The organism is Allocoprobacillus halotolerans (assembly GCF_024399475.1).
Classification (GTDB): Bacteria; Bacillota_I; Bacilli_A; order Erysipelotrichales; family Coprobacillaceae; genus Allocoprobacillus; species Allocoprobacillus halotolerans.
Genome location: NZ_CP101620.1, coordinates 57,672 through 171,675 on the forward strand (window position 1 = coordinate 57,672; position 114,004 = coordinate 171,675).

A 114,004-nucleotide genomic window follows, 5' to 3' on the forward strand; every position below is an offset into this window, starting at 1 on the left:
AGTTCATCGAGATTTTTAATGAGCAGATGAAGAAAGTCTATAATATCAATACTTCAAGGACTTATTTTGATTGTACCAATTTCTATTTTGAAATCGATAAAGAAGATAATTTTAGACGAAAGGGTCCATCAAAAGAAAATAGAAAAGACCCTATTGTGAGTTTAGGGCTATTGCTTGATGCCAATCAAATCCCTATTGGCATGAAGCTGTTTCCTGGTAATGAAAGTGAAAAGCCAGTCTTAAGAGATGTGATTCAGGCTCTTAAAAAGAAAAACCAAATTTCAGGAAAAACTATACATGTAGCTGACAAGGGATTGAACTGCACTCAAAACATTGCTTTTTCTAAAGAAAATGGAGATGGCTATTTATTCTCCAAATCTGTCAAGACTCTCCCTGAAAAAGAAAAGATATGGGTATTGTTGAATAATGAAGACTGGAAAGAAATAAAAAATGATAATGGTACATTATTATACAGATATAAGTCATGCATTGACAAATTTCCTTATCATATAGAAATTGATGGGAAAAAGAAGACTATATATTTTACTGAGAAACGAGTAGTGACTTATAATCCAAAGCTTGCATCTAAAAAAAGATATGAAATCAGCAAACAGGTTGAAAAGGCAAGAAGCCTATGTTACAGTCAGGCAAAAAGAGCCGAATATGGAGATCTAGGAAAATACGTTAATTTCACTAATGAAAATGGAGAAAAAGCAAAGGCAACAATCAATGAAGACATCATAGAAAAAGAACTTGAACTGGCAGGTTATAATTTATTGATCACATCAGAAACAAATATGAAGTCAACAGACATCTACAATACCTATCACAATTTATGGAGGATAGAAGAATCATTTAGAATAATGAAATCCGATTTGGATGCCAGACCAGTATTCCTTCAAAAAGAAAACAGTATAAAGGGACATTTTTTGATATGTTACCTGGCAGTATTATTGGAAAGAATATTCCAATTCAAAATCTTGAACAATAAATATAGTACACAGGAAATTATGAAATTTGTAAAAAGTTTTAAGATAGTCAAGGGAGAAAGTAAATATATCAACGTAACAACATCAAGCAAGTTCATAAAAGACTTTGAACAAATGACAAAATTACCGTTAACAAATTATTACTTGACAGAAAGGCAAGTAAAACAAATATTCAGGTACAAAATATAAAAAAGCAGTAGCAATCACTTAAAAGATTACTACTGTTTTTCAATGAAAGTCTCACTATATTTTAATGTTGGATACCAAAGTCAGGTTATACAAGAATTTCATTAAAAAGCAATTAAGACTTTTCTTTTTCAAAAATCAAATCAATTTCTTCCATATAACCATTCCCTCTTTGTAAAATAGGTACATATCCAACATATCGCTATCCTTCACAGGCATAACGGTCAATAACCTCTCTTAAACCTTTAAAATGATATTCAGTGATACCAATCCCAGAGACTTTTGTTGTCATACGATGATATTTGTAAACATACATTGATAATTACCCTCTTTCAATATGTAATCGACTACCTTGATTTCCTTTTTCCACAATAATCTGAGTATCAATTCTTTCTTTTAACTCATCCACATGAGAAATAATCCCAATTGTCTTATGATCATTTTTTAAATCTATTAAAACTGATAAAGCCTGATCAATGGACTCATGATCCAAAGAACCAAAACCTTCATCTATAAATAAAGTATTTAATTCAATACCACCAGCATAGTTTTGAATCATTGAAGATAATCCTAAAGCAAGTGAAAGTGCTGCCTTAAACGATTCTCCACCTGATAATGATTGAATATCACGCATCATGCCTGTTTCATAATCAAGCACACTTAAATCCAAACCTTGTTGTTTGACACCTTTGACATCTTTTTTACGATATAAAGCAAAGCGTCCCTGTGTCATTTTCATCAATTCAATATTCGCATACTCTAAAATCTGTTCAAAATAAGCTGATAGAACATATCTTTCAAATGACATACGCAATGGATTCTTTCCTGATGTTTGATCATATAAATCCTGATAAAGCGTATATTTTTCAAAAATATCTTGATTCTTGGCATAATCTTTTTCTAAGTTTTTTAAAATCTTTTCATTTTGTTGATAGGTTTGTAAAATTTCATGATACTTGGTATAAGTTTGATCTCGTTTATAAGCCAATTCATCTAATTGTTGTTTTTCTTTTGATAAATCACAAAGTTCAAAATCTTTTGTTTTTTCTTCTAATAATTTCTTTTGTTTCGATAAAGCTTCAGTTTGAATCAAATAATTTTGATAGCTATGTTCCTGTTTTTCAATATCATTCATACGTTTTTGATAATCTAGAAATATTGTTTCATCTTGAAAATAATCTTGAATAAACTGCTGATATGACAATTTAGCTTCTTGTTTTTCTTGTTGTAAAGAAAGAATTTGTTGATGAAGTTGATTGAGTTGATGTGTATAAACAGAGATGTTTTCTTGACATTGACGATATTGTTTTTCAATCATTTCAATACGCTGTTGCCATTGTTTCCATTCATCTTGTTGTTTTGTAAGTGTTAAGGCAATATCAGGTTGTTGATGAAAATGATAGTCTTTTTCAAGTTGTGTATATTGTTGGAAAATCAAAGTCATTTGTTTTTCTTTTTCAATCAATTGTTTTTGAACTTCTTGTAAATATTGACTTTGTTGATGTAATAAAATAGCATCTTGTTCTAGGCTACGTTTGACTTTTTTAAATAAATCACATCATTATATTTTTTCTGATATGTTTTTTCCTGCTCATCAATTACTTGCACAATATCCGACAACAAACGAATAAATACTTCTTTCGATAATTCATCTTCAATATCCAACTGTTTTTTCAACATTTCAATACGTGTTTTCATTTGTTGAACCAATTCATTTTGTTGATAAACTTCTTGATAAGCTTCTTGTTGTTGGGTTTTGGCAGCTTCCACTTGATTAGATAACTGTTCTAACTCTCGAGAAGATAAAACCGATGATTCCAATGTAGCTAAATGTGGATGATGCGTAGAACCACAAACTGGGCAAGGTTCATTGTCTTTTAATTCCAAGGCTAAAATACCAGCTTGTTGACGGCGAAAAAGTTCATCTTCATGACGATATTGTTGTAAAAGCTTTTCATAAACTTCCTGTTTATCTTGATAAGCCACGGATAAGTCATAGTGATGATCTTGTAAAGATTTCCATTCATCATAAAATTGACTTAATTCATGAATCATCACTCTTTTCTTGTTGATTTCTTTCACATTTTTTTCATTCTGTTCCAATTCTAGCTCTAGACGTGGTAAACGATTGACATTTTCCTGATCACGTTGAATTCGATTTTCTAATTTTTCATAGCGTATTTCTAGATCTTGATAATCTTCTTGTAATCTTTGATATTGTTTTTGAACATCTTGATATTGTTGAACCTGTTTTTGATAAAGCTGATATTTTTCTAAAGCTTGTTTGGTTTTTTCAATATCTAAAAATAATTGATCTTTTTTTGTTTATACTGATCTAATTTTTGATATTCTTTTTCTCGCTGGGTTAATTCTTCTTGTAAAGAAGAAAGTTTTTGTTGGACTTCTTGTTTTTGATTGAATGTTTGTTGATAATTAGACTCACTTTGTTTGTAATATTCAATTATGGTTTGATGATTCTTGATTTGAGCAATCTGTTCTAAATCATGTTTTAATAATGTCATCTTATCTTTTTGTGATTGTAATTGATGATATTGTTGACTTACTTCTTGTAATTCTAATAATTGTTGATTGCGTTGTTCTTTTTGATAATATTGTGATGAGAATTGTTCATATTCTTTTTGAGCTTGTTTGTAATACTTGGTTTCAAGTTTTAATTGCTCATTAATTTTTTGATTTTCATTTTGAGCCTCCTCAATATAAGAAGGATGAAATTCAAGATGACTATGCATAAAGTTTTCATCCATTTGTAATAAGGCAAAACGTGAGGCTAAATTTTGTGAAGAAAGTAAGAAAGCATCTTTATGTGATTTCACTTTTTCTTTGAGTAAATTTTCAAAAGTTACCAATGATTCACTATGGAAAACATGACGTAAGACACGTTCTCTTTCTTCACTGCTGGCATAAATCAATTTTGTAAACTCTCCTTGTGCAATCATCACAATTTGTTTAAACTGACGCACATCAACACCTAATAGCTCTTTGATTTTCACATTCACTTCTTTGACACCTTCAATGACTTGATTGCCATCATCAAAATAAGCTTGTGCATTCTTAGGCGTTTTATAGCCTTCTCGATAATAAGTCGGTGAACGTTTCACAGTATATAAATGTTGGTGTAATTCAAATGCTAGTTCAACATATGTTTCATCCTTAGCACTGGCAAAATCACTACGAAAATAAGAAGCCTGTCGATGTGAACCACTCGCTTCACCATATAAAGCAAAAGTTATCGCATCAAAAAGTGTTGTTTTCCCTGAACCCGTTGGACCACTAATCAAATACAAACCATGATCATGCATATTTTCAAAATCAATCACGGTTAAATCTTTATAAGCCATAAAAGCACTCATCGTTAATTTAATAATTTTCACTTGTTTCACCTGCCTTTTCTAATAATCCTTTGACTATTGTCATAGACTCCTCTTGTAAATCTTGATTTTTGACATCGTGATAAAACTGTTGAAACAAAGTGAAAGTATCCATTTGTTCAATGGATTGCATCGGTTGAAATGATGTTTGTTGTCTTTCTTTCATTAAATAGTGATAAGTGATTTGTAAAAGATGAGGATATAAAGTACGCAATTGTTCAATCGCATGAGGTACAATCTTTTGATCCAATAACTCAAATGCCATATAATCATCTTTTTTGTTAATGTATTTTGAATCCATCAATTGGGCAAATGTCCCTTGATATTTTTTGAGTGTCTTTGAAGGATGAAGTTGATAAGTTGTGATGTCCATTGTATCCGTATCAACAATAACAATTGATTTTTTCTGATTCACTTCATCAAAAGAATAACACATTAAAGAACCACTATAACGCATCGTATCACGTTTAACCTTTTGTGGTGCATGAAGATGCCCTAAGGCCACATAATCAAAATCATCAAATAAAGAAGCATCTATTATTTCACTTCCACCAACACTTAATGGTATTTCTGACTTACTTGTAATACTAGAATGACCGACAAATTGATGCGTCACAAGAATATTTTGATAATGGTTGTCAAGACTTTGCTTAGAAAGATAATAGGAAAGAGCATCCTGATAAGTGTGAATATCTTGATGAGGATAAAGCATCTTGACTTGACTAGGTTTTACAAATGGTAATAAATAAAATCTGACTTTATCATATTCTACAAATGCCATATCTTCTTTTAAATACGTTTCAATATGTAAACCATTTTTTACCAAGAGAGAACTGGCAAAATGTAAACGATCAGAACTATCATGATTACCACTAATCATTAAAACTTGAATATGATAAGTTAATAAGGCTGCAGTTAAGAATTCATCTAATAGATTGACTGCTTCTTGACTAGGTATTAAACGATCATAAACGTCACCCGCAATAATCAAACAACGAATATTCTGTTGATCCATCATCTCTAACAGTTCAAATAAGAGTTCACGTTGAATCTCTAACAATGAACATTGATGAATCACCTTTCCTAAATGTAAATCTCCAATATGTACAAACTTCACATCAAACCCTCCTTTTTTCTATTATATCTCAATCCTATTCATGACACAATGAACTTAAATTTCCCAAATGAAAATCATCTTTTCCTTTTCATCACGATTAAAAAAACGTCGTTGATTAGCTGGAATCGTTTTGGTTTCTAAATATTTTGCACCCAGTTTTTCAATTGTATGTAACGATGCCTGATTGTTTGGATCACAAGTTAAAATCACTTGATGAAAGCCTAATTCTTTTTGTAAAAGTAAACACGCCTGATAGGCATAATGGTGCCCACGAAATTCTGGTTCAATATGATAACCAATATGGCCATCAAAATAATGTTGTTGGAAGGTGCCTTCTCTAAAAGTTACTCTTCCTACTTCCTTATCATCAACTCTAATTTCATAAATATAATAAGGTGTAAAACCTTTTGGTAAATTATGACTCACATATTCTAATAATTCTAAATGCATATCTGTTTTCTCCCTTTTTGCATACTCTTATCATAACAATATTGACAGTTACGTGCAATATGATAAAATAGTACACATAAAAGGGAGTAGTTAGCATCTTAAAGATGTTATATAATCGTCATCACGCTATATTTATTAGCCGGTTTTATATATGAAATAACGAGACTTTTATTGCAGTGTTGTGGTAGTTGTCTTTTTTTGTATCACAAACATATAGAGCCAAAAAATAAAGGAGAGTGAAGTTATGGACTCTATACCCTCGCAATTGTTCTTGCAAGCAATTTTAATTTTATTGAATGCCTTTTTTGCGGCAACTGAGATTGCTGTCTTATCATTAAATAAGACACAATTAGAAAAGAAAGCTGAAAATGGTGAAAAAACAGCGAAACGCTTGTTACTTTTATTACAAGAACCATCAGGTTTTCTATCAACTATTCAAATTGGAATTACATTGGCAGGATTTTTAGGAAGTGCCTTCGCAGCTGATAATTTTTCAGAATATCTTGTACAATGGATATCACAAGATTTAGGAGTCACAAGTATTCCACTTAATGTCTTAGATACTTTTGCAGTTATTATTATTACGATTATTTTATCTTATTTCACTTTGATTTTTGGAGAACTTGTTCCCAAAAGAATTGCTATGCAAAAACCATATGAAGTATCTAAAATCTCATGTGGTACAGTTTTAGCCATCTCTAAAATTATGAATCCCGTTGTCAAATTCTTATCTCTTTCAACAAATGCTATTTTAAAATTATTACATTTAAAAACAGAGGCTGAAGAAGATAGTGTGACTGAAGAAGAAATTTTAACAATGATTGAACTTGGTGAAAAACGTGGTGTTCTTAATGAAGATGAAAGTGAATGGCTACAAAATATCTTTGATTTCAATGATACTGATATTTCAGAAATCATGACACCATCTGTTGATATTATGATGATTTCAGTTGATGCCTCACAAGAGGAAATTCTTAAAACGATTCAAGACTCTGGATTATCACGTTATCCTGTTTATCAAAATGATGAAGACAATATTATTGGTGTCCTTCATGTAAGAGATTATTTATTAAATCTTCAAACCAAGAAAAAACCAATTGAAAAAATTCTTTCTAAACCTTATTTTATTCCTGATTCTATGCGTGCAGATGTTTTATTTGCAGATATGCAAAATAAAAACATTCATTTTGCGATTGCGATTGATGAATTTGGTGGAGTGAGTGGAATTATTACATTAGAAGATTTAGTTGAAGAAATCTTTGGAAATATCTATGATGAACATGATTCTCGTGAAAGACCTGATATTCAAAAAATCAATGAAACACAATGGAGAGTCAACGGCAATACTGATATTGAAGAATTATCTGAAGCTATCGGTATCCAATTCCCACAAGATGAAGATTATAACACGATTGGTGGTTATATATATAGCCATCTCCGTTCCATTCCAAAAGATGGTACAACCAAAACAATTCATATTAACAATCTTACCTTCCAAATCACTAAGATCCAAGATCGACGTATCAAGGAAGTTATTATAACAAAGAAAGCCTAGTTGAGTAAAATCAACTAGGTCTTTTTGTTTACAATAAATCATCTGCACTAAACTTTAAAGTAACATCACAAGTGTTGCTTGGTTCAAAATTATGTGAAGTCACACAAGTAAAATATATACTTCCTTTTGAACATCCATGTTCACTCACAAGCACAGCATAATTTAAAGGTATTCCAACTAAATTTGATTTATATGATTTGGAACTGTTAACTAATTCAGCATAATTACCTAACGCCGCATCTCCTTTTGTCTTTTTAAAAGTACCAATCTGACTTGTCTTTGTTTTTTTACTACCATAGTTCAAATCATAATGTTCTCCACCCCATGATGGTATATCTTTATGAGTAACCGTTTGATAAGAAGTTCCTGATACATAAGTATAAGCAAAAGTGGAAACCATTGTACCTCCTAAAACTAATAAACTCAATCCTAATGCAGTGATCTTTTTTTGTATTGACATAACTTTTACCTCCTTTCGACAAAAGTCTATCATAACCATCAAAAAAGTTATCCTATATGACGAATTTGTACATATTTTCGCTTTAAAAATGCACAAAGCAATAACTTTTTTGATATAAAATCCTTTGTCATATAATGTAGATAGTTGTCAGACAAAGGAGGTAGAAATTATGCGAATTGCAATTTGCGACAACGAATTATTTTATGTCAAAGATATTGTAGAAAGGATTAAGAAATATGAATTTCATGACACGAAGCCCACCATTATTGATGGTTACGTTCAAGGCACCCAACTATTAGATGCATTTAGAGTTGAACCTTATGATATTGTGTTTCTTGATATTGAACTTGGTGAAGATATGAATGGAATAGAGATAGCTAAGGTAATGAAAGATATTAAACCCAATTGTATCTTTATATTCATTACTGCTTATCACTGTTATTTAACTGAATCAATGTGGTTAGGTGCAGATTTATTTATTGATAAACCTGTTAATTCTGAATTGTTCGATATGGAACTTCAACATGCCTACCATGTTTATAAACGTTTGAATCGTACAGTTAAGTTTGCCACAACTGATGGAAAAGTCTATGTAAAAACTGACGATATCATTTATCTAGAAACAAGCTATGGAAAATATAAGTTAAAAACAACAAAACGTCATTACTATGGTAATCTCAAAAGAATTATAAAATCAAGACAACAATTACTAGATTATCATTTCTTTCCATTAAATAGGAGTATCATCATCAATTTTAAACACGTTAAATCATTTTGTTTTGACTATGTCACAATGTCTAATGATGATATTCTTCCATTAACGAAACGTATTCGTAAAGAATTCAAAGAAAAATATTTCGATTTTGTAGACAAGGAGATGTAATTATGATTATAAACTTATTATGTAAAGCATTTATAGCGATTTTAAATATTTTATTACTTGATTTTTATTTAAAGAATATATATCCAGATATTTATAGAGAAAAAACAAAGAAAATGAATTGTATAGTATATTTCTTTCTGTTAGTCGCATTAATTATTTCATCAAATATAAAAACCAATATAATTATTTACTTATTAACATTAATAATTATAGTCTTTATATTTTGCCAGTGGAAAATTCCAGTAATAGAAGCATCGATAAAATTGATTTTATTTTTTATCACTAAACTAATTATATACTTTTTAACAATAATAATTTTATGCTGGATTTTTGACACAAGAATGTCTTTATATCATTTTGATTTTTCTTCATCTTATTTTATTTTGTCATATTGCATTATAAACTTTATATTATACATAGTACTGTCTTTTATCTTTAAAAAAGTAAAAACATTTATAATATAAGATTTAAAATTTTATGTATTTTTATGATTACTTACTTTTCAATAAATGTTTTTTTAAACAACCCTATTTTATTTCGAACAGCTAGTATTGCCCGTACTTATATCTTTACAGTTATCATTAGTATCGTTGCATTAATATATTTTGATAGAATGCAAACCAAATATGAAACTGATAAACATGCTAAAGAGGCAATGATACAAAATATGACAAAAGAAGAAGAATTTATAAAACAATTACAGAATCAACAGTTAGAGATTAGAAAGATTAATCATAATTTGAATAACATATTAATTATATTACAAGCACATTTGAAAAATGGTGAATATGATGAAGCAATAGAATATATTGAACAGAATTTAAAAATACATGTTAAAGCTTATCAGGATTTAACGCATACTGGTATTCCAACTCTTGATAGTATCTTAAATAATCAGATGTATCTTATGAAAGAAAAGAATATTGAATACCATGAGGATATTACAAAAATATTGCATTTAGGTAATGTTAAAACTGATGATTTGTCTCTAGCAATAAGTTTAGCATTAGATAATGCTAGAGAAGCATGTGAAAAAGTTGATGCTCAAAGACAGATTTCTTTAAGTTTACAAAGCAAGCAAACACATGTTGTTCTTTATATTACTAACTCTATTCCTCAAGGAAGTCATCCACATTTCCATAAAACAACTAAAGCAGATAAAATTGCTCATGGACATGGAGTGAAAAGTATTAAAGAGATTGCCAGAAAATATCATGGAGATGTAAAATATGATATAAAAGATAATCAGGTTATTTTAAGAATTATGTTACAAAAATAAATAAAAAGAACAGTTTGGAGTCATAATAGACCTCGACTGTTCTTTTTTGAATACAAATAATAATCGACCTTTTTTTAATACGAAATAATGGTTGACTATTCAAGTATCTTATAGACATCTGTTTCACTATGTATATCTGTTATATGTAATGCAAGATTGTTTAACTCTTCTTCATTACTTAATTCAATTCTCAATGTCAATTCAGGTGTGAGTTTTCCTAATACTTTTTTAAGTTGAGCCATTAGCATTTCCATTTTACCTTCCTGTTTACCTTCTATTCTTCCTTTTTGTATCCCTGAATCTTCAATGTCTTTCCAAAATGACCACATTGCCACGGTTCCTTCTTCTCCTTTCACTTGTTCTAAAATATCAAATCTTTCCGTAAGTATCGCTATCACCCTTGCGGCTGTCTTTGAGACTTCCATCCCTTTGAAATCTTCTTTCTCTTTTCTCCATATCTGATTAACTGTTTTGACGATATTGCGATTATCCTCATTTTTGAGTAGGTGATAGTCCAAATCCTTGATATCTACAATCTTCATCTTCCAGTCATTTGGCATCCCCTTCAAGCTTTCAGGAATATCCATTCTTTCTACCAGTGACGTGACTGCTGTCCATCTTCCTTCGCCATGAAACAATACGAGGCTGACAACTGGCATGATCTTGTAGCTCTTGTACTCCTTATCCTGCATGTTGTAGGTCAATGCATCATAGAGAAGTGTTCTTGACACCATTGTAAAATCAACCTGATCCTGTGCTTCCAATGCCAAGATAGCCTGTGAATCCTTTCCTTTCCACAACATGATGGCATCACGTCTTCTTTCCCTGGAAATATAATTGCCTACAAAGATTTCACTTGTATCCATTCTTTGAAGTTCATCAGGCTTAATGACATCTTGACCGCCATAGAGAATAGCGTTCATCATATCAGCAAAATGATCAGGATTTCTGAAGAAATCTCTGATGACATCATCAACTTTCAAATCTTTCATAATGACCTCCTTTCAATATATTCCAGGAGAGTTCATAGACATTATACAACAATATTTGCTTATTGTAAATATTCATCATTTTAATAAGAACCCTCCTATTATTTATATACGCAATTTTTTTCTATTTTTCTTTTTTTATTTCAAACTTTTTACAAAAATCACCATTTTTCAACTTCTTATGAAATAAAAAAGGATGTATGATAAAGTAGGTTTAATCCACTTTATCTACAACCTTAAATAAAATAACCGATTTTACTTTTTCTCCTCTAAGAACTTATAAAAAATCCTTTTAAATTCTCTATAACGTTTCTTGGATATAAGCAACATACTCCCATCTGACATATAAAGCAATACATTATCAATTTTCACAATATGTTCCATATTCACTAGAAAACTTCTTTGTATTCTTACAAATGAATAATCTAATAATGCTTTTCTAATAGCATTGGCAGGTTTTAATGAACCATAATAAACACCTCTAGTGGTATGTATTTTATAGCTCTTATAAGCTGTTTCTAAATAAACAACTTCTGATAAACGAAAAATAATACGTCCTTGTGATGTTGGAAAAGCAAATGATTTATTCCTATATTGATAATGCTTTAAAGCTCTTTTTAATTCATATATAAAGAGTTGCTCTTTTAATGGCTTTGTTAAGTATTGAAATGCATTCACGACATAAGATTGATGAATATAACTCATATGACTTGTCATAAAAATAATCATCGTAGACATATTCTTTTCATGTATCATATGTGCTAAGTGAACGCCATTTATATCTGATAGTTCTATGTCTAAATATACCAGATCATAAGGCTGATAGGTAAATACAGAAAGAAATTCTTTCCCTTCATGAAATGTATCCACTTCTATATTTACATTGCCATCATATGATTGTCTAAATCTCTCTATTTTATCACACACATCTTGAAGATATAATTCTTCATCATCTACAATTGCAATTTTCAATTTTCTTCCTCCCCATTCTTTCTTTTTTCTTTTTCTTCTTGTTCCTTTAAAAACTTTTCAAACAATAAATGATTTTGAAATAAAGTTTTACGACTTGTTGGAAAAACTTCCCTTGATTTTAAGATAACATTACGATCAGTTAAAAAGTCAATACATTTCATATTTACCAAAACACTTTGATTCACTTGCATAAACCACCTTGATTTTAATACTGGTCTTAACTTATAACGATTTTTCACATGTGCCATAAAATGCTGATCATCAACTGTCACAATTTCCAAATCATTATAATATGTTTCAAAATATTTGATTTCATCAACATTAAAAATACGTTTACGTTTTAATTCTCTAACCGGTATAACAAATTTCACATTCTGATGTAAATACCAATCCATTAAATAATCAAAAATACTTTGAAATTGATTCGTATTAATAGGTTTTAACAAATATTCTCTTGCATTCACTGCAAAGGCTTCTTGAATATGATAATATTTGTCGCTAATGAAAACAATTTGACAAGCACGATTGGCTTTTCTTAATTGCATCGCTGCCTCTATTCCTCGATCATTTTCAATTCTCATTTCAATAAACGCAAATTCATAACAACGAAACCTTGTACTATCCAGCATTTCTTGAATTGATGAAAAAGTATAAACATTCAATTTCATCTCTGGTTCATGAAAACATTCATAAATTTTCTTTGAAATTAAGTTTAAATAATCTAACTGATCATCACATACAGCAATATTCATAATCCTCTCTCCCCTACCTTATTATGGATATATTTTCATTGTAGTCAATTTTTTAACATTTATCAGTCCACTTTTTACCCGTTTTTGGCATTTTTTATTCCATTTTTTGGAAATATGTCGAACTATGGTAACCATTGAACAATTGAAATTAGCCATAATTTCCCTAAAGCAAATCAACATAGTGTATAATAGCGATAAGGTGGTGAAATCATGAGTATTGGTCAAAGATTAAAAACATTAAGAAAAGAAGCTGGATTATCACAAAAACAAGTCGCTGAAGCATTAAAAATGTCTAAACCTATTGTCTCTCAATATGAATCTGATCAAAGAACACCTTCTGTTCCTAAACTTATTCGTTTTTCACGTTTTTATAAAGCTTCTTTAGATTATATTTGTGAAAATGTTGAAAAGAAAGACGATTTTTATGGCATCAAGGATTTAGATCAATAATAACAATAAATATTACAGTTTGACAAAGCTGTAATTTTTTTTACATTCTTTTTTTGACGAATCAGTAAAAATATTACTCATTGAAAAGCTTTTTATGTTTTTCCATCGTTTTTTCTTTTGTTATTGGTTATAATAAGCTTGTCTTTAAAGAACACCTATTTATTGATGTATGAAAATGAACTCAAAATATAAAAGAAAGGGATTTTTCTCATCAGCAACTCACATCTATAAATAGAAGATATAAATAAGGTTGTGACTTAGCCTAAATGAACCTGGCTTCTTACATAATTATTTATATATGATGCATCATAAAAGGCGAAAGATTTTTATCTTTCGTTCTTTTTTATATTTTAATCTCTTCCATTTTTAAATGGTTAACCAAAAGATCAAATTCTGGCTTATAGTGACGACTAGAAATTAAAATATCATCATTATCTAAAGTGATTCTACGACGGCTGCCACGTTGAATCTTATATGTTTTGACATGCTTAATATTAACGAGTGTCCGCACATTAATTTGATAAAAGCCATAACTTTGTACACGCTGTTTAAGATGTTCCATTTTCATACAAGAAATACGATAAACATCTTTTTCCGTATAAGCATAAATTTTATGATCAACCATTTCAAAATAGTAGATTGCTAAAATAGGAATATAATATTTATTATGATATTCATCAAACAATTCTACTTCACCTAAATTTTCAGTAAATTGTTTTAAAAGTAATTGTGCTAATTTTTTATTTTTGGGATGATAAACAAGTTTTAATTCATGATGATTCATATGCTCATTTTCATCATAGACAACCTTCATGTTTTCATCCCTCCCCATATAGAATATAAAATGCATTTTATAGTTAAAATACAACAACAAATCCACGAATCATCACTTGTATACAAAATCAAATGCTCATTCGCCTAAATATTGTATATTTTTCTACAAAATTCGACATATTTCTACACGTTTTTTGCCCAAAAGTGGGCATTTTTTGCACAAAAAAAGATCTCACAAGGAGATCTCAAATAATGATTTCATATCATCTAAACTCATGGTTGTAATACTTCCTTCATTGCCTTCGACAAAAGTATCAGCCAGATTTTTCTTTTGCATCTGCAATTCCATAATCTTTTCTTCAATTGTATTTTTCATAATGAGTGAAAAGACTTGCACGGATTCTTGCTGTCCAATACGATGGGCACGATCAGTAGCCTGGTTTTTGGCTGACATATTCCACCATGGATCATAATGAATGACAGCTTGTGCACTTGTTAAGTTCAAGCCAGATCCACCAGCTTTTAAAGAAATCAAAAATAATGTTGTTTCATCCTTTTGAAATTGATCAACCATCTGTTTACGTTTTTCTTTAGGTGTTGAACCATCTAAAAGATAATAACTGACATGTTCTTTTTGGCATTGTTCACCAATTAAATGTAATAAAGATGTAAATGATGAGAACAGTAAAATCTTTTTGTGATTACCTTGTAAAGAATGAATCAATTCCATACAACCTTTTAGCTTAGAAGATGGTTCTGTTAAATCTTGATACAATAAACGAGGATCTTGACAAAGTTGTCTTAAACGCGTCAACATCGCTAAAATATCAATACGTCCTAACTGTTGCACTTCTAATTTTTGTTGAAGTGATTTATTCACTTGAACAAGATTAGCTAAATAAAGTTTTTCTTCTTCCTCATTAAAACGCATATACATTGTCTGTTCAATCTTTTCTGGAAGTTCTGTTAAAACATCTCTTTTGTTTCGTCTTAATACAAATGGTGTAATCATTTGTTTTAAACGTTCTTGTTTTTGTTCATCATGTTCTCTAACAATTGGACGTTCAAAATGTTCCAAGAAATAACTATAATGATAAAGATAATAAGGCATCAAGAAATCAAAAATAGACCATAATTCCGCTAAAGAATTTTCTATAGGTGTTCCTGTTAAAGCAAAACGTTGTTTCGCCTTTAAGCGTTTAACACAAATCGCATTACGAGTTTTAGGATTCTTAATATTTTGTGCCTCATCAATAACGATTGTGTGAAAAGTCTCTTGTTCATACAATTCAACATCTCGTCTTAGATAATCATAAGATGTAATCAAGACATCATAGTCATTCTTGTTTTCTAATAATTTTTCTCTTTCTTCTTTATTGCCATAAACACATAAAACTTTTAAATCTTTAGAAAACTTTTGAAATTCATCCTGCCAATTTAAAATTAAACTTGCTGGCGCAATCACCATATGTGTCCCCTGACCTTTTAAACTATCAAAATAAGTTATCATCTGTAAGGTTTTACCTAATCCCATATCATCAGCCAATATACCACCAAAACGATAATGTTCCATCAATCTTAACCATTGATATCCCTTCTTTTGATAATCTCTTAAAATATCTTGATAATGTAAAGGCACATCAAATTCATGTTCTTTTGTTTGAAAGTCTTCTATCCATTTCTTTAATTCTTCACTTCTTTGATAATGTAAACAAGAATCATCATGCATCATCTGATCAATTTCAAATAAACGATAAGTTGGAATTTGTACATGACCTTGGACAATCTCTTGCATAGGTAGTGATAATGATGTTGTTAAGTGATCTAAATCTTGTAATTCTTGATTATCCAATGATAAAATTTGTCCATTTTTTAATTTATAAAACTTTCTTTTTTCTTATAGGCTTTTAATAAATCTATTAATTCTTCTTTTTGGACATGGACACTATGAATATCTATCGAAAGCAAACCATGTTGAAGATGTACACCGACTTGTATATCTACTGGTGATGAGGTAGAAAAACTATTTAAAGTATCACTGACAAAGATTTGACAATAATGGGAAAGATAAGGTAAGCTTTCTTTTAAAAACTGATAGGAAAATTCATGGTCGTATTTTAAATACAACATATTTTCATCAATATCTTCAATATAAGGACGTAAATAATCTTCGATTAAATCAGCTTTTTTAGACTTATGTGTATTCTTTTCATCAAAGCCATAACAAATATGATCATCATAAATATATTCAAGTTGCACACAGATCTGATCATCTTTTGTCATATCAGCATAAAGATTAATCATATCTTCTTGATGATAACTATCAAAAAGATGTGTATTTAAAACAATATCATCATTCATATCATAGAGAACATATTTATAAAAATCCATTAAAGATTCTTGAGGAATATAGAAACCTCCTTTGGTTTGCATCCATTTTTGAATAAAGGTTAATACTTGCATAGGTGCATGAAAATCATAACGATATAAAATATCGTTATTGAAACTATAAATATATTGTGGACTCATGAAAACATGTTCAAATTCACGATAATCAGCTAAATCTAAGATATAGTTTTCTTCTTTTAAAGAGATTTCTAAAGGAATCTGATATTTTTTTATCAAAGGCAATATCACAATAAGAAGAAGGTAGGACATTCATCATATTATAAAATTCATCTAATTCATCACTTAACATTAGTGTTTTAATAATACCTTGTTGGAGATATTGATTTTTTAAATAACATTTGTTCATAAAAGCGATGATTTCTCTTGAATCTTCATCAAAAGCTTCTAAACTATGAATAAAACCAAAATTCTTACTATATTGAATATGAATATGTTGATCAATGGCTTTCAAAAAAGACTCTATATTTTTAATGATATAACTTTGATGTGGTGTTAAAATTTTAAATGCTACCCACAAATGATCTTTTTTGGATTGAACAAAGACTTTCAGTTGATATTGTTGTGATAGAAAAGGAGCAGATGACTCTCTTAACAATTGATCTTTATAGAGATGAATAAGTTCTAAAGATTCCTGTTGTTTTTTATGCAAGATTCTTTCCTGTCTTTGACGTTCTATTTTGGCTAATTGTTGTTGTTTATTCCATTGATCATCTTTTTCATAGAAATACGGATAAGAAGTAATGGTTAATTTTTTTAAGAAAAAGAGAATACTGGCAATATGGCGACATTGTCCTTTTAATGAACAATTACAATGTGATTGAATAATTTGTCCATCCTGAGATATCTTCATTGAAATAATATATTTTTCATCTTGGATAGACATTCTAGCATTCATACGATAACAGCCATTACTTTCATCATAAGAAATTGTCATTCTTTCTAAGACTTCTCTCACATCCATAAATCGTCCATAACGATATTCTTTTTCATCCTTCACAACACGTCTGATTTCTTTTTCTTGTATATGCATCTTGATTCCTCCAATCAATTCTTTATTATATCATAATCTTTGGTATCTTGCTATTATCAGACGTGTTTTCCTGTTTTATCGTATATCTTGTTTGTTTCCTAACATGATTTTCACTTTCTGTCCTGCTTCAATTTGTTCACCTACACGAGGCAATTGATCAATCACATAATCTCCTTCACCTAAAAATTCAAAACCATAATTTTCATTTTTGACTTCTGATTTTTGTTTTCCAATATAATTTTCTACATCATAAGTTTTAACATCCGTCCAGACATAAGCTTTCTCTCTTTGTTGTGTAACTTTTTTAATTCCTAATGCTGGCAAAACATCCATAAAAATCTTTCTAGCAATAGGTGCCGCTGTTGTACCACCATATTGTACGCATTTTTTAGGATTATCCATCGCCAGATATAAGACAATTTGAGGATCATCAATGGGTGCGACACCTAAAAATGATAGAATATAACCATTTCCAGCATAGGTTCCATTGATTGCACGTTGCGCTGTCCCTGTTTTTCCACCAATTCGATAACCATCAATATAAGCATTTTTTCCTCCACCATCCGTCACAACACCTTCTAAAGCATCTCTCACTTGAGCAGATGTATTTTCAGTAATCACTTGTTTCAACATTTGCGGTTGTATTTCACTGATAACTTCATGTGTTTTGGAATTATATATTTTATTGACAATATAAGGCTGATAAAGTTTTCCACCATTGATACAGGCACAGACTGCTCTTACAAGTTGAATAGGTGTCACCGATATACCTTGTCCAAAAGCCACTGTGGCTTGTTCAACTTCATTAAACTTATCATAATCAAACATAATTCCACTGGATTCACCCATCATATCCACACCTGTCTTTTGCGTTAATCCAAACTCTTGGACATATTGATATAAACGCTCTTTCCCCAGTCTACGTCCAATTTCCACAAAACCTGGATTGGAAGAATTTTGTAAGACTTCACGAAAAGTCTGTAAACCATGTCCTCCTTTTTTCCATGATTTAATTCTTGCACCTCCCACAATTTCATAACCTTTATCATAATAAGTATCTTGATCCATATCAAAAAGATTTTCATTTAATGCACTGGAAAAAGTAATGATTTTAAAAGTAGAACCCGGTTCATAGGATTTCCATATTGGCAGATTGCGATTATATATCTCACTATCAGCATTTTGATAATCATTGGGATCAAAATCCGGTTTACTGCATATCGCAAGAATTTTCCCATTACGTGGATCCATTGCTAAACATAAAATAGAATCGGGATCATAAGTGGCATAAGCATTGTTTAATTCCCTCTCTACAACATCTTGTACACGGGTATCAATTGTCAATTCAATATCCATGCCTGAGGTTGGATAAACATATTGGGCTGGATATATATTTAAATTCTGTCCCTTAGCATTCATATAGTAATAAATGCTGCCATTAACACCAGAAAGATATTCATCATATTGTAACTCCAAACCAACCAGCCCTTGATTATCAATACCGACAAAACCTAGTGTCTGAGCTAAATAATTTTGAAAAGGATAATAACGTAAAGTATCTTGTACAAGATAGACACCAGGCAATTTTAAACGATCAATACTATAAGCCTTATTTTCATCCAATTGTCGCCCTTCAGGTTGAACTCTTTCTACTGAAACTTTTTTTGAAGTTTTGTTAATAATGTCTTTTCATCACATTCTAAAATACGTGATAATTCATAAGCTGTATGAATTGGATCATGAATTTGACTCGGTACAACAATCAAAGATGATGTTGTTAAATTATCAACCAGTGTAACATGTTGTGAATCATAGATTTTTCCACGTGAGGCTTCTAATGGAAAACTACGTTGCCATGACTCTGTAGCTTTCAAAGTTAATTCTTGATAAGCATAAAATTGACTATATCCCAAACGTAAAACAATACATAAAATAATGATTGTCATAACGATATTAACCCATTTGATTTTTTTATCATTTGTGAAAAGATCATTTTTATCACCATTCTATTGTATGTTTTGATTCTTAAAATATGAAAATAGGAACTTTTCACAAGTTCCTATTTTGCTTCTACTGTAATTTTTTGATTAGCTTTTAATTTTGTACCTTTTGTCACACTTTGTTTATAAATCGTACCGACACCTTTAAATTCAATATCTACATTTGCCATAGTTCCAAAAGCCTCCACTTCCTTACGAGACCATCCAGTCATTGAAGGCATTGTGACATTAGTTCCATTAGTTTGTAAGAAAACACGTGATTTAGAAGAAACTTCTGTTTGAGCCTTAGGATATTGACTGATGACAACATCACCATCACCAACAACAAGCGAAGATAACTGATGATTAGAAAGTACTTCTTTCGCGTAGTCCACACTTTGATTCATATAGTTGTCCAAAACAAATGTTGATGTTTCAACAACTTGTGATGGTTGTGTATTTAATTTATTTAAGGCTGCACGAATACCACCTTGAACCACTTTAGCCGCAGATGTCGTACTTGATGAAGTTCCTTGATACCACATCACTAAAATCACTTGAGGATCGTCATAAGGAGCCATACCAACAAAACTATGCGTATAGTAACCACTACGATATCCACCAGTTTCAGATGCCACCTGTCCAGTTCCAGTTTTCCCAATTAAATTTACATCATCCATACGGTAATTATATCCCGTACTTCCTTTTTCATTAATAACACCTTTTAATAAATCTCTTATTTTTTTCACTGTATCTGTAGTATAAATTTGTTTAGAATATTGTGTTTTGGCTTGATAAAGAGTTTCTTGACTATCACTATTCACAATTTTTTCAACAAGATAAGGTTCCACCATTTTACCATCATTTGCAAAAGCACTATAAGCACGAATCAACTGTAAAGCTGTAAATGTAGAACCTTGACCAAAACCAGTTGTCAAATATTCCAAAGTTCTCTCTCCTTCACGCTTATATCCAGCAAATCCAGCACCCGATGTTAAACCATCAATACTACTTTCTTTAAAGAAACCTAAATCTTCATAATCCTGAAGTAAAGATTGTTTATCTGTTTTTTCACTTAAAATATGACAAATTGCTGTATTACTTGAATAATGAAAACCTTTTTCATAACTAATTGTACCCCAACCACGACCATTATTATGGTCTTTAATTGTCGCTACAGTTTTTCCATTGACTTTATATTGAAATTTGCCTGATTGATATGTATCTTTGACATTTAACTTCTGATCATTAAGTGCATTTCCATAGACAAATGATTTAAAAACTGATCCTGGTTCAATCGGTTCATTTAAAAATAAATCAACGTAATTCTCTATATCACGATTATTAGGATCAAACGATGGATAATTAGAGATAGCTAATAATTTGCCTGTTTTTGCATCCATAATACCACATGTAGCCTTTTCTGGTTTTAAGTCTTCAACCATCTTTTGCATTTGCATATCCAATTCTGTTTGAACATCTGTATCAATTGTCAAATAAACATCATTTCCAGCCACTGGTGCTGTTTCACTTAAAATTCCATTTGGTAAAACATTATTATTATTATCAGCTAAATAAATTCTTTCTCCATCTGTTCCAGATAACTCATCATCAAAAGCTTGTTCAATTCCCATTTTTCCTATCAATGTTTGAACATTTTTGCCTTTCACTTCATTTGTAACAGCTTGAGCATAACCCACTTCATAAGAAGCAAAATCACCATAACGATAATTTCTTGTTGTAATTTCATCAAATTCTAAACCAGGTAATTTTAAAGCATCTATTTGATCTTTAACCAAAGAAGATAAATTATTTCCATAACTTCCAAATTCAACCTGATAAGTATCTTTATTGAGCTGTTTTAAAATATCTTCCTCTTTCATTCCAATAATAGGCGATAAAGCCTTAGCTGTTGCTTCTTTATCAACAACATAATCTGCTTTTTTATCTAATGTTAAATGAGTTTTTGATAAAATCGCATAAAGCTTATATGTTTTCATATCACCAGCAATAACTTCATTATCACTTGAATAAATTGTTCCACGCTTTGCTGATAAAATCTGCGTTTTACTTTCGCCACGACTTTCAGCATAATTTTCAATGTCATTTCCACTGATAAAATGTTTACCAGTTGCTCCCAAATAAATGACATTTAGTACCATACAAACAATAACTGCAATAATAATACAATAAATAATTCTTGCACTTTGATTATTATTTTTTTCACTGCCATTATTCTTCAGGGACTCCTACTACAGCAGCAGTGGCTGTATTTTGTTTATATGTATATCCCTTCGCTTGTGCAACTGATTCAAGACGAGAAAAAGAAGCTAATTCTAATTTTTTCATATCTAACCCGTCAATATCAGATTCAATTGTTTTGATTTCTTTTTCTAACTGATTACACGCAACATTGATTGTTGATTCATATGAATTCAATGCGACAATACCAACAACAAAAACAATAAAACTCATCACTAATAAACGTCTTGAAAATCTTATAAATCCTGTTTCTCTTCTTTTATTTCTCATCTTCATATATCCTTTCTATAATTCTTAATTTTGCTGAATGTGAGCGATGATTTTCTAATAACTCAGCCTCACTTGCAACAATTGGTTTTTTTGTTATTTTTTGAAACTTTGGTTTCAAATACTCCGGAACAATAGGCATTCCCCTTGGTAAATCCGGTTGTTTTGTCACTTCTTGAAATGTATATTTACAAATCTTATCTTCTAATGAATGAAATGTAATGACTGCAATACGTCCTTTGACATTCAATAAAGTCAAAGCATCATTTAATGCAATATCAAAAACATTTAATTCATCATTCACAGCAATTCTTAAAGCTTGAAATGTACGTTTAGCGGGATGTCCACCTTTTCTTCTAGCTGGTGCTGGAATGGCTTCTTTAATAATTTCAACAAGTTCAAAAGTTGTTTCAATAGGTTTTTGTTCACGATGACGAGCAATCGCTCTAGCAATTTGTTTAGCAAATTTTTCATCAGAATATTTATAAAGCCATGTGATTAAATCAGATATCGGTGCATGATTAATCAAATCATAAGCACTCACTTTTTGATTTTGATCCATTCGCATATCTAATTTCGCATCATAGTTATAACTAAAACCACGCTCACCATCATCAAATTGTGGTGAAGACACACCTAAGTCAAAAACAAAACCATCTACACGTGTCACACCCAATTTGGCAAGTTCTGTCTTTAAATTTTTAAAATTGGCATAAATAATTGTAAAATGGTCAGATATCTTTTCTAAACGTTCTCTAGCAGCAGCAATAGCTTTTTGATCTTGATCAAAGCAATAAAGATGCCCAGTTGTCAAACGTTTTAAAATCTCTTGACTATGTCCACCACCACCCAGTGTACAGTCTACATAGATTCCATCTTCTTTAATATTTAAACCATCTATCGTTTCGTTAAGTAATACACTGACGTGATGAAACATAATGTCCTCCTACTCCTCATCATCGATATCTTCTGAAATGTCATCAAACTTATCCACATTATCATCATAGAAACTATCCCAAGTTGTCCCATCCCATATTTCAATATGATCACCAGCCCCCACAATCACACATTCTTTTTGAAGGTTGGCTTCATTTCTTAGAACTTGAGGGATATTAATACGTCCTAATTTATCAAATTCACAATCAGTCGTTCTTGAAGTCGCCAAGCGGATAAGTGTTCTGTTTTTTTCTTTGTTTTCGGTAATTGCATAAGTGTTTCATAATAAGCCTCCCAGCCCTCTTCAGTATACACTGCCAGGCAGCCTTCATTACCACGCGTTACATAGACTTTTTCACCACATTCAAGACGCATTTTAGCTGGAATACTCAATCGTCCTTTTGCATCTATATTATGCCTATATTCACTAATGAACACTTCACAATCACCCACTTTTTTACATTTCTATACATTTTTTAACACTTCATACCACTATTATATACTATTTAAACACCTATGTATAGAAAAACTGTGCTTTATTTTTTGATTTTTTACATGAAAAAAGTGGCTTATTTTCGCCACTTATCAGTAATTTTCCATATTTTAACAAATTATCAAAAGTTTTCTAACCACCAATACACCCTTTTCCACTGAAATTATGATTCATTGAAAAATTATGGTATAATAAATACCATCTTATAATATTTGGAGGATACCATATGCAATGAGAAACAACTTATATTTGTGTAGAAAATATTGAAAAATCTTTACATTTCTATCGTCAATTTTTAAATCAGGAACCTTTATATCATAATGAAAATCGCTGGTTTCATTTTGCCTGTGGTTTATCTCTATACAATAAAAAATATGATGAAGACTTAATCAATCAAGGCAAATTATCACATTTTAATCAAGCTTACTTAGATGATTTTTACAAAACAGATTTTCCTAAGAAAAACAATCTTGTTATTTTTATTTTTGAAGTAGATAACCTTTGCCAAGAATACCTACGCATCAAAAATCTAAACATTGGCGAAGTTTCCCCGATAATGTTTGTTGATATTCATATGCCTTATTATTTTAATGTGATTGACCCTGATGGTAATACTTTGGAAGTGACAGACCAATTCAATCCAAATGATAATGTCTAAAATAATGATAAATCACATAAAAAATGGTATAATAAGCCAAAGGAGGATGATCTTATGGGAATTTATCTTAATCCTGATAATATTCAATTTTTAGAAGCATTTAATAAAGAAATCTATGTAGATAAATCATTACTGATTCAACAGGTTGAATATTTAAAGAAAAATGTGAATAAATATATCTGTGTATCTAGACCTAGACGTTTTGGTAAGTCTACTGATGCTAATATGCTTGTGGCTTATTATTCTAAGGGCTGTGATTCATCAGATTTATTTAATCATTTAAAAATAAGTCATACTAAACAATATGAAACTCATCTCAATAATCATAATGTCTTTCATTTGAATATGCAGGATTTTCTAAGTCAGACTCATGACATAAAACAAATGATTCAGCTTATTAATGATTCTCTTGTTTGGGATTTGCTTTTACAATACAAAGATTTAATGTATTTTGATCAAACCAAATTGATAAGAGATTTAAATGATATATATTGTCAAACACACGAACAATTCATTTTCATTATTGATGAATGGGATTGCATCTTTAGAGAATATAAAAACGATAAAGATGCACAAAAAACTTATCTTGATTTTTTAAGAAATCTATTAAAAGATAAGCCATATGTTGAACTTGCCTATATGACAGGTATTCTTCCCATCAAAAAATATGGAACGCATAGTGCCTTAAATATGTTTGAAGAAATTTCCATGATTGATGCAGAACCACTTCCTGAGTTTATGGGATTTACCGAAACGGAAGTTGAAAATCTCTGTTTACAACATCATGTCAGCTATGATGAAATGAAAGAATGGTATGATGGCTATCAGGTCAGAGATGACTTGTCTACATTTTCTCCACGTTCTGTCGTTTCAGCGATTGTTCGCAAGAAATTTGGCAACTATTGGACATCTACCGAAACTTATGAAGCCTTGCAAGTCTATATTGATATGAACTTTGATGGCTTGAAAGATGACGTTATTAAACTTCTAGCAGGAGAAAATGTTCCTGTGCAGACTTCATCGTTTCAAAATGATATGACGACTTTAAAATCAAAGGACGATGTCTTGACATTATTAATCCATCTAGGCTATTTGGGATATAACGACTCTCATCAGACATGTTATATACCTAATAAAGAAGTGGTTGATTCCTTCGTCAATTCAATTAGAAATTCTGACTGGAAAGAAACAACCAAGGCATTACTGAACAGTCAAAAACTATTGGAAGCTACGTGGAATCAAGACGAAGAAATGGTTGCTAAGTATATAGAAGAAGCCCATTTGGATACATCCATTTTAATCTACAACAATGAAAATGCATTGGCATATACATTGTCTATTGCTTATATATATGCCAGAAATCATTATACAATCATTAGGGAAATGCCAACAGGCAAAGGCTTTGCAGATATGGTTTTTATACCTTATCATGATAAACCAGCCATGATTGTCGAACTCAAATGGAAACAAGATGTCCAAACAGCTATCACGCAAATCAAAGAAAAGAAATATCCAAAAGAATTAGAAAAATATAAAGATAACTTGTTGATTATAGGGATTACCTATGATCAACAAACAAAGAAACATACATGTTGTATCGAAAAAATGCATGATAAAAATTGTATTTAAAAGGCTAAAAATCAATAATTTTTAGCCTTTTTTCAATGAAATTTTTAAAGGTAAAAGTTCCTGTTTGATATCAAATTCTTCTATACAATGACAACATTATTTTCAAACTTCTTCATAAATAACCAAATAATCATTCATTATCGTTTTACCTACATGTCCTTTTGTATTTATGTAAAGATGAATATTTACAAAGAAATATGTATTTATATCTTGATAAAATGTAAAGAAATCATTACAATTATAAATGTAATCAAAACATTACATTTTGAAAAGGAGTGATGACATTGATTGAAAATAAAATTAAAGTTTTACGTGCCCAAAATGATTGGACACAAGCTGATTTAGCAGACCAAGTCGGTATTTCTAGGCAAGCTGTGATTTCAATAGAAAAATATAAATACACCCCTTCATTAGAACTAGCTTTTAAAATTGCAAAAGCATTTGGTGTATCCATTGATCAGGTTTTTCATTATAAGGAGGAAGAATAATATGTATGAACAGATCTTTATTTTAATATGTCTTGTTGTTGCTTTGGTGGCAACATTATGGTTGTATACTTTAAAAGCTAAGAAAAAAATGAAATATAAAGATGATGAACGTTGGAATATGGTGTTATTAAAAGCCTATGAAAATTTACAAATAACACTTTGGCTCTTAATTGGTGTGATTATTATCGCTCAATCCATGTTAGATTCTCAAACTGTTTTTACCCTTGATCGTGTCATTTGTTTTGGACTTATTTATATAGGCATTCATAATCTCATTGAACTTATCTCTATTTATTATTTTGATAAACAACTTTAGGAGAAAAGATGATGAAATCAACATTAATTATCGGTTCAAGTGTTTGCGATGTTTATATTTATGTGAGTCAAATGCCACAAGTTGCAGGAGATGAAAATATTATCAGACAAGAAATGTCAATGGGTGGTTGTGCCTGGAATGTAGCATCTGTTTTTAGACAGTTACAATTACCCTATACCCTCTTTTCACCGATTGGTCAAGGCATTTATGGCGATTTTGTAAAAAGACATTTTCAAAAATACCACATCCCACAATTAATCGAAACTACTCAAAAGAATGGGTGTTGTTATTGTGTGATTGACAACAAAGGTGAACGTACTTTTCTTTGTGAACATGGTGCAGAGTATTTCTTTCAAAAAGAATGGTTTTCTTTACTAGATATGTCACAATATGATTCTATTTATATTTGTGGTTTAGAAATTGAAGAAGATCAACAACAGCTGATTTATCAATTTTTAAAACAATATCCACATCACACAATATATTTTGCACCTGGTCCACGTCTTTTAGAAATCCCTGAACAATCTATGCAAAATATCCTCTCACTCCGCCCTGTTTTACATCTCAATCAACAAGAAATATTAACTTATACCAAACAAAATGATTTAGAAAAAGCTTGTGTCTTGCTTTATCAACAAACAAAGCAACCAATTATTGTCACTTTGGGAAAGGATGGTTGTTATTTCTATGATGAATCACCGGCTTATTTTGTCCCAACACCAAAAGTATCAGTATATAATACTAATGGTGCTGGTGATACGCATTTAGGTGCTATCATGGCTTATCGTCAAAAAGGATATGCATGGCTTGAAACATTACAAAAAGCCAATATCATGGCTGGTCTCAAAATATCAAAAAAGCACTTATAGTTTTTGCTATAAATGCTTTTTTCATTATAAATCTAAATCATCTAAAACAGCTTTTAAGGCTTTAGCACTTGATTGTAATTTTTCATTTTCATCATTATTTAAATAAATATCAACAACTTTTTCAACACCTTTTTGTCCAATAACTGTTGGAATGCTCAAGCATAAGTCATTCAAACCAAATTCACCTTGCATTAAACTTGATACTGGTAAAACAGCATGTTCATCTTTGACAATGGCTGTCGCAATACGTTTAACTGCCACCGCTACACCATAATAAGTTGCTCCTTTACGTTCAATAATTTCATAAGCACTATCTCGTACTTCTTGAGCCAATCTTTCCATTGCTTCTTCATGATTGAAATGTCCACGCAATTCACAGAAATGATTGATATGAATACCTGCAACCTGTGCGCCAGACCAAACAGCCAATTCACTATCACCATGTTCTCCAATAATATAGGCATGTACATCACGAGGATCAACTTGTAAATGTTTTCCCAAAACATATTTCAATCTTGCTGTATCAAGAACTGTTCCCGAACCAATAACACGATGAGCTGGGAATCCTGATAATTTCAATGCCACTTCTGTTAAAATATCAACCGGATTCGAAACAATTAATAAAATCCCTTCACATTGTCTTTCTTTAATTTCTGGAATAATGCTTTTAAATATTTGCACATTCTTTTTCACTAAATCCAATCTTGTTTCATTTGGTTTTTGATTTGCTCCTGCCGTAATCACAATTAAACCAGCATCCACAATATCATCATAACTTCCTGCATAAATATTCATTGGTGTTAAATAAGCACTTCCATGACTTAAATCCATCGCTTCTCCTTCAGCTTTTTGATGATTAGCATCAATTAACACCATTTCTGAAAACAATCCTGTTTGAATCAAACTGAACGCAGATGTTGCACCAACAAATCCACATCCAATCACTGCAACCTTTTGCATATTTACCATTTTTATCACCTTCCACCCTTAGTATACCCAAAAATATTAAGAATTCAAATCATATGCTCCAACTATTTCTTTTGTGGTGTATTGTATCCATAATATTCCTCAAAATATTCAAAACCACTTTTTACATTTTGTTCATAAAAACCAATTACAAACTCTTGTCCAAGAATGGGAATATGTTTTACTTTTATAATTTCATAGGCTATTTTACTATTTTCATCAAAAGACAAACCAGATGGAATATGATAAACTTGTCCATCACTGAATTGAAATGTGAAACATGGTAAATAAATCTTAGAAAGACCATATCTTTGTGTCATTGTAGAAATCATTATATCGATATGAACATTTTCTAACTGATTCCATTGATAATGACGGTTTCTTTGATGACTTTGTTTTAATAGAAGTCCTAGCAAAATAGAGAAACGACCTTGAAATTGTTGAGAACATATTTGTATTCCTTCATCCGTTAATTCAATATAATTTTGTTTTGTAATTGCTAAATGATAAAGCGTCAATATAATGATAAGACTAATCACTGTCCATATTATCACTGTCAAAGTATTTGCTTGATACCATTCCATCATTGATAAACCATATCTATAATTAATATGACTAATGAGTTGTGGTAAAGCATTTCCAAAAACAAAACCTAAAATAACAGAAAATATTATCATAATAAAGATGCCTACATAGTAATCCATCAGCTGTATTCTTTTTCCAATTACAATAGTATGTTGAGTGCGTAAGTAATCAGATAACTTTTGTAATCCTTTTTTCATTAATTTTTTATCAATATGTTCTTGTTCCAATAATTGTTCTTGACACAAAACATCCAAAATGGGATATCTTTTTTTGAAATTCATGACATATCTGTTGAATATATTGTAATGATGCAATTTGAGTATCAATCTTTTGAATATGATGTTCTAATACAGTTTGGAAATTTGTAGATTGTTCAAAAATGGCAATAATGTCTTCAATAGGAATTTCTAACTCTCTTAAAAAATGTATTTTTTTCAGTTTTTCAATATCTTCAAAAGTATAATCTCGATAACCATTTTCATCTCTTTGAGGATTTATCAAACCCATTTTTTCATAATAACGTAAAGTATGTGAACTCATAGATAATTGTTTTTCTACTTCTTTAATTTTCATCACTTCCACCTTCCTTGAGGATATTATAAACCTTAGATGAACTCTAAGGTCAATACATTTTTGGAAAAAGTCATGTTTCTTGCATATAAAATGTTGGATAACTTGACTTTTATTCTAAAAATACCTATACTTCTAAATGTAACTTTAATATGAGGGGTATATATATGGAGGAAACAAAAATACAGGAAAAAAGTCAAGAAAAAAGATTCGTATAAAAAAAGATCATGTTTTTAAAGCGAGTCTTATTTTATGTGCATTGATAATTGTTGTTTATCTTTTTGGATGTTTCTATTATCACAATCGTTTTATGAGTCATACAACAATTAATGATATTGATGTTTCAGGAATGACTTATCAAGATGCCAGTACAACTCTTGAAAAAGCTCTTACAAAGCAAACATTGACGTTAACGTTTGTTGATGATACAACTGAAACTTTACAACAAGATGAAAGTGGTATTACATTTAATCAAAATAACAGTATTCAAAAGACATTAGATCAACAAAATTATTTTCTTTGGTTTACACATTTCTTTCAATCTACAAAAATAAATTTAAATGATTTATTGGTTATTGATGAAGACAAATTAAAAAAACTGTAACATCTTTACAACATGTTCAAGATGAACAGATTGCTCCAGTAGATGCAAAGGTTGAATATAAAGATGATAATTTTGTAATTACACCTGAAGTCTTTGGGTCAACGATTCAAAATGATCCTTTGATTGCAGCAGTGGAAAAAGCCTTTCAGACGCGTCAAGATGCAATCAATTTAAAAGAACAGCATATTTACAAAGAACCACAATTAACATCAAAAGATGAAAGAATAACAAATTTACAAAATCTAGCCAAAGAATATTGTAATGCGAAAATCACTTATAAAACAATTTCTGGAAATATTGTTTTAGATGGTAATGATTTGATTCAATGGTTATCTATTGATGAAAAAGGAAATTACTATTATGATGAAGAAGAATTTAAAAATCAGGCAAAAAAATTCGTTAAAGAAACTTTAGCTCCAAAAATTAATATTGCTGGAAAAGCGAAAACATTTAAAGGCGCTAATGGAACAAGAACTGTTTCTGGTGGAAATTATGGTTATAAGCTGAAACAAAGTGAAGAAGTTGAAGGTTTATTAGCTGATATTAAGGCTCATAAAAAAGAGACAAGGAGTCCTTCTGTATCTGGTGTTCAAGCATCTTATAGTAATGGTGGATTAGGAAATACATTTGTTGAAATTGATATGACAAAACAACATATGTGGTTTATCAAAAATGGAAAAGTTGTTTTAGAGTCTGACTGTGTGACTGGATTAGCGAGTGACCCTGATCGCAAAACACCTGGTGGAACATATTATGTTTATTTTATGCAACGTAATCGTGTGTTAAGAGGACGTATTCAAGCAGATGGTAAGCCTGAATATGAAACACCAGTTGCTTATTGGATGGCTTTTAATGGTGGTATTGGTTTACATGATGCAACATGGCAATCTTCATTTGGTGGTGATCGTTATAAAACACATGGTTCACATGGTTGTATCAATTTACCTTATAATGTTGCTGCATCATTATATAGTTATTTAAAAGTGAATATGCCTGTTGTTTGTTATTATTAAACAATAGCTAAAAAAGGAAAAACAAATTTTAAAGTTTTTCCTTTTTGTCTTCTCTTATTTTTTGTAAAAGAAAATCAATAAATCGAGATATTGTATAACTTAACGATTGATATTTTTTCCATATAATAAAAGATGATGTCATTAATGTGGGTGTTAGTGGTCTAAAGCATAAATGATCACTATCACCTGCAACAGATCTCTCAATCACAATTGCATAACCTATACCTTGTTCAACCAATATGGATGCAATGGTCGTTAATTCACAAACAGCGACGAATTTTAATTGATGATATAATTGTGAAGCTACCCAATTTTTTAAAATAGCTTGTGTTTCTTTTCTAGCAGTATTAATCAATGGTTTATCCATCAAATTAGTAACTTCAATATATTGTTTTTGGGATAAGACATCATCTTTTGTCATAAGAATCCCCATCTTTCATTATTCGGTAATTGCAAAGAATCAAATTTATCCAATATCACTGGCGCTAAAATCACGCCTATATCCACAATTCCTCGATCAACTGATTCCACAATCAAATCACTATTTCCACTGCGAACACGAAAAGTTACATGAGGATATATCTTTTGAAATTCTTTCATATATTTTCCCATTGTTTTGGTTGCCTCTGTCACCCCACAGGCAAGCACAATTTCTCCATAAACTTCATCAATCTGATGTTGAATTTCTAGCTGAGCTTTTTGGCTAAGCTCTAAAATTTCCTCAGCACGTCTTTTTAAAATCATTCCAGCTTCAGTTAATAAAACTTTTCTTTTCCCTCTGATAAAGAGTGCTGTTCCTAGTTCGTCTTCTAATTGCATTAATTGACGACTTAAAGTAGGTTGAATAATGTGTAGAATCTGTAATGCATGTGTAAAATTTTCTTCTCTAGCAACAGTTAAAAAATAATTTAAAACTCTTAATTCTATATCCAGACCTCCCTATTCCCATTATATTATCTTTAAAGATTCATGCCTTGTTTTTACGAAACAATTTTATCGAAACATTCTCTTTCATTCATAAGTTTTCCATTTTTCCATGTTATAATATGGATAGAAGGTTGGGAATATGAATGCTTTTTTAAGAAGATTTTTTCAAATCATTATTTTTGTTGCCTTATCTTTTCTTTATTTTTCAATTATTTCTTTTATGATTCCATTCCTATTTCCTCATACCACCATATCTTTTGATAATATCCTAGGTTTAATATCTGTTATTATTTATATCACTATCATCATTTCTTTAATATTAGTCGCAATTCATAAAATTGAAGTTCAATAAAAAATTCTTACCCATAAAGCAAGAATTTTTTACTATCTTATCACTATTTCTCTTTCATTTGAATGACGCCATCATGCATCACTTCAATATGACTGTTATAAAAAGCTTCCATGACTCGAATCATATCATAAGAATCTTTCATGCCCGCTGTTTCATAAGCCGAATGCATGGCTAGTTGAGCCAAACCAATATCAACACAATTCATAGAAACTTGCGACATGGCAATATTCCCTAGCGTACTTCCTCCTAAGACATCAGAACGATTAGCAAAGAATTGAAGCGGAACTCCAGCCTTTTCACACAATCCTTTAAACACTGCAATACTGAAAGCATCACTTGTATATTTCTGTCCAGCATGAGATTTCACAACAATACCCTGATTCATATAAACACAGTTTTGGGCATCTGTTTTTTCAGGGTGATTAGGATGCAGGGCATGAGCATTATCAGCACTGAGCATAAAACTTGACGCTAAAGCACGATAGAAATCTTCATCGTTTTGTGAAATTTGATGATGAATACGATATAAAGTATCATATAAAAATGTTGAAGCTGCACCTTGTTTTGTACCCGAACCCACTTCTTCATTATCAAAACAAGCAAAAACTTGAATAGATTCAGGATGATGCCCCTTTAAAAAACCTTGTAAAGATGTATAGGCACATTGTAAATCATCTAGTTTTGGTGAAGAAATAAATTCATGATTTGCTCCCCAAATAGATGGTGCCATGCGGTTATATAAATATAAATCACAACCATAAATATCATCATCATTCACAGCTAATTCTTTCGCAATCATCTTTTTCAAATCACCAGCTTGACATTCATCACCACCAAACAGCGGCAACATATCAATCTGTTTATTATATGTATAACCATCATTGACAGTACGATTCATATGAATGGCCACATTAGGAATTAAGACAAGATCTCTATCAAAAGATAATAAACGTGTTTGATATGTATTATCTTGACGAACCATTACACGTCCAGCAATTGATAAAGGGCGATCAAACCATGATGAACAAATCATTCCTCCATACCCTTCAGTATTCAACATGACATAATGATTTTTTACTTCAATCTCAGTATTTTCTTTTAATTTAAAAGTTGGTGAATCACTGTGTGATGCCACAATATGAAAATTATATTGGTCTAAATCTTCACCAACATGAAAAGCAATCAAACTTGATTGATTACGTGTGACATAATATTGCCCACCTTTTTTGATGGTCCATTTTTGACTTTCAGATAATTCTTGATAACCATTTTCATTCAAAATTTTTTTCATTGTATCCACAGCATGAAATGCAGTTGGACTGTCTTGAATAAATGACATTAATTGTTGAGAAACTTCTTTATACATTTTATACCTCCATAATTTATACTAGCATTATACCACATCTTCTATAAAATAGGACTTTTTTCTAATAATTGAAGTCCTTCTTCCACAGAAGAAATATAGACTTCACGTAATCCATATTCATCTTCACTTGATACAATATCATAAAATTCTAAATCATCTAAAATATAATCAATACGTGAAAGATCAATATGACATTGTTGATAAAGTAAATCACTTGAAGCATAGCCAGCTTCTAAGATAACTTGTAATATATCTGCATAGGGATGCAAAACTTCTTTATGGCGAAAACGATAAAAGAAAGCATGACGATTGGCAATACGTCGCATCTTTGCCAGTTTTTCACCATCCCATAAAATAACTCCATTGCTGTTAGCTAAAGCGTAAGCCTGACGTGTAAATGTTTGATTTGTCACCACAATAGCCTCATCACAGTCATAATACTCACAGCCACTATAAGCTTGCTGAATCGCGCTGACACCAACGGGTTTACTATAATATTTACATTGAAAAGCATAATGAACACCTCGATAAGTTGCAAGAATGTCAATTCCATAATCACCACTTTGAGGCGTTAAACGTACATGTTTATAACCTGAACATTTTAAGATTTCATAGACATATTCCTCAAATTCAACACCCGTCATATGTTTCTTTAAACGAGGAATCCAACCAAATAAAGAACCAAAAAGGAAACCAAATAGATGCCCAATAAATCCCACAATCCATCCTAAACATCTAAAAATAAATCTAATCATGATTCAACTTCATCCTGTTGTTTCATTTCATCAAGTAAAATATCATTACCATGACGGATAAATTTCCAATATTCTACAAAAGTCTCATTATGACTATCAGTCACTTGACCTCCTTCGATAAAAGAATCTTGCATTTTGCGTTCAATATAAACCCAAAAATAATCTTGATGATTATCTATCGCATCATGTAAATCAACAATCATGACTTTAAAAAGTTGAATATGTTCTAAAAGCTTGGATTGTTCCTGAAACTGTTGCCATTCAATTTTCATTTGCCATTGTTCATAAAGATACTCACTTAAATGTTGTTTCAATATTTTAAGGTCTTGGTTAGACCATGCATTTTGAATAATAAAATATTGTTCTCTGACTTTATTTTTTAAATTTTTTTCATTCCAAAACGTATCTTGACTATAAGCCTCTAATAAATTTTCTTCAATTTCTTGATACATTAATCTGGCTTTTTTGCGTCTCCAATAAACTGTCATACCTATACAAGCACTGACACCCATAATACCTACCAAGGGTGATCCGTTTCCTCGTTGATGACTGGTATGAGGCAAAGAGCTGTGTCCTCCACCTCCACCAGCACGGACAAAAACAGGCTGCAACATCAACATAAAAACAATCAAGAATGTTATTCCTTTTTTCACAATCATCACTTCCTATAAAATATTTACAAAACCAAAAGTCATGGTACAATAGAACAATAAAGGAGAATTATGAATTATGTTAATGAGTGTATCACATCTTAATAAATATAACAATTTAAAATGTATTGCAAAAGACATTTCTTTTTCTATTGAAGACCACGATAAGATTGGACTTGTTGGTTTAAATGGAACAGGAAAATCAACGCTTTTAAAAATTTTAGCTGGTCAAGAAGATTATAATGGAGAAATCATCAAAAAGAAAGATATTCGTATCAATTACTTACCTCAAAATCCTCAATTCAAACCTCACTATACAGTTTTACAACAAGTGTATGAAGAAGTGGGTCATGATATTGAGGACTATGAAATCAAGGCTATTCTCAATCGTTTTCAGATTACCAATCATCTTCAACCAATTGAACAATTATCAGGAGGACAAAAAAAGCGTGTTGCTCTTGCTATCACATTAATTAAACCATGTGACTTGCTTTTATTAGATGAGCCAACCAACCATTTAGATTATGAAATGATTAACTATCTAGAAAAATTCCTATTGAAGTTCAATAAAGGTTTAGTGATGATTACCCATGATCGTTATTTTTTAGAGCGTATTACTCATCGTATGATGGAATTAGAACATGGGCAACTCTATTTTTATGAGGCGAACTACTCACTTTACCTAGAACAAAAAGCTTTGCGTGAAGAAAGTTTACAAAATGCTCAACATAAAAGAAAGCAGTTCTTAAAAAAGAATTAGAATGGGTGCGTGCTGGTGTGCAGGCCCGTACAACCAAAAACAAAGGACGTTTACAAAGATATGAAGATTTGAGTCAACAGGCTGATTTACCAGTTCAACAAAACTTAGAAATAATTGATATGGCATCTCGTCTAGGAAATAAAACTATAACGCTCCACCATGTTTCTCATAGCTTTGAACAGCTTTTATTTGAACCTTTTGATTATCCATTCAAAAGAAATGAACGTGTTGGTATTTTGGGAATGAATGGCTCAGGTAAATCCACATTATTAAATATTATCGCTGGTGAATTACAGCCAATACAAGGTTATATTGAATATGGTGAAACCATTCGCATGGGTTATTTTAAACAAGGTCATGAAGATATGAATCCTCAACAAAAAGTCATTGATTACATACAAGATGTTGCCCGTTATCTCAAAACTCGACAAGGAGAATTTTCAGCAAAACAAATGTGCGAAAAATTCTTATTTGATACAAATATGCAATATACACCTATTGAACGTTTATCTGGTGGTGAAAAAAGACGTTTATACTTATTAAAGATTTTAATGAGTGCCCCTAATGTTTTATTATTGGACGAACCAACCAATGATTTAGATATTACCACTTTACAAATCTTAGAAGATTATTTAGATAGTTTTCAAGGTATTGTCATCACTGTTTCCCATGATCGTTATTTTTTAGATCGTCTTTGTGATACCCTTTTTGTTTTCAATAATCATCATATAACTGTTCATAATGGAGGATATAGTGATTATATGTTGATGACTTCACAAACAACATCAAAGCCAAAGAAAGAATCAAACAAGCCTAAAAAAGAACGTATAATCAAATTGACATATCATGAAAAGAAAGAATTAGAAATGTTAGAAGAAAGCATCCCCACTTTAGAAAAGCAATTAGCAGACATTGATGAACAATTAAATCATGTCAGTGATTTTGCATCTATCCAAGAACTTTCCAATCAACGTGAGCAACTAGAAAATGAAATCGAAACAAAAAGTACACGTTGGTTAACTTTATTAGAAAAGCAAGAACAGTCACGTTCGTAATTCTTGTTGAATCGCAACAAAAAAGAAGATTTGAAATTATTGGTATCAATAAAATCATATCTTCTTTTTTAGAGTCTAAATTGTATCAAACTACTCTTGTGTTTCTTTAACTTGTATTTTAATTGTTGTTTGTTCATCAACTTGAATATCTTGACTATCTTCAATAGTCGCAAACAAAGGAATTTCTGTTTCAATTTCTTCTAAATCAGTTGAATCCATTTTCACTTTTAATCCCATAATAAGCCTCCTATAAAATATTTTGTAGTAATGTCACTGATGCCATCGCATCCTGGCAATAATAATCGGCACCAATGTCTTTCGCAATTTCTTCTGTTAAAACAGCACCACCTACCCAAATTGGGCAATCACAATGAACTTCTTTTAAAGCTTGAATTGTTTTTTGCATATTGACAACTGTTGTCGTCATCAAAGCACTTAAACCAATCGCTTGGGGATGATATTGTTGATAGGCTTCTACCACACGTTCAACTTTCACATCTTTGCCTAAATCAATGACTTGATAACCATAGCTTTCTAAAATCACTTTCACAATGTTTTTTCCAATATCATGCACATCTCCTTCAACCGTACACATTAAAACAGTTGCTTTTGTCGCACTTTGTTGAGTAAAGGTTGTTTTAATTACTTCAAATGCCAGTTTGGTTGTTTCGGCTGATTGAATCAATTGAGGTAAAAAGATACGATTTTTTTCATAATCACTTCCGACTTGATTCAAGGCTGGAATAATGATTTGATTAATGATTTCTAAAGCCGGTTGACTTTGAAGCATGTCTTTGGTTTTTTGTTTCACTTCATCTTTTAAGCCATGAATGATCATCTCTTGCAGTGTAAATGATGTGGTTGGTTTAACAGGTTGCATGATCTGGTTCGATTGTTTTTCAATATATTGAATAGCATCCTGATCTTGATACGATAAAACACGATAAGCATCAATTGTATCCATCAATTGTTGATCCAATGGATTAATAATAGGTAAATCAAGTCCAGCATGTAAAGCTAACGCTAAAAACGTACGATTTAATAAAGGACGATTAGGTAAACCAAATGAAACATTGGATACACCTAAAGTTGTATAAACGGATAATTGGTTTTTAACCATTGACAAAGCCTTGAGTGTTTCTTGGACTTCTTTTTGTTGAGCTGATGCAGTTAATGTTAAACAATCAATAATGATGTCTTTTTTATCAATATGATAAGTTTTGGCTTTTTCAATAATCTTTTTGGCTAATCCAAATCTTTCACTGGCATATAAAGGAATACCATCTTCAAGTGTTAATCCAATCACAACACCACCATATTTTTCAACAATTGGAAAAATAGCTTCCATCACTTCATCTTTTGCATTCACTGAATTAATCAATGGTTTTCCATTATAATAACGACAGGCTTTTTCAATCACTTCAAAAGAAGATGAATCAATCTGTAAAGGTAAATCAATGACTTCCTGCAACATTTTAATAATTTTGACCATCACCTGTGTTTCATCAATCCCAGGTAAGCCAACATTCACATCTAATACCTGAGCACCTGCTCTTTGTTGTTGGATTGCTTCTTTGACATATTCTTCATAATCGCCTTCTTTTAAAGCCGCTTTTAATTTCTTTTTCCCGTAGGGTTTAATCTTTCACCACAAACAACAACATGACCATCAAAAATCACAGTCTGTTGAGCACTGGAAACAGCGGTATAAGGTGACACAACTCGAGGCTGAGTGTATGTAGGCATGTGTTGTTTTAAACCAGCAATAAATTCCGGTGTCGTACCACAACATCCTCCAATAATATTGACACCTAACTTAGCATATTCCTGCATTGCTTCAACAAAATCAACACTATTCATTGGATAACAAGTCTGTCCATGTTCTAAGCAAGGTAACCCGGCATTAGGTTGTACAATCACTGGCACAGATGCATATTTCAACAACGTCTTGACAATCGGTAATAATTCAATCGGTCCAAGTGAACAATTAACACCTAAAGCATCGACTTTCAACCCTTCCACAACATTGACAAAAGTTAAGGGATCCGTTCCCGTTAATGTTCTTTGATGTGCTTCAAATGTCATAGTCACAAATACTGGTAAATCGCTATTTTCTTTAACCGCTAAAATCCCGGTTTTGACTTCATATAAATCTGTCATTGTTTCCAATAAAACAACATCAACATCATCTTTCACCATTAAAACCTGTGAAGCAATCATTTCATATGCTTCATCAAAAGTTAATGTTCCTAAAGGTTCTAATAACTGTCCAATCGGACCAATATCTAAAACAATATAGGCATCAGGATTGACTTCATCCCTTGCCTTTTTAGCATTTTGTACAGCTGCTTTCAATAAATCACAATAACAATAGCCACTATCCTGCATTTTTAAAGGATTACAGCCAAATGTATTGGCTGTAATAAAATCAGCCCCTGCTTGTAAATATTGTTTATGAATATCCACAATCATTTCAGGATGTTCAATATTATATACTTCAGGAATCTCTCCTGCCTTTAAACCTTTCTTTTGCAACATCGATCCCATTGCACCATCAAAAATCAATAACTCTTTTTTAATCTTTCACGTAACATCTTTGTCCCCCTCTCCTCAATTCACAACTTTCTTTACGTAGACATGATAAACATGTTTTTTTCACTTTTTGTCCAATACCCACAATACCAATCATCGACTTCATTGGAATTAACAAACCCGCATCATTAAAACTCACACCTAGTTTTTTATTCATTTCTAACAATGATGCAAAAGATTTATTCAACTCTAAAGGAATATCTCCATAGCCTGGTGCTAATCGAAAAGTATAGGACTCAAAACCTAATGTTTTTTGATAAGCATCACAACATTCTTCTAAATAAGCATTACTCACAGCATCAAACACCACAGCTTTACTCATATCAAGATGTTCATAATATTTCATTTGACGATCAATCAAAACCCCTAATGTACAGGCAATAATCATACACTGTTTACATTCTTGTAAATAAAAAGCTAAATCCTTGGAATCTAAAAGAAGCTTGACTTCTTCTAACATGAGTGGCTGATGGGATAAACAATAAAGCTGATACACCACTTTAAATTGAGCAATCTGTTTCACTTCTTGAATACATTCATCAATCAATTGTTCACTATGGGCATCCATCAAAGTTTTCGCACGAAGATAATGTCTAATGACTTGTTTATTCATGATTCAACTCTTTTAAAACTGTTGGAATACTTTCAAAAATTGCTTTGGCAATTTCCGGTTTATTCATTGTATAAATATGAATACCATCCACCCCATTGGTAATTAAATCAATAATTTGATGGGTTGCATAATTGATGCCAATTTCTTTCATGGCTTGAGGATAATGATAATAAGATTCAATCATTGTTGATAACTCATAAGGAATGGAACAGCCACATAGTTTGGCAGTTTTTAATAATGATTTAGAATGTGTCACCGGCATAATCCCTGCAATAATCGGTACTGTAATACCTCTTTTTCTTGCCTCTTTCACAAGACGATAATAATAATGATTATCAAAGAAAATCTGTGTAATTAAATACTCAGCACCAGCATCCACTTTAGCTTTTAATGCTTGAAGATCATCTTCTAAACAACTGGCTTCCTGATGAACTTCTGGATAACAAGCGCCTGACAAACAAAAATCATCAGGAAAATGAGATGAAATAAATTCATTTAATTCTTTTGCATAGTGAAAAGACAGTTCATGTTGTAAGCCATCTTGAGGATAATCACCACGTAAAGATAATATATTTTCAATATGATTTGCTTTTAATTGTTGACAGATGTCTATAATTTCTTCTTTTGTTGAGGAAATACAAGTTAAATGAGTTACAGCTTCAATATTGTATTGATTTTTAATCGTTGAAGCTATTTCTACTGTTTTTCCTTTGGTTGAACCTCCTGCCCCATAAGTCACACTAATAAAATCAGGATTTAATTTTGATAATTCTTCAATTGTATAATATATAGATGAAATATCTCCTTCTTTATTTTTAGGTGGAAAGACTTCAAAAGAAATGGTTGCTTTCTTTTTTAATATTTCAGATATTTTCATATGCTTAACCTCCATTTTTTTCTATTTTATAATACAAAAAAAGAATAGTCAAAAACTATTCTTACTATATGCCCATAAATTTCTAATTTGATAAGATAACTCATCATAAGTATAGTATCCACTTTTCTTTTCACTATTAGGATCTAATACTTTTATTTTTCCATCCTGATACTCAGACAAAACAATAAAATGTCCCGTAGACGTAAAAGTACCTTTAGAAACAGAACAAATAATAGGATGATTTAGCATAAGTTGAGATATAATCATATCTTCATCCAAAGCAATCTGACATGCTTCAATACCACAAGCCTTAGCCCCAGCAATCATCAACTGCCATGATGAACCCTCTTGATAATAATAACCATTTTGTTCACTATAACAAGCCATATAGTAAGGATTGTAACGTCCGTTTTGTGTTAAATAACTGACAACCATCGATAAACAAGTTGGCCCACAGCCATTGATAGCCATCATCTCATCCCCATATTGTTTATATCCCCAACGCTGATCCCACTGTAAGAAATGGGGCATCGTTTCACTTTGTAAATCACGATGGACATTGGTTGAAACATCTTTGGTATGAGCCACTGGATAATCAGCCACAAAAGGAATCGTTTCTTTATTTTGCATAGCCAGATTGATGAGTTCTTTAGGATAATCATTAGAATTTTCAACAATTTGATACCACTTACTAGAGGTATCATAATCATAAGGTAAACGGATATCTTCTTTTAATATAAAATGATCAGCTAATAAAATCAAAATCGGTATCACTAACACCGCAATAAAAACTATAATTCTCCTTCTCATAAAAAATCCTCCATAAAAATATTATAGAGGACAAAAAAATATATTTTTTTAATAATTTATTAAGATTTTCTAAAGTTCATGAAGAGGTAACATCACATCAAAGATAGTATGTTGGTTTTGACTGGATACTTTAATCAAGCCATGATGTTGTTCAACAATAGTTTTTGCAATCGATAAACCAAGTCCTGACCCACCCGTCTTAGAATTACGTGATTCATCTAAACGATAAAATTGTTTAAAGATTTTTTGAATCTTATCTTGTGGTATGGTATCCCCATCATTTTCAAAAACAATATGTACATAACTTTCATCTTGATAGGCATGAATATTAATCGTTGTATGTTCATAACTATAATGAAAAGCATTTTTTAAGATATTATTAAATACTCTTGCCATTTTTTGAGCATCTACATAAACCAATAAATCTTCTTGAACATCAATAACAATCTTTTGGTCTTTTTGTGATGTTAATGGATAAAATTCTTCTTTCATTTGTTCCAATAAATAAAGTAAATGAATATTTTCTTTATGTAATGGTGAATAAGTTTGATTTAACTTGGCAATATCAAAAAACTCATTAATCAATCTTTCTAAACGATAAGCTTTTTCTAAAGTAATATGCGTATATTGATGTCGTAAATCTTCTGGTAAATGAGGTGTTTCATCCAACAAGCATAAATAACCAATAACTGAAGCTAAGGGTGTCTTAATATCATGAGCCAAATAAGCAATCATATCAACTTTATGTTGGACTTCATCAATCGCTTTCTTTTCATTTTCAATGCTTTCTCTTTTAAAGCATTTAAATCATTTTCTAATTCATATAAAGAATCGTCTAAAACAATTCTTTGATCATCTTTTTGAAAAAGAATTTTAATTTGTGAAAAAACACGGGATATTTTTTGAATGGCATAGATTTCAACAATAACTGAATTCAATAAAACAACCATGATAATTACCATAAAAATAATTGTTTTTTGATTTCTTAAGGCAAAATGAGCAAAATCCCATCCAAAATACTCCTGTAAAAAATTAATAAAAGCACCATTATAAAAATAATCCATATAAAAATAGATAAAAAGAATAAATACAAAACAACTGGCTGTAATTAAGATATGTATTTTGACAACTTCATGTTGGAATTTCTTTGTATAATCTTTATTCAATTTTATAACCTACTCCCCATACTGTTTGGATATAACGTGGATTTTCAGCCGAATCATTCATCTTTTCTCTTAAATGACGAATATGAACCATAATGGAACTACTAGAATTGGTATAATATTTTTCACCCCACAAATCATGAAAAATCTGATCAACACTAACAACTTTTCCTTTATTAACGCAAAGTAGCCATAAAATAGAAAATTCTGTTGGCGTTAAAGACAACAATTGATTATCTAAATAACAATGATGATTATCTTTATCAATCGTTAAAGCACCAATTGTTAAAACGGATTCATCTTTTTTGGTGACATCATTGCATAACGACGTAATTGTGCTTTGATTCTTGCCATCAATTCTAAAGGACGAAATGGTTTCGTGACATAATCATCAGCTCCCATTGTTAAACCAGTAATTTTATCTATTTCTGTTTCCTTAGCCGTTAACATAATGATGGGAAAAATCTTTGTTTCACGTATCTTTGAACATATTTTTAAGCCATCAATATCTGGTAACATGATATCTAATACTGCCAAATCTATATCCTCTGTTTCGACACAACGCAAAGCATCACAACCATTATAAAACTTAAACACCTGATAATTTTCATTTTTTAAATATAATTCAATTAAATCAGCAATTTCTTTTTCATCATCGACAACTAAAATATTCATATTTCCACCTCTTGTAACATTATATTACATCATTCATGTGAAAGTCTTAAGAATTTATTAAGAAAAAAGAAGAAGTTTTCACTTCTTCTAATCATCATATTCTTTTTCATGTGAGATGATTGATCCATTAGAGGCATTAATTTTATAATCATATTCATAATTTCCTGATTTAAATGAAACCTCATAATGATAATCATCTAATTCTACTTCTACATCATAAACATTTGATGATGAAACATTGGCATGTTGGAAAGCATTTTGTTTAGCTTCATCTTGAGAAATTTTGACTTCACCAACATATTCTTTTTCATTTTTTAATATAGAACCAGTTGTCGCATTAATCTTATATTCATATTTATAAGACCCACTGACAAATTCATATTCGTATTCATAAATACCATCATCATAATCTTTTTCAATCTTTTCTTGACTCACTGAACTAACACCAGCATGTTTTTGTGCAATAGATTTGGCTTGACTCTGTGAAATCTGACCAGATGAAGAAGATTGATTAGATGATTGACTTGATGACGATGATGACTGATTTGATGAATGACTTGAAGAATGCGTTGCATGTTCTTGATCTTTTTCTTTCTTGATAATTTCACCAGTTGTGGCATTAATTTCATAATCATATTCGATTTGATCTTTATAGAATTCAACTTCATACACCATCACACCATCATCATAATCCATTTCTACTTTTTTCATTATTGGATTCGAAACATTAGCGTCTGCTAAAGCAATACTTTGTGCCTTATCTTTACCAATATAACCACTTTCGCTAGCGTTTCCAGTAATCGAAACTTGTTCAACTTGATTACTTTGTAATAATAAATTCAATTCATGAATCGATAAATCTTTTAATGAATCAAATGTATATAAAGAATTCTTTGCAACAAGCTGTTGAATAATTTCAGCTTTTCCAACTGAAATTTGATATTGTTTAGCAAGAGCTTCAATCTCTTTATCACTGATTGTCTGTGAGACAATTGAACCATTAATATCACTAGCTTTCAAAAGTTCTTCAATATTTAAAGAAAGTTGTTGTCTTAATTTTTCATTTTCTTGTTCATTTTCACCAGTTACTGAAATCAATAATGAGTTTTTAAGCTCATCAATATATCCTTCCTTTAACATGGCTCCAATCAATGCATTAACACCAACTTCTATATCACTACCCGTCAAATCCATATCTCCAACTATTTTTTTACCATCTTCATTATTTGTTTTCACTTCAACAATTTTATAATCGTCATTTAAATTTAATTCTACACTTGGATTCACATCCAATCCAACAACTGTCTGAACTGCATTGGTTGCAGGTAATAACATCAATATCATAGCTGTACACAAGGCAACAACTGGTAAAGCAAAGAGATAACGTCTTTTTTCTTTTTAGTTTCTATAACAATATTTTCATCTCTGCTTTTTAATTCTTCTTTAATATCATCTAAGCGATGAGGCGTTATTTTTGTAAAAGCTTTTTTGATTTCATTCATAAGTCTTCGCTCCTATCTTTTTCATTTTTTCATACCACGATGATAACTTGACAAGGATGTTGCGATAGGAATATCTAGCATACTGGCAATTTCATGATGTTTAAGCCCCCATAATGAATGCATAATAATGACTTCTCTTTCTTGATCATTTAAACTTTCAAACAAATATTCTAAAATCATTTTCGTATGCATATCTGTTTCAGGTGGACAATAAAGATGATCTTGATATTCCTGCGTTAAATTTTGTCTTCTTAAATGTAAATAACATTCATTTCTTGCGATGGTATAAATCCATGCCAGTGGTTTTTTCTGTGACTTATAATTTTTAGTCGCTAAATAAAGTTTCACATAAACTTCCTGTAAAATGTCACTACTATCATCATAGTTTTTAATAATGCTCATGATATATGCAAAAACACTTGTTTTTGTTTGTTCATATAAAATATCTAAAGCATTATCTTGATGGGGAATCTGAAGAATGAGATTATCTATTTCCTTTTGATTCATAATTTTTCCCCCTTTCACTATACTAATGATATTATCAGTTATATTATTGCATAAATTTTTATTTTTTTCTAAAAAAATGATTCCTAAGAATCATTTTGCAAAGATTGAATATATTCATCAAGAATGATGTTTTCTAAAAATGTAAGATCAGTAATATGTTGAATTGGTTTTGATTTTAAATATTGTGTTAATTTATTTTGAACAAGTAAATCAAAATGATAGGGATGTGTCAATGAATGATGTTGTTGACATTGAAAACGAATATAACAGTATTGAATCAGAAAATAATAAAAACGTGACATAAATAATTGTTGTAGAATAGGAATCATATATGTTTTAGGATAAGCTTTTTGATTTTTTTCTATTTGTCCACAAAAAAGATTATAAAGATATGGTAAAGGTAATAATAAATGAGTCAATGAATTATGAAAATGTTTATAAAATAAATGATCATATAAATAGAGTGCTTCTAAAACAGCGGCTTCTAAATAAATAGCTTGTGAAATCGGAACTGTAATCTGAAAATGAAAAAGTTCATCAATATAATGATATAAATCATCAAGACCATAAGCATATAACTGATCTGAAAATTCTTGTTTATAGATAAGATAATATTGTGCTTTCTGTTGATAAAGTATATCACCACTTAATTGATCTTGTGTTAATGTTTGAATATATTGTTTATCTTGAAAAAAATCCTCATCTATAAATTGATATGAAGATTGTAATAAAGTGAGAGAATCAAAAAAATCATTAATATACATATTGTCAGCCCCTTAAATAGTTACATATTTATCTATTTATTCATTATATCAACAGTTTAAATAGATATCAAATTAAAATCTATTATTTCTGAATATTTCACAGATATTCCTAACACTTCGATATAATGTAAAAAATGAGGTGAGAAACATGTTGAAACTTGGTAAAATTTTTGCAGCTAAACTTGAAGAAAAGAATATGACACAAAAGGAAATTGCTAAAAAATTAAATATTTCAGCAGGTGCTTTCTCAGCATATGTAACTGATACAAATTTTCCACGTTTAGATATTCTCGCTGACATTTGCAGGATTCTTGATATTGATTTAAATCATCTTTTAAATCTAGAAAGTCATGGAAATCTTGATCTCGTTATTCAAAATAAAGAGGAAGCAAAAGTTCTTCGTGAGATGAGAAAACTTTCAAATAAAGAACGTGAACTATTTTTAGAAAACATACAATCATTTTTAAAACTTCTTGAAAAGATGAAAGATATAAAGGAATAGTTATGCTATTTCTTTTTTTAATATCGATATTTACTTTAAGCAATTTTATTATACTACACAAAATAAATATTTGCAATAAGTAAACTTATATATTCTTTAAATTTGACATTTTTTTCATCTTGAAAGCACTGTCTACATTGACTTTAGAGGCTATTTGACTTATAATCACAGTAGGTGAAATTCCTTCACCACAATCAGAAAAGTTACACAATTTTCTGATTTGTCTGGCTAATCATTTTGAAGATGAAAGGAGTAAAAAAATGATTTATACAAAAGAAGTAGAAGAAATGTGTACTGTTGCACGCGGTGCAAGTCATGGATGTGCTCCAATTCCTGAAGAAGGAAAATGGGTATATTCAAGAGAAATCAAAGATATTTCTGGATTAACACATGGTGTTGGTTGGTGTGCTCCTCAACAAGGTGCATGTAAATTAACTTTAAATGTTAAAGAAGGAATTATCGAAGAAGCATTAATTGAAACACTTGGTTGTTCAGGTATGACTCATTCTGCCGCAATGGCAAGTGAAGCTTTAGTTGGTAAAACTTTATTAGAAGGTTTAAATACTGACTTAGTTTGTGATGCTATTAACACAGCAATGAGAGAATTATTCTTACAAATTGTTTATGGTCGTACTCAATCTGCTTTCTCTGAAGGAGGACTTACAGTTGGTTCTGGTCTTGAAGATTTAGGTAAAGGATTAAGAAGTATGCTTGGTACTGCTTATTCAACAAAATTAAAAGGACCTAGATATCTTGAATTAACTGAAGGTTATATTAACAGACTCGCTTTAGATGAAAACAATGAAATCATTGGTTATGAATTCATTAATCTTGGAAGAATGATGGATATGGTTAAAGCTGGAAAAGATGCTAATGAAGCAATTAAAGAAGCTACTGGTACTTACGGTAGATTCGATAGTGCTGCAAAATACATCGATCCAAGAAAGGAATAATGGAGGTACGAAAATGGCATTATTTGAAAATTATGAACGTAGAATCGATCAAATTAACGCTGCATTAGCGAAATATGATATTAAATCAATTGAAGAAGCTAAAGCAATTTGTGATGAAAAAGGTATTGATGTTTATAACATCGTTAAATCAACTCAACCAATCTGTTTTGAAAATGCTTGCTGGGCTTATACAGTTGGTGCTGCTATGGCTATTAAAAATGGGGATACAAAAGCTGTAGACGCTGCAAAAACTATCGGTATTGGTTTACAATCATTCTGTATTCCAGGATCAGTTGCTGATGATCGTAAAGTTGGTTTAGGTCATGGTAACTTAGGATCTATGTTATTAGATGAAAAAACTGAATGTTTTGCTTTCTTAGCTGGACATGAATCATTTGCTGCTGCTGAAGGAGCTATTAAAATTGCTGAAAAAGCAAATAAAGTTAGAACTAAACCTCTTAGAGTTATCTTAAATGGTTTAGGAAAAGATGCTGCTAAAATCATCTCAAGAATCAACGGTTTCACTTATGTAGAAACTCAATTCGATTATTTCACAGGTGAAGTCAAAGAAGTTTCAAGAACTGCTTATTCAGATGGTCCAAGAGCAAAAGTTAACTGCTATGGTGCTGATGATGTTCGTGAAGGTGTTGCAATTATGCACAAAGAAGGTGTAGACGTTTCTATCACTGGTAACTCTACTAACCCTACTCGTTTCCAACATCCAGTTGCTGGTACTTATAAAAAAGAATGTGTAGAACAAGGTAAAAAATATTTCTCAGTAGCTTCAGGTGGAGGAACAGGACGTACATTACATCCTGATAATATGGCTGCTGGTCCTGCTTCTTATGGTATGACAGATACTATGGGACGTATGCACAGTGATGCTCAATTTGCTGGTTCTTCATCAGTTCCTGCTCACGTAGAAATGATGGGATTAATCGGTATGGGTAACAACCCAATGGTTGGAGCAACTGTTGCTGTTGCTGTAGCAATCGAAGAAGCTTGTAAATAATCTTTAAAAAGTCTTGATTTTATCAGGACTTTTTTTATTTCAGTATAAATTATTTTTATTTTTCAAATTAGGGCAATTTACTTTTTGACACCTTTTCGACACCTTTTCGACACCCTAAAGGCACAAAAAAACACCTCTAACCATAATGGCTAGAGGCTTTTTTCTATATATTTCTTGTCGAATTCATATGTGTAGAACTCTGAATTATTGTATCTTACAACAACAGTATCTGGTGTTTCTTTAATTACATACAACGGACGAGAATAGAGCCACAAGGGCATATACTCGTGGTCAATCGTTTGTGCTCGATATTGTATTTTTACAAAAATAAAGCTTACCATATCTTATGCCTTACTGTTTACTGTTTAAATATTTCTGGAACGCTTTTACAACATCTGATGGTCCACTACATACACCATCTACTGGTGTACCGAGTTTTTTCTGCATTTTTTTAATTGTGTTAGGTCCAATATGCCCATCCTGTGTTGCTCCACACCATTTTTGGATAGCTTTAATTAAAGGTGAATAAGATTTTCCTGGATCAGTCACCCATTCAAACGTATCGCTTTGCAATCCTGGATTTTGTGATTTGTACGCTTTAAATTGGTGTGATACTTTTCCATCCTGTTCTGTACCAAATACTTTCTGTGCTAATTTTGTTGTCTTTGGTCCCCACCATCCATCTACATCAATCTTATTTTTAGATGATGAACTAGAAGAACTAGATGATGTAGATGCTTTATATTTTGGACGCCCATATCCACGAATAGAAGCGTTACCTACTGTTATTGTACGTCTACCTACTGCATCTGATTTGTTACCTTCGATTACAGTGATTGTTTTCCCACTCACTTTCTCAACAATTCCAACGTGTTCTGGCCAACCGTCTTTTTTATCCCAATCGTACATAATAATATCTCCAGCTTTCGGAGTGATATTATCGTCTTCAATCCAGATGCCTTTTTTCTTCATGAGTTCAATCATATTTCCACAGCTACATTCTGTTGGAATGATGTCTGTTGCCCCACATTTAACAGCACATGCGCTTACAAAGATAGCACACCAAGAATCGGTGTACTTCGCTTTGTATCCTCTAGCCAAGGACTTTTGAGAATTATAGACATCAATGATTTTTTTATGACTTCCATTGCTTTCCTTACATCCAATCCATGATTTTGCTTGATTAATAATCTGTGTACTTGTACAACTCATAATTATTTCCTCCTAATTTTTATTTTTCCAATTTAAAAGAGCAGCCAAATGACTACTCTTGTTCTTCCTGATTAACAACTTTATCAGCAACCTCTAAACCTTTAACTAATATATTAGGCACATTGTAGCCAGCTTCTACGAAATTCTCTAAAATGCTTCTTAATTCATTAACCAATAGCGAAGCTAGAACAAAGTAACCTAAAAGCGTTGTGATGCCTAAGTCCATTCCTAAGGTATTTCCAATTTCTATAAAAACTGCACTTGCTGCAAAGGCAACAAGGATCATCAACCAGTACCCTAGTTTCTTTAATACTCCTTGCCATCCTTTCATGCTATTTTCTTTGCCGGCCATTCGTGACTTCATCCAACCTGTTAGCCAGTCAGCGATATTAAATAACAAGAAAATTGCGAACAAAATCCAATGTTCGCCGAACACAAAGCTTAGAACTGCTACAATGCTACCTAGGACAGCATTGTATGAATCCATATAATTCATGTTTTTCATAACCTCCACCTCTGTCTACTGTACTTCAATACATTTGTTTTCCCATTTCTTATAAGCATCAAGATAAAGCTGCTTCTTGTCACCATTAAAAGTACATTCATAATACATACCATCTGAAACAGTTGTACTTAGCAATGCTTTATTATTTTGAAGTGCTTTACATGACCACACAACAAATACATCTTCATTTGTGATGTGTTTGTTGTCTGTTTTATCAGCATGTTCATTAAAATAATCAACCACTGATTTAATACATAATTCAATAAACTCTTTGTTACCCATCCTTCTAATTTCCTTTCATTAAAATAAAAAAACACCCATCTAAGAACGCCTTAATTACAATATTCAATATTCAATTGTTAAACTAATTCAAAGTAGTTGCCTACAAGGCTTTCACACGTCGCATATAACGGTTGTTCTGAATCTCTAATACATTTATATATCTTTTCATTTTCAATGTAATACTTGCCCTTATACACTGTCATTGTCTGATCATATGGAATCGGATCTTCTAATGTTCCTGCATGTTCAATATCAATTCTTTCATATAATGCTGCTGTTTCAATTCCTGGTGCTTGATTTTCTAATACAACAGGAATGTCATTTCTTACTTTCCACAACTCACCACCGTATTCTATACGGTTTTCTTTTCCTTGTTCATTTAGTTTTGTCAATGGTTTACCAACAAATGATTTCCATGTTGGATAACAGTAAGGAATAGTGGCGGCTTGTGCATCAGGAAGTTCAATCAAGAAAGTTGCTCTCGCATTTGCTAACATCATTTTTTGAAGTTGAGCTTCTTGTTCTGCTTTTTTATTTTCTGTACTAGGCTGTTCATCTAAAACAAACTTTCCATCCTGATAAACATAATCCTGAAGATTATCAAAAAACTCATTCTTTCTTCTTCGTTCTCAAACTCATATTCTACTGTTGTATCTTCTTTTGTATATATGCAATTAGCACGTACACAGCGATTATTTTCATCTAATTTAATAATATCTTTCATATAATTTATCACCTTCTATGCCTTCCCTATAACTCTTGTTATGCTAAAACTTTTAGTTGTATTATCCATTAATGATTTATACTTAGCTTTTGCTAAATGTAAATTTGTTTCAGTAGTCAATACAGTGTTTATTCCATAAAGGTTAAAATCCTCATCATATCCACCTTTATAAACACGCCCATCATAAGTTTCAGATGTATAAGTTGGAATTTCAAAACTCATGCCATTAGATGTTCTCAATTCTAATTTGTTAAATGCTCTATACGTTCTACTCAATGTTATATCATCGCCCTCTTGAGCACTTCCAGTCCATAAAGTATATTCTCCAGCTATTAGTTTCCAATTGGTCCAACTTTGATTGTAAGCACAAATCCACATTCTTCCTCTAACAGGATATATTTCATACAACACAACATATGCAATCGTAGAAGATATAACATAGGGTGTTTTTAAAACAACCATTTCTGCAATTGGCAAATTTGTAGCACCATCTGGATTATTATAAGTATTAATATACTCTAATCTTCCATTACGTGCCCCTGTTAGGTCGACTTGCAAACCATCATTACTAACAATAGGATATTTTAGAATCCCCGTAGTATCTTTTGTCAAATACTCACTAGCATTTATATTTCCTAATTTTTTAGAATTATCGGAAGTTCCACCGTTAGCCGGCATTGAAGTCGGTTTATTTATTAGGTTGTTATAATCTTGTACACATATCCAATCGTTCCATGTTCCACTTGTTTTCCCTCTTATATAAACTTTTTGATTTGCTAATCTTGGAATATATATTTGATTTTCTCCTCCTGGGACACTTGCATATATAAGCATTGATGGTAGAATAAAAACTGTACAAGGTAAATGACAGAGAAAATCATTGATGGTACAATGTCATATGAATTATAAAACAAACAGAATGAGAGGAAGAAACATATGGCAAAACATACTTATGATAAAGATTTTAGAGAAGGAGTGATTCAGTACTGTTTAGATCATCCAGATGAATCATATGTAAGTGTATCAAAAAGATTTGGAATTCATGATACGACGATTGGTGGATGGATGAAAAGTTACAAGAAAAATAATGATGAAGTGATTATAAGAGGAAGTGGAAATTATTCAAGTGATGAAGCTAAGGAAATAGCCAAATTAAGAAAAGAACTTAAAGATACAAAGGATGCATTAGAAATCCTAAAAAAGGCTATTGGCATACTGGGAAAATAAACCAAAAGGACATCTACGAAAGTGTTAAAGAATCAAAAAAGAAAGATTCAACAATTTCGATTTCCAGTGTGCTAAAACAGTTAGATGTCAGCAAATCAGGTTATTATGATTACATTAATAGAAAGCCAAGCTATACAAAACAAAGAAGAGAAAAATTACAAAGAAAGTTGAGGAAATTTATAGAAATTCTCATGAAATATATGGCTCACCAAAAATAACAGAGATGCTCAATCAAAATGGTGAAAAAGTCAGTCAAAGATACATTTATTCCATCATGAGAGAAAACAGCTGGAAGGCTAGATATGTAAAGCCATACGTTCAAACAACAATAAGTGAGGATTTCTCTTCAAGGCTTAAAAATCTGCTCAATAGACATTTTAATCCATCAAGACCTGATTGTGCCTGGTGTACAGATATAACTTATATAAGAACAGTTGATGAAGGCTTTGTCTATTTGACAAGCGTCATGGACCTATACTCAAGAAAAATCATATCATGGGTGCTGACAAAAACGATGGAAACAGATGAAGTTCTAAAAAGTATTGAAAAGGCAAAGGAAAGAAGGAAGGTAGAAAAACCATTAGTGGTGCAAAGTGACAGGGGCGTGCAGTTCACATCAACTAAATATCAGGAGATGACAGAAGGATTTGTAACAAGTTACTCAAGAAAAGGAACACCATGGGATAATGCCTGTATAGAATCATTTCATGCATTAATCAAAAGGGAGTGGTTGAATTTTTATAAGATAATGAATTATGAAGAAGCATATCAACTTGTATTTGAATACATAGAGGGATTCTACAATACAATAAGGATTCATTCACATTGTGGGTATCAGTCACCCAACGAATACGAGAAAAACTATATGTTAGCAGTGACTAACAAAAATCAAACAACTTTTATTACAAATTCTGCAATTTAAGTTGTCCGAAATCTTGACATAGTACCACATTCCTGTTAGATTTCCATCTATTGGTGCATTTAATGATTTCTTATATGTCCCACTTACAAGACATACTTTATTAACATCTAGATCATTCCAGTTTTTATCTGTACCAATTACAGAGCCATCCAAAGTTAATAATCTTATTAGTTTTCCTAATTTATCATATAATTCCATTGTATCTCCTTCTTTTTCATTACTCTTCTCTGTTAGGATCTAAATCATCTAAAAGATTATCTGCATCGTTTTGCAGAAAGAAAGGCATTCTTTCCTGTAATGCAATCAATGCATCGTTTGTCTCTTTCTGCGACTGAATATATTTGAATTTCTTGTTTATCGAAATAATATTGATTCCTTCAATATTGACTGCATATAATGGTAATTCATTGATGGTTGCTCCAGTAAAAGTATCTCCTGTTGTATAATCAGGTTCTCCAGCATCATTTGTACCTTTTATGACACGAATGTCAAATTTTTCTGTTTTGCCGTTCGTTTCAAAATGTGCAACAATAAGATCAGTACGGTTAACACCAGTAAGACCATTGTCTATTGCAATTTCTTCATAGCTTCCTGGAACGATACGCATGAAACGTCCCTGATTTATTAATAAGCCATCTTTTATCTTTATTAAATTATTGGTTACAATTTCCGCATCCAAGTTATTACCATACTTAAATACTCCATCGTATCCCCATGTAAGATGATGCAGATAAGCATCTATCTCTGCACTGACATTGCTGCCATCCAATGTAATAGCTTCTAGCATTTAATCACCCACCTTGTACTCGATTTTAATTGACTGAATGTTGCCATTCAGTGTTGCTCTTAATATCTTCTTTGTAATCTGCTCCTTGAATGAAATACCTGTTATTTCTTCTTTTGCACCAACGATATCGAACAGTTCGGCATCGTCGGATGTGAAATCTATCGAAACATTATTTGTTCCATTTTCTTCGGCGACTTTCTTTATGGCACTGTTAGTCAATTCTGTAGCATCTTCCTGGTTTGTATCTTCATATTTATAGCTGTTTCGATTCAAGCCAGTATATGCCGCTTCCGATTCCGTAGTGGTCCATGTTCCATCAGACTTCAGATAGAGATTAATTCTAAGCCTTTCTGTCATTTCACCTTTTCCTAAGCACAAGATATGATTGTACGAACTGTTAGGTGTTTCAACTGTCATTGATATACCGTAGCTGTCATCGACCTGAAGCAATTCAGAAAGGTCTATAATAGGCAAAGCCTGAAGATGTACCTTTCCATCATAGAACTTAATATCTAATCTTGAAGGAATGTCAGCTCTATATAACATGTTTTCAAGAGCTTCCAATAAATTGTAATCCCTTATTTGATAATTCACAGTTATGTCACTTAGACCAACATTGTCAACAACATAGAGATCATCAAACCTTCCGCTTACGAGATCTTGAATAGCTGTATTCGCTTCCTTGTTAAGTACCAGATGGGACTGTCCATTTGGCGGCTGAATATATTCCTTCTCCAGAAGTCCTCTAAAGGTTGGCCCTTTTAAAATCACGGTGTTCTTAGATGTTTCAACCTTCATCGAATCAATGATTCCACCATATTCAGAATCATTGCTGAAGAATATGGATCCCTTGTTGAATTGAGTATCCCAGTTCTGTTTGTTCAGTGTAATCTCGAAATCATTGCTTGCAACTTCATATTTTCCATTCTCAATATCAACAGATCCCTTCAGTATATATCCGAGTTCAGTATAGTTTTTATCTGTATAAGTGAATTCTATAGCCATTTCGGTTTGCTCCTTTTCTCGATTAATATAAGTTCACCTGTATCAATTCCATCCCATGTCACCTGTACAGTACCTGGAGGAATCTTAGTAAAGAAATCGGCACGTTCCTTGGATCTATACATGAAAGCATTTGTTACAGTTCCAAATGAAGACACCTTTGTAATCTTTTTGGTTTCAGTATTGATTTCAAAATATTCGCTGTTGTCGATTGAGGACATGATTTGATAAATAATATCTCCTATCTTCACGAATGGATTGACCGCCGGTCCAAACATGCGAATGATGATATCAGAAGATGTCGCAACATCATTATTAATGCTCAATGAACTTCGATTGTTGCTATAAACATATGGGTATTTATATTCATACAGCTTGATGCCTGTACTCTTTTCATCAATCTGCTGTTGATTCAATGTATAGCTCAGTTCTCTTCTCCATAATGGAAAATCAGTGGTAATCGTAAGCTTAACCTTCAGTCGCTTTCTGTTCAAATTTACATTATCATTGGCAACAGCAATAATATTGCAAAAGAGGAAGTATTCTCCAATGTAGAACCTTCCTCTTTCATTTGCGTAAACATCATAATCAAAGATGTCAGAGGCTGCATCAAATTTACTTACATCAATATCTCCTTCAAGAGTATAATTTGTTATCGCTGTCTTGAAGGAAGTGATGCTATCATCGGTAGTGACATTAGTAAATGTATTGCTGAACATATCATCAATATCCGTAAGTGGAAGGTCCTCAATGAAGTCCACTTTCTGATTGGCGGTATTGATGTAATATATGTCGCTCATTCTACTGCACCTCCTTGACGACTCTTCCAAATTCTCTCTGGTTCAACGAAACAGTTATTCCAGCCTTGCTGAATGCATTGACCATTTCATTTCCTAATCGTGTATAATTAATCATCTGAACATTATCATTATCTTTTACCGAAGAACTATCTGAACTATACATTCCATTAACTGTGTTTGTTGCCACATTTGATGCCGGTTTAGAAAAACTATAATCCATTGCTATACCTTTCAAATCATTTAATTCTGTATCCAACTGTTTATCTATCAGGTCAAAAGATTTTGGAAGTTGATCTGCGAATCCAACTTCAATCCCCATCGGCATGAATTTACCAACTTCATCCGCAAGTACCTTAGATGGCGAATGGATACCAAAGAAATCCTTGATTCCATCCAGTACACCTTTACCAAATGATTTGATCTTATTGCCGATCCATCCAACCATGTCATTGATTCCATTCCAAAGGCCTTTTATCAAATTCTTTCCGATATTAACCATTTGGGATGGCAATGATTTTAATCCATTAACTACTGCATTAAAAACACCTTTAACAGCGCCTTTAACTGTACCGGTTGCATTCGTTATAGATTTACCAAATTTTGAAATCATGTTTTTCGCAAGATTCATCAGCGTCTGTGGCAGATTTTTAAGAGCGTTTACAACTGTATTAAAAATGCCTCCAGCTTTTGAACTTACAAAAGACACCATTTTCGAAATTCCATTACCAAAAATTGAATGATCTGTTTTCCTAAGTTCAACCAGTTATAAGCTAAAATTACACTTATAATAGCCTGAATAATTTGTGGAATATTTGCTATCAAAGTCGGTATAGCTGATAAAATCCCTTTAATGAATTGAAGCAGTAATTCAGCGCCCTTCATCAGTATCGTCGGGAAATTATCGTTGATAATATTAGCAAATGTCGTAATAATCTGTGGCAATTGCTGTATCATGACTGGGAGTGCATTCAGAATCCCCTGAACGAGATTTGACAGCATCTCAAATCCTTTTTGTATGATTACAGGTGCCTGATTGGCTAGATTAGTAGCAAAAGTCTGTACCATCATCAAGGCACTTGAAATAAGATTTGGTATTCCCGTAACAAGTCCCTGTGACAGCTGAGCAACCATCGTCATTCCTTGAGATAAAAGCGACGGTGCTTGTGTCAAAAATGATGAAATCAAACTTCCAACAATATTTGCTCCAGCCATTGCCATTCCAAGAACCCCATTTGTCTGTAATCCAGTTGTGAGCTGATTGATTGCATCTGTTCCGAGATTGGCAAGGTTCTTAAGCGGTTCAGAAACACTATCATATAAACGAATAGCAAGTGTTTCCAATGACCCTGTCATCTGCTCGAAAGCACCTTGGAAATTGTCCTGCATTGTTGCAGCCGTTTCCTTGGCTATGCCATCACATTCTTGGAATGATTTAGTAAGTTTATCTAATGAATCAGGACCTTCATTGATAAGTGCCAACATACCAGATAATGATTCCTGACCATAAAGAGTAACAAGAGTATTGTTTCTCTGTTCATCAGTCATACCTTTTGTGGCTTTTTGAAGCATCTGGATCTGATCATGAAGACTCTTCATCTTGCCTTCACTATCATAGAACTCTAATCCTAACTGATCCATCACCTGACACATATCATCTGTTGGTTTAGATAATCGTGACAATGCTCCACGTAATGTTGTACCTGCCTGACTACCCTGGATACCAGCATTGGCCATTAATCCGATAGCAGCTGATGTCTCTTCTAATGAAATGCCTGCCGCTCGAGCAACTGGAGCAATATATTTTAACGCTTCACCAGTTTGTGCAACTGATGAGTTTGTCATGTTTGCATTTGCTGCAAGAACATCCGCAACATGCGCAGCCTCTGAAGCTTCAAGCCCAAATCCTCTGATAGCAGTAGCGGCAATATCTGAAGATGCAGAAAGGTCTTCTCCAGATGCTGCTGCTAAATCCAACAAACCAGGCATAGCTTCCATAGTTTCAGTCACACTGAAACCGGCTGCTGCTAGATTTTCCATCCCTTCAGCTGCCTGTGAAGCTGAAAATGATGTATCAGCTCCTAATTGTAAAGCCTGATCCCTAAGCTTTTGAAAGTCCTCTTGAGTAGCACCAGAAATAGCCTTGACGCGTGACATCTGTGCTTCAAAGTCTGACCCCATCTTTATGACTGCAAGTCCACCAGCACTGATTGCTGCTGTACCAGCTACAAAGGCTTTAGTCACAATCGACATGCCTTTTTTAGCACTGTTACCTATACTCTGGGTTCCTTCATTGAACCCCCTCTCATCAATCCTTGTATCAAATTTTAAAGTACCATCAACATTGCTTGCCATGCATTCATTCCTCACTTTCTTGACGCATGGCTCACGGCTCTCTTAGTGCACTTTAATCTGTACTTTTATTTCCTTATTACATCCTTTACATTTGATATACACACCTTTAACAAGAGCAGTATTATCATATATAAATAGACGCTTGCCACAATAAGGACAAGCGTACCAGATTCTTTTGTATGGTGGTTTTTCCATATCTCTCACCTCTAAAAAGCATTAGCTATATCTTCATCACTCATAACATTTACGACAGGAATAGCAATCTGCTTTTGAATTCTTCTTATTCTTCTCTTTTCTTCTTTATTTTTAATTTTTGAAATATCCATCATTCTATAGGCAATTCTTTTCTTAAGCTCTGTATTTTCATTTAGTGAATCAAATAGTGCATTGAATTTCCACCAATGCATATATTCACATGTCATAAGATCAATGCCATAACATTCTAAAAAGCTCCTATGATATAAGGTGCATCGTATTTGTATGAAAATGCAAATCTTGATGCCTTCTTCCCATTGAATGAGCCATCATGGGAGCCATCCTTACTTCCGTCTACATTACCTTTCATGAATGTATTGATAGCATGAACGCATTTTTTTAAATCACTAGGTTTCTCATTCATATACAGACCACAGATATAATTAACGATAGCATAATCATCTACACCATCCATAATCATTTGCTGGAGTTCTATATAATCACGAAAATCCGTATAAATCATATAGCTGTTATGATCTACAACAACAGTTCTTGGAAGATCATCTGTGAGTAGATTAATCATTTCATAGCCTTCTGTTTAGAACGACGAGCTGCTCTATTCTTAGTTGGCTGAATGATAGCATTTCTTCTTGCGTTGATAGCATTCATCTGTAAACTTGCAAATTTAAGAAAAGATGCATAAACTTCTTCCCATTGTCCCATATGATATTTCTTTTGTACTATCTTGTCTGCATCATCTTTACCAAAAAGATTTTCAAATAGACGATAATACAAATCACAGTATCTTCTTACGATTTCAGATGTTTTACCATCTTTGGGAAATTCTTTTTCCTGAATGTCCATTTCAGTAAATGCTTTTTCATATTTTTCAAGCGTTTCTGCATCATCTAGATCCATTTCTAATTCAAGACCATTGATGCTCCAAATCGTATTTTTTCTTGGCTCATGGCTCTTTTCCTCCTAATTAGCTTTCCTCATTATTTTGTTAAGCAGAAACAACAACAGTACATGTCTTCCATCCATCTGAGCTTTGAACCTTAACTTCTTCAAAGGCACCTTTATTTCTTAATGTACCACTGTATGTATATGCATCTGTACTGTCACCTTCTGAATCTGGAATAATTGCATATGGTCTTTTCTTTCCATAATACTGATTTTCTTGAGATTCCACAGGTCTAGTAAAATCAACAATAATGATATTTCTAACAGCATCATCACCTGTTTTTTCATTGTCAGTGATATCAATAATATCACTGTGAACTACATTGTTTGTATAATAATCAAATGCATATGAAATTTCTGGTGAATATCCTGTTACATCTGTTACTTCTCCATCTTCATCCACGTATTGTCGAGAATACTCAGTTGGATTTGAAGATTTCGAAAAATCTGTAAATTTAGTCATTCTTGTGAACGTTTCTGTATCTTCAGAAACGACACCCATGAATGCTACTTTTCTCGATCTTTTGACTAATTCTTCTTTTACAGCATCACTCATTAATAAGCCTCCTTCATATATGTAATTCTGCATTGTATTTGATAAATCGCTGATTTGTAATCAGCATTAAACATATATCCTGGTGCAAGAACTTCAATGCTCTGTATACCTTCATATTCAGGCAAAATATTCTTGCTGTTGTTTTCCTCTATCCACTCTTGAATTTTTTCATAAAAGCTTGATGCCTCTATCTGATCAATGACATCTGGCGAACGTATCTCAGAGCTTGAAAAGTTAAAGAGATATTGTCGAAGTGTCGAACCGTCAACATAGCTCTTCACTATCGGATTGGATGTCACTGTCGGATTGATAGAATACTGAATTTTTTCATCCGGATTCAAATAGTCTATATTCAAGCATCCGTCCTTTAGATGAGGACATTTCATGAAATAATCACGAATGGCCTTGATACGCGTTTTATTTTCCGACAATCTTACCAGCTCCTTTTAGAATTACTTTTGCATCATTCGCTTTCATCCTTTCAAACCAGAATGCGCCTCTTTGTGGTGCCCCTTCATAGGTCAAATCTATATCCGTAAGTTTCTTTGGTGCAGGCCCAATCATTAACTTACCGTAATAGTGATATTTCGCATAAGGGGCATTGTACTGAACCAGTCCACTCCCTACCTCAGTTGCTAACGTGCCAGCTAAAATCAAAGCCTTGCTTCGCATTGGAGTAAGAGGATCACATAATCTCAGAACCTCACTATCTACAAAGGTCTGAGCTTTATTGTACTTAGCTGAATATTCTCCACCAAATCCCGGTTTCCATTTCAATTCAGCTACTATAGTTCCATTCTCGGATTTTGTCTGAATGATTTTTCCTCTAGGTGTTTCAACCACAATTTTCGCCATGCTAATTTCCTTCGCATCTAATATGTCTAGAATAAGGAAGACTGTTCAAATTGTATGTCACAGTTGCGACAGTAAAACTGTCAGGATATTCTTCTCTTATCTGCCCATAACTCAAGCTTTCAATAGTCGCCATACCATGAATCATGATGTCACCTTTGTTTATCTCCGGTATATTTTCAACATTCTCGAGTGAAATTCTAACCTTGATAATGTCTTTTGCCTCGACAGTAGTATTGTTTATACTGGACTGCTGGGTTCTGAACCACGACGCATTTTTAATGATTTCTGAAACGAGAATATTTTGTCTTGTTGTGGAATCATATTTCTTATACACATGCGTTACCAATTCTTTGCAGTCAAGCATATGTCTACACCTCCATAGAGCAATCCCGTATCAGCTAGATAAAGCTGAACAGTAGATAAAATCTCATCATTCAATTCCTCTTTGGTCTTTGCTTTACCATATGAAACAGAGTGCCCGTCAGTGGATTCACTTGATATGCCATATTTTGCTGATGGGATGGCATCATTTTTATAAATAGTATCAGCGATAGCACATATACAGTCTTTTACTTTTTCATCCTCATCAACGTCCATGACATCAATCTTTCCAAAAGTAAGACCAGAAACATGTGCTCTGGCCTTCTTTTCGTATTTCTTAAATTCTTCCTGTGGAATACTATCACCATAGTATTCTTCTCGGTAATAGTTGAAATCAACTGCTTTCATATTAGCCAACCAATTTGACTGCTAATTCAGGATATAATAACTTAATTCCATAAAGAACATCCAATGATACATAATCTGTTTTAGTGTTTGTATCATAGTCATAGACAACTCTGACACCAAGTCCATTGTCCTGTACCACTGCTGCTTGCTTATTTCCCATAGGAAGTTCCAATGTTCTCGTTACAAGAGCAATTGCATTTCTATGGAATGCCAATGAATGATGTTTTGTAACGATATACGCATCTGTCGCTTCATCAATCTGAGTATGCAATGGCATGTCGATTTCTACATCAGAAGCAGCACCTGAAGCAGCAGTTGCATCTTTTGTAATACGATACATACGTCCATCGATGATTAATCCGTCACCAATTTTCAATGTTCCTGTTGTAGCTGTTGCTCCTGTAATCTGTATTTTCTTTTCATCAATATTTCCTGTAACCTTACATGCTGTCATTGTTCCTGGAGTAGCTGCAAATGAATATGGAGCATTTTGATCCATGTAAGTATCTAATGAATAAACCTTACCAAGCTCTGCATTTCTTAAAGTATCTCCTGTCCCAGCATAAGATACCTTAGAAAGATTGTCCGTCAATGCATAACGATATTTGTGTTCTGGGTTCATTACAAGTCTACGCATAGACATAGGTGCCTTGTTGATGTCAAGCATCTTTGAAATGTCTGCAATATCTTTTAAATTTGTTGGATTGGCAGTTGCTGTTACGGCATTGTTGACTCCTGCTACGACATTTAGAATGTCCTCATCAATTGATTGTGCAATTGCCATTAACGCTGGCTGAAGGAACTGTTCTGAGAAATTCTTGATATCCAATGTTAATTCCTTAGAAGTCACCTTGAATGAAACATCTCTGAAGTGGTCTAATTTGACACTTTCTTTTCCTTCGACCGCATCCTGAACTACAATGTTCCCTGTAAAGTTATGTGCCACAAATTTAGCTGGCTTACGAATAGTAATAGTATCACCAACTCCTGCAACAAATTCTGAATCATAATCTCTATGCACTAAGTTGGCCATAATCAAGTTATTCTGTAAAACCATCAAGGCTTCTCGTGCAATAATTTCTGGTGTTAAAATTTGATTTGGCATTTTTTATTCCTCCTTGTCTATTGTTTTTCACGCCACGCTCTATATTCTTCCATGCTCATTTTTCCTGGATCTTTTTCTTGTGGTGATTTTCCATGGTCAATACCACCATCTTTAGGATTTGATTGGGTATCATCCCCTTCGTCATTGCTTACGAACATGTCAGAATAGCTTTCAGTCAATGATTTACCGATTTCTTCAATTCCAGAAATCTTCCCGTCTTCACCAACTGTCAATTTTGAATAATCAAATTGTGAACGCATCAATGCTCTATGCTTTGTTGGATGCGCATCGAGCCAAGCATCCACAGCATCACGCTTTTTCATGTCTTCTTTCAATTGTCTGGTTTCAGCATCATGCTTAGTTTGAGTGTTTTTTAATTCTTCTCTTAGCTTTTCGATATCTGAACCATCGAACTTCTCTGCTGTTTCTTTCAATTGTTTAATTGTATCATTTGCAGTAGCAAGTTCTTTTTCTTTGTCATCAAACTTCGATTTTGAAACATATTCTCCACTTGCTAGATTGGCCAATTTTACTTTATCATTGCCTTTTAGCTTCGCTTCAACCTGAGAATACAATTCATCACCTAAAAATTCTTTTAACCATTCCATTTTCTTTCCTCCTGTGTTTTTTATATCCGGTTCTCTCCGGTTTAGGTTGGCTGTTTTATATCTCTTGCCATCGAGACACAAGCCTTTTAAACGTCATGCTCCAGGACAAAATAAAAAGCACCTGCTTTACGCTGTGCTCTTTAAAAATTAATCATTTAACAATTTATCAATTATTTTTTCAGCTGTTCTAACAGAATCATTCACATCTCCATCAATAAGAATATCAACTGTATAGTCATGCAATGCCTCAATCAAATCATTAGGATCATCAGACTGCAACAATACATCACTATTCTCAATGTTTTTTCTTATAAACGATAAATCACTTTCATTTAATGCTATTGCCATAGTCTTTCCTCCTCCCTATTTTCTTGGCGTCGTTTGAATCAGCTCTCCAGTATCTGGATTGATTGTTACAATACATTCATCTGTTTGATAGCTGATACTTCTTAATCCTGACTTTGTTAATGGTCTTTCTTTCAATTCACCATTTTGAAGTGCATTGCTAATCATTTCAATAGATACACCTTTTCTTTTCCCTTTGATTGGTTCATCACTGCTTTCATACTGTCCAATCACTCGATCAATAAAATGTGTCTTGTATCCTGTAATCATTATACCATCTTTTGTTGTAGTACCTACTATTTTTTTATCAATATCATCAGAAATTCTTTGATAAGTCTGGAATTCAACAAGCATTGAAATATCTCCGCTTTTCTGTGCTTTCTGATATCCTTTCATAAGATTTCTTTTTCTTGTCAAGTTATCTGTATTTATACCTGAAGCTCCAACTTTGCCTAAACCATCCATATAGATGCGTTCTTTTTGTTGCTTCATACCCATCGCTTTGCTAAATCGAACATATTCATCCATGCATGATCTATATTGTATCTGAGCATTCATGATGTCTAATTCATTGCCATCTCCTTCTTTGAGCAATGCTATTCTTTCACGATACATTCGCATGTTGGATTCCATTTGCCTCATTCTTTGCTTTGCTTCATAGCCTGTATATTCTTTGCTGTTCCATTCTTTTGGAGTGCTATTGGCCATTTTCTCAAGCTCCTCATCAGTATATGCTCTCACTGATATTCCTTTTACAAATGGATAATAAGTATGATAACAATTTGCTCCACCTAGCCCTGTAACTGAGCCTAATCCACACACAGAAACAAGCTCCTGTCTAGTGAATACAAGCCCTTGCCACAATGCATGTGTAGGTCTGGGATTGGCATGAGCTGATACCTCATAATCATTGGTCCCAATTCTTCTTGCAGTATCTTCAGATAGAGTCCTTGACATTTGAGCAATAGAGGAGATGACAGCTCTTCTTGCTGCAACAGTTATCCTATTGTGATATCCAGATTCATAATCAATCCATCTAACTCCTGATTTTGTCATGGCATTGATTGCTTTTCTTAAAGTTGTATTGTAATCAAATGCTCCTGCTGTTACATCAACAATGATCTGATCCAAAACATTCTGAAAATACTCTGTAAGTTTTACAGCTTTTGTTTTTTCGTCTTCCAAAACAACAAAGCCTAGAGAACGTGACAAATTTTTCATTTCATCATTAGTTATTTTTTTTAGAGCTTTAATGTTGTTTTGAAGCAGAGTGTTCTTTTCAAACGGAATGAAATCAGTGCTCGTTGCTTCATACAATGATTTGTTATCAATGTAATCTGTTTTTATAGCTTCAGTATATAATTTATCAACATACTCATTTGATAGCTTCAAAGTTTCTGTGAGCATTTCTTTGATATCCTTGTCACTATATCCGATTCTTTTCAATTGATTCAACTGAAAATCAGCTGATCTAGTTATCACTCCTGTACTTTTGATTCTCCTGACAATATCTTTAAGAATCCTTTGCTCAAGATCAAGAAAAATACTTTCATGGCCATAGCCATAAGTTTCCATATCTTCTGGTGATATCATGGCAATGCATCAGCCTCGACAGGAAGGTTCTCCTGAGCTTGTTCCAATGTTTCGTTGCGCCATTTAGCACGATATTCATCTTTTCTAAGTGTACCGTTGGCCATATCTGCCTGATCCTGTTTTCTTTCTGTATCCTTATCTTCAATGATTGAATCATCAAAGTCAACTTGAATATCATTACTGTATACTATGCCATTGGAAACATAAAGAACAGCCCTTACCATATCTTCTAGAGCCTTTTTTAAAATAAGTTCATGCTTTCTAAGACGTCTGAACATCTTCGAATTACTTGAAATGATATTGGCAGTATTTGTATATACCTTTCCTTCCTTGAAAACATAATGATCAGAACCAAACCCAACTTTATCAGAAAACAAGTTCAATGCGTCCTGTAATGCCTGACTATGCTCATCAACACGAAGATTAAATTCAGTCTCTTTGATTTTTTCTTTCATATCAGAGCCACCACCATACGCATAAAACGTTGTGTCATTTGGATCAAATGCCGGTCTTACAGACTTGTTTTTGCCGTTTGTAACTGGAGTCACATTGATAACGGACGGATCAAGAAAAAGTCTTTTCTTTCCTAACTGGAATTCATTAAAATATGAATCAAACTTTTCATCACAGTCCATCATTTCATCTAGTGCATTGGCAAAAACTGCCATTCCCATAGGCTCATCAATATCAGAGTTATTAACCATGTTCGGCTTAATAATTTGGAACAAAGGCACAGGAGAATAGATAATCCTCTGTACATCATCTGGAATCTTATCAATGCTATAATTTCCGCCTTTTTCTGCATCAAATATAATATTCTCAACTCTATATTGATTACCTACTTTTTCATGAATATTGACATAATATTTACTGTCGCCTATTTGACTTGCAAAGGCTACATCTATAATTCTTCCATTTCTTATTCGTAAAGGAAAAATCATATTGCCATTAATATAATCAATCTGGCATCCGCTTTGTGTTGAAGCTGAAGCATATTCAACAAATGCGCCTGTTCCTAACGCAAAGCTCAATTCAATGAGTGCATTTGACTGTGCCTGAAAGTCATTTTCACTAAGACAACCCTCAAGAATATCCTGATAAGCATCATCAACTGTAATTTTCACTTTTTCATTTAACAACAAATCAGCCCAGTCCTCACAGCTCTTTTTTGCCATTCCCAGTGATTTCTTTGTTCTTTTGACTTCCTTTATACCATTATAAATCACATATTCATGAAAGGAATCAACTTTGCCACGATACCATTCTCTCCATAACTGCATATGTTCCCTATGATTCAGTGAGGTCTGAACATCATAGCCTAATTTTTCAAGAAAATCTCTCACATCACTTGCTATCATTATTTCACCTCCCTTAATCGTTCAACATTGGAAGCATGTTGACTATATAATCCCAAGCTCCCATGACAGCATATCTCGTCGCATCCTGGCAATGATCGTTTTGTTTGATTGGTTTCTCTTTTCCTTTATCTATAGAATCTGGATCATAACTATATAGATACATTTCTTTTTCTAGTTCCTTTTGATAGATGCTTAATTTCAGGACATAAAAAATAAGCAGTTTCTGAACTCTGCTTATCCCTAAATCAACTGTGTTATCTATTTTTGGAAATATCACTTCTGGACATACACGCTTAATTTCTTCAGCGAGTCCAACTGCTGATGGATCAATGCATGCATAAACTGGCATCTCTCCAAATGTATCATATATAGAATCAATGAAATCACGAAAATCACCAGCATATTCACTAGGACTCTTCTGAACACCTGTATCTCTTCCAGAGTGATAATATTCAAATAGTCCCTGAAATTTCTTGTTATAGAAATCTAACCCATAGGCTTCATAAGTCGTTGCGTTCAATTGTCCTGCGTCTATACCCACGAACAACAAATCATATGCTATTGATTTTTTGGGGTCCACAACATGCTTCTCCGGATTGAACATATAATAAATCAGATCATCCAATCCAACTGATTTTCCAAGCCAAATCCAGTTATACATTTTCTCATCTGCCTGTTTCATTGCGTTGGCTTCATCAATCAGCTTTTGTCCAAGCCATGACACAGGAACGTCCTGATATGTGACATGTATATGAATGCAATCATTTCTCTGTTCCATCTTATGACACCACTCATTAATTGGTGCTTTTGGATTCTTGGGTGGATTATATAGATAAAGCATTCTAAAATCCTTATCATTACCACGAACGAATGTGGCTACAATGTTATTTATCTCATCTTCGCCTTCACCCTTGTCAAAAAACTCCGTCAACTCATCAAGGACAACAAGCTTTATAGCGTTATTTTCATCAATCATACCTTTTGTATCATCCACGCTGTCAGAACCAGTAAAATAAATGGTGTTTGAGTTCTTTAGGTTGGTAATACGCATGGGCTTTTTTGTAATCTTGAAATACTTTTTATTCAGTTTAAGCCTCTTCATAGCGCGCAGGCATTCTTTGAATACAGTTTTTTCAAGCTTCACATGATGCTTTCTCATAATGACAACCGCTGTACCTGCTTCTCCTGCAATGAGATAATCAGATAATATTCCCATATATGAAGATTTAGTACCAGCACGCCCAGATGTTAAAATCTGATGCATATGATCAACATCATTGAATAGGGCATGAAACTTTGGAATGATGATGTCTGATAATTTAACCTCTTGGTAAATCATTGACAATCATAACTCCTTCCTCAGTGTCATTTTCGTTTGTCTTTGCACTAACCGCATTAATTTGAGCACGAATAAGATTAACACGTTCTTTCTGCTCCTCAGTAACCATATCCCAATTTTTGTGAAGCATATCATTATACTGCTTTATCATGCTTTCTAGAGTTTTCATGGCACGACTCTGAGCAGATAGAAAAGTAGCCTGCTTATCCCAGGCTTGTTGAACTTCCCAGCGTTCACCAACAACATTGCCATCCTTTTCTTCGATCTTCTCAATAGTCTTATCTTGCTGATCATGTACATACATGAGCTTTTGAGCACGAATAATTGCTGCAAATTGCAATTGGATATTCATCCACAATGTATCAATTTCATTTGTTGGCATTTCTCCAATAATCTGCTGAGTTTCTTCTGGCAACCATTTAGAAAAAAAGCCATGCTTTTCCGCATGCTTGTTACCTGGAGGACCAGTTGCATTTTTATTGCCTAGGGGTGCACCCTTTTTCTTCTTTGGGGGTGCACCCTCTTTTTATCCATCTTATTCCAGTGGCGAGTTTTCCATGACTTGACTGTATTAATTGAAACATTGTATTTTTCGGCTATTTCCTTTCGCTTAAGGCCTTTCTTATAATCCTCATAGGCAAGTTCCCAGTTCTCTTTCAAGTCATACCACCACCTCCTATTTGTCGTTTTGGGTAAAAGAAAAACCACAGCAGTGTGTGGTTTTAATTGATTTTTTCAACTGTTAATAATCCTGTATTTGTTTCTAATATATCTATAATTTTTTTCTATTTAATTCTCCACTCAAATATTTCTCAAACATTCTTAAAAGTGTAATTGTTTCAATAATTAAACTTTTATTCCTAATTGCAAGTTCAATAGCATTATTATGCACTTCTTCTCTTTGAGATAATGGTTTATTTCTTTGATGATCAATAATAAGCAATGATACTATATTTTCTTTATCAACTTCATGTTCATCAATATAATTTTGTACATGGATATCTAATTGGGATACATTTGCATTTTTTACATTAGATGTTACTCCCTTTATTTCACCAATAAATACTTTATCATCAATCTCAAAATTAAAATCTTCTTTTTTTACATCATTAAATCCAGATAAGTCACATCCTAACATTTGTTCCAATATTTCAAATACAACATCAACCAGCTCATCCCCTGAAGTATAAAGAATAGATTTGTATCTCATATTTCTTTTTAACACTTTTTTTGCATTATCAATATCTTTACTTGCATTTTTTATAATTTCTGTTTTATCGTCGATAATTTCTAATTGCCTTGCATCGTCAAACATTTGTTCCTCCTTAATCCAATCAGGTTCTTCTTCTTTGTCTACTATTAAATGTATTTGTTTAAAAAATTTAATTAACTGATCATAAGTTGAAATATTTAATGTTGATAATATAACCTTGTTACATTTTATAGTTGTTGGCCTTTCACTTTTTTCTGACAGTGTCAATACGTTACTTGCATTATAAAAACAAAATGATGCATTTATATTTTCATCACCAATTTTTGTAATAGTATTTTCGTAAATTATTTTAAGATCTGCTATTGGTCTATATAAATAATTTAATATGTGTGATTTTAAAGTACCTATTATGTCTTTTAATTCGTGATATTTTCTATATCTACCATCATAATCAATGTGATAATATAGTTTTAAATTCTGTGGAAAAAAACAATAATTGACGCTTTTTTACTAAGTCCTATCATGTCTGAGATACTGATAAAATCATTCATAATATTTACGTAAGAAAAACTATTACCATTATTTCTCCAAATCTTTTCATCCTTTAAATCTATAACATTTATATCAAAATCATCTAATGATCGTGCATCATGTATTTTATTTAGAACAATATCTTTTCCATTAAAATTTTCTTCATTTCCTGAGTATGTAAGTATTTGAATCATATTTATTTCCCCTTCCCATTTGTATTTATTCTACACCATTTTCCCTTTTAAAGCGACACCACAAGCAGAAAAAATGTATGTTTAAAGGGGATTTCAAAATGAACTCTATGTCTAGCTGGCTTATTATTATATGAAAGGTTGGTAAAATGTGATGTCGCCATAAAAGAAAAAGAACACTTACGTGCTCTTTCACAAGGGATATTCAAATTATCGGGGAAACGTTCATCCATCTTTGCCAGTTCCTGACATTATAATAATATCATACTATGCGATTAACATGTTTAACATTTTTAACATCTTTTCAGTTTACATAACTTTTTTTGTGATATACTATAAGTGAATTAAGAAGTGACTGCATAATGCATCATTAACAGAAACGAGAGGACGGCAATCCTCTCGTTTTTATATCTAAATTCTTTTTATTTAGCTCCAACCAATTCGTTTTCTTGTTCTTCTTGTGATAAAACTTCTTCTAAAATTTTATTTGTTGGTAATAAATAAATCAACATATCATCTTTTTTCTTAAATAATTGAAATCCAAATTTCTCATAATATCTTTTAAGATTTTCATCATCTTTGCAGTCAACATGCGTAACTACACTAGGGAAAATCATATGTATATCTTTAATCCTTGAAAAAACTAAGCTCATTAAGATATCTCCAGTTATATATTCATTATAACCATTTGTATAATTTTTGGCTAGCTGCCCAATTAACAAAGTTTTTATATTTTTTCCTATAGGATACGTTGTCCCAAACAATTTCTTTCTATGTCTAGATTTTAAAGAATCACTTAACTCAACATTACTTTGACCTAACGCATATACAGCGACTAAATATGTTTTTCCATATGATGGTTGTGCATATACAAGATAGGTTCTAGCCAATCCAACTCTTTCAAATTCATAAGCTTTATAGTGAATAAAATATTCAACATCAGGATTTAAAGGACAAGAAAAATCGGAAAGAATTTTCATTATTTCATCCTTTCCGATTTTTTGATTAATCATATCATATAAGGATATAGTTCTATATATCATTTTTATTAATTCCTAACATGTTTAAAATAGCTTTTTTCCCTTTAACATCTTGATGACCAATCACTTTTTTTGTTTTTACTTTTTTTGTTTTGTTCATGATATTATGGAATCTATTAACATCTGAACGTTCGATTACATAAGTATCAGTGAAACTTTTTGTTGCCATAATATCTCCTCCTTCTAGTATAGATAACTTCTATACGTATGTATTGTACCATAAGTCATATAATAATATCCATACTTTGTCAATATATTTTTTATTTTTTTACTATCTAGCCAGATATCCATATATAGCTTTTCTAATGAGTCTTTTCACATGAACAGAAGAGAAATGAACTTTATTACCAATTGCCGTATAACTTTGCTTTTCTATATACCTTTCATAGATTAGCACCTTATCAATACCTATAAAATTTTTTTCAATAAACTGTTCTATTTCTTTCTGTTGCTCCCTGCATTCTTCAATCTTCTGCATGTATACCAGCATCATATCATCCTGTGCTGTGCCTTTTTCTTCCTGAGAATAAGAAATGGCCTTCAGTCCACCCATCTTGTTCTCATACAGAATTATATCGTATCTAAGGCTTTGATATTTTTTTAGATAGTTTTCAACCTTTTCATACGAATCCATTTCCTAGTCCTCCTGATCAGCACGTCTAATATCTGCATAAACAATAATCCCACCAACAACCAGCAGTGCTGTTTCTAGCATTCCAAGTCCTGCGAAGAAATTAATAAGCCAGTTAGGCATAGTCACAACTCCTCTCATAATAAATTTTTCAACATTAATTCAAGCTTCTTTATGTATTTATCTATAATCAGCTGCGTACAAGGAAGCTGAACGAATTCTCTTTGCTGATACAAATCAATGAGCTGTTTCATCAAATCTTGTTTATTCATTTTAACAACTCGCTTTCTTCAACCTTTTCATAAGTTTTTTCGAATATATCTGGTTTACATGGATATATTTCGCCATTTATTCCTTTTATGATGTAATCATTTCTACTTGCTTTCATATCACCTTCGAGAGTATGTATAATAAGTTCTTCATGTGGAACTCCTTTTCCGACTTGCCACGCAGAATCATTTACGTTATACGAGCATTTGCTGCCACAAAACTTCTTTACTTCGCTTGTGTTTCCTGTCCATTGAATAGCTTCAACTTCTACTGGTTTCTTTCTATACTTCATCATCTTTCACTTCCTTTTCTTCTCTAAATATTCACAAATCATTTCATAAATTGGCATAATCAGTAATTCATATAAAATCAAACAACCTGCAAATATAAAAGCAATTGTAACAATACCCCATACAATCCATATAATAATTATCAAAGAATAAAATGTTGTATATAATTCTGTCATTCTTGATACTCCATAGCCTTTGTAACTGGGAAGAAACGTCCTTCTTCAAACACTGTTCTTAAAAATGTTAAATCACCATTTTCAAACTCAATATCAATTTCACTATTCACGCTTTTTATTTTGAAAATCCATTCTGAATTATCATCCCAAACCCACATATTAGGTTTTAAATCTTCAAATTTGTATGGTTGATGATTAAATACGTATTGAATCAAACCATCAATTATATCTACATATTTATCTAAATCTTCGCCTGTTATGCAATCGGTTCCAAAAGTGTTATCCCATAATTTACTTAATGCAGTTTCACATTCTTCTTTAGTCAACATCTTCATCACTCCAATCATAAATTCTTAACCTTTCTTAACAAACAGCTCACCATTCTCACTTAAACATATGATCAATCGTTCCTGCTCATCATAATGTCTTATCACATGTATCTCATTGACCTGCGTATCGTCGTGATAAGCAACCTTATTCAAGGCATCCAGCACGACCTTGACCACATTATCTACGTCAGGTTTCTTTTTGGATTAAAAGCATTGCTCAACTTCAAAGCCTTATTTTTCTTTGTATCACTCTTGTTTGGAGAAAAGCACACATACATGCTCATTCGTATGCTTTTATCAGAGATGTAATTTGTGTGCTTTAGGTAGCTGTTTTTAATCAGTTTTTCATATTCAACAGTTTTCTTATCTGTATAGGCAATACCCATTCTTGTAAATCTCGGCCTTCCCTTTCCACGGACACCTGGAACTTCAAAGATGAGTCCACTCTCAGGCCATTGGGTCGCCATATTCCTCGTCCTCGAATTCTTCAGGAGGTTCTTCAAATGACTCTTCTCGATTTTCCACATATGCTTCAATCTTCATCTGTGAACTGTCATTTTCATTAGGTACAACGGCAAATGCAGTAAAGATCAAAGAAATTTTAGACAGATCATCTTCTGTTTCAAATCTCAAATAATCATAGCCATTATGAACATTGAATATATCAAACATTTTAAGATACCCGACATCATCATCACTGATCCATTTTCCTGTTACGGATGCTATTTTTGCTATCTTCTTGGTGTAGTGCTTATCCATCTCATCAACCCAGCTATCATCCATTCTACCCTCTACATAGGAAACAATATTATCTCTTGTTCTGGCATTGCTCAACGCATCACCTTCCACTTTATCAAGCACAAAAGATTTGTTGGGCAGTTGTTTCAGCTGATAGATGCACTTGTCAAAATCATATGCATCAATCAGTCTGTCTATATTTTCTAATGATTCATATACACCACAATAACCAGGTGCATAGAAATATAATTTATCAAGCAATCCTGCAACATATGTTCTTTCATCTGTCTTTCCAAAAATCTTGTTAACACAATCAAGAAACTTGTACAGTTGTCTTTCTTCTCTTGTTATCTTCATCATCGCTTCTATCCTTTCAGTACATCTTTTAGTTTTTTATTCAATGGTTTCATGAGCTTGTATGGAAATTCATTGGACTCAAGATATTCAAAATAGGTCTTTGTTATAGAAAATCCGTTCATTCCACTGAATGTTGAATGGGAATAAGGTGTAAATATGATTCTCTCCAGCGCTCCAACAATATCTTTGTCAATAATCTTACGTTCAGCGTTTCCAATGCACATCTTATTGCCAGAAAGTTCATTCGGCATCGGATATTCATAGAGTTCTGTTTCTTCAGCTTTGTATTCCTTGTAAGAGTAGCACTCTATACTGCCAACTTTTTCATGAGAAAAATAAACAATGTATATGGCATTTGGGAAATTGATATTGTATACAAGCATATTGCCACTGCTACTTTCAGCATAATTGACAATTCTTTTCTTTTCCTCCTGCTTGATGACTGTATAGTGTTCGTCAATGGCAATGATCTGTGGATTCAACAAAATAATATTTTTTGTTGGAACATACTTTTCAGCTTTCCTTTCAAACGATTTTCTGATGATCTTGCAGAATTCCTGAGTTTCAATTTTCTTGAAAACCAGTTCATTTCTGCCATGGTCTTTGAATGCAATTTCAACTGCATTACTTTCTGAAGTAATTCGTGCAATCAATTCCGTCATAGAATCACCTCGCCACCCGGTGCTGCATGACATTCCAAAATTTTGGAAAATAAATAGCTGTTATAGTCATCCTCTCGAGAATAATACAAATAATCATTCATGTTAGCTAAAGCTCTCTTGAATGACAGACTTTCTTGATTGGTATCCTTGATTCCAAATATTTCAATAAGTGCCTTCATGCCATCATAGACTGTATCCATATCGAAAAATCCGTTATAAGCAACTGCTTCAATATTGTAATTTTCAGCAAATACAAATTCTCCATTGACCATGTAGTACTTGAGCTCATTAAACATCAATCTTACACGTAAATTCTTTGCGTAAGCCTTTCTTAGCTTTCTGGCATAGGATTTATTTTTCAGCCTTACATATGAAACATTCACTCTTTCTGTTTCTGCATCATACCCATCAATGTATCCAGAATGATTTGGATCCTCAAAATCTTTAAGACAATCAATTATGAAATCATTAAGATATTTATCAATCTTTCTGTTTGAGTTGTATGGCTTGTAGTTATCTATGCGATAATGCTCAACATCAATATGGCTACCATCATCCAAAGCAATTGCAAAGTCAAAGTCTTCACACTTGACATCAAAATGCATTGTATGCATCACACATGACAGAAGCATTGTAACCAGAACGTTATCATAACTCATGTCAAGTGCATCACCAAGATGCATATCGTTAAGATAGTTATCCTCATGAAAACCATATTCGTATATGTCAACAAATCCTTCAGGACCGTTATGGACCGCTACTTCTATCTGGTTTTTTATTTCATCATCAACGGTGAAATCATAAATAAATCGAAGGAAGCAAGTCAGATCATTGTCTTCCATTGCATCAAAATCATAATCATCATCAGTCTGAGTAAAATACTGAACCAAATCGCTCAACACGCTGAACACCACCTTTCAGCTGTCTCATCAGCAACGCATTACAATGTTCCAAAAGATAGTTGGCCATTTTATTATTCGTAACCAAAAACTGCACATTTCCCTTTGATGCCTGTACCTCGCAAGATTCATCAAGTGGATGAACATCATCTTCAAGTTTATATGTCTTGCTTCTAAGCGCTCCATAAATCTTTCCATCATGAGAATATCTATAGGCAATGAATATGTTTCCTTCATATTCTCCATTTGCCGAATCCAGATAATAGCATCTTTCAAGATTTTCAAACGTATATTCGAGTATCTTTCGAGTAGCATCATTATCAACGCAGCCAATAAGGACAGGTGTGTAAAGATAGTTGTTATTGCAGTATTCAAGAATCTCATTTTTTGTCAGGTAAAGGCCTATAGCTTCACAATGTGTATCATAGAAGGTGTTAATCTTAGCAGACAACGCAATCGACTTATACTCTCCTATATCCTGCTCCTGATAGGACTGGCGCTTCATGTTCTTTCTTTCAACACGGTCACCATCTACAAGTAGCATCTTGTGGTCAGTATTGATAAGAAGCTTAGGAAGGTCCCTTGCAAGAAGAGAACCAGTTCCACCAACTCCAACGATAATGAATACATATCTTTCCCCCATACGATTCATCACCCCTTTTTGTATTGCTTTGCAGTCGCAACAAGCGTATTGTCTTCTTCAAACATCTTGTATGTCATTTCACCAGCAAATTCATAATGACGATGATCAAGCATGATCTGACTAATCTGCTTGTCTGTATATGTTTTTCCATCTTCAAATCCATAATTGGAAACATCTACAATATGGCCTTCAGTGTAAAGACTAAACGGATAGACATATCCATTTTCTGTAGTAGGTGTTTTAGCTTTGCTTGAATTGCTCGTCTTAGAATAAATCTTTTTGTCCTGTTTTTGAGCTACAGGCTTCGCCCCAGCAACGTTTTTCTCTTTTTCGACCTGTTTATCATCTTTTGTGTTTTTCTGCTCCTGCTGCATCATTTTAATAAAATCAATTGCCATTTTCATTTCCCCTTTCTTTTTCCTTTAGCTTCATAGCAAAGTATTCTGTTCTTTTTCTTTTCTCAAATTCATCGCGGTCAGACTGATTTATATAAATTGCTTCTGCAAATGGTGCATACAATCTTGTGTTTTGTTCATGGCATAGCATAATGTCTTCCCTGCTTGGATTGCCTCTCAATATCTCAATCAGCTTCATTGCTTCATCTTTCGTCTTGAACTTGAATGGTATCAGCTGATCATGAAAACGAACATGAATGATTATGCAATCCTTTCTGACCATCTTTTCGACTATGAATGATTTATCAACCTCTTCAAGTATTTCATGAATGGATGGAACATACTTGCTCTTTTTGACCAATCTCTTGATGGATAACAGGACTTCATTCTTTGAATACTCGTCAAACATGATTTGCCAGGTAGCAATCGTTTCATCACTGTCATCAATCTTTCGTCCTTGATAGACAGTCTTCATGAAATTTAGAATTTCCAAAATTTCAGTTTTTTCCAAAATCCTAACATCCCCCTGATAAAAGAAATCAGTCTGGTCTGCTGTGACTTTTTTGGCTTCCTACTCTATAACATAGTTAGCAAATATGCAGCAGCACTGCTTTCTTTATTTTCTTTTTTCTTTTATTTCTTTAATATAGATGAAGTGTCCGTATTACGTACAGTAAGTGTACGCCGCACGTACGATAAGTGTCCGTATTACGTACAGTAAGTGTCTGTGTCACGTACACTTACTCATCAAAATTTCTATTCATGATAGCCTGATAAAGATCGTATTTCAGTACCCTTACAGTTGTAATTCTTCCATTTAAACAATAATCAATTGCTCCATCATCTTTTAGGATTTTCAGACATTTGTATAATTTATCTCTACTGATGCCGAGTATATCGCACATCTCTTTTTTTGTCGTTTCAAATGTTCCTGAACGAAATTTTGCAATCGTATTGTCCTTCTTGACATATTCACAGTGCAGGAGGCAAAAGATGAAAACCTGAAGCACATATGGATCTCTGAAATACTTCCAATCTTCAATTTTACGATAAAGCTTTACGTATCCTTTCTTATCCTCCTGCATAATGAACTAACCTTCTATAAGAGCATAGCGAGAAATTAAATCCTCAATAACATACTCTTTACCTGTTTCCATAAAATTAAATATAGTTTGTTCTTTGTTTGGATGTGCGCATATGACACCAAATCCAGATATTGAAATATCTCCAAAGTTATCTTTATATATCTCTTTGACACCTACTTCATGCCAGTAATTTAGCAATTCCCATTCCAGAGGGCTGACATATATTCTCTCTGGTACTTCTTCTAAAAGTTCTTCTTTTGTAAAAGGAAGATTTACATTTTCATCTATATTTTTAATGGTAATGACTATTTCTTGTGATGGTTCTTTATCTATTCTTCTCACTTCATAATTAGAAATTTTTGTTTCGTTTTCTATCAATAGCTTCGTTACAACATTCATATTGATTCCTCCTATGCCATTGGATCATCATCTAATGATTCCATAACAGGTTCTTTTGCAAACTGATTAACACCAATTGTTGGACCAACAGTTTCTTCAATCTGCTGTGGCTCTTCAGGAGTTACTGTTTCGTTATCGATGACATCTGGATTATCAACATATGATGGCTGTAATTCTTCATTGATAACAGCCTGATCAGCTTCAATGGCCTTTTGCATTTCCGTTGACAATAAAGCGTGCTTTGACAATAACTGTCTTAGCATTGTCTTTTTGGCCATCTCATCAAAGTTCTTGTACCAGAAAGAAGAATATTTCCATAATTCGTTCTGTGGAATTTTTCCTGCCTGAAGTTCTTCTAACTTTTTCGCGCTGAATGCCTGAGAATACTCATCTGCATGTTTGATCATCTTTTCCTTAGACCAGTATAAACGTTTGATATATCCATTCTTCATCTCAAAATAGGCCATATAGCCAACAACAGGAAGATTTTCTCTAACAGCATCATCATCTACAAATTCGAATTCCGGCTTACCAGTGAGGCGATTACGTCCCTTGTATTCTCCTTCACGAATTTCAATAGCATCAATGTCAACATACTCTCCTGTTCTAATGGCCAACTGAAGATAGCCTTTATAACCAATCTGGAACTGCGCTTCCTTGCAGCCTTTCTTTTTATTATTAAAAGGAACCATATAGAAATATCCCAATTGAGGGCTTGGCTTAAGATGTAAGCTTTGCCCCAATAATGCTGCACTGATGATTGATTGTGAGTCACATTCAGCAAGTGTTGGATTGTTATTGACTGCACTTGTAATGGATGTAATGAACTCCTGTGCATCTGTTCTACCAACCATCTGATAGATCTTTGTTCGCATGATATTTGATTGAATAAGATTATTAAATGCCTTTATTCCATTTTTAGGTGCACTCTTTGCTTTTGTTAAATTATTCTGTACCATTTTCTTTTCCTCCTATTTTCTTTCATATTTGAAGTCCTTAAACATCATTGATAATAATTTTAAAATATTACTGAAGGTCTTGATTACTCCAAATGATCCACTGAATGAATATGTATACTCATATGTCTTTCCTTCAAATTTCTCTGGCGTTGGAGCAATTTGTGCAAGAATCTGATGATCATTTCCTTTTGCCAATACTTCACCAGTCTTTTCATCTGTTAGCATTGTAATGTTTGATTGTTTATTTTGTTCCTGTGAAGTGTTTTCTGCAATTTCAGTATTTTGTTCATGGTTTTGCATTTGCTGCTTAGAAACGATTTCCTGAGCCTTTTTATCAGCTTCCTTTTGCACTGCATTCTTTATCATTTCAACATCACGATTGATTCTTTGTTGAACATCAGGCATGGAAGTTCCTTTTTTATACAACTCAACATATGTGTCAGCATTCAATTGAGCATCCAACCCATGTGCAATAGACAACTGAGTCACCGTTGATTTAATTGTTTCAATATCTTTCTGTTTCTGATTATAGAGTTCAACGATTCGATTTAATTCAGCGTTGATTTCATCTGTTGTCTTTTTGGTTAGATTTCCAGTTTTGGTAAACGCAGATGCATTCGTCCATGATGGCTTGAAAGTAAATTCCTTTCGTGTATCATCGTCAAGCATTTCTTGCTTGATCAACATATCCAATGTTGGATTGATGGTTGTTTCCATCATCTTTTGTTTCAATGCCTCTTTTTCCTTTGCTTCAAATCCTTTGATTTCACTATCCAATGGACCAACAACATCATCAATGGCTTTGATAATATTTGTCATGGCATCATAAACTTCATTAATTTCTTTCAAAGCTTCATTTTTAATGTTCTTTCTATTTTCAGTGATGATTTTCTTCTTATTATTCAAGTCTGCGCGTGTATCAGTTAATTCTTTGAAATTATCCTGTGTAACAACAATGTTTTTGTATTTGTTGATTGCGTTAATGACTGTATCCTTGAATTCAATGACATTCCCTGTAATTGTTGCAGGTGTTATTGTACCCACTTCTAATTGATTCAGCGTTTCTGCCAAAGAAAGTTCATTTTTCACTTCTTTCACTTCAGTTTCCACGATGTCTTCCATTGGATCAGCAACCAGATCATCTTCAGGTGGTCTTATGCTTGCAGCATCATCACCGAACAAGCTTCTCTGTTCATAGTTTTCTGCTTCAGGAAAAGCTTCATTGAATTCTTTGATTGAATAATTCATTCCAATGTTTGCTGGATGATCATATCCTACAAACATTCCAATATCATCACGATAGAATGCTACACGTTTATTCGTTACATCTGTATTCAACTGTGTCACAGGTGTTCCGTCCTGAAGGAATAGGTTTTGTATACCCATCCATTCCTTAAGCTTTAAAAATTGTTCCTGGCTGTCAACTGCAATGGCTGACGTACATCCAAGAAATTCATTCTGTACTTTATTTAACTGCATTTTCTTTTCCTCCCTCGATATTTATTCCAAATGCTCTGCACCAGTATTGAGTTCTAGCATCATGAATATTTCTGTCTTTTTCATACCATTTCATTTGCTGTAATACTTCCTTAGCACATTTTTTACAATAAACTTCATTCAATATTGGAATCAGAACAAACTTTTCATTTGCGATTGGTTTCAGACATTCCCCACAGATTGGATCTGGATTCAATGTTGCATTTACAAATTTCCAGAAATCCACATTTTCTATATAAGAAATGCCATTATCTGTATACTTCAATTTCTGCATAATTTACCTCTTTTTTTATCTAAAGTTCATCTTCATGAAAGGTGGCGAGTGTTATCCTCCAGCATCTTCCAAAACTTCTTTTCTTCTGTAATGATATACTGCATGTCTTCAATCACATCTTCTTTATGTATCGTGATTTCTCTTGTTTCCTGGCCATCCTTATAGGCAAAATCAAGCAATGCATAAATAACCGCTTTATCAAAACCTGTAACAATCAGGTAATGCAGCACTTGGCAATAATAAGCATCAGGTACTCTCTCAATCCATACACCCTGTTCATTATCCCAGTAGCCCCAATCATTAAGCATGTCTCTGTTCTGAATGGTTGTCGTCTTGATTTCAAGAACACACTTGTTTTTCTCCTGATCCAGGAGCGCTCCATCCAGATTGGCATTCATGAATTCATATTGTTTTGATTTCAGTGATATGCTTTTTGTATTGATTGGAATATATTCTGGATGTAATGCAAAGAACACATCAATTAACGGTTGCTCAAGTCTATTCCCTTTTTCGATAGCTGTATTTGTTATATGTTTGGCTGCTGAGTTACCTTTTTTCTCCATGAATAGTTCATAAGGAGTCTTATATTTATTAATGTTTAGGATGATTGAAACTTCACTTCCACCTATTCCTGTCTTGCGCTGTGATAACCATTCTGGTGACTTATCAACTGTTTCATAGACATGGCATTGATCAAAGAAATCATTTAGCTTCATGCGATTCCAACTCTCTTAACTCAAGCATGATTTCACTGCGTCTTTTGAAGTCATCGTGCGTGAGATGGTCCTTCATATCTAAGACAAATAATTCCTGTTCTAATTCTTCTTTTTGGTCACATTACCCCACTCCTTTCACACTAGCCATAATTACAATAATCACCGTTGCTATAGCAATTGCTATTGATAAAAAATACGGATATAGCTTATCTCTCAATGGCAATTCCTGATAAGGTACAACTAAATCTGGTCTACTCATCTTCATCGGCTTCAACCTCTTTTCCAAATAGCAATGTTGTCACAAATACCAACGGTCCACATACCAAAGATGAATTTCCTCTGCTGAAAAACGTCAAAACAGCAAAGAATATCATCAATCCAAACAAAACATGCTTCATCATCTTGATTTCCCCTTTCTAACCACCTATAATAAAGATGATTAATTTTCACTTTTAATTAATCTTTGGTCGATGTTGCCGCATCGACTTTTTCTTTTGCTTCTTTGGCCAAAGTGTAATTACTTAAATTCATACCTTTGTACTTCTCCTGAAATTCCAAGATTTCATTTTGACTGAACTTCCAGCCTTTACCAAGAAAAATAGGATTGAGTATTTTTAATGTAATGAAATTATTCAATTGAACTGTAGAAATCCCTAAATCATCTTTCACTTCTTCAGCTCTCAACATTCTGGTCTGTCTGATGACTTCCATTTCACTGTTCACCTCCTTTCAAGAATTTTATTGATATACCCTAGTAAGTAGCCAAGCATCATGCTATCCGTAATTTCCATATCATCAGGAAGTTCATATTCCTCTAACATTTTCTGTTGAATATCTTCAATGTTTCTAACCTTTTTCAAAAGTTCTAAGATTTCTTTATTTTTCATAACTTTCCCTACTTTCTGCTTTTAACTCCGTTTTTCCGGTGTTAAAATACTATTTTTAAAAACTTCAATTTTCAAAATCTGCTAAAATAAACTTGTCGATAATCTTTACTATTTGTTTGCTAAGCTCACTTTGCTATAATTAAGTTATAGAAAGTGAGGTGAATTAATATGAACTCTGATATAGAAGATATAGTTTCAATTTGTCCCCACTGTGGTAAAGGAATAAAACCAAATCTTATATTTAATACAGAGTATGCCAATGGTCTCAGCAACAATCATACAAAATGGCTCGCTGTTATGCAGTGTCCAATTTGTAAACAATATTTCTTCGTAGATCAATTAATTCTTAGTGATTACTATGGTGATTTCGATCAAATTGTAAATTATCATGTTTATCCAAAAGTAATCCCTGAAGAAATAAATTTTGATAGTAGGTTGAACGATTTAATCTCTCCAGATTTTTGTACAGTATATAAACAAGCATTAATTGCTGATAATGAGGGATTGAATGAAATAACAGGCTTAGCATTTCGAAAAGCTTTTGAAATATTGGTTAAAGACTATGCAGCATATCTCAATAAAAATATAGATAAACAGGAAATACTTAAACTAACATTAAAACAAACTATAGATAAATATTTTAAATCATCTGAATTTGAGCCAATATTTAGAAAAATATCATGGCTGGGTAATGATCATTCACATACTTTTAATAAGCATGATGATTATAACGTTAATGATTTAAAAAGATTTATACATGCCTGCATATCTAAAATTATTAGTCAGCTAGATTTAGAAGAACTTAATAACATAGAATCAAAGAACAATTAATTTTGTTCTTTTTCTATTTCTTTTACAGCTTTTAAAAAATCAATATGAGATCCTATGAATTTAATTAATAATTCAAGCCATTCTATATCATTTTCTTTTTTAGAAAATCAGTAATATCTTTCTTATCCATGGCTTTCTCTCCCTATTTTTACAACATTACTCATAAGTCAATCACCCTTTCTTTTTTTGTTTCATTTTTATGGCACATTCTTTTTAAAAAAATTTACATTACAAAATATAATGTTTTCAAATGGTATTCCAACTATGTTAGAAAATTTTAGAGCTTCATCAACATAAAATCGAGTTTCCCCTTTTTCTTTGTTAATATAAGCATTTTCACTCATACCCAATAATATACTCATTCTTTTTTGGGATATTTTAGCTAACCCTCGAGCTTGTTCAACTGTGTATTTTTCCACTATATCGCTCCTTTCTGTTCCATTTTTATGGCACATACATATATTATCATCTCTCGTTTGTTTTTGCAACACTTTTTTGGCACAATTTTATAGTTTTATGTTGTAATGTACCATTTTTTTGATATAATGTATTTAAAGAAGGTGAGAAAATGGCAAAAATAGATATGATGCTTTATAAAGAAATTGGGAGCATATTAAAAAGAGAAAGAACATTACAAAAGATAAGTCTTGATACGTTAGTTGATAAGATTGGCAATATAAAAACAAAAAGTTCTTTAAAAAGATATGAAGATGGTGCTTCTCGAATTGATATGGATACATTAGAAATAATTTGTAAAGCGTTATGTTTAAATTATGCTGATGTTATACGAGAAGCAGAAGAGAAAGTACAGTTTTATTCAAAAAATGATAGTTTAGGTAATTACGAAGAAAACGTTGAATACCTTAAAGATAACTATCCAAATCTTATTGATCTGTACAATGAGATACATGCAAATGATCAATTAGTTATTTTGTTTGACAAAGCAAAGAAATTAGAACCACAGGACTTAGCACAAATATTAAAGATTATCGACACATTTAATAAAGAAACTAAGTAAGGTGTGATAATTATGAGCTTTGAAGATTTTCTACGTTGGTATAACATTAACTTGAAAATCACAAACATGCCAAGCTACGTTAATGGCTTTGCATATTACAATGGGAATGAATATCTGGTTATTATCAATTCTAGGTGTTCATCATACCAGCAGCAAGAAACTTTGGTGCACGAAATGATACATATCTTTGAAAATCATTTTTCTTGTCCTGCTGAGTATGAAAAAAGATGTGAGCAAGAAACTCACATGATGGTAAAGGATTTAAAAGAAAATTATATTTTAAATCAATAAAGCACAATTAGTGTTTAAAAATACAGGGGAGGATAAATTGTTATGGGCTTATTCAATAAAAAAGAGCTTAAGAGGATAGCTGAATTGGAGGAACAATTAGAATCTTTGGGAGCTAAAGAATATATTGAAATTCAAGACCTTACCAAAAAAGCTAGAGAAGAATACACAAAGTTAAATGAAACCATTTCATTAAGCAATCAAGAAATAGAAAAATTACAAAAGCAAATAAACGAAAAAAACAGACAATTGAAGAACTTGATTTTACAACTGAATTAATAAACGATTTTGGTTTATATGAACCAAAGTATGATTTTTCAAATAGCGAAGAATATTCCGAAGAAATAAAGAAAATACGTGCAAAGCAAAAAGAAATGATAAAAAATAAAACAGCATTAAATTGGTATGACAGTTGGACATTAGATGGCAGCAAATCAAAAGGAAGAGCAATGAATAACGATAATATGAAAATGTATCTTAGAGCTTTCAATAACGAGTGTGATGTCTTAATATCAAAAGTCAAATTTAACAATTTTGATAAAATCGAAGAACGAATCAAGAAATGTGTTCACGCATTAGATAAATTAAATCAAAGAAATAAGATATCAATGACAAAAGCATATTTATCTTTAAAAATTGATGAATTGCATTTAGTTCATGAATATAATTGCAAAAGACAGGAAGAAAAAGAAATATTAAAAGCTGCCAGAGAAGAAGAACGCGAAAAAGCAAAATTACAAAAAGAAATCAACGAGGCCAGAAAAAATTTCAAAAGAACAAGCTCATTATGAAAAAGCAAAAGAACAGTTACTAATTCAACTAGCTAATTCTCCGGATTCAGAAGTAGAAGATATAAAAAATAAAATAAAAGAACTAGATATAAAGTTAGAAGAAATAGAAAACAATTTAAAAGATATAGATTATAGAGAAGCCAATCAGAAAGCTGGATATGTTTATATAATTTCTAATATTGGATCATTCGGTGAAGGTGTATATAAAATAGGCATGACTCGTCGATTAGATCCCCAGGATAGAATAGACGAACTTGGTGATGCATCAGTACCTTTTAAATTTGATGTTCATGCAATGATTTTCAGTGAAGATGCTCCAAAATTAGAAGCCACATTACATCATGTATTCGAAAAAAATAAAGTAAACATGATAAATGGCAGAAAAGAATTTTTAGAGTTCCTCTTGAAGAAATTGAAAAAGTAGTAAAAGAAAATCATGATAAATTAATCAAGTTTAAAGAAATACCTGATGCTGAGCAATACAGAGAGTCACTCAAAATAAAACAACTTATTAATGAATAAATAAAAATGTCCTAAGCCCACACGAGTAACTTAGGATCATCTACATTATAACAAAAAAACTCCCCTGCTGGCAACAGAGAAGTTTAAAGTGCACTGGCAATGCACTAATGTAAAAAGACTTTAATTGGAAATTTAGGTAAATTAAAATGTTTAATGAATGTCCTTTTACGTACTCAATTTTACCATAAGAGCACGTCTAAGGCAAATACAAATGAAAGGACGTGTTTTTATGAGCATTAGAAAAAGAGAAAGCAAGAAAGCAAAGAATGGATATGTTTTTGAAGTATTTATAAAATATGTAGACTATGCAGGAAACAAGAAAAGAATATCTAAGAGCGATTTCTTACAAAAAAGGAAGCTCAAATCTATGAAGCTGAAAAAAGAAAGAAATCAGCGAAAACATCAATATAAAGACCAAGAAATATACTTTTAATGATATTTTCAATCTCTATATAAATAATGATCCATTTACAAAGGACTCAACCAAATATTGCAGATTGTCTACTTACAATAAACATCTAAAAAATACGCTAGGTCCCTGTGACATATCTAAATTGGATTATGAGTATATTCAAAACTTCTTCAATGAAAAAGCAAAGACTGAAACAAAAACATTGATAGAAAACATATACAGAGTTGTTAATGGAGTTTTTACGTATGCATATAATAATAACTATATAATAAGGAAACCATATGTAAAGCTTAAACTAAATGGCTTAAAAACTTTGAAAAAGAAAAATACAATCACAATAGATGAGTTTAAACAATTTATAGATAACTATAGTCATCCAAATATAAACAAAAAAGTTGAATATGATAATTATATTGTTGCACTATATATTGGACTATATACTGGTATTCGTTTAGGTGAATGCCTGGGAATAAAAAAGAAGATGTGGATATGATCAACAGAAACATTTCAATTAACAAGCAGCTTCAGATCATAGGAAGTGACATAAGAATATCTGAATTGAAAACAAATTCAAGTTACAGAAAAGTTCCAATATCGAATGAACTGTATGAAATTTTAAAAGAGCATTTTAAAAAGTATCCTGAAAGTGAGTTTGTCATATGTGATAAAGATATGGGATGTATGTCACCAAGAAAGATACAGAAATCAATACAAAGAGCTTCTCAAAAGCTTAACATTGATTTTCACTATCACATGCTTAGACATACCTTCATCACCCAGTTGTATAACAATGGGGTCGATATAAAAGTAACACAATTGTTAGCTGGTCATTCTAGCTATAAAACAACCGCTGATATTTACACAGAATTAGACAATGAAAAGACAAGTAATTTTCAGACAACCAATCTTTATAATTAATTATTTTCGACACCATTTTTGACACCTTTTTAGCAATATTTTAGATGCATACTTATTAAACATATACAAAACAACTATATAAAATTAGGTATTTTATAAATAAAATGCAAATATTCTTGTGAAATAGACACAAAACAGCTATTAAATACAAGATTGAATTCACTTGTTTTTGGTATGGGTAACAACCCTATGGTTGGAGCAACTGTTGCTGTTGCTGTAGCTATCGAAGAAGCTTGTAAATAATTAGGTATTTTCTAAATATTGCGAAAAACTCTGATTTAATCAGAGTTTTTTTGTTTTTATGGCACAGTAAAAATTTCGGATTATATTAAATAAACGTGTTAAAACTTTATGAAACTCCTAACGATTTTTTCAGTTACTAACAGGTTACTAACAGGTTACTAACACAGTTACTAACAAATTACTAACACGTTACTAACAAACTAAAATTTAAATTTCTTTCTGTTCATCGATACTTTTTTAATCAACAACAAGTCTGTTGGTGCGTGGTGGGAGCATTTCAGACTTAGTGAGAGTTTTTCGGTTACTAACACGTTACTAACAAATACATTTTTTTGATACTTATACGTCGCTATATTTTTCTTCAAAATTTAGCACTCACGTATAAGTTTTTTTATTCCGTAAATTATGATTTCTTAGATATTTTTCTTATATTTTAAATATACTAATAATCAATTTATTATTAGTAAGAAAAAGTATCCATCATCAAAAATTACATAGCCAGTCTTAGCACTGGCCATGAGAAAGGAGGTAAATTTATATGGCAAAGAAGTGCAATGTAATAGTAGTTGCAAATCAAAAAGGTGGAACAGGAAAAACCACGACTACTGAAAATGTAGGCATAGGTTTAGCTAATCAAGGCAAAAAAGTATTAATGGTAGACTTTGATCCACAGGGAGATTTATCTGCTTGTTTAGGATTAAAGAATACTGATGATATGGAAAACACTATATCAAAAGCAATGAATGATATTATCTATGATAAGAAAGTTGATTACAATAATCTAATCATTCACCACGAGGAACAGATTGACTTAATCCCAAGCAACATTGAACTTGCTGACTTTGAATTAAAGCTAGTAAGTGTCATGAATCGTGAACGTGTTCTTGATATGTGTCTTAGCCCTCTCAAACAACACTATGACTATATCTTGATTGACTGTCCCCCTTCTCTTGGGATGCTGACAATCAATGCGTTATCTGCTGCCGATAATATTCTGATACCTGTACAAGCTCAGTATCTTCCAGCCAAAGGAATGACTAAGTTACTGAATACAATCGGCAAAGTAAAACATCAAATCAATCCAAAGGTCGATATACTTGGTGTTGCTATCACTCTTGCTAATATGCAGACCAATTTGGGAAAAAGTACAGTGGACACAATTAGAGAAAATTATGGAAAACATATCAAAGTCTTTAATTCGATTATTCCTATTGGTGTTAAAGCTGCTGAAGCCAGTGTATCCGGAAAAAGTGTATATCAGCACGCAAAAGACAGTAACGTGGCTAAAGCTTATGAAGATTTAACTAAGGAAATCACAAAAATTGAAAGGTCAAAACATAAAGGTACACCAGAAAGATAGGAGTTGAAATATCATGAACAAATTTGATTTAGGACTTCCTAAATTTGAAGATACTCTTTTCTCCACTGAGGAACAAAGACAGGAAGCCAGACTTGAAAAGGTCATGAAAATTCCTATCAGTGAAATTCATGACTTCAAACAGCATCCTTTTCATGTCCGTATGGACGAGGACATGGTAAAACTGATTGACAGCGTAAAAGAAAATGGTGTCTTAATGCCTGCTCTTGTCAGACCAGATAAAAATGGTGGATATGAGATGGTATCAGGGCACAGGAGAAAATTTGCGTTAGAGCAAAATGGGATAACGGAAATCGACGCTATTGTAAGAGAACTTGATGACGACCAAGCAACCATCATCATGGTTGATAGCAATATTCAACGTGAGCATATTCTGCCAACTGAACGTGGATTTGCCTATCGTATGAAATTAGAAGCAATGAAACATCAAGGAAAACGTAATGATTTAACTTCGTCCCAAGTTGGGACAAAGTTAAAAAGAGCCGATGATATGTTGGCTGAACAGGTTGGAGAAAGTAGAAATCAAATTCAACGATTTATTCGATTAACATACTTGGTTAAAGAATTAAGAAATATGGTTGATGAAATTCATGAAGATGGATTTACTATCGCATTGAATCCAGCCTATGAACTATCATTTCTTCAAATCAAGGAACAAAACGAACTCGTTGAAGTCATCAAGGAAACTTTAGCTACCCCTAGTCTTGCTCAGGCTCAGGAATTGAAACGTAAAAGTCAAAATGAAGAGTTATCTAAAGATATGATGATGGATATGTTACTGGCGGACAAGCCAAACCAAAAGGAAAAAATAAGTCTCAAGATGGAGGAAATTAATAAATATTTTCCAAAATCCTATACACCTAACCAAAAAAAGGAGATTATTCTCAAATTATTGGGTGAATGGCATAAAAAAGAGAAAGAGAACATTCTAGATAATTTATATTCACACATGTGAATGATAAAATTGCAGAATTATTAAATTTCAGCGTATTCATGGGGGTAGTACGCTTTTTTTCGTTGCCAGTCGTGACTGTTTTTCCCCCTAAAACCCCCTTAACATTCCGAAAGGAATCACCTTTGGACTCTTAAATTCACTTTATATTATAACTAACTCATTATATATAGAAATACTTATATGATTTCATACATTTGTTATAAAAAATAGAGTTATCTATAATCATAACAAGAGGTGATTGTTATGAAGAAAATATTAATAGCATTATTTATCATAGGTTTAGCTGTTTATCTAACTTCAGATAGTGAAGAAAAGCAAAAACGTAAAGAATATAACGTTGAACAAATAGAAAAGAATATTGCACCATATATAAATTAAATCAAAATTAAATAAGCAAGATATTAAAGGCATCTCAAACATGAGGTGTCTTTTTTGTTGGAAAGGAAATATAAATATGAAGACTAAAATAAGATCTCCATGTTCATTCTTTTTATTTAAAACACTACAAATAAAGAATAAAAATACAAAGGAGAAGAAAAATGTTAGATAAAATAAAAACAATAACAAAGAAATCAGTTCTTTGCATAGCAAGTGTCATGATGTTAATGAATGGACTTGTTACAAATGCGTTTGCATTAACTGGAACAACCAGTTCAATTCGATATAAGGATTGGATTCTTATTGATCCTACCGATGGAAGTGAACATGGAACAGAGGGATACTTGTTGGTTGACAATCAGCCTGTATTCTGTGTAGATTACTTTACAACTTTTCGTAACAACAAGAAAGTAACAGCTGGAACATATAAAGATATTGGTATCAGTGAAGAAAAGGCAAAGAGATTGTCTTTGATAGCTTATTATGGAACGAAAGTTGCAGGAAGAACGGATAAGGATTGGTACGCAATCACTCAGGGACTTCTTTGGAGAGAAATTCATGAAAGAGATGATCTGGAGTGGGTGAGAACCCCAACAGCCTACACTTATGCAGAGGTTCAGCAAAAGTGGAAAGAAATTCTAGCTGATGTTGATAAGTTTTATATGGCTCCATCATTTGCCAATAAGACACACAACATTGATGCAGATAAAACATTGACCTTGACTGATACAAAAGGTGTCTTGGAAGATATGGTAGTTGTAGACGATGGTGGTCTAGATGTTAAGATCAGTGGAAATACGTTAACTGTAAAAGGTACATCATCTATTACCAAAGCAAATATTGTATTGAAGAAAGACATTCCTGCAAGTGAAACTGGAGTCAGCATTTATTATACTGCTGATGACTGTCAAGCAGTTGCAAGTTTCAAAATTGATGATGTCATGCAGACTTCAATGAAAGTGACAGTCAATCAGTTTGGAAAGCTTGTACTAACAAAATACAATGATGATAAAACATCTACAATTGCTGAAACATCTTATCGCATTACTGGACCAAATGATTTTGATGAAACACACACAACTGATAAAAATGGAAAAATCAAATTAGATAGATTAGTTCCTGGTGAATACAAAGCAGTAGAAACAAAATCTGCTAATGGATATCTTATCAATGTAAGTGAGAAATCATTTGAAATAAAACCAAATGAAACAACTTCTATTGAATTTACCAATAACGAACCAACTGGAAAGATAGAATTAACAAAATCCATTGATTCTTCTAAAACAAATGGCTTAACTGGTGATGCAACATTGGAAGGCAATACTTATGAATTGCGTGCCAAAGAAAGAATCACAAATAAAGCTGGAACAAAAACATATTATGAAAAAGACGCTTTAGTATCAGCAAAGAAAACAAACAAAGATGGAAAAATCACTTGGAATGATCTTCCTTTAGGTAATTATTACATCAAGGAAACATCATCAAATGATTCATTGGTTTTAAATACTTCTATTATCAATGTTTCTCTTGAGTATCAAGATCAGACAGTTTCTAAAGTTGTCAAAGAAGCAGATACATCAAATCGTGTCAACATGCAAAAAATTCAGGTGTTCAAATCAGGTGAAAAAGATGGAATTTCTGGTATTGTAAAAGGACTGCAAGGAGCAGAATTTACATGGAAATTGAAAAGTGAAGTCAATCATGTAGGATGGGATAATGCTACAACCTATGCAGTAATTACTACTGATGAAAATGGTCGTGCAACAACACCGTATCTTCCTCATGGAGAATATCTAGTCAAAGAAACAAAGACTCCAAAGGACTATATTACTGCTCCAGACTTTACAATCAGTGTGACTGATGATTATACCGAATATGAAGATATTGAACAAATCAAGATTATTAATATCAACAATAGACCTTTCACTTCACAGGTTAAATTAATTAAAGTTGATGAAGAAACAGGAAAGACAGTCACTTTAAATGGTGCAAGTTTCAAGATTAAGAACAGCGAGGGTAATTATGTTGTTCAAAAAGTTGCTGGACAAAAAATTGATACTTTTACAACGAATTCTAAGAATCAAGTAATTACTTCTTTTGGTAAATTAGGAGAAGTGACTTTACCGTTAGAATTGGATGCAGGAACATACACGGTGGAAGAAATCAAGGTTCCTGATGGTTTCCTTGAATTGGAAGAACCAATTACCTTTACAATTACAAATCAGCACGACTATGACATGGATGAAGATGAAACTCCTATCTTAACAATTAAGGTAGCCAATGCTCAGCCTAAAGGAAAAATCATCATCAATAAAACAGATAAGGAGACTGGTAAAGCCATGACAGATATTGAGTATCTGTTGACTGCAAAAAATGATATTGTTTCTGGAATAGATGGCTCTATTCTTTTCAAAAAAGGAGAAACTGTTGCTAAAGGAAAAACGGATGTCAATGGACAAATTATTATTGACGATCTATTCATGGGTGAATATGAATTAAAGGAAACATTGACAAATGAAGGGTATGTTTTAGATGAAACTGTTCATGACATTATCTTCAAGGCAGAAGATACAACTACTAAGGAATATACTCATGAAATCAATGTCACTAATATTGCTCCATATGGACAGATTAATTTATTTAAGACTGACAAGGATACAAAAGAACCATTAGGTGGCATTACATTTGAATTAACAGCAAAGGAAGATATCTATTCATTAGATGGAAGAAATACATTACTGTATAAAGCTGGTGATAAAGTATCGGTAGATATTTCTGAAAACGGATTATATGTAACCAACGAACTTGGAGAAATCCATATTGGAAATCTTCCATTAGGAAAATATGAACTGAAAGAAGTTCAGACTCTTGAAGGATATGTACCAAACGATACTGTTTATGATATTGATTTAAGCTATGATCATAGTGATAAAGTCATCTATACAAAAGAAATCAACGTCATCAATGAAAAAACAACAACTGAAATTTCTAAAGTTGATGCAACTGATGAAAAAGAATTAGAAGGTGCTCATTTGTCGTTAAAAGATAAAGATGGCAACATCGTTGAAGAATGGGTTTCAGGCAAAGAATCTCATATCATCAGAGGGCTTTTGGTTGGCGAAGAATATACACTTCACGAAGACTTAGCACCTATTGGATATGCGACAGCCAGTGATATAACTTTTACAGTCAATGCTGATGGAACTCCAACAAAAGTGACTATGAAAGATGAAATCACAAAGGTAGAGGTATCAAAGGTCGATGCAACAAATCAAAAAGAAATCGAAGGTGCCAAACTCACTTTGACTGATAAGGAAACAGGAGAAGTGATTGAACAATGGACTTCAGAGAAAGAACCACATAGAATCGAAGGGCTGGAAGTAGGAAAAATTTATATCCTACATGAAGATCTTGCCCCAGTAGGATATGAAGTTGCCAGTGATGTGGAATTTACTATTGCTGATACTGGAGAAATTCAAAAAGTTATTATGAAAGATCAACCTAAGACAACTGTTGTGAAAACTGGAGATGATTCTCAAACAGGATTATATCTAGTAGTCATGGCAATGGCAGGAATCGCAACCCTAGTGATATTAAGAAAATCAAAAAAAGATGGTGACATGAATGAACAGTAGCCTATGGATTATAACAGTAACATTATCAATCATGATAGCTGTTTTAGGCATCAAGATATATGTCAAAGTCAAAAGACAAAAAAGAAAACTCATTGAAATGAAACAAAAACAATAACAATCTATTTTAAAAGCAGGTGGCATCATTGCTGCCTGTTTTTAAATACTTAAACAAGGAAAGGAATGAAAACTATGATTTTTAAAACCAAAGTGGAACATATAGAAAAGGTCCTCAATGAAATAGAAAATTCAAATCTATACGAATACCCACATATTGATTTTATTCTTGTCAAGGAAATCAATGGAAAAGATTATTATGCAGCTGGTATTTCAAATGAAATCAATCCAGATGAATCTTTTCTATTTCGCCCAAAAGCAAGAGCTAAATCAATTCCCATTCAAAACCTTCGCTATGAAAAGCAAGAATACAAAAAATTGTTTAAAGAATGTATTGAAGGTTATGTTCTTCAGCAAATGCAGAAGGGTTATAAGATTATCTATATGTCCATTGACTTTCATATTGAATTATGGGGATTTATAGACAATTATTATCACAGCATTGATATTTTTGATGATGGTCTCATTTATTATATGTCTTTCTGTTATGGAATTGGTCTTACTTCTACTTTTTTATCTCACTATAGCTGTGGATATTTTCCAGATTTCATTCATGATTTTTTGGGTGAAGTCACATTTGAATCATCTAAGGAACTAGCCGAAACCATTATAGAAAGTAATAACCGTATGATCACTTCGCTAGAACTCAGAAATGAACTTTGCTACAAGATTCTTGATAGGAGAACTGAAAATGAAGAAAGAAGTTAAGGATTTCATCAATAATTCCTATCAAACATTTAGAGATAAGGAAGAATCCGATATGGTCATCAGTCAAGTTCTGTCACTTAAAAATGAAGATGGAACAATTGGATTTCAGGCAATAGCTGTATCTCAAAATGATCCTGATGAAATCAGATGCATTCGTGAAAATATTCAAGGAAAATCAGAATATATGAAAATTCTTGAATGGGACTATAACATAGAGGACTATCTATTGGATGATCTTGAAAATGGGTTTGAGATAGAATATATGACAATAGATGAGCATTGTGGCATCTGGTACACCATCGATAACTGGCGTGACGACATTTTTCATATGGAAGGACTCCAGAAATATTTGTCTTACTGCCAACAACATGAAATCACTTCACAAGTCATTTCATTATATAGTTCAGATCACATAAATATTTTTGATCTTTATCAGGAGGCAAACGGACCATATAAAATTATTGCTGAAACAAGTATTGGAAGCAGAGCGATTGTTCTAGGACATAGCTCTATCTCCCCATCACCTTATGTGACATGGGATACTACCCCTAACAGAAAATATGGATATTATGCTGGTCACTATTTTTCAAGTTACACAGATGCTTTCAAGGATTATAGAGAGCGATGTCAAGTCATCATGAGCAAACATCTTGAATTTGAAAGAAATAAAACAAAGCCAATCAAAGGAACAAAGAGATATGAGCGATGAAAATTCATTCAAGATGATATTACAGAATGATGATAAAAAAGTATATATTGACCTTTCAAAAGGATATGATCATGTTTCTAATTCCCTACGCAAGTTAGGATATTATCCTTATGATGTTAAATTTATTCATGTAAGATTCAAGTTTACACATCAAAGTAACGAAAATTTAAAATATCTAGCTCAGATTATTGATAAAGATGATTACATCATGGACGTATTTAGAGCATATCAATACCTTAAACATGAAAAAGGATTTGATAAACATTTAAGTGTGTTAATAAAAACACAGCAGGTTCATTCGATCAAAGACGTGCTGATTCAAGGAAATCTATATCAACTCTATAAGAACAGTAAAAACAATAATATACCCAACCTACAAAAGATAAAACTGGAAAATATAAGATTTCAGGAAATAACAATTTTCAATAAACCTGCTTTATTCACACCCTATCGAATTGATAGTAAAGATTTGCCTAAGGGGTTATACAAATATGAGTGTCAGTGTGATGATAATCAAGATGGAATAATTACAATGATAGGAAAATCTATTCGTGTTAATTTTTGGGGAACCATATTGACTACAAAGAAGATTGTATTACATCATGGATATAGAAATGTAGATGAGACTAAAGATATATTATTTAATGATTCTAAAAGTATCTTGATTCATGATTACTTCAGAAAATATCCTATCAGTAAAAATAATTATGTTCGTTAATATATATTGTAAACAAATTTTTTTATGAGATAATCAAACTAGATAAATTGAAAGTTATCAAGGTGTTTTTATGGAAGGAGTTGAAAATATGAATTTCTTCGAGATAGTCCTTACATTAGCAATTTCTTTGGGGGCAGTAGTGTGGGGTGTGAATATTTATAATCAAAAGGGTACTTGGTTTCTTGCTGGATGGAATACGATGAGTAAAGAAGAAAAAGCAACATACAATGAGAAAGCAATATGTCATTTGTTTGGAAAATGCGTTGTTTTCTGCGAATAGGAGCATTTCTTTTATTATACGGCAGCTTTAATCACAATGATTTTGTTTTATGTGTTGGACTTGGGATAATTGCAATAATGGTTATTCTATCAATTATAATACCTAAGATAAATCCTAAAAAATACCGTCAATACAAATAGTAATTTACCAAAAAGATTGTCAGTAATGACAGTCTTTTTTGTACGACAGGCAGTTATACAAATAAATTAGTTCAGTGCAACTAATCTATTTTTTTATTATATATTGACTTTTAACGATAACTACTATAAAATATAGTAGTGTAGTTTATAGTAGAAAGGAGGACATTAAATATATGAAAAATTATGACAATTATTTTCTTCCTGTAGATAATATGGAAGAAGCAAAAAGATACTATGAGGAAATATTGGGGTTAAAAAAGAAATTTGATTTCTCTGATAAGGGAATGGTTGCTTATAATATTGGAAATGAAGAACCTGCAATAATTTTAAAAGACAAAAATAAATTTGAGAATTTAAAGCCTACAATATGGTTTGAAGTAGAAGATGTTGCAATCTTCTATAAAGAAATGTTGAATAATGATATAAAATTTTTGAGTGAGCCTTTTAAAATTGGAACTGGTAATGCAGTCGAGTTTGAAGATCCATTTGGAAATAGACTTGGCGTTACAGATTATATTAAGTAAGGAGTAGAGATTATGTCAAATATAGATTTGGTATTATTAGGACTTATTAAACAAAAATCACAAAGTGCTTATGATATTAAAAAAAATATAGAATATCGTAATATACCAAGATGGGTAAAAATTAGTGAACAGTCTATTTATAAGAAAGTATTACAATTAGAATCAAAAGAATATATTGTTAGCCATAAAGAGAAAGAGGGAAATATGCCAGATAAAGCAATATATACTATTACTAACAAAGGTAATGATTATTTTAATAAACTTATGAATGATATTTCAAATTCTGATGTTAGTCTATATTTGGATTTTAATGTTATTATCACGAATTTAGATTTAGTAGATGATGAACAAAAACAGATTCTTGTTTCTAATATAAAATCAAAGATATTAGAATTAAAAGAATTACTAAATGAAAGACGTTCTCATAGACAACATATTCCTAATGTTGGAAAACAAATGTTCAAACAACAATTAGCATTAGTAGAAACATTAGAAAAGTGGATAATTGATTTTGAGAATAGTTTAAAAGAACAAAATTAGCAAATATTGATTTTAAGTTAAAAGATAAATTTGTAGGGAGGGAAATTCCATGAAAATAATCAACATTGGTATTCTTGCTCATGTAGATGCAGGAAAGACGACCTTAACGGAAAGTCTGCTTTATACAAGTGGAGCAATTTTAGAATTAGGCAGTGTAGATAAGGGAACAACAAGGACAGATACTATGTTTTTAGAACGTCAGCGTGGAATCACAATTCAGGCAGCAGTTACTTCTTTTAATTGGAATGACTACAAAATCAATATTGTAGATACTCCTGGACATACAGATTTTATAACAGAAGTGTATCGTTCCTTATCTGTTCTTGATGGAGCAATTTTAGTAATTTCTGCTAAAGATGGTGTACAAGCACAAACCCGAATACTATTCCATGCACTTCAAAAAATGAATATACCAACAATTATTTTTATAAATAAAATAGATCAGGATGGAATTAACTTAAATAATATTTATCAAAATATCAAAGAAAAACTTTCAAATGATATTATTGTTATGCAAAATGTAACATTAACTCCAGAAATATCAATTAAAAATATCATTGATTTAGATGATTGGGATCCTGTAATTTCCAAAAATGATAAACTTTTAGAAAAATATATTGTAGGAGAAAAATTGACTATACAAGAATTAATGTATGAAGAATATAGGTGTGTTAAAAAAGGTTCGTTGTTTCCTATATACCATGGAAGTGCTAGAAATAATATAGGGACTCAACAACTTATCGAAGCTATTTCAAATCTTTTTTGTTCTGAAATGAATGAGAATGATTCAGAACTATGTGGAAGAGTTTTTAAAATTGAATATACAGACCATAAGCAAAGATTAGTTTATTTGCGTCTTTATAGTGGAACATTACACTTACGAGATACAATTATGTTGCCAGAAAAAAGAAAATGAAACTTACAGAAATATATATTCCTTCAAATGGGGAAATGATACAGACAAAAATAGTTTGTTCTGGAGATATTTTTATTATACCTAACAATACATTAAGATTGAACGATATTATAGGAAATGAAAAGATTTTGCCATGCAATGTATGGAATGACAAGACTGTACCAATACTACGAACAAGAATTGAACCGATAAAAATAGAAGAGAGAGAAAAATTATTGGATGCTCTTACAGAAATTGCAGATACTGATCCTCTTTTACGTTATTATGTTGATACGATAACACATGAAATCATCATTTCTTTTTAGGAACAGTGCAGTTAGAAGTTATCTGTTCTCTGTTGATTGAAAAATATCACATAAACATAAGAATCGAAGATCCAACCGTAATTTATTTGGAAAAGCCATTACAAAAGGCAGATTATACTATTCATATTGAAGTACCACCAAATCCATTTTGGGCATCAATTGGATTATCAATAACTCCACTTCCAATTGGCACTGGAATACAGTACGAAAGCAAAGTTTCACTCGGTTATTTAAATCAAAGTTTTCAAAATGCAGTAAGAGAAGGTATTAATTATGGACTGGAGCAAGGATTGTATGGTTGGAAAGTGACAGATTGTAAAATATGTTTTGAATATGGTGTTTATTATAGCCCTGTTAGTACTCCCTCGGATTTTCGCTTTCTTGCCCCAATTGTACTTGAACAAACATTGAAAAAAGCGGGAACGCAATTATTAGAGCCATATCTTTCGTTTATACTTTTTACACCAGAGGGATACTTTTCTCGTGCATATAAAGATGCACAAAAACATTGTGCAATAATTGAAACAAGTCAATCAAAAAATGATGAAGTTATTTTTACAGGACATATTCCTGTACGTTGTATTAATGAATATCGTAATACTTTAACTCTATATACAAATGGGCAAGCAGTTTTTTTGACAGAATTAAAAGATTATCAAATTGCTACTTGTGAACCAGTTATTCAATCACGTAGACCAAATAATCGAATAGATAAAGTACGCCATATGTTTAATAAAAAAGAAAATTAAGTTACTATTCACTAAAATTACAATTTGTAGAGGAGATTGTATATGAAAAAAGCAGAAGGAATCTGTTCTGTGATAGGAAGCCTTGTAGGTGCAATAGGAACCGGAGTAGCAATTTACTTTACTGGAAGCGTTTGGTGTTCAATTATAGGATTTTTAGGTTTTATGATTGGTAACCGAATTGGAAAAGTAATCGACGACTCTAAAGAGGAATAAGTTCCAGTTAGTTAAACAAATAAATACTAATTTATTAGATAAAAGTAATACTTTACAATACGTATAGATTTACAACATAAGAGATTCCAATTTTTTAGGAATCTCTTTTTATATACAAACGAGAGGAGGTTCAACATTGAAAACAAAATATGAATATATTCATGAGCTTCTACATGAACAAGCTGAGAATCTTTCCAAGTCACCTTATAATTGGATGGCATTCTTAAAAACATCAGCTTATATGTTTAAATACGATTTTGCTGATCAACTTTTAATTTATACTCAAAAGCCAGATGCGAAAGCATGTGCATCTTTTGAAACATGGAATGAAAAACATAGTCGATGGATACGCAAAGGCTCTAAAGGTATTGCTCTTTTAAATGATGATAACACCTTAAGATATGTATTTGATATCAAGGATACCCGCAGTCCCAGCTTTAAGCCTCTCCATCTATGGAGAGTAGAAATAAAAGATGAATTAGAATATATCCATATGCTTGAAAATAAGTATGGGAATATGAATTTTTCTATAGAACTAGGACATGCAATCATTGAAATGTCATCTATCATTGCTGAAGAAAATATACAAAATTACTTTTCTCCCTACTCAAATTTCGAAAAGACAGCGAACTTGAACATATGGAAGAACATGAAATCATGATTGAATTTAAATCATTATTAACAAATTCCATAGCATTCGAGATTATTCATAGAAGTGGATTGAATGTTAATGATTACTTTACTGCTGAAGATTTCTATGCTATAAAAGATTTCAATTCCATTGACATGATCATGCAGCTTGGAACAGCAAGTCGTGACCTATGTGAAATAGGCATGAATGATATTTCTGCAAAAGCAAAAGAAATTATGATTCGTACATTTGAACAGTCCAAACAAATGATACAAAATAGAGGTGTAAACAACGAAAGGAGCGATATACATGAAAGAATTGACGTACAATCAAGTGGGAGATTATCTAATGCCAAATCTGAAAGCAGAAGAACCAATCTTCAACAGCCGATACGCAAGGATGAGATACAATTACCTCAAAACAAACTATCCGGCACATCTTCTCGCATTGAAAGCGAAGAACAAACTGAACAAACATTTAAAAACAGTCAATCAGGAAGCAGTACAAAAAATGGAAATTTTGATGGAGGAATTGCTGAAGAAACAGCCAGCTCCAGACAAGGAAACTCATCAGATGGAATGGGTACAACATATGGACAATCTAAAAGAACAAGCCGAGGAAATAATCTTAGCAGAGATAATCTACAATTAGATTTAGGATTAGGTGGTGAAGAAATAAAAAATGCTTTACCACCTTTTGATTTGCAGGATTTACCTGCGTTATTACGTGAAGATGTTTCACTTCAACATTCTCGTGAAGAAATTCAACAGTTCTTTATGGAACATACGGACGATAAGGAACGTGCTGATTATCTTGCAGAATGTTATGATGATACTCTAGTGGAAACATTCCGACGTCCAGAAAAAATGACTACTCTTATATTGGTTACAAGAAAGATGGTAACGGGCTTAATGTATGGGCTGGTAGCTGGCAAAACAAAAAATCCAAATCTCATTTATCTTTCTTTCAGCTTCAATTGGAAGTCGCAAAATTAATTGAGAACGACGAATATCTATATTCTAGACAGAAAGGCATGACTCCTATTCAACTGACCTATGAAAAAGGATTAATGAATAGAAATGTAGACTATTATCTGTTTTCATATAAAAATGAGTTCAGAAAAAACTCTACCGAAATTATTGAATTTTTAAGCAATGAACAAGATAGACAAAAGCGTATACAGTTCATAAAGGACTTTTATCCTGACCAGATTGTAGAAATGGAAGTGGATGGTGTCATTCTTGGATTCAAGAAAGAGAATGAGCATCTGCATATCTACATGGGACCGTATGATGATCAGAAAGCATCTAGTGATTACAGTTGGTCCCTTGTAGAAAGCGAAATAGACGGCATGATTCTATCACGCTATTTTGATCCTAGTGTTCAAATTCCAACTATTGAAGAACAGCAAACAGCTATATATGAAAATGAGGAACAGCTCAAAAACGGTATTTATTTTTCTCAAGAGGAAATAGACCGTGCTCTTGTTCGTGGCAGTGGTTTTGAAAATGGGAAATACAGAATCTATCAGCAAATGCTCAAAAAACATTCAGTCAATGAAAATGCCCTGTTTTTAAAAGAAGAATATGGAATTGGTGGTTTTGCTCCAGTAGTAGGACTGATTGATATAAATTACGACAGCAGAGGAATCAAATTTTCTAGAAGCCGACAGATAGGCAAAGAAGAAATAAAGATAACCCTTAACTGGAAAAAGATTGCTAAAAGAATCAGTGAGCTTGTTGCTGCCAATCGTTATCTTAGCAAGGATGAAATGGAACACTATCCAGAGTTTCTCCATGAGCAGATGGAACAACAGCTTGAATACGAACGTAAAATGTTAAATCATGAACCAATAGGTGTTGTCGTAGAAAACAGTCCAGATGAAAATGTCAAGAAAGACTATCGTTGGAAAGTAGGAGATACCTTTTATAAAGGAATTGATGAATACACCATCATCGAAGATGGAAATCAGATTGCTATCCAAAGTGATGAATTTCCTTTATTTATTGATTACCTATCAAGAGAAGAATTCAAATCTCTTTTAAAGGAAAACCCACTTAATGATAAATTACTAGTTGCAATCGAAGAAGATAATCATAAAACTAGCGAACAACAGCTTCTTGATGAATATATTCCTGTATTTATTGATAGGATTCAACGAAGTGAATACTACCCTCGATTAAGAAATCGTGATACAGATGTACATGAGGCAGAGTTGCTGATTCGAGAAACTATGATTGACATCATGACATCTATAAACATGACAGATGAAGCTATCTATAATCTTTATACAACCAATGATGTTTTCAGAGAAAAGGTTATAGATCATCTTATTGATAAGGTCTATAATGATATTTCGACATTACCTGTTCAGGAAACATCAGAACTTTATAATGCACTATACGAACTTGTACCAAACATTTTAGATGTTCAGTCCTACATGATGACATTTTATTCGAAAAACAGTGAAGAACATCCTCTTACTATTTTCTATAATAGTGATGAGAAAATCATTGAAATGTATCACTGGTATGAACTTAATGGTATCGAGATAACTGAACCGCATATGAAGTTTTTCTATGATTCCACTGATAAGGCAATTAGCCCTATCTATTACAGCAATCCTCTACTCAATGTTGAATTTAATACTGATAATGATTCAAATGAATTCATACAAAACGATATGCTTCAGTATGCCTTAACATGGTTACAAAATATTAAGGATAAAGACTATTATCTAGAATCTGAACAAATTTACATGAATGATGAAAAAATCGGTACGTATTATGTGGATTATAATGATAATGGAGAAATCATCTATTCAAGTATGCCTTACGACAAACTTATAGATTATGCAGATGTACATAATCTTACCAATTCTATCAAAAATTCTCATAAATTTGATAACAATAACATTATTCAAGAGCTTAACAATCAAGCTGAACAGAAAAAATCTCAAAAAGAGCCAGTAAACTATCACATTGAAGATGAACATCTTGGAGCAGGAACTCCTAAAGAAAGATATAGAAATAACATTGCAGCTATCAGGCTGCTTTTTTCTTTGGAAAAAGAAAATCGTCTGGCAAATAAAGATGAACAGGAAATCCTTGCTAAATATGTTGGCTGGGGTGGACTTTCTGATGTATTCGATTCTACAAAATCGAACTGGGCAAATGAATATACAGAATTGAAATCACTACTTAATGATGAAGAATATACACAGGCAAGAGAGTCTACATTAACAGCCTTCTATACTCCACCTATTGTGATTGATTCCATCTATTCTACTTTGAACAATCTTGGATTCAAGTATGGAAATATACTGGAGCCAGCCTGCGGGACTGGTAACTTCTTGGGAAGACTCCCTCAACAAATGCAGAATTCGAAATTGTATGGAATCGAACTGGATTCAATCACAGGACGAATTGCTAAACAACTGTATCAGAAAGCCAATATCACGATAGATGGATACGAAAACACAAATCTTCCGGACAGTTTCTTCGATGTTGCCATCAGTAACGTTCCATTTGGACAGTTCAAGGTATCTGATAAAAGATATAATAAACTTAATTTCAATATCCATGATTACTATTTTGCAAAGACACTGGATAAAGTAAGAACTGGTGGTATCATTGCCTTCGTAACATCGAAATACACGTTGGACAAAGCTAATTCTTCTGTCAGAAAATATATATCCGAACATGCTGAACTGCTTGGAGCAATCAGACTTCCTAATACGGCTTTCAAAGAAAGTGCAAACACCAAAGCGGTCAGTGATATCCTGTTTTTGAAGAAACGTGAAAGACCGATGGTGGTTGATGAACCATGGCTATATACACAAGAGGATGCAAATGGTTTTGTCTATAATGCCTATTTCCAGAACCATCCGGACATGGTACTGGGAAACTTTGAAATGTCAAAGTCAATGTATGGACGTGATGAATTGACCGTTGTTCCTTTTGATGATATTCCATTGAAGGATTCACTTGAAAAAGCTGTTTCAAATATCCAAGGTAAGATGGATCAGATCATCTTCGACGATAACGTCATTGAAGATTCCAATGAAGAAATAGTGACGATACCTGCAGATCCAACAGTAAAAAACTTCAGCTACACGCTCATTGATGGTGATATCTATTTCAGAGAAAACAGCATTATGACGAAAATGGAACTGACTGAAACTGCAAGCAATCGTATTACCGGCATGATAGAAATTCGTGACTGTGTACGTAATCTTATCAACTATCAGAAAGAAGATTTTGAAGAGCTAGTCATTGAAAACGAACAGAAAAGACTAAATATCCTTTATGATGCATTCACAGAAAAATATGGACTCATCAATTCCCGTGGAAATAGTTTAGCTTTCCGTGATGACAGTTCCTACTATCTTTTGTGTTCGCTGGAAAACTTAAATGAGGATGGTACGCTTAAGTCAAAAGCCGATATGTTTTCTAAACGTACAATCCGTAAACATGTTCCTGTTGAAAGTGTTGAAACTTCCAATGAAGCACTTATGATTTCACTAGCCGAAAAAGCAAAGATAGATTTTGATTACATGAATCAGCTGACAGGATTTGATAAAGAGAAAATGGTAGAAGATTTAAAGGGTGTCATCTATCAAATTCCTGACATTGATGATAACAATGAAGTCTATGTCACTGCTGATGAATATTTGAGTGGCAATATTCGCCAAAAATTGAAAGTAGCAGAGATGGCAGTTTCCATCAATCCTATCTATCAAGAAAATATTGATGCATTAAAACAGGCTATGCCTGATGAACTGTCCGCTTCAGAGATTGAAGTAAGGCTTGGAGCAACGTGGATACCTGAAAATATCTATGAAGATTTCATGCATGAACTTCTATCGACCTCCACTTTTGTTCAATCAAGAATCAATATTACCTATTCAAAAGCTACTGGAAACTGGAATATATCGAACAAGAACTGGGATAGAGGCAATGCCAAAGCCGAAAAAACGTATGGGACACATCGAGCGAATGCGTATCGTCTGTTGGAAGACTGCCTTAATTTAAAGACAACAAAAATCTACGATTACGAATATGATGATGAAGGCAAGAAAGTCGCTATTCTTAATAAAAAAGAAACGATGATTGCCCAACAAAAGCAAGAAGCTATCAAGGAAGCATTCACCAACTGGATATGGAAAGATTACGATCGTAGAGAACATCTTGTAAAAAGATATAATGAACTATTCAATTCCATTCGTCCTCGTGAGTACAACGGAGATCATCTGGAATTTCCAAACATGAACAATGAAATTAGTTTGAGAAAGCATCAAAAAGATGCGATTGCTCACATCCTTTATGGTGGAAATACACTTCTTGCTCACGTAGTTGGAGCAGGGAAATCTTTTGAAATGATTGCTGCGTGTATGGAATTAAAACGTCTTGGGTTATCTCAAAAAGCAATGTTCGTTGTACCAAACCATTTAATTGAACAATGGGGTTCTGAATTTCTAAGACTCTATCCAAGTGCAAATATTCTTGTAACAACAAAAAGGGATTTTGAAAAAAGCAAACGAAAGACGTTCTGTTCACGTATTGCTACTGGTGAATGGGATGCAGTTATCATTGGACATTCACAGTTTGAAAAAATTCCTATCTCTGTAGAAAGACAACGTAAACTCATTGAAGATCAAATCGAAAGCATAACAAACGGCATTCAGGACCTCAAGGCAAATGGTGGTGAAAGATTCTCAGTCAAACAATTGGAAAGAACTAAAAAAGGGTTAAAGAAAAGGCTCGAAAAGCTAAACAATGATGAAAGAAAAGATGATGTTATCTACTTCGAGGAGCTTGGCATTGATAGATTATTTGTTGACGAAAGCCATAACTATAAGAATCTTTTCCTTTATACCAAGATGAGAAATGTTGCAGGTCTAACCCAAACAGAGGCTCAAAAATCTTCCGATATGTTCATGAAATGTCAGTATCTTGATGAAATCACAGGTGGCAAAGGTGTTGTCTTTGCAACAGGTACTCCTATATCCAACTCCATGACGGAAATGTACACAATACAGCGTTACCTCCAGTACAATACATTAAAGGAACATGGACTGGAGCATTTTGATAGCTGGGCAAGTACATTTGGCGAAACAGTAACAGCTATTGAATTAGCACCTGAAGGAACTGGTTACAGAATGAAAACAAGATTTGCAAAATTCTTCAACCTGCCAGAACTGATTAATATGTTCAAAGAAGTAGCAGATATCAAGACAGCAGATATGCTTAATCTCCCTACTCCAACTGCTCATTATCACAATATTGCAGTCAAACCAAGTGAGGAACAGAAAGAAATCGTTGCTGAATTTGCAAAAAGAGCTGAAGCCATACGTAATGAAAATATCGATCCAACGGTGGACAATATGCTAAAGATTACCAATGACGGAAGAAAACTTGCACTCGATCAAAGACTCATTGATCCAACCCTTGACAACAACCCTCATAGCAAGGTCAATGCATGTATTGATAATGTCATTCGCATCTATGAGGAAACCAAAGATAAAAAGTCTACTCAACTGATTTTCTGTGACATGTCTACTCCTCAAAAAACATCTAAAGCATTTCTAGAAAAGTTAGAACAAAATGTAAATATTCCATACACAAATGTTTATGATGACATCTATAAAAAACTTATTGAACATGGCATTCCACCCAATGAGATTGCTTATATTCATGATGCTGCAACAGATACAAAAAAGAAAGAACTCTTCTCAAAAGTAAGACAAGGAAGTGTTCGTATATTGCTTGGATCTACTGCTAAAATGGGTGCTGGTACGAATGTCCAAGATTTACTGATAGCTTCTCATGACCTCGATTGTCCTTGGAGACCAAGCGATCTGGAGCAAAGATCAGGAAGAATTATCCGTCAGGGGAATACAAACAGTGATGTAGAAATCTATAGATATGTAACGGAACAGACATTTGATAGTTATTTATACCAGCTTATAGAAAGTAAGCAAAAGTTTATTTCACAGATACAGACATCAAAGAGTCCTGTCCGCTCAGCAGAAGATATAGATGAAGTTACGTTAAGCTATGCTGAAATCAAAGCCCTCGCAAGTGGAAATCCAAAGATAAAGGAAAAGATGGATCTCGACATACAAGTCAATAGATTGAAACTAGCAAAAGCTAATTATCTAAGCGAAAAATATGATTTGGAAGATAAAATTATTAAGTATTACCCAATGAAAATTGCCTCCATCAAGGAAAAAATCAATGACTATCAAAAAGATCTGGACAGCACTTCACCTGTTGAGGAATTTAGTGGAATGACATTACAGAATCATTTTTACTTGGAAAAGGAAACTGCAGGAAAAGCATTGCTGATCTTATGTGAGAAAGATAAATCATCGAATCAAAAACTGATTGGTGAATATCGTGGCTTTGAATTACACCTTTCTTATGACCAGTTTCATTCCTATCATCAATTGACATTAAAGAAAAACGGAACATACATGATAGATCTAGGAAATGATGTTTACGGAAACATTACAAGAATCGATAATCAGATCAGTTCAATTGCAAAAAAGTTAGAGACAGAAAGAAGCCTTCTGACAACTGTAGAACAACAATTTCATAATGCAAAGGAAGAAGTTATTCGACCATTTGAAAAAGAACAGGAACTGCAGGATAAGTCATCTCGTTTAGCTATACTGAACAAAGAGCTAGATATAGGAAATCAAAATAATAAAGAAACAATCCCTTTAGAGGAATCATCAGTAATCATTCAAGATAAGACTATCAATCATGAAAGATAAATTTTCAAATTGATATAAGATATAAATATAGTATAAAATGATATAATATCATCAATATAGAATTTATTGTAAAATAAGATTATAATTAAAAAGGAAATTGAAAGGAGTTGGACGTAGATGAATACAACAAGAAATGAATTTCTTAGATTGGATTTTATTCAAGCGTTGATTAAATTTTCTAATGGTAAGATTTCAGAAAAAGAAGCAAACAGCATTGCTGATAGAAAGCTACGTTTAACTGATTTTTCTGATGGCAGTCCTTTAGCTCATAAAGGTCCTAGATGGTTAGCAAAACATATTGTTAGAACAATGACATTTGAATAAACAATAAAGAATTCTCTACAGAAGTAATGTCAAATAATTGCATTACTTCTTTTTATTTCAATGACATCAGTAACGTTTTCCTTTTTTGAATATGAATCTATTATTTCATTAGATCAAATATCAATATTATCTTAACAGCAACGAAAAATCTTTTGTTGTTGTTTTTTTATATAGGAGAAATCAAACATGAATACAAAACTTATAAAAAAGATACCAGTCGAACATGTTATACAGATCAAGACAATTGATTTACTGTCATATTTAAAGCAATACGAACCAAATTCAATTATCAAAAATAAGAGCCATTATGATTCAATTACGCATAATGGTCTTACAATTTATAAGAATAGATGGGCATGGAAATCACATCATCTTAATGGCAAAACAGCCATCCAGTATCTTGTTTTCGTTGAAGAAATGGAATATATCGATGCTCTGTATCTTCTCTATCAATGTTATAGCAAGGAGCTTAACAATGGCAAAAAGATTCATCAGTAAAAAAGATCTCGCAAGAATCAAGGAGCTTGACCTTCTAACCTATCTCAAAAATTATGAACCGCAGGAACTTGTTAAAAAGAGCAGAAATGATTATGTGACTCGCACTCATGGTTCACTTCATATAAGCAATGGTCTATGGTGCTGGTGGGCACAGAACATTGGAGGACGAACTGCACTTCAATATCTCATTAAAGTAGAAGGTATGGAATTTTTAGATGCTGCATTATATCTAAAGGATCTGATTGATAAACAGCCTCCAACAAAAGTTATTCAACAAAATAGATCAAGCTATCATTTTCGTCTCCCCTATCGTTACGAAAATGACAACAAGATTATCAGCTATCTTGTCAATGAACGAAAGCTCGATAAGAGCATAGTAGATTATTGCATCAAGAAAAAACTCATCTATGAATCAGCACATGATCATGCTGTTGTATTTGTTGGATATGATGAAAGCCATATGCCTAAATTTGCAAGCACACGCTCAATAGATTCTGATATGAAAAAAACATTCCAGGAAGTAATAAAGCATACAGTTTCTGCATTAAAAATGAGCATAATCATCAGCTGCATGTCTTTGAATCTGCTATAGATTTGCTATCATATATGACGATTCTAAAAGGAAATAAAAAAGATTATCTTAACAATAATTACCTTTCCATAGATGGAGCAACCCTCATTGGAAAAAATATTCATGATACTGAAATACCTGTAGCTCTTAATCATTTTTTAAATAACAATGAAATCATTTCCATATTTCTTCATATGGATAATGATAAAGCTGGAAAGGATACTGTCAAAAAAATTCAATATCATTTAAAAAATCAGTATAAAATCATTGACTGCTCACCACAAAAATATAAAGATGTTAATCAAGAACTGCAGACCAAAGTATTTCATATTGACATGGAAAGATAAGTCAATGGCAGAAGATTTTTCTAAAAATATGCAAATTTTAATTTTGTACAATTCCTTTTCAAATAAAAATATTGCATAATAATGATGAGGTGATTTACTGATGGATAATATAAAAATATTGACCATTATACTAAAGGAACAGAAAGATGATGTTATTGATTATTACTATCTTGCCAATGAATCTGATACAAAACTAGCTGGAATTGTTTCATTGAAGATGAACATTTTTGAAAAACTTCCAGCAAAGATTGATGACTATACTCTCTTTGCGATAGATGCATATCTTAATGATGAGATTTCAATAGTCCGTCCATGTCATGAACCAATGAAAGTTCCCGACTGTCCAGATATTTGTGGAATAGTAGCTTCTGGGACAATTATACATTACTATATTAAAAACAATGAAATGCCTAAATTCATCTGTTCATTAAGTGATGATGCTGTAGATTTAATAATGCAATCTGATGAATGCATTCAACCACTTATTGATAACGGTATTATAAGCAAAGAAGAAGTTGATGAATATCGTCAAAAACAATTAAAGAAATGTTCATAAATTGTATCATCTTTTCTATTCATCTTTTTATGAAATCAAAAATATCATTCAATGATCCATATAACTTTCAAGCATTTAAAAATGAATCTGTCTATTTTTTAGCCATTCGTCCATGAGACAATGGCTATTTCATTATGTTAAAGGAGTGAATATCTATGAAAAAATATCTTGTTGAAATTACTGAAACTTTGCAAAAACAGATTACTGTTTCGGCTAATTCCCGTGAAGAAGCTGAACAAAAAGTCAAGGAAAGATATAAAAATGAAGACATCATTTTAAACGAAAATGACTATGTTGATACAGATTTTCATGTCATAAAAGAAACAAGAATAATGAATCATGATGAGAGATAAGTGCACTTTTATCTCTCTTTTTTGTTATGAAAACTGAAAGGAAGTGAATAAAAAATGGATTCAAGAGTACAAAAATCAATTAATAAACTGGAAGCATTAAAGCAAAAAAAGCTAAGTGAAAAAGAAAAAATAGAACATGAGCTATCCTCAATAAACACAGATTTGAAAAGATTATATACATTCAAGAATGAACAGGATAAGCTTCAGACTGCAATCAATGATTTTTATCAACCTAAGAATACAATTAATAACAACTGACACTCCAAGAGTGTCCTGTATACTAGCAAGCACTGAATTCGGTTGCCCACCTCATTCGCTTGTTAGGGTTTCACCCTAAGACCCCTACTACTGAAAGGAGAATTGCCAATGGCAGAAAACAGAAAAAGACCTCATCGAGTGATCATTCATCTTAATGACAAGGAATTGAATTCACTCAACGAAAAAGTACAGCAGACAGGTTATAAAAGAGAAGGATATATCCGTCTGCTCATTGCCGGTTATGAACCGCCATCAAAACCAAAGAAAGATTTTTATGATATGATAAAGCAACTGCGAATGATTGGAAACAATCTTAATCAGCTCTGCATCATAGCCAACAAAACTGGAAATATAGATTACCATAAAATGAGATATGCTCTAGATGATCTTCATAAAAATATTGTACAAATCAGAACTGATGTTCTTCTCCCTAGAAAGGCTGTTGATGATGGCAACAACTAAAATATGGCCAGTAAAAAATCATCTTAAACGTGTGCTTGACTATACCAGCAATCCAGAAAAGACTGACACTCTTGATGACATTGACTTTCAGTTCAATGTACTTTCTCAAAGTATCCATTATACAACTCAGGATATGAAAACAGAAAAGCAATTATATGTTACTGGAATCAACACTCATCTTTCCACTGCCTTTGAGGATATGGTCCTAACAAAAAAACATACAGCAAAGAAGATGGCATTCTTGCCTTTCATGGCTATCAGTCATTCAAGCCCGATGAAGTTGATGCTGAAACTGCACATCAGATTGGTATTGAACTTGCCAATATTTTATGGGGCGATCGCTTTGAAGTCCTCGTATCAACACATATTGATAAACATCATTACCATAATCATTTCGTAATCAACTCTGTATCTTTTAAAGATGGCAAACGTTATTACGATAATAAAGCTACCTATAAAAGAATGAGAGAGGTATCCGATGCACTTTGTGAAAAGTATCAGCTTTCAGTCATTGAAGATAAAAGTAGTCACTCTCGTCATTATGCAGAATGGAAAGCAGAAAAAGAAAACCGACCAACAAAACGAAGTCTAGTTGTTGAGGATGTTGAATATGCAATTTCTAAATCAACCACTAAAAAACAATTCCTAAAGGCATTAAAGGATATGGGATACTCCATTCGTGAAGGAAAATATATTTCACTCAAGCCACAAGGTGGTGAAAGAGCCTTTCGCTTGCATAAACTAACAAAAGACGGACGCTATGATATGAGCATTATTGAACAACGTTTATATGAACGTCGCTATGCACAGTTTGAATCACCTGCCCATATATCACCAAAGAAATACTACTATAAAGGTGATTTAAACAAAGCAAGAAAACTGACTGGCTTCAAAGCATTATATGTACATTACATGTTTATCCTTGGGGTGATTCCTCATCAAAGACCTGCTCCAAAAGTACATTACTATCTTAAACAAGATTTATTGAAACTGGATCAGATTACTGAGGAGGTTACATTTCTTGCAAAGAAGAATATCAACACTATAGAAGAATTAGAATCCTGCCTTGAGAAAACAAATACACAAAAGCGTTCGCTTGAGAATGAACGTAAATGTGTGTATGGAAAAATTAAACGCTGTCGCAATGCAGAATCAAAAACATTACTTCAACAAGACGTTGAAACCATGACAGAACAAATCAAATCACTACGAAAGGAGGTGGTGCTTTATGAGAGGATAAAAGATCGTTCACTAAAAATGAAAAGTATTATTAAATCGGTGAACGACAATCAAAAAGATACAAAAATCAACAAAGAATATAGAAATGTTAACAGATAACTGATAGAATATGAAAAGACTATTTACAGAAATAGAAAAAGGAGAATATACAATGATATTATTTGTTGATGAAACAGAGTGCAAAGATTACTTTATAGTTGCTGGGTTGTTGACTGAATCAAAGTCAAAAACTGATGATGCTTTTAAAAGGTTTAAAAAGAAGGTAAAAAATTTCCCAATCCCTCCCAAGAAAAAGGAAAAACTGTTTACAGAATTTAAATCAGTTCAGTTGGATAAGGAATATCAGAAAATAAAAGTTTGTATGCTCGAACATATCGATTCTTTAAACTACTCTGTAATTTATAGCGTATATAAAAAAGATGGCAATAAATTTAATCAAGATATTAAAGAACGAATCTATTTACAACTTCTAAATAATATCGTTTTAAATATCGATGAACAAATAGATATTATTTTCGACACATTTAATAAAAAAGACTTTGAAGAAAAAATCATAAATTCTATCAAACTTAATCATAATGTTTTGTCAATTATCCAACAGGATTCTCGTTTAGAATTTGGATTGCAGTTTATAGATAATATATGTAGTGTTATTCGTCTTCATATAGATAGAAAAGAAAGTACACTGTATTATTTATTATCCAATTACTATGAAGTCAACTAATATATAGAATAATATGTCAACTAATATATAGAATAATATTGACATTATTCAATATTCATGGTATATTCTTCTTAGAAAGAGAGTATACTCTTATAGGTATGGTTTTCTGACCGCTCGAGGTTGGATGTGCAGATTGATGCGGAGCCATACCTTTTTCTATACAATTTAATCAATTCTATTT

Annotated in this window: 143 protein-coding genes and 9 pseudogenes (1 of these 152 running past the window's edge); 57 read left to right on the top strand and 95 right to left on the bottom strand. The window is 32.3% G+C overall.

Going from position 1 to position 114,004, the window contains the following annotated elements:
* On the top strand, positions 1–1,178 hold the 3' portion of the coding sequence (locus NMU03_RS00335) for an IS1634 family transposase (protein ID WP_290140338.1). Its footprint begins 502 nt before the window's first position; the window shows 1,178 of its 1,680 coding nt (coding positions 503–1,680); the start codon falls outside the window, past its left edge; it ends in the stop codon at positions 1,176–1,178.
* A 319-nt stretch (positions 1,179–1,497) separates the two neighbouring features.
* Here the strand turns inward: NMU03_RS00335 and NMU03_RS00340 are convergent, their stop codons facing one another.
* The 5 genes from NMU03_RS00340 to NMU03_RS00360 all read right to left on the bottom strand — a co-directional run bounded on the left by NMU03_RS00340 (position 1,498) and on the right by NMU03_RS00360 (position 6,131).
* Positions 1,498–2,640 carry an SbcC/MukB-like Walker B domain-containing protein gene (locus tag NMU03_RS00340; RefSeq protein ID WP_290140340.1) on the bottom strand — a complete coding sequence of 381 codons (1,143 nt, stop codon included), beginning with the start codon at positions 2,638–2,640 and terminating at the stop codon, positions 1,498–1,500.
* Between the two features lie 59 nt (positions 2,641–2,699).
* The gene (locus NMU03_RS00345; RefSeq protein ID WP_290140342.1) at positions 2,700–3,278 is read right to left on the bottom strand and encodes a hypothetical protein; all 579 of its coding nucleotides are present in this window, start codon (positions 3,276–3,278) and stop codon (positions 2,700–2,702) included.
* A gap of 197 nt (positions 3,279–3,475) precedes the next feature.
* Positions 3,476–4,567 (bottom strand): AAA family ATPase, encoded by a 1,092-nt coding sequence (locus NMU03_RS00350; RefSeq protein ID WP_290140343.1) that lies wholly within the window; start codon positions 4,565–4,567, stop codon positions 3,476–3,478.
* Positions 4,554–5,681: an exonuclease SbcCD subunit D gene (locus NMU03_RS00355; protein ID WP_290140344.1), complete on the bottom strand. Its 1,128-nt coding sequence runs from the start codon at positions 5,679–5,681 to the stop codon at positions 4,554–4,556. The genes NMU03_RS00350 and NMU03_RS00355 overlap by 14 nt, the downstream gene beginning before the upstream one ends.
* 54 nt (positions 5,682–5,735) lie before the next feature.
* Positions 5,736–6,131 (bottom strand): GNAT family N-acetyltransferase, encoded by a 396-nt coding sequence (locus tag NMU03_RS00360; RefSeq protein WP_290140345.1) that lies wholly within the window; start codon positions 6,129–6,131, stop codon positions 5,736–5,738.
* A gap of 244 nt (positions 6,132–6,375) precedes the next feature.
* Between NMU03_RS00360 and NMU03_RS00365 the strand changes: the two genes are divergently transcribed.
* On the top strand, positions 6,376–7,686 hold the full coding sequence (locus NMU03_RS00365) for a hemolysin family protein (RefSeq protein ID WP_290140347.1): 1,311 nt from the start codon (positions 6,376–6,378) through the stop codon (positions 7,684–7,686).
* 28 nt (positions 7,687–7,714) lie between these two features.
* Here NMU03_RS00365 and NMU03_RS00370 read toward each other — a convergent pair whose 3' ends face one another.
* Entirely contained in the window at positions 7,715–8,146 is a 432-nt protein-coding gene (locus tag NMU03_RS00370; RefSeq protein WP_290140350.1) for a hypothetical protein, read from the bottom strand.
* Between the two features lie 169 nt (positions 8,147–8,315).
* Between NMU03_RS00370 and NMU03_RS00375 the strand changes: the two genes are divergently transcribed.
* Positions 8,316–9,029, top strand: a complete 714-nt coding sequence (locus NMU03_RS00375) for a LytR/AlgR family response regulator transcription factor (RefSeq protein WP_290140352.1) — start codon at positions 8,316–8,318, stop codon at positions 9,027–9,029.
* Positions 9,030–9,642: 613 nt separating this feature from the next.
* On the top strand, positions 9,643–10,308 hold the full coding sequence (locus tag NMU03_RS00380; protein WP_290140353.1) for a sensor histidine kinase: 666 nt from the start codon (positions 9,643–9,645) through the stop codon (positions 10,306–10,308).
* A gap of 95 nt (positions 10,309–10,403) precedes the next feature.
* On the opposite strand, the gene NMU03_RS00385 is transcribed toward NMU03_RS00380, so the two are convergent.
* From NMU03_RS00385 to NMU03_RS00395, 3 genes are all read right to left on the bottom strand, one after another.
* Entirely contained in the window at positions 10,404–11,300 is an 897-nt protein-coding gene (locus NMU03_RS00385; protein WP_290140354.1) for an Rpn family recombination-promoting nuclease/putative transposase, read from the bottom strand.
* A gap of 252 nt (positions 11,301–11,552) precedes the next feature.
* Positions 11,553–12,269: a LytR/AlgR family response regulator transcription factor gene (locus tag NMU03_RS00390; RefSeq protein ID WP_290140356.1), complete on the bottom strand. Its 717-nt coding sequence runs from the start codon at positions 12,267–12,269 to the stop codon at positions 11,553–11,555.
* Positions 12,266–13,021: a LytR/AlgR family response regulator transcription factor gene (locus tag NMU03_RS00395; RefSeq protein WP_290140357.1), complete on the bottom strand. Its 756-nt coding sequence runs from the start codon at positions 13,019–13,021 to the stop codon at positions 12,266–12,268. Before NMU03_RS00395 ends, NMU03_RS00390 begins: the two co-directional genes overlap by 4 nt.
* A 210-nt stretch (positions 13,022–13,231) precedes the next feature.
* Between NMU03_RS00395 and NMU03_RS00400 the strand changes: the two genes are divergently transcribed.
* Positions 13,232–13,471 (top strand): helix-turn-helix domain-containing protein, encoded by a 240-nt coding sequence (locus NMU03_RS00400; protein ID WP_290140359.1) that lies wholly within the window; start codon positions 13,232–13,234, stop codon positions 13,469–13,471.
* A gap of 343 nt (positions 13,472–13,814) precedes the next feature.
* Here the strand turns inward: NMU03_RS00400 and NMU03_RS00405 are convergent, their stop codons facing one another.
* The 10 genes and pseudogenes from NMU03_RS00405 to NMU03_RS00455 form a co-directional block, all read right to left on the bottom strand.
* Positions 13,815–14,285 (bottom strand): LytTR family DNA-binding domain-containing protein, encoded by a 471-nt coding sequence (locus NMU03_RS00405; RefSeq protein ID WP_290140360.1) that lies wholly within the window; start codon positions 14,283–14,285, stop codon positions 13,815–13,817.
* A 192-nt stretch (positions 14,286–14,477) separates the two neighbouring features.
* Positions 14,478–14,975, bottom strand: a complete 498-nt coding sequence (locus tag NMU03_RS17420; protein WP_353956722.1) for a DEAD/DEAH box helicase — start codon at positions 14,973–14,975, stop codon at positions 14,478–14,480.
* A gap of 57 nt (positions 14,976–15,032) precedes the next feature.
* Positions 15,033–16,903, bottom strand: a pseudogene (locus NMU03_RS17425) (DEAD/DEAH box helicase); the annotation flags it as partial.
* Positions 16,800–17,684, bottom strand: coding sequence for a hypothetical protein (locus NMU03_RS00420; protein ID WP_290140366.1), 885 nt, complete (start codon positions 17,682–17,684; stop codon positions 16,800–16,802). The gene NMU03_RS00420 and the pseudogene NMU03_RS17425, both read right to left, overlap by 104 nt.
* Positions 17,685–17,759: 75 nt before the next feature.
* Positions 17,760–19,677 (bottom strand): annotated as a pseudogene (locus NMU03_RS00425) (penicillin-binding transpeptidase domain-containing protein).
* A gap of 66 nt (positions 19,678–19,743) precedes the next feature.
* Positions 19,744–21,825 carry a penicillin-binding protein gene (locus NMU03_RS00435; RefSeq protein ID WP_290140370.1) on the bottom strand — a complete coding sequence of 694 codons (2,082 nt, stop codon included), beginning with the start codon at positions 21,823–21,825 and terminating at the stop codon, positions 19,744–19,746.
* Positions 21,826–21,895: 70 nt separating this feature from the next.
* A complete protein-coding gene (locus tag NMU03_RS00440; protein WP_290140371.1) occupies positions 21,896–22,195 on the bottom strand; it encodes a hypothetical protein in 300 nt (99 codons plus the stop codon).
* On the bottom strand, positions 22,185–23,129 hold the full coding sequence (gene rsmH, locus NMU03_RS00445) for a 16S rRNA (cytosine(1402)-N(4))-methyltransferase RsmH (RefSeq protein ID WP_290140373.1): 945 nt from the start codon (positions 23,127–23,129) through the stop codon (positions 22,185–22,187). The genes NMU03_RS00440 and rsmH overlap by 11 nt, the downstream gene beginning before the upstream one ends.
* 9 nt (positions 23,130–23,138) lie before the next feature.
* On the bottom strand, positions 23,139–23,357 hold the full coding sequence (locus tag NMU03_RS00450; RefSeq protein WP_290140375.1) for a division/cell wall cluster transcriptional repressor MraZ: 219 nt from the start codon (positions 23,355–23,357) through the stop codon (positions 23,139–23,141).
* On the bottom strand, positions 23,315–23,503 hold the full coding sequence (locus NMU03_RS00455) for an MraZ N-terminal domain-containing protein (protein WP_290142395.1): 189 nt from the start codon (positions 23,501–23,503) through the stop codon (positions 23,315–23,317). The genes NMU03_RS00450 and NMU03_RS00455 overlap by 43 nt, the downstream gene beginning before the upstream one ends.
* 830 nt (positions 23,504–24,333) lie before the next feature.
* Here NMU03_RS00455 and NMU03_RS00460 point away from each other — a divergent pair.
* The 4 genes from NMU03_RS00460 (at position 24,334) to NMU03_RS00475 (ending at position 27,581) form a co-directional block, all read left to right on the top strand.
* On the top strand, positions 24,334–25,908 hold the full coding sequence (locus NMU03_RS00460) for an AAA family ATPase (RefSeq protein WP_290140376.1): 1,575 nt from the start codon (positions 24,334–24,336) through the stop codon (positions 25,906–25,908).
* A 284-nt stretch (positions 25,909–26,192) separates the two neighbouring features.
* Positions 26,193–26,396, top strand: a complete 204-nt coding sequence (locus NMU03_RS00465; protein WP_290140377.1) for a helix-turn-helix transcriptional regulator — start codon at positions 26,193–26,195, stop codon at positions 26,394–26,396.
* Between the two features lies 1 nt (position 26,397).
* Positions 26,398–26,712: a hypothetical protein gene (locus NMU03_RS00470; RefSeq protein ID WP_290140378.1), complete on the top strand. Its 315-nt coding sequence runs from the start codon at positions 26,398–26,400 to the stop codon at positions 26,710–26,712.
* Positions 26,713–26,723: 11 nt separating this feature from the next.
* On the top strand, positions 26,724–27,581 hold the full coding sequence (locus tag NMU03_RS00475; RefSeq protein ID WP_290140380.1) for a PfkB family carbohydrate kinase: 858 nt from the start codon (positions 26,724–26,726) through the stop codon (positions 27,579–27,581).
* Positions 27,582–27,605: 24 nt separating this feature from the next.
* On the opposite strand, the gene NMU03_RS00480 is transcribed toward NMU03_RS00475, so the two are convergent.
* The 3 genes from NMU03_RS00480 to NMU03_RS00490 all read right to left on the bottom strand — a co-directional run bounded on the left by NMU03_RS00480 (position 27,606) and on the right by NMU03_RS00490 (position 29,705).
* Positions 27,606–28,550: an L-lactate dehydrogenase gene (locus NMU03_RS00480; RefSeq protein WP_290140381.1), complete on the bottom strand. Its 945-nt coding sequence runs from the start codon at positions 28,548–28,550 to the stop codon at positions 27,606–27,608.
* 62 nt (positions 28,551–28,612) lie between these two features.
* Positions 28,613–29,386 (bottom strand): cytochrome c oxidase subunit II, encoded by a 774-nt coding sequence (locus NMU03_RS00485; RefSeq protein ID WP_290140383.1) that lies wholly within the window; start codon positions 29,384–29,386, stop codon positions 28,613–28,615.
* Positions 29,340–29,705 carry a MerR family transcriptional regulator gene (locus NMU03_RS00490; protein ID WP_290140384.1) on the bottom strand — a complete coding sequence of 122 codons (366 nt, stop codon included), beginning with the start codon at positions 29,703–29,705 and terminating at the stop codon, positions 29,340–29,342. The genes NMU03_RS00485 and NMU03_RS00490 overlap by 47 nt, the downstream gene beginning before the upstream one ends.
* 256 nt (positions 29,706–29,961) lie before the next feature.
* Between NMU03_RS00490 and NMU03_RS00495 the strand changes: the two genes are divergently transcribed.
* Together NMU03_RS00495 and NMU03_RS00500 are read left to right on the top strand one after the other, a co-directional pair.
* Positions 29,962–30,306: a hypothetical protein gene (locus tag NMU03_RS00495; RefSeq protein ID WP_290140386.1), complete on the top strand. Its 345-nt coding sequence runs from the start codon at positions 29,962–29,964 to the stop codon at positions 30,304–30,306.
* A 131-nt stretch (positions 30,307–30,437) separates the two neighbouring features.
* Positions 30,438–31,319 (top strand): L,D-transpeptidase family protein, encoded by an 882-nt coding sequence (locus tag NMU03_RS00500; protein ID WP_290140388.1) that lies wholly within the window; start codon positions 30,438–30,440, stop codon positions 31,317–31,319.
* 28 nt (positions 31,320–31,347) lie between these two features.
* Here the strand turns inward: NMU03_RS00500 and NMU03_RS00505 are convergent, their stop codons facing one another.
* Both NMU03_RS00505 and NMU03_RS00510 read right to left on the bottom strand, forming a co-directional pair.
* Entirely contained in the window at positions 31,348–31,740 is a 393-nt protein-coding gene (locus tag NMU03_RS00505; RefSeq protein ID WP_290140389.1) for a LysR substrate-binding domain-containing protein, read from the bottom strand.
* A complete protein-coding gene (locus NMU03_RS00510; protein WP_353956723.1) occupies positions 31,737–32,252 on the bottom strand; it encodes a LysR family transcriptional regulator in 516 nt (171 codons plus the stop codon). Before NMU03_RS00510 ends, NMU03_RS00505 begins: the two co-directional genes overlap by 4 nt.
* A gap of 133 nt (positions 32,253–32,385) precedes the next feature.
* Between NMU03_RS00510 and NMU03_RS00515 the strand changes: the two genes are divergently transcribed.
* A complete protein-coding gene (locus tag NMU03_RS00515; RefSeq protein ID WP_290140391.1) occupies positions 32,386–32,598 on the top strand; it encodes a hypothetical protein in 213 nt (70 codons plus the stop codon).
* A gap of 43 nt (positions 32,599–32,641) precedes the next feature.
* On the opposite strand, the gene NMU03_RS00520 is transcribed toward NMU03_RS00515, so the two are convergent.
* The 3 genes from NMU03_RS00520 to NMU03_RS00530 are packed head-to-tail and all read right to left on the bottom strand — an operon-like array spanning position 32,642 to position 35,372.
* Entirely contained in the window at positions 32,642–33,964 is a 1,323-nt protein-coding gene (locus NMU03_RS00520; protein WP_290140392.1) for a M18 family aminopeptidase, read from the bottom strand.
* A 41-nt stretch (positions 33,965–34,005) separates the two neighbouring features.
* Positions 34,006–34,719 (bottom strand): restriction endonuclease, encoded by a 714-nt coding sequence (locus tag NMU03_RS00525; RefSeq protein ID WP_290140394.1) that lies wholly within the window; start codon positions 34,717–34,719, stop codon positions 34,006–34,008.
* Entirely contained in the window at positions 34,716–35,372 is a 657-nt protein-coding gene (locus tag NMU03_RS00530; protein WP_290140396.1) for a Tim44 domain-containing protein, read from the bottom strand. Before NMU03_RS00530 ends, NMU03_RS00525 begins: the two co-directional genes overlap by 4 nt.
* A gap of 76 nt (positions 35,373–35,448) precedes the next feature.
* Between NMU03_RS00530 and NMU03_RS17430 the strand changes: the two genes are divergently transcribed.
* Together NMU03_RS17430 and NMU03_RS17435 are read left to right on the top strand one after the other, a co-directional pair.
* The gene (locus tag NMU03_RS17430) at positions 35,449–36,129 is read left to right on the top strand and encodes an ATP-binding cassette domain-containing protein (protein ID WP_353956640.1); all 681 of its coding nucleotides are present in this window, start codon (positions 35,449–35,451) and stop codon (positions 36,127–36,129) included.
* A gap of 17 nt (positions 36,130–36,146) precedes the next feature.
* Positions 36,147–37,184 (top strand): ABC-F family ATP-binding cassette domain-containing protein, encoded by a 1,038-nt coding sequence (locus tag NMU03_RS17435; protein ID WP_353956641.1) that lies wholly within the window; start codon positions 36,147–36,149, stop codon positions 37,182–37,184.
* Positions 37,185–37,274: 90 nt separating this feature from the next.
* Here NMU03_RS17435 and NMU03_RS00540 read toward each other — a convergent pair whose 3' ends face one another.
* From NMU03_RS00540 to NMU03_RS00600, 13 genes and pseudogenes are all read right to left on the bottom strand, one after another.
* A complete protein-coding gene (locus tag NMU03_RS00540) occupies positions 37,275–37,421 on the bottom strand; it encodes a hypothetical protein (RefSeq protein WP_290140397.1) in 147 nt (48 codons plus the stop codon).
* A gap of 10 nt (positions 37,422–37,431) precedes the next feature.
* Positions 37,432–38,826: a dihydropteroate synthase gene (locus NMU03_RS00545; protein ID WP_353956724.1), complete on the bottom strand. Its 1,395-nt coding sequence runs from the start codon at positions 38,824–38,826 to the stop codon at positions 37,432–37,434.
* On the bottom strand, positions 38,799–39,731 hold the full coding sequence (locus NMU03_RS00550; RefSeq protein WP_290140398.1) for a homocysteine S-methyltransferase family protein: 933 nt from the start codon (positions 39,729–39,731) through the stop codon (positions 38,799–38,801). Before NMU03_RS00550 ends, NMU03_RS00545 begins: the two co-directional genes overlap by 28 nt.
* 28 nt (positions 39,732–39,759) lie before the next feature.
* Positions 39,760–40,389: an ABC transporter substrate-binding protein gene (locus NMU03_RS00555; protein WP_290140399.1), complete on the bottom strand. Its 630-nt coding sequence runs from the start codon at positions 40,387–40,389 to the stop codon at positions 39,760–39,762.
* Positions 40,382–41,266, bottom strand: a complete 885-nt coding sequence (gene metF, locus NMU03_RS00560) for a methylenetetrahydrofolate reductase [NAD(P)H] (protein ID WP_290140400.1) — start codon at positions 41,264–41,266, stop codon at positions 40,382–40,384. Before metF ends, NMU03_RS00555 begins: the two co-directional genes overlap by 8 nt.
* A 48-nt stretch (positions 41,267–41,314) precedes the next feature.
* Complete coding sequence (locus tag NMU03_RS00565; RefSeq protein ID WP_290140402.1) at positions 41,315–42,076, bottom strand: C39 family peptidase; 762 nt, start codon at positions 42,074–42,076, stop codon at positions 41,315–41,317.
* A gap of 69 nt (positions 42,077–42,145) precedes the next feature.
* The gene (locus tag NMU03_RS00570; RefSeq protein ID WP_290140404.1) at positions 42,146–42,811 is read right to left on the bottom strand and encodes a sensor histidine kinase; all 666 of its coding nucleotides are present in this window, start codon (positions 42,809–42,811) and stop codon (positions 42,146–42,148) included.
* Positions 42,808–43,242, bottom strand: coding sequence for a hypothetical protein (locus tag NMU03_RS00575; protein WP_290140406.1), 435 nt, complete (start codon positions 43,240–43,242; stop codon positions 42,808–42,810). The genes NMU03_RS00570 and NMU03_RS00575 overlap by 4 nt, the downstream gene beginning before the upstream one ends.
* Positions 43,235–43,914, bottom strand: a pseudogene (vanR, locus tag NMU03_RS00580) (VanR-ABDEGLN family response regulator transcription factor). Before vanR ends, NMU03_RS00575 begins: the two are co-directional and overlap by 8 nt.
* 87 nt (positions 43,915–44,001) lie before the next feature.
* Positions 44,002–45,258 (bottom strand): PepSY domain-containing protein, encoded by a 1,257-nt coding sequence (locus NMU03_RS00585; RefSeq protein ID WP_290140407.1) that lies wholly within the window; start codon positions 45,256–45,258, stop codon positions 44,002–44,004.
* The gene (locus NMU03_RS00590; protein ID WP_290140409.1) at positions 45,255–45,416 is read right to left on the bottom strand and encodes a hypothetical protein; all 162 of its coding nucleotides are present in this window, start codon (positions 45,414–45,416) and stop codon (positions 45,255–45,257) included. Before NMU03_RS00590 ends, NMU03_RS00585 begins: the two co-directional genes overlap by 4 nt.
* Before the next feature lie 21 nt (positions 45,417–45,437).
* Positions 45,438–45,923, bottom strand: coding sequence for an RNA polymerase sigma factor (locus NMU03_RS00595; RefSeq protein ID WP_290140411.1), 486 nt, complete (start codon positions 45,921–45,923; stop codon positions 45,438–45,440).
* A gap of 83 nt (positions 45,924–46,006) precedes the next feature.
* Positions 46,007–46,687 carry a hypothetical protein gene (locus tag NMU03_RS00600; protein WP_290140412.1) on the bottom strand — a complete coding sequence of 227 codons (681 nt, stop codon included), beginning with the start codon at positions 46,685–46,687 and terminating at the stop codon, positions 46,007–46,009.
* A gap of 151 nt (positions 46,688–46,838) precedes the next feature.
* Here NMU03_RS00600 and NMU03_RS00605 point away from each other — a divergent pair, with 151 nt between their 5' ends.
* The 3 genes from NMU03_RS00605 to NMU03_RS00615 all read left to right on the top strand — a co-directional run bounded on the left by NMU03_RS00605 (position 46,839) and on the right by NMU03_RS00615 (position 49,154).
* Complete coding sequence (locus tag NMU03_RS00605; protein ID WP_290140413.1) at positions 46,839–47,189, top strand: helix-turn-helix domain-containing protein; 351 nt, start codon at positions 46,839–46,841, stop codon at positions 47,187–47,189.
* Between the two features lie 260 nt (positions 47,190–47,449).
* Positions 47,450–48,142 carry an iron-sulfur cluster assembly scaffold protein gene (locus tag NMU03_RS00610; RefSeq protein ID WP_290140415.1) on the top strand — a complete coding sequence of 231 codons (693 nt, stop codon included), beginning with the start codon at positions 47,450–47,452 and terminating at the stop codon, positions 48,140–48,142.
* Positions 48,143–48,155: 13 nt separating this feature from the next.
* A complete protein-coding gene (locus NMU03_RS00615) occupies positions 48,156–49,154 on the top strand; it encodes a GGGtGRT protein (protein ID WP_290140416.1) in 999 nt (332 codons plus the stop codon).
* Between the two features lie 351 nt (positions 49,155–49,505).
* Here the strand turns inward: NMU03_RS00615 and NMU03_RS00620 are convergent, their stop codons facing one another.
* From NMU03_RS00620 to NMU03_RS00645, 6 genes are all read right to left on the bottom strand, one after another.
* Positions 49,506–50,366: a CHAP domain-containing protein gene (locus tag NMU03_RS00620; protein WP_290140419.1), complete on the bottom strand. Its 861-nt coding sequence runs from the start codon at positions 50,364–50,366 to the stop codon at positions 49,506–49,508.
* Between the two features lie 52 nt (positions 50,367–50,418).
* Complete coding sequence (locus tag NMU03_RS00625; protein ID WP_290140421.1) at positions 50,419–50,871, bottom strand: phage holin family protein; 453 nt, start codon at positions 50,869–50,871, stop codon at positions 50,419–50,421.
* 15 nt (positions 50,872–50,886) lie between these two features.
* Complete coding sequence (locus tag NMU03_RS00630) at positions 50,887–51,153, bottom strand: DUF6275 family protein (RefSeq protein WP_290140422.1); 267 nt, start codon at positions 51,151–51,153, stop codon at positions 50,887–50,889.
* 77 nt (positions 51,154–51,230) lie between these two features.
* The gene (locus NMU03_RS00635) at positions 51,231–51,653 is read right to left on the bottom strand and encodes a hypothetical protein (protein ID WP_290140424.1); all 423 of its coding nucleotides are present in this window, start codon (positions 51,651–51,653) and stop codon (positions 51,231–51,233) included.
* A 56-nt stretch (positions 51,654–51,709) separates the two neighbouring features.
* Positions 51,710–51,877: a hypothetical protein gene (locus NMU03_RS00640; protein WP_290140426.1), complete on the bottom strand. Its 168-nt coding sequence runs from the start codon at positions 51,875–51,877 to the stop codon at positions 51,710–51,712.
* 15 nt (positions 51,878–51,892) lie between these two features.
* The gene (locus NMU03_RS00645; protein ID WP_290140427.1) at positions 51,893–52,711 is read right to left on the bottom strand and encodes a hypothetical protein; all 819 of its coding nucleotides are present in this window, start codon (positions 52,709–52,711) and stop codon (positions 51,893–51,895) included.
* A gap of 102 nt (positions 52,712–52,813) precedes the next feature.
* Here NMU03_RS00645 and NMU03_RS00650 point away from each other — a divergent pair, with 102 nt between their 5' ends.
* Positions 52,814–53,104 carry a transposase gene (locus tag NMU03_RS00650; RefSeq protein WP_290137672.1) on the top strand — a complete coding sequence of 97 codons (291 nt, stop codon included), beginning with the start codon at positions 52,814–52,816 and terminating at the stop codon, positions 53,102–53,104.
* Between the two features lie 151 nt (positions 53,105–53,255).
* Positions 53,256–54,026, top strand: a pseudogene (locus NMU03_RS00655) (IS3 family transposase); the annotation flags it as partial.
* A 217-nt stretch (positions 54,027–54,243) separates the two neighbouring features.
* Here the strand turns inward: NMU03_RS00655 and NMU03_RS00660 are convergent.
* The 48 genes and pseudogenes from NMU03_RS00660 to NMU03_RS00895 all read right to left on the bottom strand — a co-directional run bounded on the left by NMU03_RS00660 (position 54,244) and on the right by NMU03_RS00895 (position 82,795).
* Complete coding sequence (locus NMU03_RS00660) at positions 54,244–54,813, bottom strand: hypothetical protein (RefSeq protein ID WP_290140429.1); 570 nt, start codon at positions 54,811–54,813, stop codon at positions 54,244–54,246.
* On the bottom strand, positions 54,814–55,818 hold the full coding sequence (locus NMU03_RS00665) for a Gp37-like protein (RefSeq protein WP_290140431.1): 1,005 nt from the start codon (positions 55,816–55,818) through the stop codon (positions 54,814–54,816).
* Positions 55,809–56,615, bottom strand: a complete 807-nt coding sequence (locus NMU03_RS00670) for a hypothetical protein (RefSeq protein WP_290140433.1) — start codon at positions 56,613–56,615, stop codon at positions 55,809–55,811. The genes NMU03_RS00665 and NMU03_RS00670 overlap by 10 nt, the downstream gene beginning before the upstream one ends.
* Before the next feature lies 1 nt (position 56,616).
* Positions 56,617–57,324 (bottom strand): phage tail protein, encoded by a 708-nt coding sequence (locus NMU03_RS00675; protein ID WP_290140435.1) that lies wholly within the window; start codon positions 57,322–57,324, stop codon positions 56,617–56,619.
* A complete protein-coding gene (locus NMU03_RS00680) occupies positions 57,309–58,967 on the bottom strand; it encodes a phage tail tape measure protein (RefSeq protein WP_290140436.1) in 1,659 nt (552 codons plus the stop codon). The genes NMU03_RS00675 and NMU03_RS00680 overlap by 16 nt, the downstream gene beginning before the upstream one ends.
* 42 nt (positions 58,968–59,009) lie before the next feature.
* Positions 59,010–59,162 (bottom strand): hypothetical protein, encoded by a 153-nt coding sequence (locus NMU03_RS00685; RefSeq protein ID WP_290140437.1) that lies wholly within the window; start codon positions 59,160–59,162, stop codon positions 59,010–59,012.
* An 11-nt stretch (positions 59,163–59,173) separates the two neighbouring features.
* A pseudogene (locus tag NMU03_RS17440) lies at positions 59,174–59,745 on the bottom strand (Gp15 family bacteriophage protein).
* Entirely contained in the window at positions 59,742–60,110 is a 369-nt protein-coding gene (locus NMU03_RS00700) for a DUF6673 family protein (protein WP_353956725.1), read from the bottom strand. Before NMU03_RS00700 ends, NMU03_RS17440 begins: the two are co-directional and overlap by 4 nt.
* 58 nt (positions 60,111–60,168) lie before the next feature.
* Positions 60,169–60,681 carry a hypothetical protein gene (locus NMU03_RS00705; RefSeq protein WP_290140445.1) on the bottom strand — a complete coding sequence of 171 codons (513 nt, stop codon included), beginning with the start codon at positions 60,679–60,681 and terminating at the stop codon, positions 60,169–60,171.
* Positions 60,681–61,112 carry a hypothetical protein gene (locus NMU03_RS00710; RefSeq protein ID WP_290140446.1) on the bottom strand — a complete coding sequence of 144 codons (432 nt, stop codon included), beginning with the start codon at positions 61,110–61,112 and terminating at the stop codon, positions 60,681–60,683. The genes NMU03_RS00705 and NMU03_RS00710 overlap by 1 nt, the downstream gene beginning before the upstream one ends.
* The gene (locus NMU03_RS00715) at positions 61,099–61,536 is read right to left on the bottom strand and encodes a minor capsid protein (protein WP_290140448.1); all 438 of its coding nucleotides are present in this window, start codon (positions 61,534–61,536) and stop codon (positions 61,099–61,101) included. The genes NMU03_RS00710 and NMU03_RS00715 overlap by 14 nt, the downstream gene beginning before the upstream one ends.
* 1 nt (position 61,537) lies before the next feature.
* Complete coding sequence (locus NMU03_RS00720; protein ID WP_290140450.1) at positions 61,538–61,900, bottom strand: DUF6751 family protein; 363 nt, start codon at positions 61,898–61,900, stop codon at positions 61,538–61,540.
* The gene (locus NMU03_RS00725) at positions 61,876–62,265 is read right to left on the bottom strand and encodes a head-tail connector protein (protein ID WP_290140452.1); all 390 of its coding nucleotides are present in this window, start codon (positions 62,263–62,265) and stop codon (positions 61,876–61,878) included. The genes NMU03_RS00720 and NMU03_RS00725 overlap by 25 nt, the downstream gene beginning before the upstream one ends.
* Position 62,266: 1 nt before the next feature.
* The gene (locus NMU03_RS00730; protein ID WP_290140454.1) at positions 62,267–63,370 is read right to left on the bottom strand and encodes a major capsid protein; all 1,104 of its coding nucleotides are present in this window, start codon (positions 63,368–63,370) and stop codon (positions 62,267–62,269) included.
* A gap of 17 nt (positions 63,371–63,387) precedes the next feature.
* Positions 63,388–63,978, bottom strand: coding sequence for a phage scaffolding protein (locus NMU03_RS00735; protein ID WP_087935565.1), 591 nt, complete (start codon positions 63,976–63,978; stop codon positions 63,388–63,390).
* A 147-nt stretch (positions 63,979–64,125) separates the two neighbouring features.
* On the bottom strand, positions 64,126–64,326 hold the full coding sequence (locus tag NMU03_RS00740; RefSeq protein ID WP_290140456.1) for a hypothetical protein: 201 nt from the start codon (positions 64,324–64,326) through the stop codon (positions 64,126–64,128).
* Between the two features lie 15 nt (positions 64,327–64,341).
* A complete protein-coding gene (locus NMU03_RS00745) occupies positions 64,342–65,916 on the bottom strand; it encodes a phage minor capsid protein (RefSeq protein WP_290140458.1) in 1,575 nt (524 codons plus the stop codon).
* The gene (locus NMU03_RS00750) at positions 65,913–67,274 is read right to left on the bottom strand and encodes a phage portal protein (RefSeq protein WP_290140460.1); all 1,362 of its coding nucleotides are present in this window, start codon (positions 67,272–67,274) and stop codon (positions 65,913–65,915) included. The genes NMU03_RS00745 and NMU03_RS00750 overlap by 4 nt, the downstream gene beginning before the upstream one ends.
* A gap of 13 nt (positions 67,275–67,287) precedes the next feature.
* A complete protein-coding gene (locus NMU03_RS00755) occupies positions 67,288–68,613 on the bottom strand; it encodes a PBSX family phage terminase large subunit (protein ID WP_290142398.1) in 1,326 nt (441 codons plus the stop codon).
* Positions 68,594–69,061: pseudogene (locus NMU03_RS00760) on the bottom strand (hypothetical protein); the annotation flags it as partial. The pseudogene NMU03_RS00760 and the gene NMU03_RS00755, both read right to left, overlap by 20 nt.
* A 35-nt stretch (positions 69,062–69,096) precedes the next feature.
* The gene (locus NMU03_RS00765; RefSeq protein WP_290140462.1) at positions 69,097–69,273 is read right to left on the bottom strand and encodes a LuxR C-terminal-related transcriptional regulator; all 177 of its coding nucleotides are present in this window, start codon (positions 69,271–69,273) and stop codon (positions 69,097–69,099) included.
* Between the two features lie 112 nt (positions 69,274–69,385).
* Positions 69,386–69,928: a hypothetical protein gene (locus NMU03_RS00770; RefSeq protein ID WP_290140464.1), complete on the bottom strand. Its 543-nt coding sequence runs from the start codon at positions 69,926–69,928 to the stop codon at positions 69,386–69,388.
* Between the two features lie 368 nt (positions 69,929–70,296).
* Positions 70,297–70,551 (bottom strand): hypothetical protein, encoded by a 255-nt coding sequence (locus tag NMU03_RS00775; RefSeq protein ID WP_290140466.1) that lies wholly within the window; start codon positions 70,549–70,551, stop codon positions 70,297–70,299.
* A gap of 419 nt (positions 70,552–70,970) precedes the next feature.
* Positions 70,971–71,528 carry a hypothetical protein gene (locus NMU03_RS00780; RefSeq protein ID WP_290140467.1) on the bottom strand — a complete coding sequence of 186 codons (558 nt, stop codon included), beginning with the start codon at positions 71,526–71,528 and terminating at the stop codon, positions 70,971–70,973.
* Between the two features lie 52 nt (positions 71,529–71,580).
* Positions 71,581–71,757, bottom strand: a complete 177-nt coding sequence (locus tag NMU03_RS00785) for a hypothetical protein (protein ID WP_290140469.1) — start codon at positions 71,755–71,757, stop codon at positions 71,581–71,583.
* A gap of 102 nt (positions 71,758–71,859) precedes the next feature.
* Positions 71,860–72,222, bottom strand: coding sequence for a hypothetical protein (locus NMU03_RS00790; protein ID WP_290140470.1), 363 nt, complete (start codon positions 72,220–72,222; stop codon positions 71,860–71,862).
* A 134-nt stretch (positions 72,223–72,356) separates the two neighbouring features.
* Positions 72,357–72,491, bottom strand: coding sequence for a hypothetical protein (locus NMU03_RS00795; RefSeq protein ID WP_255374726.1), 135 nt, complete (start codon positions 72,489–72,491; stop codon positions 72,357–72,359).
* Positions 72,488–72,784, bottom strand: coding sequence for a hypothetical protein (locus NMU03_RS00800; protein WP_290140474.1), 297 nt, complete (start codon positions 72,782–72,784; stop codon positions 72,488–72,490). The genes NMU03_RS00795 and NMU03_RS00800 overlap by 4 nt, the downstream gene beginning before the upstream one ends.
* 3 nt (positions 72,785–72,787) lie before the next feature.
* Entirely contained in the window at positions 72,788–72,955 is a 168-nt protein-coding gene (locus NMU03_RS00805; RefSeq protein WP_290140475.1) for a hypothetical protein, read from the bottom strand.
* Entirely contained in the window at positions 72,952–73,302 is a 351-nt protein-coding gene (locus NMU03_RS00810; RefSeq protein ID WP_290140476.1) for a hypothetical protein, read from the bottom strand. Before NMU03_RS00810 ends, NMU03_RS00805 begins: the two co-directional genes overlap by 4 nt.
* A gap of 6 nt (positions 73,303–73,308) precedes the next feature.
* Positions 73,309–73,461, bottom strand: coding sequence for a RusA family crossover junction endodeoxyribonuclease (locus tag NMU03_RS17445; protein ID WP_353956642.1), 153 nt, complete (start codon positions 73,459–73,461; stop codon positions 73,309–73,311).
* Positions 73,462–73,466: 5 nt separating this feature from the next.
* Entirely contained in the window at positions 73,467–73,751 is a 285-nt protein-coding gene (locus NMU03_RS00815) for a RusA family crossover junction endodeoxyribonuclease (RefSeq protein WP_290140477.1), read from the bottom strand.
* Complete coding sequence (locus NMU03_RS00820) at positions 73,732–74,379, bottom strand: hypothetical protein (protein WP_290140479.1); 648 nt, start codon at positions 74,377–74,379, stop codon at positions 73,732–73,734. Before NMU03_RS00820 ends, NMU03_RS00815 begins: the two co-directional genes overlap by 20 nt.
* An 8-nt stretch (positions 74,380–74,387) precedes the next feature.
* Positions 74,388–75,041, bottom strand: a complete 654-nt coding sequence (locus NMU03_RS00825; RefSeq protein ID WP_290140480.1) for a hypothetical protein — start codon at positions 75,039–75,041, stop codon at positions 74,388–74,390.
* The gene (locus tag NMU03_RS00830) at positions 75,038–75,943 is read right to left on the bottom strand and encodes a hypothetical protein (protein ID WP_290140482.1); all 906 of its coding nucleotides are present in this window, start codon (positions 75,941–75,943) and stop codon (positions 75,038–75,040) included. Before NMU03_RS00830 ends, NMU03_RS00825 begins: the two co-directional genes overlap by 4 nt.
* Positions 75,906–76,583: a ThiF family adenylyltransferase gene (locus NMU03_RS00835; protein WP_290140484.1), complete on the bottom strand. Its 678-nt coding sequence runs from the start codon at positions 76,581–76,583 to the stop codon at positions 75,906–75,908. The genes NMU03_RS00830 and NMU03_RS00835 overlap by 38 nt, the downstream gene beginning before the upstream one ends.
* An 8-nt stretch (positions 76,584–76,591) precedes the next feature.
* Entirely contained in the window at positions 76,592–76,981 is a 390-nt protein-coding gene (locus NMU03_RS00840; protein WP_290140485.1) for a hypothetical protein, read from the bottom strand.
* A complete protein-coding gene (locus NMU03_RS00845) occupies positions 76,971–77,489 on the bottom strand; it encodes a replicative helicase loader/inhibitor (RefSeq protein WP_290140487.1) in 519 nt (172 codons plus the stop codon). Before NMU03_RS00845 ends, NMU03_RS00840 begins: the two co-directional genes overlap by 11 nt.
* 229 nt (positions 77,490–77,718) lie before the next feature.
* Entirely contained in the window at positions 77,719–78,063 is a 345-nt protein-coding gene (locus NMU03_RS00850) for a helix-turn-helix domain-containing protein (RefSeq protein WP_290140489.1), read from the bottom strand.
* Positions 78,064–78,069: 6 nt separating this feature from the next.
* Positions 78,070–78,462: a hypothetical protein gene (locus NMU03_RS00855; RefSeq protein WP_290140490.1), complete on the bottom strand. Its 393-nt coding sequence runs from the start codon at positions 78,460–78,462 to the stop codon at positions 78,070–78,072.
* 11 nt (positions 78,463–78,473) lie between these two features.
* Positions 78,474–79,421, bottom strand: coding sequence for a recombinase RecT (locus NMU03_RS00860; RefSeq protein WP_290140492.1), 948 nt, complete (start codon positions 79,419–79,421; stop codon positions 78,474–78,476).
* 12 nt (positions 79,422–79,433) lie between these two features.
* A complete protein-coding gene (locus tag NMU03_RS00865; protein ID WP_290140494.1) occupies positions 79,434–80,900 on the bottom strand; it encodes a DUF1351 domain-containing protein in 1,467 nt (488 codons plus the stop codon).
* Positions 80,887–81,192: a hypothetical protein gene (locus tag NMU03_RS00870; protein WP_290140496.1), complete on the bottom strand. Its 306-nt coding sequence runs from the start codon at positions 81,190–81,192 to the stop codon at positions 80,887–80,889. Before NMU03_RS00870 ends, NMU03_RS00865 begins: the two co-directional genes overlap by 14 nt.
* A gap of 32 nt (positions 81,193–81,224) precedes the next feature.
* A complete protein-coding gene (locus NMU03_RS00875; protein WP_290140497.1) occupies positions 81,225–81,908 on the bottom strand; it encodes a lambda-exonuclease family protein in 684 nt (227 codons plus the stop codon).
* 121 nt (positions 81,909–82,029) lie between these two features.
* On the bottom strand, positions 82,030–82,173 hold the full coding sequence (locus NMU03_RS00880; RefSeq protein WP_290140499.1) for a hypothetical protein: 144 nt from the start codon (positions 82,171–82,173) through the stop codon (positions 82,030–82,032).
* Positions 82,160–82,309, bottom strand: coding sequence for a hypothetical protein (locus tag NMU03_RS00885; protein WP_290140500.1), 150 nt, complete (start codon positions 82,307–82,309; stop codon positions 82,160–82,162). Before NMU03_RS00885 ends, NMU03_RS00880 begins: the two co-directional genes overlap by 14 nt.
* 55 nt (positions 82,310–82,364) lie before the next feature.
* The gene (locus tag NMU03_RS00890; protein WP_290140501.1) at positions 82,365–82,619 is read right to left on the bottom strand and encodes a helix-turn-helix domain-containing protein; all 255 of its coding nucleotides are present in this window, start codon (positions 82,617–82,619) and stop codon (positions 82,365–82,367) included.
* A gap of 8 nt (positions 82,620–82,627) precedes the next feature.
* Positions 82,628–82,795 carry a hypothetical protein gene (locus NMU03_RS00895; protein ID WP_290140503.1) on the bottom strand — a complete coding sequence of 56 codons (168 nt, stop codon included), beginning with the start codon at positions 82,793–82,795 and terminating at the stop codon, positions 82,628–82,630.
* A gap of 168 nt (positions 82,796–82,963) precedes the next feature.
* Here NMU03_RS00895 and NMU03_RS00900 point away from each other — a divergent pair, with 168 nt between their 5' ends.
* Complete coding sequence (locus NMU03_RS00900) at positions 82,964–83,626, top strand: hypothetical protein (RefSeq protein ID WP_290140505.1); 663 nt, start codon at positions 82,964–82,966, stop codon at positions 83,624–83,626.
* A 197-nt stretch (positions 83,627–83,823) separates the two neighbouring features.
* On the opposite strand, the gene NMU03_RS00905 is transcribed toward NMU03_RS00900, so the two are convergent.
* Positions 83,824–84,045 (bottom strand): helix-turn-helix transcriptional regulator, encoded by a 222-nt coding sequence (locus tag NMU03_RS00905; RefSeq protein WP_290140506.1) that lies wholly within the window; start codon positions 84,043–84,045, stop codon positions 83,824–83,826.
* A 149-nt stretch (positions 84,046–84,194) separates the two neighbouring features.
* On the opposite strand from NMU03_RS00905, the gene NMU03_RS00910 reads away from it, so the two are divergent.
* From NMU03_RS00910 to NMU03_RS01075, 37 genes and pseudogenes are all read left to right on the top strand, one after another.
* Positions 84,195–84,644 (top strand): helix-turn-helix domain-containing protein, encoded by a 450-nt coding sequence (locus NMU03_RS00910; RefSeq protein WP_290140508.1) that lies wholly within the window; start codon positions 84,195–84,197, stop codon positions 84,642–84,644.
* A gap of 12 nt (positions 84,645–84,656) precedes the next feature.
* Positions 84,657–84,935 (top strand): hypothetical protein, encoded by a 279-nt coding sequence (locus NMU03_RS00915; protein WP_290140510.1) that lies wholly within the window; start codon positions 84,657–84,659, stop codon positions 84,933–84,935.
* A 42-nt stretch (positions 84,936–84,977) separates the two neighbouring features.
* The gene (locus NMU03_RS00920) at positions 84,978–85,211 is read left to right on the top strand and encodes a hypothetical protein (RefSeq protein WP_290140511.1); all 234 of its coding nucleotides are present in this window, start codon (positions 84,978–84,980) and stop codon (positions 85,209–85,211) included.
* A complete protein-coding gene (locus NMU03_RS00925; protein ID WP_494337179.1) occupies positions 85,211–85,723 on the top strand; it encodes an SNIPE associated domain-containing protein in 513 nt (170 codons plus the stop codon). The genes NMU03_RS00920 and NMU03_RS00925 overlap by 1 nt, the downstream gene beginning before the upstream one ends.
* A gap of 214 nt (positions 85,724–85,937) precedes the next feature.
* Positions 85,938–86,147 carry a GIY-YIG nuclease family protein gene (locus NMU03_RS00930; RefSeq protein WP_435372919.1) on the top strand — a complete coding sequence of 70 codons (210 nt, stop codon included), beginning with the start codon at positions 85,938–85,940 and terminating at the stop codon, positions 86,145–86,147.
* A gap of 327 nt (positions 86,148–86,474) precedes the next feature.
* Complete coding sequence (locus tag NMU03_RS00935) at positions 86,475–86,678, top strand: hypothetical protein (protein WP_290140514.1); 204 nt, start codon at positions 86,475–86,477, stop codon at positions 86,676–86,678.
* Positions 86,679–86,697: 19 nt separating this feature from the next.
* Positions 86,698–86,778: pseudogene (locus NMU03_RS17450) on the top strand (hypothetical protein); the annotation flags it as partial.
* Positions 86,779–86,799: 21 nt separating this feature from the next.
* Positions 86,800–87,150, top strand: coding sequence for a site-specific integrase (locus tag NMU03_RS00940; RefSeq protein ID WP_290140516.1), 351 nt, complete (start codon positions 86,800–86,802; stop codon positions 87,148–87,150).
* Positions 87,117–87,575: a tyrosine-type recombinase/integrase gene (locus NMU03_RS00945; RefSeq protein ID WP_290140518.1), complete on the top strand. Its 459-nt coding sequence runs from the start codon at positions 87,117–87,119 to the stop codon at positions 87,573–87,575. Before NMU03_RS00940 ends, NMU03_RS00945 begins: the two co-directional genes overlap by 34 nt.
* A 153-nt stretch (positions 87,576–87,728) precedes the next feature.
* Positions 87,729–87,818, top strand: coding sequence for a GGGtGRT protein (locus NMU03_RS17455; protein ID WP_353956643.1), 90 nt, complete (start codon positions 87,729–87,731; stop codon positions 87,816–87,818).
* A gap of 538 nt (positions 87,819–88,356) precedes the next feature.
* Positions 88,357–89,178, top strand: a complete 822-nt coding sequence (locus tag NMU03_RS00950; RefSeq protein WP_290140520.1) for a ParA family protein — start codon at positions 88,357–88,359, stop codon at positions 89,176–89,178.
* 13 nt (positions 89,179–89,191) lie between these two features.
* Positions 89,192–90,151 (top strand): ParB/RepB/Spo0J family partition protein, encoded by a 960-nt coding sequence (locus tag NMU03_RS00955; RefSeq protein ID WP_290140522.1) that lies wholly within the window; start codon positions 89,192–89,194, stop codon positions 90,149–90,151.
* 243 nt (positions 90,152–90,394) lie between these two features.
* Positions 90,395–90,529: a hypothetical protein gene (locus NMU03_RS00960; RefSeq protein WP_255376276.1), complete on the top strand. Its 135-nt coding sequence runs from the start codon at positions 90,395–90,397 to the stop codon at positions 90,527–90,529.
* 161 nt (positions 90,530–90,690) lie between these two features.
* Positions 90,691–94,164 carry a SpaA isopeptide-forming pilin-related protein gene (locus NMU03_RS00965; RefSeq protein WP_290140524.1) on the top strand — a complete coding sequence of 1,158 codons (3,474 nt, stop codon included), beginning with the start codon at positions 90,691–90,693 and terminating at the stop codon, positions 94,162–94,164.
* Entirely contained in the window at positions 94,154–94,279 is a 126-nt protein-coding gene (locus NMU03_RS00970; RefSeq protein WP_283092206.1) for a hypothetical protein, read from the top strand. Before NMU03_RS00965 ends, NMU03_RS00970 begins: the two co-directional genes overlap by 11 nt.
* Positions 94,280–94,353: 74 nt before the next feature.
* Positions 94,354–94,986 (top strand): hypothetical protein, encoded by a 633-nt coding sequence (locus NMU03_RS00975; protein WP_290140526.1) that lies wholly within the window; start codon positions 94,354–94,356, stop codon positions 94,984–94,986.
* Positions 94,970–95,695, top strand: coding sequence for a hypothetical protein (locus tag NMU03_RS00980; protein WP_290140527.1), 726 nt, complete (start codon positions 94,970–94,972; stop codon positions 95,693–95,695). Before NMU03_RS00975 ends, NMU03_RS00980 begins: the two co-directional genes overlap by 17 nt.
* Positions 95,637–96,413, top strand: a complete 777-nt coding sequence (locus tag NMU03_RS00985) for an LPD28 domain-containing protein (protein WP_290140528.1) — start codon at positions 95,637–95,639, stop codon at positions 96,411–96,413. The genes NMU03_RS00980 and NMU03_RS00985 overlap by 59 nt, the downstream gene beginning before the upstream one ends.
* Positions 96,414–96,483: 70 nt before the next feature.
* Positions 96,484–96,693: a DUF3784 domain-containing protein gene (locus tag NMU03_RS00990; RefSeq protein WP_290140529.1), complete on the top strand. Its 210-nt coding sequence runs from the start codon at positions 96,484–96,486 to the stop codon at positions 96,691–96,693.
* A 313-nt stretch (positions 96,694–97,006) separates the two neighbouring features.
* On the top strand, positions 97,007–97,357 hold the full coding sequence (locus NMU03_RS00995; protein WP_087302310.1) for a VOC family protein: 351 nt from the start codon (positions 97,007–97,009) through the stop codon (positions 97,355–97,357).
* Between the two features lie 12 nt (positions 97,358–97,369).
* Positions 97,370–97,897: a PadR family transcriptional regulator gene (locus tag NMU03_RS01000; protein WP_087302312.1), complete on the top strand. Its 528-nt coding sequence runs from the start codon at positions 97,370–97,372 to the stop codon at positions 97,895–97,897.
* 49 nt (positions 97,898–97,946) lie between these two features.
* Positions 97,947–99,867 (top strand): annotated as a pseudogene (gene tet(44), locus NMU03_RS01005) (tetracycline resistance ribosomal protection protein Tet(44)).
* A 42-nt stretch (positions 99,868–99,909) separates the two neighbouring features.
* Positions 99,910–100,080, top strand: coding sequence for a hypothetical protein (locus NMU03_RS01010; protein ID WP_290140530.1), 171 nt, complete (start codon positions 99,910–99,912; stop codon positions 100,078–100,080).
* Positions 100,081–100,216: 136 nt separating this feature from the next.
* Positions 100,217–100,741, top strand: coding sequence for a hypothetical protein (locus tag NMU03_RS01015; protein ID WP_290140531.1), 525 nt, complete (start codon positions 100,217–100,219; stop codon positions 100,739–100,741).
* A complete protein-coding gene (locus NMU03_RS17945; protein WP_290140532.1) occupies positions 100,738–101,706 on the top strand; it encodes a hypothetical protein in 969 nt (322 codons plus the stop codon). Before NMU03_RS01015 ends, NMU03_RS17945 begins: the two co-directional genes overlap by 4 nt.
* Entirely contained in the window at positions 101,688–108,491 is a 6,804-nt protein-coding gene (locus tag NMU03_RS01025) for a helicase-like domain-containing protein (protein WP_290140533.1), read from the top strand. Before NMU03_RS17945 ends, NMU03_RS01025 begins: the two co-directional genes overlap by 19 nt.
* 117 nt (positions 108,492–108,608) lie before the next feature.
* Entirely contained in the window at positions 108,609–108,815 is a 207-nt protein-coding gene (locus NMU03_RS01030; RefSeq protein ID WP_290140534.1) for a hypothetical protein, read from the top strand.
* A 186-nt stretch (positions 108,816–109,001) separates the two neighbouring features.
* Positions 109,002–109,313 (top strand): hypothetical protein, encoded by a 312-nt coding sequence (locus NMU03_RS01035; RefSeq protein WP_290140535.1) that lies wholly within the window; start codon positions 109,002–109,004, stop codon positions 109,311–109,313.
* On the top strand, positions 109,291–109,905 hold the full coding sequence (locus NMU03_RS01040) for a DUF3991 domain-containing protein (protein ID WP_290140536.1): 615 nt from the start codon (positions 109,291–109,293) through the stop codon (positions 109,903–109,905). Before NMU03_RS01035 ends, NMU03_RS01040 begins: the two co-directional genes overlap by 23 nt.
* A 14-nt stretch (positions 109,906–109,919) precedes the next feature.
* Positions 109,920–110,231: a toprim domain-containing protein gene (locus NMU03_RS01045; protein WP_290140537.1), complete on the top strand. Its 312-nt coding sequence runs from the start codon at positions 109,920–109,922 to the stop codon at positions 110,229–110,231.
* Positions 110,232–110,331: 100 nt separating this feature from the next.
* Positions 110,332–110,787 carry a hypothetical protein gene (locus NMU03_RS01050; RefSeq protein ID WP_290140538.1) on the top strand — a complete coding sequence of 152 codons (456 nt, stop codon included), beginning with the start codon at positions 110,332–110,334 and terminating at the stop codon, positions 110,785–110,787.
* A 155-nt stretch (positions 110,788–110,942) separates the two neighbouring features.
* Positions 110,943–111,140, top strand: a complete 198-nt coding sequence (locus tag NMU03_RS01055) for a DpnD/PcfM family protein (RefSeq protein WP_087305508.1) — start codon at positions 110,943–110,945, stop codon at positions 111,138–111,140.
* A gap of 54 nt (positions 111,141–111,194) precedes the next feature.
* Entirely contained in the window at positions 111,195–111,398 is a 204-nt protein-coding gene (locus tag NMU03_RS01060) for a hypothetical protein (protein ID WP_087305510.1), read from the top strand.
* A gap of 108 nt (positions 111,399–111,506) precedes the next feature.
* Positions 111,507–111,860: a plasmid mobilization protein gene (locus NMU03_RS01065; RefSeq protein ID WP_087305513.1), complete on the top strand. Its 354-nt coding sequence runs from the start codon at positions 111,507–111,509 to the stop codon at positions 111,858–111,860.
* Positions 111,861–112,097: 237 nt separating this feature from the next.
* Positions 112,098–112,304, top strand: a pseudogene (locus NMU03_RS17950) (relaxase/mobilization nuclease domain-containing protein); the annotation flags it as partial.
* An 18-nt stretch (positions 112,305–112,322) separates the two neighbouring features.
* Positions 112,323–113,198 carry a hypothetical protein gene (locus tag NMU03_RS01070; RefSeq protein WP_435372920.1) on the top strand — a complete coding sequence of 292 codons (876 nt, stop codon included), beginning with the start codon at positions 112,323–112,325 and terminating at the stop codon, positions 113,196–113,198.
* A gap of 52 nt (positions 113,199–113,250) precedes the next feature.
* On the top strand, positions 113,251–113,823 hold the full coding sequence (locus tag NMU03_RS01075) for a DUF3800 domain-containing protein (RefSeq protein WP_290140541.1): 573 nt from the start codon (positions 113,251–113,253) through the stop codon (positions 113,821–113,823).
* The last annotated feature ends 181 nt before the right edge of the window (positions 113,824–114,004 follow it).

Coding starts and splice junctions, on each gene's coding strand:
- NMU03_RS00360 (WP_290140345.1), bottom strand. CDS start 6,131: ATGCATTTAGAATTATTAGAATATGTGAGTCATAATTTACCAAAAGGT.
- NMU03_RS00365 (WP_290140347.1), top strand. CDS start 6,376: ATGGACTCTATACCCTCGCAATTGTTCTTGCAAGCAATTTTAATTTTA.
- NMU03_RS00370 (WP_290140350.1), bottom strand. CDS start 8,146: ATGTCAATACAAAAAAAGATCACTGCATTAGGATTGAGTTTATTAGTT.
- NMU03_RS00375 (WP_290140352.1), top strand. CDS start 8,316: ATGCGAATTGCAATTTGCGACAACGAATTATTTTATGTCAAAGATATT.
- NMU03_RS00380 (WP_290140353.1), top strand. CDS start 9,643: ATGCAAACCAAATATGAAACTGATAAACATGCTAAAGAGGCAATGATA.
- NMU03_RS00385 (WP_290140354.1), bottom strand. CDS start 11,300: ATGAAAGATTTGAAAGTTGATGATGTCATCAGAGATTTCTTCAGAAAT.
- NMU03_RS00395 (WP_290140357.1), bottom strand. CDS start 13,021: ATGAATATTGCTGTATGTGATGATCAGTTAGATTATTTAAACTTAATT.
- NMU03_RS00400 (WP_290140359.1), top strand. CDS start 13,232: ATGAGTATTGGTCAAAGATTAAAAACATTAAGAAAAGAAGCTGGATTA.
- NMU03_RS00405 (WP_290140360.1), bottom strand. CDS start 14,285: ATGAAGGTTGTCTATGATGAAAATGAGCATATGAATCATCATGAATTA.
- NMU03_RS17420 (WP_353956722.1), bottom strand. CDS start 14,975: ATGGAATTGATTCATTCTTTACAAGGTAATCACAAAAAGATTTTACTG.
- NMU03_RS00420 (WP_290140366.1), bottom strand. CDS start 17,684: ATGCATATACAAGAAAAAGAAATCAGACGTGTTGTGAAGGATGAAAAA.
- NMU03_RS00435 (WP_290140370.1), bottom strand. CDS start 21,825: ATGGTACTAAATGTCATTTATTTGGGAGCAACTGGTAAACATTTTATC.
- NMU03_RS00440 (WP_290140371.1), bottom strand. CDS start 22,195: ATGAGAAATAAAAGAAGAGAAACAGGATTTATAAGATTTTCAAGACGT.
- rsmH (WP_290140373.1), bottom strand. CDS start 23,129: ATGTTTCATCACGTCAGTGTATTACTTAACGAAACGATAGATGGTTTA.
- NMU03_RS00455 (WP_290142395.1), bottom strand. CDS start 23,503: ATGCGTCTTGAATGTGGTGAAAAAGTCTATGTAACGCGTGGTAATGAA.
- NMU03_RS00460 (WP_290140376.1), top strand. CDS start 24,334: ATGGGAATTTATCTTAATCCTGATAATATTCAATTTTTAGAAGCATTT.
- NMU03_RS00470 (WP_290140378.1), top strand. CDS start 26,398: ATGTATGAACAGATCTTTATTTTAATATGTCTTGTTGTTGCTTTGGTG.
- NMU03_RS00475 (WP_290140380.1), top strand. CDS start 26,724: ATGAAATCAACATTAATTATCGGTTCAAGTGTTTGCGATGTTTATATT.
- NMU03_RS00480 (WP_290140381.1), bottom strand. CDS start 28,550: ATGGTAAATATGCAAAAGGTTGCAGTGATTGGATGTGGATTTGTTGGT.
- NMU03_RS00490 (WP_290140384.1), bottom strand. CDS start 29,705: ATGAAAATTAAAGAAGTAGAAAAACAATTATCTATGAGTTCACATACT.
- NMU03_RS00505 (WP_290140389.1), bottom strand. CDS start 31,740: ATGACAAAAGATGATGTCTTATCCCAAAAACAATATATTGAAGTTACT.
- NMU03_RS00515 (WP_290140391.1), top strand. CDS start 32,386: ATGAATGCTTTTTTAAGAAGATTTTTTCAAATCATTATTTTTGTTGCC.
- NMU03_RS00520 (WP_290140392.1), bottom strand. CDS start 33,964: ATGTATAAAGAAGTTTCTCAACAATTAATGTCATTTATTCAAGACAGT.
- NMU03_RS00525 (WP_290140394.1), bottom strand. CDS start 34,719: ATGATTAGATTTATTTTTAGATGTTTAGGATGGATTGTGGGATTTATT.
- NMU03_RS17430 (WP_353956640.1), top strand. CDS start 35,449: ATGTTAATGAGTGTATCACATCTTAATAAATATAACAATTTAAAATGT.
- NMU03_RS00540 (WP_290140397.1), bottom strand. CDS start 37,421: ATGGGATTAAAAGTGAAAATGGATTCAACTGATTTAGAAGAAATTGAA.
- NMU03_RS00550 (WP_290140398.1), bottom strand. CDS start 39,731: ATGGGATCGATGTTGCAAAAGAAAGGTTTAAAGGCAGGAGAGATTCCT.
- NMU03_RS00555 (WP_290140399.1), bottom strand. CDS start 40,389: ATGAATAAACAAGTCATTAGACATTATCTTCGTGCGAAAACTTTGATG.
- metF (WP_290140400.1), bottom strand. CDS start 41,266: ATGAAAATATCTGAAATATTAAAAAAGAAAGCAACCATTTCTTTTGAA.
- NMU03_RS00565 (WP_290140402.1), bottom strand. CDS start 42,076: ATGAGAAGGAGAATTATAGTTTTTATTGCGGTGTTAGTGATACCGATT.
- NMU03_RS00570 (WP_290140404.1), bottom strand. CDS start 42,811: ATGATTGCTTATTTGGCTCATGATATTAAGACACCCTTAGCTTCAGTT.
- NMU03_RS00585 (WP_290140407.1), bottom strand. CDS start 45,258: ATGATATTGATGTTATTACCTGCAACCAATGCAGTTCAGACAGTTGTT.
- NMU03_RS00590 (WP_290140409.1), bottom strand. CDS start 45,416: ATGAATGAAATCAAAAAAGCTTTTACAAAAATAACGCCTCATCGCTTA.
- NMU03_RS00595 (WP_290140411.1), bottom strand. CDS start 45,923: ATGAATCAAAAGGAAATAGATAATCTCATTCTTCAGATTCCCCATCAA.
- NMU03_RS00600 (WP_290140412.1), bottom strand. CDS start 46,687: ATGTATATTAATGATTTTTTTGATTCTCTCACTTTATTACAATCTTCA.
- NMU03_RS00610 (WP_290140415.1), top strand. CDS start 47,450: ATGATTTATACAAAAGAAGTAGAAGAAATGTGTACTGTTGCACGCGGT.
- NMU03_RS00615 (WP_290140416.1), top strand. CDS start 48,156: ATGGCATTATTTGAAAATTATGAACGTAGAATCGATCAAATTAACGCT.
- NMU03_RS00620 (WP_290140419.1), bottom strand. CDS start 50,366: ATGAGTTGTACAAGTACACAGATTATTAATCAAGCAAAATCATGGATT.
- NMU03_RS00625 (WP_290140421.1), bottom strand. CDS start 50,871: ATGAAAAACATGAATTATATGGATTCATACAATGCTGTCCTAGGTAGC.
- NMU03_RS00630 (WP_290140422.1), bottom strand. CDS start 51,153: ATGGGTAACAAAGAGTTTATTGAATTATGTATTAAATCAGTGGTTGAT.
- NMU03_RS00635 (WP_290140424.1), bottom strand. CDS start 51,653: ATGATGTTAGCAAATGCGAGAGCAACTTTCTTGATTGAACTTCCTGAT.
- NMU03_RS00640 (WP_290140426.1), bottom strand. CDS start 51,877: ATGAAAGATATTATTAAATTAGATGAAAATAATCGCTGTGTACGTGCT.
- NMU03_RS00645 (WP_290140427.1), bottom strand. CDS start 52,711: ATGCTTATATATGCAAGTGTCCCAGGAGGAGAAAATCAAATATATATT.
- NMU03_RS00650 (WP_290137672.1), top strand. CDS start 52,814: ATGGCAAAACATACTTATGATAAAGATTTTAGAGAAGGAGTGATTCAG.
- NMU03_RS00660 (WP_290140429.1), bottom strand. CDS start 54,813: ATGCTAGAAGCTATTACATTGGATGGCAGCAATGTCAGTGCAGAGATA.
- NMU03_RS00665 (WP_290140431.1), bottom strand. CDS start 55,818: ATGGCTATAGAATTCACTTATACAGATAAAAACTATACTGAACTCGGA.
- NMU03_RS00670 (WP_290140433.1), bottom strand. CDS start 56,615: ATGAGCGACATATATTACATCAATACCGCCAATCAGAAAGTGGACTTC.
- NMU03_RS00675 (WP_290140435.1), bottom strand. CDS start 57,324: ATGGTGTCTTTTGTAAGTTCAAAAGCTGGAGGCATTTTTAATACAGTT.
- NMU03_RS00680 (WP_290140436.1), bottom strand. CDS start 58,967: ATGGCAAGCAATGTTGATGGTACTTTAAAATTTGATACAAGGATTGAT.
- NMU03_RS00685 (WP_290140437.1), bottom strand. CDS start 59,162: ATGGAAAAACCACCATACAAAAGAATCTGGTACGCTTGTCCTTATTGT.
- NMU03_RS00705 (WP_290140445.1), bottom strand. CDS start 60,681: ATGAGTGATGCTGTAAAAGAAGAATTAGTCAAAAGATCGAGAAAAGTA.
- NMU03_RS00715 (WP_290140448.1), bottom strand. CDS start 61,536: ATGGCGAAAATTGTGGTTGAAACACCTAGAGGAAAAATCATTCAGACA.
- NMU03_RS00720 (WP_290140450.1), bottom strand. CDS start 61,900: ATGCTTGACTGCAAAGAATTGGTAACGCATGTGTATAAGAAATATGAT.
- NMU03_RS00725 (WP_290140452.1), bottom strand. CDS start 62,265: ATGAAAGCAGTTGATTTCAACTATTACCGAGAAGAATACTATGGTGAT.
- NMU03_RS00730 (WP_290140454.1), bottom strand. CDS start 63,370: ATGCCAAATCAAATTTTAACACCAGAAATTATTGCACGAGAAGCCTTG.
- NMU03_RS00735 (WP_087935565.1), bottom strand. CDS start 63,978: ATGGAATGGTTAAAAGAATTTTTAGGTGATGAATTGTATTCTCAGGTT.
- NMU03_RS00740 (WP_290140456.1), bottom strand. CDS start 64,326: ATGGCAATAGCATTAAATGAAAGTGATTTATCGTTTATAAGAAAAAAC.
- NMU03_RS00745 (WP_290140458.1), bottom strand. CDS start 65,916: ATGATATCACCAGAAGATATGGAAACTTATGGCTATGGCCATGAAAGT.
- NMU03_RS00750 (WP_290140460.1), bottom strand. CDS start 67,274: ATGATAGCAAGTGATGTGAGAGATTTTCTTGAAAAATTAGGCTATGAT.
- NMU03_RS00755 (WP_290142398.1), bottom strand. CDS start 68,613: ATGATTTACCAAGAGGTTAAATTATCAGACATCATCATTCCAAAGTTT.
- NMU03_RS00770 (WP_290140464.1), bottom strand. CDS start 69,928: ATGTTTGACGATGCAAGGCAATTAGAAATTATCGACGATAAAACAGAA.
- NMU03_RS00775 (WP_290140466.1), bottom strand. CDS start 70,551: ATGATTCAAATACTTACATACTCAGGAAATGAAGAAAATTTTAATGGA.
- NMU03_RS00780 (WP_290140467.1), bottom strand. CDS start 71,528: ATGAAAATTCTTTCCGATTTTTCTTGTCCTTTAAATCCTGATGTTGAA.
- NMU03_RS00785 (WP_290140469.1), bottom strand. CDS start 71,757: ATGGCAACAAAAAGTTTCACTGATACTTATGTAATCGAACGTTCAGAT.
- NMU03_RS00790 (WP_290140470.1), bottom strand. CDS start 72,222: ATGGATTCGTATGAAAAGGTTGAAAACTATCTAAAAAAATATCAAAGC.
- NMU03_RS00795 (WP_255374726.1), bottom strand. CDS start 72,491: ATGAATAAACAAGATTTGATGAAACAGCTCATTGATTTGTATCAGCAA.
- NMU03_RS00800 (WP_290140474.1), bottom strand. CDS start 72,784: ATGATGAAGTATAGAAAGAAACCAGTAGAAGTTGAAGCTATTCAATGG.
- NMU03_RS00805 (WP_290140475.1), bottom strand. CDS start 72,955: ATGACAGAATTATATACAACATTTTATTCTTTGATAATTATTATATGG.
- NMU03_RS00810 (WP_290140476.1), bottom strand. CDS start 73,302: ATGATTGGAGTGATGAAGATGTTGACTAAAGAAGAATGTGAAACTGCA.
- NMU03_RS00815 (WP_290140477.1), bottom strand. CDS start 73,751: ATGGCGACCCAATGGCCTGAGAGTGGACTCATCTTTGAAGTTCCAGGT.
- NMU03_RS00820 (WP_290140479.1), bottom strand. CDS start 74,379: ATGAAGATAACAAGAGAAGAAAGACAACTGTACAAGTTTCTTGATTGT.
- NMU03_RS00825 (WP_290140480.1), bottom strand. CDS start 75,041: ATGACGGAATTGATTGCACGAATTACTTCAGAAAGTAATGCAGTTGAA.
- NMU03_RS00835 (WP_290140484.1), bottom strand. CDS start 76,583: ATGGGGGAAAGATATGTATTCATTATCGTTGGAGTTGGTGGAACTGGT.
- NMU03_RS00840 (WP_290140485.1), bottom strand. CDS start 76,981: ATGGCAATTGATTTTATTAAAATGATGCAGCAGGAGCAGAAAAACACA.
- NMU03_RS00850 (WP_290140489.1), bottom strand. CDS start 78,063: ATGCAGGAGGATAAGAAAGGATACGTAAAGCTTTATCGTAAAATTGAA.
- NMU03_RS00855 (WP_290140490.1), bottom strand. CDS start 78,462: ATGAATGTTGTAACGAAGCTATTGATAGAAAACGAAACAAAAATTTCT.
- NMU03_RS00860 (WP_290140492.1), bottom strand. CDS start 79,421: ATGGTACAGAATAATTTAACAAAAGCAAAGAGTGCACCTAAAAATGGA.
- NMU03_RS00865 (WP_290140494.1), bottom strand. CDS start 80,900: ATGCAGTTAAATAAAGTACAGAATGAATTTCTTGGATGTACGTCAGCC.
- NMU03_RS00870 (WP_290140496.1), bottom strand. CDS start 81,192: ATGCAGAAATTGAAGTATACAGATAATGGCATTTCTTATATAGAAAAT.
- NMU03_RS00875 (WP_290140497.1), bottom strand. CDS start 81,908: ATGAAGCTAAATGATTTCTTTGATCAATGCCATGTCTATGAAACAGTT.
- NMU03_RS00880 (WP_290140499.1), bottom strand. CDS start 82,173: ATGAAGATGAGTAGACCAGATTTAGTTGTACCTTATCAGGAATTGCCA.
- NMU03_RS00885 (WP_290140500.1), bottom strand. CDS start 82,309: ATGATGAAGCATGTTTTGTTTGGATTGATGATATTCTTTGCTGTTTTG.
- NMU03_RS00890 (WP_290140501.1), bottom strand. CDS start 82,619: ATGGAAGTCATCAGACAGACCAGAATGTTGAGAGCTGAAGAAGTGAAA.
- NMU03_RS00895 (WP_290140503.1), bottom strand. CDS start 82,795: ATGAAAAATAAAGAAATCTTAGAACTTTTGAAAAAGGTTAGAAACATT.
- NMU03_RS00900 (WP_290140505.1), top strand. CDS start 82,964: ATGAACTCTGATATAGAAGATATAGTTTCAATTTGTCCCCACTGTGGT.
- NMU03_RS00910 (WP_290140508.1), top strand. CDS start 84,195: ATGGCAAAAATAGATATGATGCTTTATAAAGAAATTGGGAGCATATTA.
- NMU03_RS00915 (WP_290140510.1), top strand. CDS start 84,657: ATGAGCTTTGAAGATTTTCTACGTTGGTATAACATTAACTTGAAAATC.
- NMU03_RS00920 (WP_290140511.1), top strand. CDS start 84,978: ATGGGCTTATTCAATAAAAAAGAGCTTAAGAGGATAGCTGAATTGGAG.
- NMU03_RS00930 (WP_435372919.1), top strand. CDS start 85,938: ATGACTCGTCGATTAGATCCCCAGGATAGAATAGACGAACTTGGTGAT.
- NMU03_RS00935 (WP_290140514.1), top strand. CDS start 86,475: ATGAGCATTAGAAAAAGAGAAAGCAAGAAAGCAAAGAATGGATATGTT.
- NMU03_RS00945 (WP_290140518.1), top strand. CDS start 87,117: ATGCCTGGGAATAAAAAAGAAGATGTGGATATGATCAACAGAAACATT.
- NMU03_RS00950 (WP_290140520.1), top strand. CDS start 88,357: ATGGCAAAGAAGTGCAATGTAATAGTAGTTGCAAATCAAAAAGGTGGA.
- NMU03_RS00955 (WP_290140522.1), top strand. CDS start 89,192: ATGAACAAATTTGATTTAGGACTTCCTAAATTTGAAGATACTCTTTTC.
- NMU03_RS00960 (WP_255376276.1), top strand. CDS start 90,395: ATGAAGAAAATATTAATAGCATTATTTATCATAGGTTTAGCTGTTTAT.
- NMU03_RS00965 (WP_290140524.1), top strand. CDS start 90,691: ATGTTAGATAAAATAAAAACAATAACAAAGAAATCAGTTCTTTGCATA.
- NMU03_RS00970 (WP_283092206.1), top strand. CDS start 94,154: ATGAACAGTAGCCTATGGATTATAACAGTAACATTATCAATCATGATA.
- NMU03_RS00975 (WP_290140526.1), top strand. CDS start 94,354: ATGATTTTTAAAACCAAAGTGGAACATATAGAAAAGGTCCTCAATGAA.
- NMU03_RS00980 (WP_290140527.1), top strand. CDS start 94,970: ATGAAGAAAGAAGTTAAGGATTTCATCAATAATTCCTATCAAACATTT.
- NMU03_RS00990 (WP_290140529.1), top strand. CDS start 96,484: ATGGAAGGAGTTGAAAATATGAATTTCTTCGAGATAGTCCTTACATTA.
- NMU03_RS00995 (WP_087302310.1), top strand. CDS start 97,007: ATGAAAAATTATGACAATTATTTTCTTCCTGTAGATAATATGGAAGAA.
- NMU03_RS01000 (WP_087302312.1), top strand. CDS start 97,370: ATGTCAAATATAGATTTGGTATTATTAGGACTTATTAAACAAAAATCA.
- NMU03_RS01010 (WP_290140530.1), top strand. CDS start 99,910: ATGAAAAAAGCAGAAGGAATCTGTTCTGTGATAGGAAGCCTTGTAGGT.
- NMU03_RS17945 (WP_290140532.1), top strand. CDS start 100,738: ATGATTGAATTTAAATCATTATTAACAAATTCCATAGCATTCGAGATT.
- NMU03_RS01030 (WP_290140534.1), top strand. CDS start 108,609: ATGAATACAACAAGAAATGAATTTCTTAGATTGGATTTTATTCAAGCG.
- NMU03_RS01035 (WP_290140535.1), top strand. CDS start 109,002: ATGAATACAAAACTTATAAAAAAGATACCAGTCGAACATGTTATACAG.
- NMU03_RS01040 (WP_290140536.1), top strand. CDS start 109,291: ATGGCAAAAAGATTCATCAGTAAAAAAGATCTCGCAAGAATCAAGGAG.
- NMU03_RS01045 (WP_290140537.1), top strand. CDS start 109,920: ATGACGATTCTAAAAGGAAATAAAAAAGATTATCTTAACAATAATTAC.
- NMU03_RS01050 (WP_290140538.1), top strand. CDS start 110,332: ATGGATAATATAAAAATATTGACCATTATACTAAAGGAACAGAAAGAT.
- NMU03_RS01055 (WP_087305508.1), top strand. CDS start 110,943: ATGAAAAAATATCTTGTTGAAATTACTGAAACTTTGCAAAAACAGATT.
- NMU03_RS01060 (WP_087305510.1), top strand. CDS start 111,195: ATGGATTCAAGAGTACAAAAATCAATTAATAAACTGGAAGCATTAAAG.
- NMU03_RS01065 (WP_087305513.1), top strand. CDS start 111,507: ATGGCAGAAAACAGAAAAAGACCTCATCGAGTGATCATTCATCTTAAT.
- NMU03_RS01070 (WP_435372920.1), top strand. CDS start 112,323: ATGAGAGAGGTATCCGATGCACTTTGTGAAAAGTATCAGCTTTCAGTC.
- NMU03_RS01075 (WP_290140541.1), top strand. CDS start 113,251: ATGATATTATTTGTTGATGAAACAGAGTGCAAAGATTACTTTATAGTT.